The following is a 113038-nucleotide window of genomic DNA, read 5'->3' on the forward strand; positions in this document are numbered from 1 at the left end:
CGAAGGCACGCAGGCGAGCCAGGTCGTTCTGGTCCTGGCTGGCGCTGTCGATCTGCGCTTCACCGCGGATCATGCCGGCGCCGGAGGTGGCGTTGGAGAGGCGGTCGATCACGATCAGGCTGCCGGTGGCGCGGCACTGGCTGTAGGCGTCGAACACTACCGGGGCGGTAAAGGCGATGCGTACCAGGCCGATTTCGTTCAGCTGCAGTTTTTCTGCTTCGAAGGCGTCCAGCGTGTTCACGTCCACGCGGTGCACGATGCGCTCCACGCGGCCGGTAACGGTTTTGCCGGCCAGCTTGAAGCTGTAGTCCTTGCCCACCGACAGCGGCGTTTCGTCCATCCATACCAGGTGGGCTTCCACCGCCTGGCTCACGGTTGGCGCAACTTCGTCTGCGCGCACGATCATGTCGCCGCGCGAGATGTCGATCTCGTCTGCCAGGGTCAGGGTAATGGCTTGGCCGCTGCCTGCTACATCCAGGTTGCCTTCGTACACCACCACGTTTTCTACCGTGCTTTGCTTGCCGGAAGGCAGGGCGACAACGCGGTCGCCGGGGCGGATTTCACCGCTGGCGATGGTGCCGCAGAAGCCGCGGAAATCCAGGTTGGGGCGGTTCACGTACTGCACCGGCAGGCGGAAGGCGCTCTGGGCCACGTCGTGGTCGACTTCCACGCTATCGAGAATGCCCATCAGCGTCTGGCCGTCGTACCACGGCGTACGCTCGCTGGCGCTCACCACGTTATCGCCACGCAGCGCGCTGATCGGCACGAAGCGGATGTCGGCAATGCCCAGGTTGGCCGCAAAAGCCAGGTATTCGTCGCGGATGCGGTTGAACACGGCCTGGTCGAAGTCCAGCAGGTCCATCTTGTTGATGGCCACCACTACGTGCTTGATGCCCAGCAGGCTCACGATGTAGCTGTGGCGGCGGGTCTGGGTTTGCACGCCGTAGCGGGCGTCGATCAGGATCACCGCCAGGTTGCAGGTCGATGCGCCGGTGGCCATATTGCGGGTGTACTGCTCGTGGCCCGGGCAGTCGGCAATGATGAACTTGCGACGGTCGGTGCTGAAGTAGCGGTAGGCTACGTCGATGGTGATGCCTTGCTCGCGCTCGGCTTGCAGGCCGTCTACCAGCAGTGCCAGATCGATGTCTTCGTCGGTAGTGTTGTACTTTTTCGAGTCGCGCTGGATGGCGGCCAGCTGGTCTTCGAAGATCAGCTTGGAGTCATGCAGCAGGCGGCCGATCAGCGTGGACTTGCCGTCGTCTACGTTGCCGCAGGTGATGAAGCGCAGCATGTCCTTGTTTTCGTGCTGCTTCAGGTAGGCCAGGATGTCGCTGGCGATCAGGTCGGATTGGTGTGCCATGAGCGTATGCCTTGCATCTGCAAGGTTGGCCGCGTGCGGCCAACCTTAGAATATTCGGTAGGGGCGAAGCGGGGCTTAGAAGTAGCCTTCCATCTTCTTTTTCTCCATCGAGCCGGCCGAGTCGTGGTCGATCACGCGGCCCTGGCGTTCGGAGGTCTTGGTCAGCAGCATTTCCTGGATCACTTCGGCCAGGCTGGTGGCTTCCGACTCCACCGCGCCGGTCAGCGGGTAACAGCCCAGGGTGCGGAAGCGCACTTTCTTGTGCTGGATGCGCGCTTTTTCCTCTTCGCTCAGGTACTGCAGGATACGCTCGTCGTCGATCATGATCATGGTGCCATCGCGCTCGATCACCGGGCGTTCGGCGGCAAAGTACAGCGGCACGATCTCGATGTTTTCCAGGAAGATGTACTGCCAGATATCCAGCTCGGTCCAGTTGGACAGCGGGAACACACGGATGCTTTCGCCCTTGTTGATCTTGGCGTTGTAGATGTTCCACAGCTCGGGGCGCTGGCTTTTCGGGTCCCATCGGTGGTTCTTGTCGCGGAAGGAGTACACACGCTCCTTGGCGCGCGATTTTTCCTCGTCGCGGCGCGCGCCGCCAAAGGCTGCGTCGAACTTGTACTTGTTCAGTGCCTGTTTCAGGCCTTCCGTCTTCATCACGTCGGTGTGCTTGGCACTGCCGGCGGTAAACGGGTTGATGCCGGCGTCTACACCGTCCTGGTTCACGTGCACGATCAGGTCCCAGCCGTACTCGCGGGCCTGCTTGTCGCGCAGATCGATCATTTCCTTGAACTTCCAGGTGGTGTCCACGTGCATCAGCGGAAAGGGCGGGCGGCCGGGTGCAAAGGCTTTCTGCGCCAAATGCAGCATCACGGCGGAGTCCTTGCCGATGGAGTACAGCATCACCGGGTTATCAAACTCGGCGGCGACTTCACGGATGATGTGGATGGACTCGGCTTCAAGTTGCTTGAGGTGAGTCAGCCTCTCCTGACTGATTTTCATCTTTGCGCTCAATTCTCTGGCTGTTTGCATCGCGGCACCCGGGCAGGCACCGTGCCGGACTTTCCGGCACTGCAAATGTACCGGAGAGCCGCTACCCCCGAAAGAATGAATATATATATCGATATGCTATATATGGGGAGGTTTGGTGCTATTGCGGGAATATAGACGTTCTGTAATTAGATAAATCAATCGAATAATCGGGTTTTCACTCAACGAACTGTGGCTAGAATGAAGAGTACTGGCGCAATAGTGATCCAACATAAAAACCATGGCAGGTGCCCGATGAGCGACAAACCGCTGATTATTGTGATTGACGATGATGTGCTGACCACGGAAATGATCAGTGACGGCCTGGAGGATCAATACCGCATTGTCGGCTTTACCAACCCGCTACAGGCGCTGGCGCAGGTAGCCAGCTTGCAGCCGGCCCTGATCCTGCTGGATATCAATATGCCGCAGATGGATGGCTACGAAGTGTGCCGCCGCCTGAAAGACGATTTTGAAACCAGCGATATCCCGGTGGTGTTCCTGTCCGGGCTGACAGCGCTGGAAGACCGCGTGGCCGCATACGATGCCGGCGGCGAAGACTTTACCTCCAAGCCGCTGAACCTGGCGGTGGTGGCGTCGCGCATTGATGCCATTTTCCGGCGCCGGCGGGAAAAGGCAGCCTTGGCCAACCAGGCCAGCTTTGCGACGGCTACCGCCATGACGGCGATGAGCAATGCGGCGGAGCTGGGCCTGGTGGTGGAGTTTTCGCGCCGTGCCATGGCCTGTGTGGACTTGCCGCAGTTGGGGCGTACCCTGCTGGACACCGTGCAAGGTTTTGGTGTCAGTGGCGCGGTGGCACTGGCCAGTGGTGGTGAGCGGCTGGCCTTGAGCCAGGAGGGCGAAGTCAGCGAGATGGAGCGCGGTGTACTGCAGCTGATCGCCGACTGTGGTCGGGTCGTAGCGATGGGTAAGCGTGTCGCGTTCAACTTTGATGGTGTGACGCTGCTGATTCGCGATTTGCCTGTGGGCGAGGACGACAGGGCCGGGCGGCTGCGCGACCACTTTGCCGTGCTGGCAGAGCTGGTGTCAGAGCGGCTGAAGATTCTGGCGCTGCAGCAGCGGGCAGCCAGGCAGGAAAGCCAGCTGCGCTCGCTGCTGCAAACCATTCGCGACGGCATTCATGGCTTGGATGCGCAGCGCCGCGAAGACCGCATGGCGGCCAGTACCTTTCTGGAAACCTCGCTGGGGCGGGTGGAGCGTGACCTGGTGCACCTGGGGCTGACCGAGTCGCAGGAAGAGCAGCTGGTGTCTACCCTGCGCGAGACCAGCTACAAGGTGCTAGACCTGTACCGCGGCGACCCAAGGGCCGTAGAGGCGTTGAAGCAGGCGCTGGCCGAGCTGCCGGATCTGTAAACCACTCGGGGTTGGCCGCCAGGCCAGCCCCGTTTTCTTTTTGTGCCCACTATGTCCCTACGCCATCGTTTACTGCTGTGGTTTCTGCTGGGTAGCCTGCTGCCTGTCGTTTTTACCGGTGCGGTGGCTTACCAGCAGGCGCGCGAGAGCTTGCTGGCAGGCTTGTTCGACCAGATGCGCGCGCTCACCGACGACCGTGTGCGCGAGTTGCAGCACTGGCGGCTGAGCCAGGCAGACCATGTGCAGGTGCTGGCGGCCAACCCTGCCATCCAGCAGTGCAAAACCCGCCTGGGGGAGGCAATGCGCCAGCATGGGCCGCTATCGGTGGCTTATGGTGTGGCACGTACCACGTGTAGCCAGGCGCTGGCTCTGGGCGGGCTGGAGGGGGTGGACGATATCCTGCTGGCAGATATGGACGGCCGGGTGGTGTATAGCGCCAAGGGGCGGCGCGATTTTGGCGCGGAGCTGTTTCACGGCGAGCTGGGCCGTACCGTGCTGGCTGATAATGTGCGCAAGGCTTTGCGTCAGCCAGGCATGTACTTTGTGCCGTACGAGTTTTACGCCCCTAGCGGTAGAGAAACAGCGTTCTGGCTGGCCAGCATGGTAGAGCAGGGCAAGGTGAGCGGCTTTTTCATCATCAGTATCAGTAATGCGTCGCTCAACCCGATTCTGACCAGTCGCGAAGGCTTGGGGCAAAGCGGGGAGGTGATGCTGGCCAGGCAAGAGCCGGATGGCAAGGCACTGATCATGGGGCCGCTACGCCATCACAAGGATGCGGCTTTCCAGTTGCACCTTACCCGCCGTCCTGCTGAACCGCAGCCTATCTTTGACGCACTGCAAGGGCAGCGAGGCGCAGGTTTACGTCTGGATTATCGCGGCGAGCCGGTGTTGGCCGCATGGGCCCCGGTGCCGGGGCTGGGCTGGGGGGTAGAGGTCAAGATAGACCAACAAGAGGCGCTAGAACCGCTGCGCCAGCTGCAGTGGCAAGTGTTGCAGGTGTTATTGCTGGTGGCGCTGGTGATCAGCGCCCTGGCGTACTGGGCCTCGCAGCGGTTGCTCAAACCCTTGCAGGCGTTGGTGCAGGCCAGTGTGCGCCTGGGTGAGGGCGATATTCATAGCCGTATCCAGAACCCGGGAACAGACGAAATAGGCGTGCTGGGGCATAGCTTCAACAGCATGGCCGAGCAGTTGGCGCAGTCACAAAAGCGGCTATGGAACTATGCCTTTGAGCTGGAAGCCAAGGTGGCCGAGCATACCGCCACCCTGCTGCAGCGCCAGCAGCAGCTGGAGGATGCCGAGCAGATGGCCAGGCTGGGGTATTACATTGTCGACTTGCAGACGGGCGAGGTGTCGTGGTCGCGCCAGCTCAGCAGTTTGCTGGACTACCCCGAACAGTTTGATGCCAGCGAGGTGCTGTTCCTGGCGCGCATTCATCCAGAGGATCAGGCACGCGTGCTGGCGGCCTACCAGCAGGCGCAGACCGGGCAGTACCACCTGAACTACCGGCTACAGCTGGCCGGAGAGCTGAAATACGTACAAGAGCAAGGGCGTTACGACTTTTCCGAGGACGGCGAGCCGCTGCGCCGCATGGCGGTGATACAGGACATCTCGCACTACGTGGCCATTCTGGAAGAGAAAACCGCCACCCTGCAGGCACTGGAGCAGGAGCGCCTGGCGCGGGCGGAGCAGGCGGTAGGGCATGCCGAGGCCAAGGCGCAAGCCATTCTGCACGCGATTGATGACGGCATTATCGGCTTGAGCATGGAGGGCATGGTGGTGTTCAGCAACCCGGCGGCGGCCAGCATGCTGGGGCTGGTGGTGGCCACCCTGACCGGGCGGGCGCTGGACGATGTGCTGCTGCATCACAACCCGGAGGGTGAACCCTTTGGTACCCCCGGCCCCTTGGCACAAGCACTGGCCTTGGGGCAGCCTTGCGCCAGCCAGTGGGAGCTGTTTGGCAGTGCGCAGCGCGAGGCTTTTCCGGTGTCGTACGAGCTGCACTTGCTGCCGGAGGGGCATGGCAACCTGGCGGCGGTATTGTATTTCCGCGATATCAGCGCCCAGCGTGCCAGCGAGGCCAAGCTGGAGCAAATGTCGCGTGCGGTAACGCAAAGCCCAGCCGGGGTGCTGATTACCGATACCCAGGGGGTTATCGAGTATGTCAACCCGCGGCTGATCGCCATGACGGGTTATAGCGAGCAGGAAATCCTTGGCCAGACGCCGCAGTTGTTCAAGTCCGGGCTGACCAGCGAGCAGACCTACCAGGATTTGTGGCATACCCTGCGGCAGGGCAATAGCTGGCACGGCGAAATGCTGAACCGGCGCAAGGATGGCCGCGAGCTATGGTTGATGCAGATGATTTCCCCCTTGCGTGATAGCGCCGGCCGGCTAACGCACTTCATCAGCATCCAGGAGGACATCGGCGATCAGAAGGCGCTGGTACAGCAGATGGAAGCCGCCAGGTTGGCCGCAGAAGCAGCCGCCGCCACCAAAAGTGCGTTTCTGGCCAATATGAGCCATGAAATCCGTACGCCGATGAACGCCATCATCGGCATGGCGGACCTGGCGCTACGCGACACCCTGCCCGAGCGTACACGGCAGTTTCTGCAAAAGCTGCTGGGGTCGGCGCGGGGCCTGCTGGACATCATCAATGACATTTTGGACTTTTCCAAGATCGAGTCCGGCCACTTGCAGGTAGAGCAAGTGCCGTTCGACCTGGAGGACGTGCTGGGCTCGTTGGCGGACATGCTGGCCATGCGGCTGGAAGGCAAGCCGGTCGAGCTGGTGTTCGATATTGCCCCAGGTGTGCCGCCTGTATTGGTGGGGGATTCGCTGCGGCTGGGGCAGGTACTGCTGAACCTGCTGGGCAACGCGGTGAAGTTTACCCGCGAAGGTGAAATCATCCTGCGCATTTACCCGCAGGACGGCGGCTGGCATTTCAGTGTGAGCGACTCCGGTATCGGCATGAGCGATGCCCAGCAGCAAGGGCTGTTCCAGCCATTTAGCCAGGCCGATGTTTCCACGCAGCGACGCTACGGCGGTACCGGCCTGGGCTTGGTGATTTCCAGCCAGCTGGTACGTTTGATGGGCGGCGAGTGCATTGATGTGTTTTCGCAGCCCGGCGTCGGCAGTACGTTCAGCTTTACCCTGCCGCTGGCCGCCGGTGGCGGGCAGAAGCTAGCCGGGCCGCTGGCGGTAAACAGGGTATACCTGTATGGCGTGCGGCCAACCCTGACCGCGGTATTGCAGCAGCAGTTTGCCGCCATGGGCTTGCCGGTACAGCCTTTTACCGGCGTAGGGGCGACAGTCTGTGCCTTGGGCGAGCAGCGGGCGGGTGACGTCTGGCTGGTGGATATCGATCAGCCGGGTTGGTCGCATGTATTTAACGAAGTGCACTGGCAGCCTGGCGTGTGGTGCGTATTGTTGAGTGTGCGCCACCTGGGCATGGCCGAAGTGACGCCTTTTATGCCGGCAACCATGCCAGTGGCTGCCATCTGGGTCAAACCGCTCACGCCGCAGCGCCTGCGCCATGGCCTGAAACAGCTTGGGCGTAAGCCTGCCCAAGTGCTGCCAGCTACGCCGGAAACCCACGAGCAATGTCTGGCCGGGCGGCAGGTGTTGGTGGTGGACGATGTCTTGCTGAATCAGGAAGTGGTGGCGGCCTACCTGATGGATGCCGGTGCCCAGGTGAGCTATGCCGGCAACGGTGAAGAGGCCTTGCACCGCCTGGCCAGCGAGAAGCCCGACGTGATTCTGATGGATTGCCACATGCCGGTGATGGATGGCTTTGCGGCTACAGCACGTATCCGTGCCCACCCGCTATGGCGCAACATTCCGATTGTGGCGCTCACGGCCAATGCCCTGAGTGGCAGCCGCGAAGAAGCCATCGCTGCGGGCATGGACGATTACATCAGCAAACCTATCGACCCGGACAAGCTGTTTGCCGTGCTGGCGCGCCTGGGCATTAGCCAGCCGCCTGCAGCGGGGCAAATAGCGGCACTGCCCCCTGCGGCCATCGTCGCTGGCGAGGCTGCAGCGCAGATGCCGGAGCACGATGCCTGGCAAGCCTTGCAACACGCCGGTGTACAGCTGGAAGAGGGGCTGGCGCGGGCCATGGGCAAACGCAAGGTATACCTGAAATGGTTGCGGCTATTCGCCCAGAGCCAGGAGAGCTTCCCGCAAGATGCCGCCCAGGCACTAGCGCAGCAAGACTGGGTATTGTTGCAGCGTTTGGCGCATACCCTGAAGGGCGCGGCCAGCAATGTGAGTGCAGAAGCGGTGCGTGAGCTGGCCGAGCAGCTGGAGAGCAGTGTGCGGGATCAGCAAGGCGAGGCGGCGCTGGCAGGCCAGCTGGCGGCACTGGTACCGGTATTCGAGGCGTGTCGGCAGGCCATCGTGCACTTGCCGGATAGCGAATAGACGCGGCAAAACAAAAAAGCCACCTTGCGGTGGCTTTTTTGTCGAATCCTGGCGTCCCCACGGGGATTCGAACCCCGGTTACCGCCGTGAAAGGGCGATGTCCTAGGCCTCTAGACGATGGGGACAGATTGTGGCGCACCCGGAGCGATTCGAACGCCCGACCCTTTGGTTCGTAGCCAAATACTCTATCCAACTGAGCTACGGGTGCGCTGGCGTCCCCACGGGGATTCGAACCCCGGTTACCGCCGTGAAAGGGCGATGTCCTAGGCCTCTAGACGATGGGGACAAGTTGTGGCGCACCCGGAGCGATTCGAACGCCCGACCCTTTGGTTCGTAGCCAAATACTCTATCCAACTGAGCTACGGGTGCGCTGTTCTCGTTTGACTGTTGTCTTGCGAGAAGGCGAACTATACGGAAGTGAGATTTGGCTGTCAACACATTTCTGTAAAATAACGTAATCAGTAGCAGGGTGCTGGTTAGTCAGTAGCCGTTATGCGACAACATAAGCAGCAAGGACAGTGAGTAAGGCGAGGATAAATGGCATTTGACGACCGATTTCGTTTGAGTAGCCACGCAGTGATCTGCAATGCGGCAGGCGAGGTATTACTGCTGAAAGCCAGTTACGGCAGCCAGGCCTGGGGCCTGCCCGGTGGCGCGCTGGAGCCGGGTGAAACGATCCACCAGGCACTATTGCGCGAATGCCGGGAGGAATTGGGTATCACGCTAACGATCTGTTATCTGTCCGGGGTGTATTACCACGCGCAGTACGATTCACAGGCGTTTGTGTTTCGTTGCGCGTTGCCAGGCGGCGCCGATATCCGGCTGAGCGAAGAGCACACGGCATGGGCCTGGTTTGCGCCAGCGCAGTTGCCGCCAGTGCAGCGCCGGCGGGTGGAAGAGTGTCTGCGGTTTGATGGCTATGTGCAGAGTGCACGGTTTGACTGATGCGGCCAACCCGTCTTGGCAGGTTGGCCGCACGGGTTTCAGAGTGGCAGGTAGGGGGTAAGCTGGTTGATTTCGTTCAGTGCCTTGCGGAAGCGGGCGTGGGCACGGGATACGGTAGATTGGCTGATATCCAGCTGGCGCGATGCGGCATAGCCGGTCATGCCATCAATTTCGATAAGCCACACGGCTTCGCGGGACTTCTTCTTCAAGCCGATCAGGTTGGCGATATGGTTGAAGTGTTCCAGTCTCATGATGTGTACTCCTGCGGGTGGTTGCGGTGGGCGAACCTGTGTTCAGCATAGAACGATGCAGGAAAAATGCACATATTTTGTTTGCGCGGGGCAGGCAGGAAAAAGCCCCGGGCGCGCCATGGGGTGGCAGCGCTGCGGGGCCGTTGGCCGCAGATTTTAGAAGCGGCGGCCCAGGTGGGCTTTGTGCATGATGGTAGAGGCAATTTCTTCGATGGACTTGTGCGTGGTGCTGATGAACGGCACGGCATGGTGGCGGAACATCGATTCGGCCTCGTTTACCTCGCGGCGGCAGTTGTCCATGCTGGCGTAGCGCGAATCCGGGCGGCGCTCGGAGCGGATGAAGTGCAGGCGGTTCGGGTCGATGGTCAGGCCGAAAATCTTGTTCTTGAACGGCAGCAGGATTTTCGGCAGTGTCGGGCTGCCCAGGTCTTCCGGTGTCAGCGGGTAGTTGGCCGCCTTGATGCCGTACTGCAGCGCCAGATACAGGCAAGTTGGTGTCTTGCCGGAGCGTGATACGCCCACCAGAATCACATCGGCTTCGTCCAGGTCTTTCAGTTTTACGCCGTCGTCGTGGTTCAGCGAGTAGTTCACCGCCTCGATGCGATGGTCGTATTTCTCTTCGTTGGACATGCCATGCGCCTTGCCCACTTCCAGTGTCGCTTTTTCACCCAGCTCTTTTTCCAGCTCGCCGATAAAGGTTTCGAAGAAATCGATCACCAGTGCGCTGGGAATATTCAGTGCGGCACGCACATCTGCCTTGATGATGCTGGTGAACACCAGCGGCTTTTCATGGTCTTCGCGCGCGACTTCGTCAATGCGTTGTGCTAACTCCTGCGCTTTTTCGACGGTATCGATAAAGGGGATGGTCTCGCGTTTGAATTCTTCGGTGTCAAACTGGGTCAGCAGGGTATTACCCAGCGATTCGGCGGTGATACCGGTGCGGTCGGAGACAAAGAAGGCAGAGCGGCGGTGTGGCATGGTGTGTCCTGTGCTTGGGTTGGTACGCTGGCATGAAGTCTGTGCCGTTTTGCCTTTAGCGGCAAGCAGGCAGATCAAGCGGGTGGCAGGATTGCCCGTGCTTTATGTAGTAGCGGCATTACATTTCCCTCTTTTATTCAGGGGGATAAACAGTATTTTTTATCCAGTATGCTGAAAATTCAGGGAAAGCCCTGTGTTGTGCGATGCAAAAGTCGCTACGCAAACCGGGGCTTGTTCGGCTAGAATGCGTGCTTCCCTATCGTCCAATCCAACACAGGAAGTGAAGTGATGGCAGAGAACTACGTCATCTGGTTCGAGAACCTGCGCATGACCGATGTCGAGAAAGTAGGCGGCAAGAATGCCTCGCTCGGCGAAATGATCAGTCAGCTTGCCCATTCCGGGGTGCGCGTTCCGGGAGGCTTTGCTACTACAGCAGACGCCTATCGGGATTTTCTCCAGCACAACGGTCTGGCTGACCGCATCAATACCGCGCTGTCGAAGCTTGATATCGACGACGTAACGGAGCTGGCTCGTGTCGGCAAGGAGATCCGCCAGTGGATCATCGACACACCATTCCCGGCCAAACTTGATGAAGATATCAAGACTGCCTGGGATCAAATGGTCGCCGATGCCGGTGGTGCCGATATTTCCGTAGCAGTACGTTCCTCTGCAACCGCAGAAGATCTCCCCGATGCCTCGTTCGCAGGCCAGCAAGAAACCTTCCTGAATATTCGTGGCCTTGACAACGTCAAAGACGCCATGAAGCACGTATTCGCTTCCCTCTATAACGATCGCGCTATTTCCTACCGCGTACACAAAGGCTTTGCCCACGATGTTGTGGCGCTGTCTGCCGGTGTACAACGTATGGTGCGTTCCGATAGCGGCGCAGCAGGCGTGATGTTCACTATCGATACCGAATCCGGTTTTGAAGACGTGGTATTCATCACTTCTTCCTACGGTTTGGGCGAGACAGTGGTACAAGGCGCGGTGAACCCGGACGAGTTCTATGTTCACAAGCCAACCCTGAAAGCCGGTCGTCCTGCCATCCTGCGCAAGACCATGGGCTCCAAGCTGATCAAGATGGAATTCACCGACGCCTCGCAAGCTGGTCGTTCCGTGAAAACCGTTGATGTGGCCGAAGACCTGCGCAAGCAGTTCTCGATCACCGACGCCGAAGTGGCCGAGCTGGCCCAGTACGCGCTGATCATCGAAAAACACTACGCCCGCCCGATGGATATCGAGTGGGGCCGTGACGGCCTGGATGGCAAGCTGTACATCCTGCAGGCGCGTCCGGAAACGGTGAAATCGCAGGAAGACCGCAAGGACACCCTGCGCCGCTACCGTCTGAAAAACACCTCCACCGTCCTGTGTGAAGGCCGTGCCATTGGCCAGAAGATTGGCCAGGGCACCGTGCGCATGATCAAGGACGCGTCCGAGATGGATCAGGTCAAAGCCGGCGACGTGCTGGTAACCGACATGACCGACCCGGACTGGGAACCGGTGATGAAGCGCGCTGCTGCGATCGTGACCAACCGTGGCGGCCGTACCTGCCACGCGGCCATTATTGCGCGCGAGCTGGGTATCCCGGCTGTAGTCGGCTGCGGCGACGCTACCGATCTGCTGCGTGACGGCATGCAAGTGACCGTATCGTGCGCCGAAGGCGACACCGGCAACATCTATGATGGCCTGCTGGAAGTGGAAATCATCGAGCTTGAGCTCGACAAGATGCCGAAGTCGCCGGTGAAGATCATGATGAACGTGGGCAACCCGGAACTGGCTTTCGACTTCGCGCAGCTGCCGAACGAAGGTGTGGGCCTGGCGCGCATGGAGTTCGTGATCAACCGCCAGATCGGTATCCACCCGAAAGCGCTGCTGGAGTTTGATACCCTGCCGGCCGACCTGAAAGCGACCATTACCGATCGCATCGCAGGTTACGCCAGCCCGGTAGACTTCTACGTCGACAAGATTGCCGAAGGCGTGTCCACGCTGGCAGCGGCCTTCTCGCCGAAAAAGGTCATCGTGCGCATGTCCGACTTCAAGTCGAACGAGTACGCCAACCTGATCGGCGGCCAACTGTACGAGCCGCACGAAGAAAACCCGATGCTGGGTTTCCGTGGTGCAGCCCGCTACGTGGCCGACAGCTTCCGCGACTGTTTCGAGCTGGAATGCCGCGCCATCAAGAAAGTGCGCGACGTGATGGGCCTCACCAACGTGGAAGTGATGATCCCGTTCGTGCGTACCCTGGCCGAAGCCGAAAAAGTGATCGAGATCCTGGCCGCCAACGGCCTGAAGCGCGGCGAAAACGGCCTGCGCCTGATCATGATGTGCGAACTGCCGACCAACGCCATTCTGGCCGAGAAGTTCCTGCAGCACTTTGACGGTTTCTCCATCGGTTCCAACGATATGACCCAGCTCACCCTGGGTGTGGATCGTGACTCCGGTGGCCCGATCGCCTCCACCTTCGACGAGCGTAACGAAGCCGTGAAAGCCATGCTGCACCTGGCGATCCAGGCTTGCCGCAAGCTGGACAAGTACGTGGGTATCTGCGGCCAAGGCCCGTCGGACCACCCTGACTTTGCCAAGTGGCTGGTAGAAGAGGGCATCGAGACCATCTCGCTGAACCCGGATACCGTGGTGGAAACCTGGTTGTACCTGGCCAAGGAACTGAACGCCTAAGCGTTGCGTTTCTGCCCCACGCCCGACTCGCCAAAACGGCTTCCGTTTTGCCCTAGTCGGGCGTTTTTCTTTGCTGATGCATGTAGTGCGCAGGTAACACCCCAGACGCTTGGGGCAGGGTGGTAAACTTGGCCAACCTTTCTGCGACCTACGTGATACGAGGACAATAATGAGCAGCCGTATCTCCCTCTCCCGATTCCTGATTGAAGAACAGCGCCTGCATGGTGCCCTGCCGCCGGATCTGCGCCTGCTGATCGAAACCGTGGCACGTGCCTGCAAAGCCATTGCCCACTCGGTAAACAAAGGTGCGCTGGCTGGTGTGCTGGGCGATGCCGGTACCGGTAATGTGCAAGGCGAAGCCCAGAAAAAGCTGGACGTGATCGCCAACGACATCCTGCTGGAAGCCAACGAATGGGGTGGCAACCTGGGCGCCATGGCGTCCGAAGAAATGGAGCTGCCGCACTCCATTCCCGAGCACATGCCGCGTGGCCGCTACCTGCTGATGTTCGACCCGCTGGACGGCTCGTCCAATATCGACGTGAACATCTCCGTGGGTACCATCTTCTCGGTGCTGGAAGCACCGGAAGGCAATACCCAGCCGACCGAAGCCGACTTCCTGCAAGCCGGTAGCCACCAGGTGGCCGCAGGCTATGCCGTATACGGCCCGCAAAACATGCTGGTGATTACCTTTGGCCATGGTGTGTACGGCTTTACGCTGGACCGCGAGCTGGGCTCCTGGGTACTGACCCACCGCAATATGACCGTGCCGGCCACCACCGGCGAGTTTGCCATCAATATGTCCAACCAGCGCCACTGGGAAGCCCCGGTGCAGCGCTATGTCAGCGAGCTGCTGGCTGGCAAGGAAGGCCCGCTGGGCAAGGACTACAATATGCGCTGGGTGGCCTCCATGGTGGCCGAGGTACACCGCATCATCACCCGTGGCGGTATTTTCATGTACCCGAAAGACGCGCGTGACCCAGCCAAACCGGGCAAGCTGCGCCTGATGTACGAAGGCAACCCGATGGCCTTCATCATCGAGCAGGCAGGTGGTCTGGCTACCGATGGTCACCGCCGCATCATGGACATTGTGCCGCAGGGCCTGCACGAGCGCGTGGCCGTATTCCTGGGCTCCAAGGAAGAAGTGGCCCGTGTGACCGGCTACCACCAGGGCTAATGCCCGCCTGCGGCGAAGGTTGGCCGCAGCGACTGCCCAGCAAAACCGCCGGTAACGTACCGGCGGTTTTGCATTGTTCTGCTTTTATCTTCCTGCGTTGCAGCATTGCGCCTTCCTGCCCGTGGGCGAAACGCCTAAAATAGCGGCACAAACCCAACACAGCCCCTACGCTGGAGAACCCAATAATGACCATCATCCGTCAGGACGACTTCATCCAGAGCATTGCCGATGCCTTCCAGTACATCAGCTGCTACCACCCGAAAGACTATATCGAGGCGTTGTACCAGGCCTATCTGCACGAAGAGAGCCCGGCGGCCAAAGACGCCATGGCGCAGATCCTGATCAACAGCCGCATGTGTGCCGAAGGTCGCCGCCCGATTTGCCAGGATACCGGTATTGCCGTGGTGTTCCTGAAAGTGGGTATGAAAGTGCAGTGGGACAGCACCCTGTCGGTGCAGGAAATGGTGAACGAGGGCGTGCGTCGTGCCTATAACAACCCGGACAACAAGCTGCGCGCCTCCGTGCTGCTGGACCCGGCAGGCAAGCGCCAGAACTCCAAAGACAACACCCCGGCCGTAGTGCACTTCGAAATCGTCGAAGGCGACGGCGTAGAAGTGACCTGTGCGGCCAAGGGCGGCGGCTCCGAGAACAAATCCAAGTTCTACGCGCTGAACCCGTCCGACAGCATCGTTGACTGGGTGGTGAAAACCGTACCGACCATGGGCGCCGGCTGGTGTCCGCCAGGCATCCTGGGTATCGGTATCGGCGGTACCCCGGAAAAAGCCATGCTGCTGGCCAAAGAATCGCTGATGGACCACGTGGACATCCACGAGCTGAAAGCCAAGGCCGCCAGCGGCGCCGAGCTGAGCCGTGTAGAGCAGCTGCGCCTGGAGATCTTCGAAAAAGTGAACGCGCTGGGTATCGGCGCGCAGGGCCTGGGCGGCCTGACCACCGTGCTGGACGTGAAGATTCTGGATTACCCGACCCACGCCGCCAGCCTGCCGGTAGCCATGATCCCGAACTGCGCCGCCACGCGCCATATCCATTTCCACCTGGATGGCAACGGCCCGGCCGTGCTGGAAACGCCGAAGCTGGAAGACTGGCCGGAAATCACCTACGACACCAGCAATGGCAAGCGTGTGAACCTGGACAACATCACGCCGGAAGAAGTGGCCAGCTGGCAGCCGGGCGACGTGCTGCTGCTGAACGGCAAGATCCTCACCGGCCGTGACGCCGCGCACAAGCGCATGGTGGACATGCTAAACAAGGGCGAGCAGCTGCCGGTAGACTTCACCAACCGCTTCATCTACTACGTCGGCCCGGTAGACCCGGTGCGTGACGAAGTGGTTGGCCCGGCCGGCCCGACTACCGCTACCCGCATGGACAAATTCACCCGCCAGATGCTGGAGCAAACCGGCCTGTTGGGCATGATCGGCAAGGCAGAGCGTGGCCCGGCAGCCATCGACGCCATCAAGGACAACAAAGCCGTGTATCTGATGGCGGTGGGCGGCTCGGCCTACCTGGTGTCCAAGGCTATCAAAGCGTCCAAAGTGGTGGGCTTTGCCGACCTGGGCATGGAAGCCATCTACGAGTTCGAAGTACAGGACATGCCGGTAACCGTCGCCGTCGATTCGACTGGCACCTCGGTACACAACACCGGCCCGGCCGAGTGGAGCGTGAAAATCGCCGATATCGCGCGCGCCAAACAGCAAGCCTGATACTGCGGCCAACCCTGGCTAGCCAAAAAGCCTTCCCTTGCCGGGGAAGGCTTTTTTCTTGGCGCGCCGGTGGTGGCAAACGCACCGTTAACCGCACATCAGCGGCGAAACAGCTGGCGCTTGACGCGTTGCCACAGCCACTTGGCGGCGATGCCTGCCAGCATCAGGGCGATACGTTTTTTTACCGACATGGCTAGTCCCCTTTTACGGTGGCGTACACATACTGCCGGCCGCTGCGGGTGAAAGCGACAACCTGGTAGCTGTCACGCCTGCCGGTTTCCATGCCGGGGCTGCCCTGCGGCATGCCGGCCACCGCCAGGCCGCTGATGGCGGGACGCTCGCGCAAGATCTGTTGCACCATGGCGGCTGGTACGTGCCCTTCGATAATGTAGCCACCGATTTGTGCGGTATGGCAGGAGCGCAAGGCGGGCGGCACGCCCAGCCGGTCTTTCAGCTGTGCCATGTCGCTGCGGTCCTGGCTTTGCAGCGCCAGTTGGTTGGCGCGCATATGCGCGGCCCACTTGCCGCAACAGCCGCATGTGGGGTCTTTATACAGTTGGCCGCTGTTTGTCGCCAGCGCAGGCAGGCTGATGGTCAAGGCCAGAAAAAGCAGATGGGCAGTACGCATAAGGGCTTCACCAAAGAGAATGCTGCATGGACGCGTATTACCGTGGCGAGTTCCGGCACCAGCTATGCGATACTCTCGCTCTTGCCGGCCAAGCGGGCGGAGTGATACGGGGTAGGAAGTGCGATTACGGTTTATTTTATGGCTCTGGCTGCTGTGCCTCACACCCGCGTGGGCGGTGCAAACCCAGGTATTGTCCAGCGCCTATCTGGTAGACGAGCAGGGCAAGCTGGATTTGTCCGAGGTACGCCAGCAGCTGTTCACCCCGCTGCCCGGCATCCTCGCGCGGGGTTATACCCCTACGGTGACCTGGCTGCGCATCATCGTGCAAAACGCCGCCCCAGGCGAGCCCTTGGTGCTGCGCATCAGGCCGGGCTATCTGGATGAGGTGCGCCTGTACTGGCAGGACAGCCAGGGGCGCTGGCAGCAGCAAGTCGATGGTGACCGCTACCCTTACCTGGCGCGCAGTTATCCCGGCATTACCCCGTCGTTCCTGGTGCGGCAAGCGCAGCCACAGACGGTGTACTACCTGCGCCTGCACACCAGCAGTACCAGTATGCTCAGCGTACAAGCCCAGCCCCTGCACGAGGCACTGCAGACGGATGTGCAGCAGGCTTCCTGGCAAATCATCTATTACGCCATTCTGCTGTGGCTACTGGTGTGGGCCATTGCCGACTACCGCGAAAGCCGTGACCGTGTGGTCGGGCTGTTCATTCCCTACCAGCTACTGTCGGTACTGCTGAACCTGGCCTTTATGGGTTACTACAGCATGCTGGCACCGGCTAGCTACCCGCAGCTGGCCGATATCGCCACCAGCTGGACCTCAACGCTGTTCTGCCTGGCCAGCTTGCTGTTTCACCGCCACTTGCTGCTGGGCTTTTCACCGCCGCGGCTACTGCAATGGGTGTTGAAACTGTTGCCCAGCTACTACCCGCTTTTATTCCTGATGCTGGCATTCGGCATTATCCAGCCGGTGATGCAGACCAATACCATGGTAGCGCCGGTGCAGGTGCTGCTGATGGCACTTACCGCGTGGCTGGTGCCGCCGCACCCGCTGCGCCGCTTGTTGCGTGTGCTGTATACCCTTTCCATCGGCGTGATTGCCATTACCATGCTGCCCTTGCTGGGTATCGGTAATGTGTTGGAAATGAACCAGTACGGCCAGCTGATGCAGTCGCTGTTGATCAGTGCGCTGGCCTTCGTGCTATTGCAGCGCCGTTCCAGCCAGCTGCGTAGCGAACGCCATGCCTTTGCCGTGGAGCTGGAGCTGGCGCAGCAGCAGATCGTGATCGAGCGCCAGCAAAGTGAAGAACAATCCCGCTTTATGGCCATGCTGACCCACGAGCTCAAAACGCCTATGTCGGTTATCCGTATGGCGCTGGGGAGCTTGCGCATGCAGCTGGGCGAACAGCGCATTCTGGCGCACGCCGAGCGGGCGGTAGACGACATGAATGCCGTGGTAGAGCGCTGCACCCAGGCCGACCGTGTCGAACAGGGGCAGCTGGAAATTCAGCGTGAAACGATTGTGTTGGCCGAGCTGATAAACGATGTGCGTGACAATAGCCGCGAGCCGGAGCGGGTTGTGTTACACCCTGGCACCGTGCCTTTGTTGCAAAGTGACAGCCAGCTACTGCGGACGGTGTTATCAAATCTGATAGATAACGCTTTGAAGTACTCGCCGGCGGCCAGCGTAATTAATGTCAAATGGGGGGCGAAATCCGCTGGATTGTGGCTATCTGTTGACAATGTTGCCTCATCGGCAGGCATGCCGGATGCAAGCAAGGTGTTTACAAAGTATTATCGAAGTCCTGGCGCTCATAGCAAAACCGGTTCTGGCCTCGGGCTGTATCTGGTGCGTGGCCTGTGTACCCAGCTGCAAGGGATGGTTTCTTACCGGCCTGAAGCCAATATCGTGAGATTTGAAGTATGGTTACCCGTATCAACCCGTTAAATGTCGTGGTCGTCGAAGACCACGATGTCCTGCGAGAAGTCACCCTGGACGCGTTGCGCGTGCAGGGTTATCACGTGCAAGGTGTGGATTGTGCCGAGGCACTTGGCGACCTGCCGTTCCAGCCTGACCTGTACATAGTGGATTTGAACCTGCCGGGTGAAGATGGCATCAGCCTGTCGCGGCGCCTGCGTGCCGCCCAGCCCGAGGTAGGCATCATCATGACCACGGCGCGTAACAGCATTGCGGCCAAGGTAGAAGGCTATGCCAGCGGTGCGGATATCTACCTGACCAAACCCTGTTCGCTGGAAGAGCTGCTGGCGGCGGTGCGTTCGCTGGCGCGCAGGCTCACCGGCCAGGGCCCGGAGCATGGCTGGCTACTACAAACCGACAAGCAGCAGCTGTCGGGCCCGGGCGGGCAGGTCGGGCTGACTTCGTCCGAGTTTGCCCTGCTGGCCGGTTTGTCCCGCGCCCCGGGGCGGCAGCTGGAAACGTGGCAGATGATAGAGCTCTTGGGTAAACGGCTAGAGGAGTACAGCAAGGCTAACCTGGAAGTGCAGCTGGTGCGCCTGCGCAAGAAGCTGGTGCAGGCGGGCTGCGACAATAATGCGCTGAAGGCGGTGCGCGGGCAGGGCTACCAGCTGGCGGTAACGCTGGCTATCCAGTAGTACTGGCATTACCAAGGTTGGCCGCAACAAACCCCGCTTGCAAGGCAAGCGGGGTTTGTTTTTTAGCAGCCAGGCTGCCAGGCACGCCGCGGTCGCGGTATCAGGCGGCAGAGCGCATGCTGCTGCCTTCATCCGGTGCGCTAAAGTCGTCGTAGGCGCGCATCATCTCCATCAGCCGCTGGGCAATGCGCCCCTGCATGTCCTGGCTGCCGGACGCGCTGCTGGTGTTGCTGGTGTTGCTCGTGCTGCTGTCGCTGCTGCCGGCTTGCTCTTGCTGGCGCTGGTAGGCCACGCTTTCGCTAAAGCTCACCTTGCCGTCACCGTCGGCGTCTGCCTCGTCAAAGTTGTCTGCCAGCTGGCTGAACAGGCTGGCGGCCTGGGTATTGCCAGACTCTGCGGCGGCCGTGGCCATATCGCCCAGCTGGCTTTGGTCCAGGCCTTGATCCTGGCCCTGGCCACCACGCCCGCCAGGCGGTGGGGGAGGCATGCCGCCGCCGCCCATGCCCTGCATGCCGCCTTGCATGCGCATGGCGTTGAACTGGCTATCGAGCTGTTCCTGCAGCGACTTGATGCCGCTGGTCAGCTCGTCCTGGGTGACTTTGCCGTCGCTATCGCTATCCAGGCTGGAAAACACCTCGTCACTGCTGGCGGTGTTACTGCTTTGGCCGCTACGCGATAGCTGGCTGATGGCGCTGGCAAAATCGTCAGCCTCCAGATAGCTCTGCTTGTCGGTGTCCAGTTTGCTGAAGATCTGCTCGGCGACTTCGCTGGCTTCCGGCCGCTGCCGCATGCCACGCGGCCCACCGCCTGGGCCCTGCATCATATTGGGCATGTAGCTGCTGGTACTGCTTGTTACGCTGCTCATGGTCATTCTCCCTGAAGGGTAGGAAAGCCCGCCCGAGCCGTGCATGGCCAATACCTGTCACGGCCTGTAGCGGGTCATGACACTGTATGGCTGGCTTGTCTGCATGATTTATCCGCTTTGTATCACGATGGATACAAACCACAGTGCTAGCGCGGCAGTACCAGTAGCGCAATCAGGCCGCCATCGCTGGCGTTGCTCAGGTAGAGCTCCCCGCCCATGCGCCGCGCGGCATCGCGGGCGATGGTCAGCCCCAGGCCAGTACCGCCGGTGTGGCGGTTGCGCGAGTCTTCCAGCCTTACAAAGGGCTCGAATACCCGCGCCAGCTGTGCCTCCGGTATGCCGGGGCCGTGGTCGCGAACGCAGATTTCTACCGTGGTATCACTTTGCTGCAGGCTGATATCGGCACTGCCACCGTAGCGCAATGCGTTTTCCAGCAAGTTATCCAGACAGCGGCGCAGGGTGGCGGGCAGGGTGCGCAGCTGGCTGGCTTGGCCGCTAAAGCGCACCGGCTGCCCCAGCTCCTGGGCGTCTTCCGCCATGGCTTGCAGCAGGGCTTCGATATCCAGCTGCTCCCAGCCTTCTTGCTGGCTGTTGTCGCGCAGGTAGGCCAGGGTGGCGTCCAGCATGGCAGCCATCTCGTCTATGTCCTGGTTGAGCCGTTGTTGCAGTGTGTTGTCGTCGATCTGGGTGCCGCGCAGGCGAATGCGCGTCAGCGGTGTACGCAGGTCGTGCGATACGGCGGCCAGAAAGTGGCTGCGCTCCTCCATCTGCCGCCGCAGTTTGGCGCGCATATCGTTGAACAGCTGCGCGGCCTGGCGTGTTTCCAGCGGGCCGGTTTCGTCTATGGGTGGGGCGTCCAGCGTCCGGCCCAGTTCGCGTGCGCCCTGGGTCAGCTGCTCGATAGGGCGTACCAGACGGCGCGCGCCGTACCAGGCCAGTAGCGAAACGGCGGCCAACTGTAGGGCAAAGCCGGCCCAGAATTCCGGTGGCAGGCGGCGTTCACCCCTGTCGTGTGGCGGGCGCTCGCCTGGCGGCGGGCGAGCATGTTCTGCCGAGCGTGGCGGGGGCGGGGCTTCGGGTGGCGGGCCGTCGGGCGCAAATACCACGAACAGGCCGGTCATCACCAGGTGGCTACACAGCAGGGCAGCCAGTACCAGGCCAAACAGGCGGGTAAAAACGGTATCGGGTACAGGCCATTTCATGCGGTGGCTTTCAATTGATCTTGCAGTCCAGCAGGTAGCCTTCGCCGCGTACGGTTTTCAGCAGCTGCGGCTGCTTGGGGTCGTCGCCCAGCTTCTGGCGCAGGCGCGATACCAGCAGGTCGATGCTGCGGTCAAACGCTTCTACCGTGCGGCCTCGTGCAGCATCCATCAGCTGTTCGCGGCTGAGTATGCGCTGCGGGCGTGCCAGAAAGGCGCACAGCAGGCGGTACTCGGCATTGGACAGCGGCACCAGCAGTTGCCCGGGGGTGGTGATCTGGCGTTTCAGGTGGCTAAGCCGCCAGCCGGCAAACTGTACGGTGTCCTGCTCGGCAGCCGAGCCTGGCTTGCCGCGCACCCGGCGTAGCACGGTGTGAATGCGCGCTACCAGCTCGCGCGGGTCGAAGGGCTTCACAACGTAGTCGTCGGCACCCAGCTCCAGCCCCACCACGCGGTCGGCTGATTCGCCACGGGCGGTGAGCATGATGATGGGCGTGTCGCCCACGGCGCGGATATGGCGGCACAGCGATAGCCCGTCTTCGCCCGGCAGCATCAGGTCCAGGATGATCAGGTCGACGCGCTCGTGTTCCAGCTGCTGGCGCAGGCTGGGGCCGTCGCCCACGCACAGGCACTGCATGCCGTAGCCTTGCAGGTACTGCGCCAGCAGGCTGCGGATATCGGGGTCGTCGTCCACGATCAGCAGGCGAATGCCGTGTTCGTTCATGCTGGCTCCTAGGGAAAGTGCCGTGCGCCGCTAGGGTGGCGGCACGGCCGTATGGTTGCGGGTGGCACAGGCCTAGCCGGGGGGCGGCATATCGTGTGGCGGCGGTGGCGACTGTAACACCTGGCGCACGATGCCGGCTTGCTGGCTGCTAAGGCTATCAAAAAATGCCAGCCACGCCGGGGATGGCTGCATGGCCGGTACCGCCAGGCTGGCAGCACGCAGCGCTTGCGACAGGCTCAGGCGGGTATCGGCCAGTTTTTCTTGCAGCCTGAAGCGGGCGTGTTGCAGGCCGCGTTGCTGGCTGGCTTGCTGGTTCAGGTCGTTCTGTTCTGCTTTCAGCCATAAAGACTGCTGGGCGTCGCTCAGCTGCAGTGCGGGCAAAGCGTCCTCCAGCATGATAGCCAATGGGGGCGGTGGCAGGTCGCGTGGCATCTCGTGCCGGGTGCCATGCGGTGGCGGGGGGGCGTCGTCGGCCCGGGCAGGCAGGCTGGTGCCTAGCGCCAGCAGGGCAGTGGCCAGCAGCAGTGTTGTCTTGTACATGATAGGGCTCCTTGATCGGTACGGCACGGGGCGGACGCTGGCAGTATCCGGCCAGGCTGTATCGCCGCCTTGTCCCCTTTGTAACAGCCCTGATACATGGCCGCGCGCCGGGCGGGCAGCATGGCCGTATTTGTCCTGTGCATGGCTTGTCATGGCATGGCGCAGGGCGGAATTGCCCAGCAGAATAGGCTCATCTTCACTGGCATACAGGTAACCCGCCATGTCCGCTTCTGCCCTGATCGTGATTGATGTCCAGCAATCCTTCCTGCACCGCCCGTACTGGGACGAGCGCGAACTGCCGGCCTTCCGCCAGGCAGTACTGGCGCTGATCGCCGGTGCGCGCGCCCGCGGTGTGCCAGTGGTATACGTGCTGCACGAAGACGGCGACGGCCCGTTTGCCGCCGCCAGCGGCCACGTGCAGCCGATGGACTGGCTGCCGCCGGCGCCGGATGCCACCTTTACCAAACACGTACACAACGCCCTTACCGATACCGGCCTGCAGGCGTGGCTGGCGGCGCGCGGCATAAACCGCCTGATCGTCAGCGGCATCCGCACCGAGCAGTGCTGCGAAACCACCACCCGCGTGGGCAGTGACCTGGGCTTTGCCGTGGACTACGTCACCGAAGCCACGCTGACTTTTGCCATGACCCACCCGCACAGCGGCCGCGTATACAGCGCCGACGACATCCGCCAGCGAACCGAGCTGGTGCTGGCCGGCCGTTTTGCCGACATCCATACCGTGGCCAGCGTGCTGGCGCGGCTGGACGCCGATGCGGCCAACCAGGCCACCCTCTGAAAGGACACACACCATGCTGCAACTACGCCCCAGCTGCGAACACTGCAACACGCCACTACCGCCCGACAGCCCAGACGCCCGCATCTGCAGCTACGAGTGCACGTTCTGCGCCCGCTGTGCCGAATCGGTGTTGCACAACGTCTGCCCGAATTGCGGCGGCGGTTTCGCCCCACGCCCCATCCGCCCGGCGCGGCAGTGGGTTGGCCGCACCGGTTTGCCCGTGCATCCGGCCACCCCCACCGTCACCTACCGGCCGGTGGATCTGGCCGCCCATGCCGCGCTGCTGGCGGCGCAGGGCGGGCTGCCGCCCACGCAGCGCTAGCGGCAGCTGTATCCGGTAAATCGGAACGCACTGTTGCTGTCTGGCGCGTGCCGGCTGGCGTAAGCTCGATGTCATCATGCACCGGCCGCGTGCGGCCAACCTTGGGGAGCAAGCCATGAACTGGCAAGACCGGCTGATCGCGCTGGCGATCGTTGCGGTATGGGGTTTCAACTTTGTGGTCATCAAATGGGGCGTGGCCGGCGTGCCACCGTTCCTGCTGGGGGCGCTGCGCTTTAGCGCCGCCGCCGGCCTGGGCCTGCTGTTTGTGCGCCGCCCCGCCATCCCGTGGCGCTGGCTTGCGCTGTACGGCCTCAGTGTGGGGCTGGGGCAGTTTGCCTGCCTGTTTACCGCCATCAAACTGGGCATGCCGGCCGGGCTGGCGTCCATCGTGCTGCAGTCGCAGGCGTTCTTTACCCTGATCATCGGTATGTTATGGCTGGGCGAACGCTTTACGCCGTGGCAGCTGGCCGGCCTGCTGATCGGTAGCGCCGGGCTGTACCTGATCGGCGGCCTGGGTGCGGCCAACCTGCCGCTGGCCGGCTTTGTGCTGACGCTGTGCGGTGCCGCCAGCTGGGCGTTTTCCAACGTGGTGGTGCGCCGCATCGTGGCCGCCGGCTACCGGCCGGACATGCTGGGCCTGGTGGTGTGGAGCAGCCTGGTGCCCATCGTGCCGTTCTTTGCGCTGTCCGGCCTGTTTGAGGCGGACCGTATCGTGTGGGCACAGGTGGCCACGCCGCAAAGCCTGTTTGCCATTGCCTACCTGGCGCTGGTGGCCACGCTGTTCGGCTACGGCCAATGGAGCAAGCTGCTCAGCCGCCATGCGGCCAACGTGGTGGCGCCGTTTTCGCTGCTGGTGCCGTTTTTCGGCGTGCTGTCGGCGGCGCTGGTGCTGGGCGAGCGTCTCAGCTTCTGGCAGCTGGCCGGTGGCGCGCTGCTGCTGGGCGGGCTGGCGGTGAACGTGTTCGGCCCGCGCCTGCTGGCGCTGTGGCGCAAGCCGCAGCCGGCGTAAGGTTGGCCGCATGCACAATACCTTGCAGCTGCGCCCGCCGCAGCCGGCCGATTACGCCGCCTGGCTGCCGCTATGGGACGCCTACAACGCCTTTTATGGCCGCCACGGCGAGCTGGCGCTGCCGGCCGCCATCAGCCAGCTTACCTGGCAACGCTTCCTCGACCCCGCCGAGCCGATGCACGCGCTGCTAGCCTGGCGCGGCAGCCAGCTGCTGGGGCTGGCGCACTATGTGTTTCACCGCAACACGCTGATGGCGCACCACGCCTGCTACCTGCAGGATCTGTTCACCGTGCCGGCCGCGCGCGGGCAGGGCGTAGCGCGGCAGCTGATTGCCGCCGTGCTGGCCGAGGCGCAGGCCGCCGGCAGCCCCAGCGTGTACTGGCACACCCGCCACGACAACGCCGCCGCCCGCCAGCTGTACGACCGCGTGGCGCGGGAGACCGGCTTTGTCGTGTATCGTCACACCTTCTGACCCAGGATCGACCCCATGAAACTGTACCGACTGCTCACCGGCCCCGACGACAGCGCCTTCTGCCACCGCGTGACCGAGGCGCTGAACCGTGGCTGGCAGCTGCACGGCGCGCCCACGCTCACCTTCAACGGCGAACGCGTCATCGCCGGCCAGGCCATCGTCAAGGAGGTGGACGGCGATTACCAGCCGGATATCAAGCTGGGGGAGTTTTAACCGTGTCGGGGCAAGGTGCTCGCCCTCTGTACGTGATTTACAAAATCACTTATCCGAACGGAAAAATTTACGTCGGACAAGACCGCACGGACAGCATTAATTATTTTGGTAGTGCTTCTGACGAGCTCATTGCTAAAGACTTTTCAAGAGATCAAAGGCGTGACTTCACCATACGGAAGGAAATTCTGTGGGAGTCGGCAGACTGCAGCCGTTCGGAGCTAAGTCAGCAAGAGGTCTGCTTTATTCTGGCGTTGGGCGCTAATAACCCAGCGGTTGGTTACAACCAATGGCCGCAGTTCAAGCCAAGGCAGTGACAAGGTTGGCCGCATGAAAGACATCTACTTCCTGCTCACCCCGCGCTACCTGGCGCTGGACTTTGTCGGCCCGGCCGAGGCGTTTCGTATGGCGCAGGACGAGGGCGCGCCGTTTCGGCTGCACATTGCCGGCCCGGCCACGGAGTGCGTCTGCTCGCTGGGGCTGGTGTCGTGCATCGACCCGCTACCCGCAGCGGTGGCGGACGGCAGCCTGGTGATCGTGGTGGGGACGGTAGATGAAGACGCCGATTACGCCACGCCCGAGGCGCAGCAGCTGGTGGCCTGGCTGCGCCAGCACATCCGCCCGCAGGTGGCGTTGGCCACCGTGTGTTCCGGCGCGCTGCTGGCCGGCATGGCCGGGCTGCTGGACGGCCGCGCCTGCACCACGCACCACAGCATTGTGGCCAAGCTGGCCGCCACCGCGCCGCGTGCGCGGGTGCTGGATAACCGCGTATTTGTGGAAGATGGCCACATCGCCACCTCGGCCGGCATTACCACCGGCATGGACCTGGCGCTGGCACTGATCGAGCGCCATGCCGGGCCCGACGTGGCGGCGCGCGTGGCGCGGCGCATGGTGCTGTACAGCCGCCGCGCTGGCGACGACGCCCAGCTATCGCCGTGGCTAGCCTTTCGCAACCACCTGCATCCGGCAGTACACCGCGCACAAGACGCCATCGCGCGCGACCCGGCGCAGCCGTGGCCCTTGGCCGCGCTGGCGGAGCGTGTGCACCTGAGCCCGCGCCACCTGACGCGGCTATTTCGCCAGCAAACCGGCGTCAGCATTGTGGAGTACCAGCAACGCTTGCGCGTGGCGGTGGTGCGCCAGCTATTGCAGCAGGGCATACCGGTAGAGCGCGCGGCCGAGGGCGCCGGTTTTGCCTCGGCACGCGATATGCGCCGGGTGTGGGCCAAGTTCGAGCCGCAGCTGCCGGGGCAGGTGGGCGGGCGTTTGTAAGCTGCCTGTTACCTGCGGCCACAATCTGCCAACCCTTTGCCTGGTTCTGGCTGGCATGCTGGCGTGTTTGGCCAGACGGGAGCAGGGCATGAGTTACAGCGGTATGGCAGTTGGCGGTAGCCAGATGTTGAAAGGCGTGGTCGGCTTGGGTAAAGGTGCCTACCACGTGGGCGAAGCGGTGGTCGATACGGTGACTGCCGATTTCGGCGAGGCGGCGCTTGATCTGGCAGAGGCTGGCATCGAGCTGGCCGGTGGCGCCTTCAACCTGGCTGCGGGGGCGGCGGAAACGGCGGTAGAGGCGGCCGAGGTGGTATACGAAACGGTGTCAACCACCGGCGAGAGCGTGGTCAATGGCCTGAAGGTAGCCGGTAACGTCATCGATATTTTTGCCTGAGCATGAGCAGGGTCAAGCACAAGGCCTGCCGGCAGGCTGGCCTTGTTGCAGGCGAGGCTCAATCGCCAAACAGGCGCAGTTCGCGGGCGCGGTTGATCAGCTGCACTGCGTTGCTGGCGCCCAGCTTGCGTTGCAGGTTTTCACGGTGTTTGTCCACGGTGCGTACCGACAGTGAAAAATGCGCGGCGATGTCGGCGTGCGGCCAACCCTGGCAGATCAGCTGCAGCACCTGGTACTCGCGGGCGGTGAGTGCCACCTGGCTGTCCTGCATCAGCGCGCTGGCCGCCGGGCTGATCACGCGCTGGCCGGCCAGTACCCGTTGCAGAGCGGCCAGCATATCTGCCGCCGAGCCTTCTTTGAGTAGTAGGCCGTCGGCGCCGGCTTGTTGTACCTGGGCTAGCAGCTGCCCGCCGCGTTCTGCTGTCAGCATGACCAGGCGCAGGGCCGGGTAGCGCTGGCGCAGGTGTTGCAGCGTGGCCAGGGCATTGCCGCCGGGCATGTTGTAGTCCATCAGTACCAGCTGCGGTTCATGCTGTTGCACCAAGGGCAGCAGTGCGTCCAGCGTGCCGCACTCGGCCACTACCTGATATTCGGGCTGCATGCCCAGCAATAGCTTGAGGCCATCGCGAAAAATGGCGTGGTCGTCGGCTATGATCACGGCTGAGCGCATTTTTAACAGTTTTCCATGAAATCAATACGCAGCATTGTAGGCAGCCTGGCGTTCCTGTTGCTAGTGCTCCTGTGGAGCCCGCCGCTATGGGCGCAGGCACATTACTGGCAAGACCAGGCCGGCCAGCTCAGTGAGACCCAGGCATGGCAGCAGGCGGCGCGCTGGCCTTTGCAGCTGCGCCAGCCGTGGCGCAGTGCGGCAGCTGACTGGGCATGGCGCCCCGTACTGGCGGCAGAGGCCGGCCCACAGCGGGTGCTGGTACTGGGGGTGCCCGATGTCCGTTTTGTACAGCTGTGGCACCGCCGCGCCGATGGTAGCGTGCGGCAGCTGATACGGCTGGGAGAAGGGGCAGCCTATACGGCACGGCCACTGCCGGCGCGCATGCTGGCGCTGCCGCTACCCGATACGCTGCAGGCGGGCGACAGCCTGCTGCTGCGCTATCGCACCCACGGCAATACCCCGCTGCAGCTGGATATCGCCCCGCGCTGGCAGTGGCAGGCCGGCCTGGCGGACAGCAATATGGCAAACGGCCTGCAGCTGGGGGTGCTGCTGGCCTTGATGGTGTTTGCCCTGCTGCAGTACTTGCTGGCGGGCGAGCGCACCTTGGCACTGTACGCCGCGCTGGCCGCGGCGATGATGGCCATGCTGCTGCAGCTGGAAGGCTATACCTTCGCCTGGCTGTGGCCGCAGGCCGGCAGCTGGAACCAACTGGCACCGCCCTTGCTGATGGGCGTGGTGCTGCTACTGCAGTCGCTGTTTGCCCTTAGCCTGTTTGGCGTGGCACGCAGCCATCACCGTTTGTACCTGGCGTATCTCGCCCAGCTGGGCTCGTTGCCCTTGGCAGGTTTTGCTTACTTTTACGCTGGGTGGCTGTGGCCGTCGCTGTTGTCGGCACTGGCGTATCTGGGCTTGATTCTCTACACGGGTGCTTACTACGGGCGCCGCGGTTCGCCGCTTGCCGTGCCGTTTCTGGCCGGCGCGCTGCTGAATGTGCTGTTGTCCAATGTGCTGTTTGGCTTGGTGCTCAGCGGCCTGGCCCTGCCGGTTTCGCCTTTTGCCTTGCCCAAGCTGGGTTATGCCGCCGAGGCGCTGTGTTTTGCGGTAGCGCTGGCGCGCAAGGTGCAGCTGCTGCAGCGCCGCGTGGCCGATAGCCGCCGCCGCCACGAGCAAGAGGCGCTACAGCTGGCGCAGGCCGAGGCCGCTACCGCTGCCGCCCGCCAGCAGGCACGGGCCAGCCAGCTGCAGTTGGCCGCTACGAGCCACGACCTGTCGCAGCCCTTGGCATCGTTGCGGCTGGCGCTAGGGGCGCTGGCGCCGCTACCACAGGCGGCGCCGGTGCTGGCTCACGTGAACCGCACGCTGGATTACAGCGAAGCCTTGCTTGGTGGGCTGATTGCCGAGGCGCGCGGCCAACTGCAGGCGGTGCCGGCCAGCCTGCCCCTGGGGCCGTTGCTGGCGGATGCCTGCCAGCGCCACGCGCCGGCCGCCGCGCTCAAGGGGCTACGCCTGGTGTGCCACGACACCGCCTGGCATTACCCGGCGGCGCCGCTGCTACTGGGGCGCATTCTGGACAACCTGCTGGTGAACGCTATCCGCTATACGCCGGCAGGCAGTGTGCTGCTGGGTGTGCGTTACCGGCCCGGTGCGCTGGTGATCGAGGTGCGCGATAGCGGCCCTGGTCTGGCTGCCGGCCAGCTGCAGCGCTTGCTGCAGCCGTTCCAGCGCGGTGAAGGGCAGGGCGGCGACGGCCACGGCCTGGGCTTGCACATCACCCGTTCGCTGTGCGAAGCAGCCGGTTATACGCTGGCAGTGCGCTCCACGCCCGGCAAGGGGGCGGTGTTTGCCGTGCAGATGCCGCTGGCAGCCGGCCAGGCCGCCACGGGCTGACCGAAACAGCGCGGCTCGGGCAGGCACAGGCCTATTTCGGCAAAAGCACTGTCTACGCACTGGCGGTTGGCCGCACTCACCTGAAACCAGTCGCGCCCGGCCAGCCAGCTAATGCCCAGGGTGTGGATGCTGTAATGCAGCGCCAGCGCCTCGCCAAAGCAGCCGAATACTACCCCGCGCGACAACATCAGCAAGCGCCAGGACAAGCTGCCCAGAATGTAATGCAGCTGCGCCGAGTAGGCGTTGCCGGCGTCCTGGCGGATAACGCGGGTACGGCAGCGCGCGTATTGCGCCATGTCCAGGTTGGCCGGCTCGGCCACGTCGATGACCGGCAGTTTTTTATCTGGCCGGCACAGCTGTGCTACGTCGTCGGCCTGCAGTCTGGCCGACTGGCTGTGGGTACACGCTACCACCGCGTCTACCTGGCCGATGTCGGCGATGCGGGTGTGCACGGCAATGCCGTGTTCGGCCTGCACCTGGGCCAGCGCGCTGGCGTTGCCGCCGTATCCCACTACCTCGTAGCCGGCGTCGCGTAGCGGCTGCAGGATGGCCGAGCCCAGAATGCCGTAAGGGCCGATCACCAGCACGCGGCCGTGACCGGGGGCGATGGCGTGCGTTTGCAGCGCACGGAACACGTCGGCCAGCAGCATGTTGGCCGTACCGTTATCGCCAATGGTGAACAGCAGGTGCGGAAAGCGCGCCTTCAGTTCGGCACCGTCGCGGCCGAACAGCCGCTTGGTGGACGCCGCCAGCAGGATGACGCGGGCGCCGTTTTGTTCGGCCCACTCGGTGGCAGCGATAAACTGCGCCTTGGCCAGGCGGCGGCCGTCGCGGCTCAGCATCTCTTCGGCGGTAACAAAAATGCCGCGCACACGGCCAGCGACCCCGCGCAGGTAGATGCGCGGGCCGTTGGCGTGGCCCAGGCGCGGCGCACGGCCGCCAAAGAAGCGCTGCCGTTCGGCCTCGTCGCGCAGGTTGGTAATGAACACCACGTCTACCGGCGGGCGGCCGGTCAGCATACGTGCCAGGGCACGCAGATCGCACAGCGCTACCATCAGGCGCCACAGATTGGCCAGCATGGCTTGTCTCCTGTTATTGAAATCAGCCACCATGCTAGGGCGGGCAGCGCCCATACTGAATACGCGGTGTCGCGTATTCTTCGCCCTGACCGTGCAAAGCACGTACAATCCGCCGATTGATTTTGCGGTATCTGCCATGACCATTACCCTTCCTGCCGGCGACGGCAAACCCGGCCTGCACTTTCGCAGCCTGCACCGCGAGCGCTATGATTTTGCCGCGCTGATTGCGGCCAACCCCGAGCTGGCCGAGTTTGTGCGCCATAACGAGCACGGCATCGAAACCGTGGATTTCCACAACCCCGCCGCCGTCAAAGCGCTGAACCGCGCGCTGCTGATGCACCACTACGGCGTGCTGTTCTGGGACATTCCGCCCGGCTACCTGTGCCCGCCGGTACCCGGCCGCGCCGACTACCTGCACCACGCAGCCGACCTGCTGGCCAAGAGCAATAAAGGCACCATTCCCAAGCGCGCCACCGTGCTGGATATCGGTGTGGGCGCCAACTGCATCTACCCTATCGTGGGGCGTCATGTGTATGGCTGGCGCTTTGTGGGCAGCGATATCGACGCCGACGCGCTGCGCATGGCCAGGCTGATCGTGGATGCCAACCCGCAGCTGAAAAGCGGTCTGAAGCTGCGCCAGCAAACCGATGCGGCCAACGTGTTCGACGGCATCATCAAGCGCGAAGACCGCTTCGACCTGACCATCTGCAACCCGCCGTTCCACGGCTCGGCAGCCGAGGCCGACGCCGCTGCGCGCCGCAAGGTAGCCAACCTGACCGGCCAGCGCATGGCCAATGTGGAGCTGAACTTTGGCGGCCGCCACCACGAGCTGTGGTGCGAGGGCGGCGAGGAGTACTTCCTGGCCACCATGGCGCGCCAGAGCGTGCGCTACGGCCATCAGGTAGCGTGGTTCAGCTCGCTGGTATCCAAAGTGGACAATGTGCGCGGCCTGCTGCGCGAGCTGGAAATGTGCAACGCCAAGCGTGTGATTACGCTGGATATGGCGCAGGGCAACAAGATCAGCCGGGTGGTGGCCTGGACCTTCCTGGACAAAGAAGCCATGGCAGAGTGGCGCGACGAGCGCTGGGACGCCTGACACCCGTCTAGCATGCAGCGGCCAGTGGCTGGTACCAGGCGCTGTACTGCTCGCCTGGCCACGGTAAAGCAATACTTGATCTAGTGCAGGGTTGGGTAGAAGCCCGGCTGATAATGTGTATATTCTATAGAATATATTAATTTAAAATGCGTGTTTTTATGCATTTTGCTTGATATGCTGCGCCTTGTGCGTGCCACCAAGCCGTCTGGGAACTTGCTATGAAATATGCCCTGCTTTGTCTGGCCGCGCTGGCCACACTTCCTGCTGCTGCCCACGCCGGCCGTCTGGACGACGTGCTGGCTGCGCGGGAAGTACGCGTGTGCATCTGGCCCGATTATTACGGTATCTCCTACCGTAACCCGAAAACACGCCAGCTCAGCGGTGTCGATATCGATATGGCGCAGGGCCTGGGCCGCGACCTGGGCGTGCCTGTGCGTTTTGTCGATAGCTCGTTTGCCAGCCTGATACCCGATATCGAACAAAACCGCTGCGACATCGCCATGTTTGCCATCGGTATCAACCCGGCGCGTAGCGAAAAGCTGCGTTTTACCCGCCCGCACCTGATCAGCGATATTTACGCCATTACCACCAAGAGCAACCGCCGCATCCAGCGTTGGGAAGACATCGACAAACCCGGCATGGTGGTGGCCGTGGCCAAAGGCACGCTGCACGAGCCGGTGATGCGTGAAAAACTGAAGCAGGCCACGCTGCTGGTGACCGACACGCCGCAAGGGCGCGAGCAGGAGGTGGAGTCTGGCCGCGCCGATGTGTTCATGACCGACTATCCGTTTAGCCGCCGTATGCTGGAAACCACCGACTGGGCACGCCTGGTGGCCCCGCCGGCCACCTATCACCTGACCCATTACGCCTACGCCATGAAAAAGGGCGACGATGCCTGGTACGAGCGGGTGTCGCGCTTTCTGGAGCGGGCACGGCAAGACGGCAGCCTGGCTGCGGCGATCAAGCGCCACAAGCTGGACCCGGTGGCCGAGCGCTAGAGCAGGGCCAGCGTGAGTACGTACAGCAGCTTGCAAGCCCGGCTGGGCCTGAATCAGCGCGCCACCTTTGTCATGGTGGTGGTGCTGGTGCTGCTGTTTACCACCCTGGCTACCGCCTCTGTACAGTGGCGTTTGCGTAGCGAAGCACTGTCGCGGCAGTTTGCGCTGGCCAACCTGACCGTGCGCGCGCTGGAAGACCAGCTCACCCAGAGCCTGAACGTGGTAGAGCGCACCTTGCTGCTGTCCGGCAGCACTCGCCAGCGTAGCGACAAGCTCAAGGCCTTTTTGCAGCAAGCACCCTATATCCGCTCTATTGCGCTGGAAAACAGCCAGGGCGTGGTCGAGGCCAGTACCAATGCGGCCAACCTGGGGCTGAGCCTGCCGCGCCAGCAGTTCATGCCGCAAAGTACCGAGCCACTGGGCGTGCTGCGCACCGGCCCCTTGACTGCCGGGCGCGACTTTGCCGACAGCCCGCTGGCCGGGCAGCCGGCGCAGCGCGGCATCAGCTTTATTCCGGTGGCGCTGGACGTGATGCAGGACGACCAGCGCTGGGTGACGGTACTGGCCGCGCTCAATACCGACTATTTCCTGAATTTCTACGGTAACCACATCAGCCCGCAGCAAGGCCAGGTGGCCCTGCTGCGCTACGATGGCAGCCTGATCGTCAGTACCGACCCGCAGGCGCTGCCCGGCCACCGCGGCCCCAGCCGCTTGCTGGCGGCCAGGCTGGCGCAGACCGATGCCGACAGCTACCGCGAAACCTGGCCGGGTGGCCGGCGCGTGCTGACGGCCTACCGCGCCTCGCGTGCCTACCCCTTTGTGCTGGCGGTACACCTGGACGAAAGCCATGCCCTGGCCGCCTGGCGCCAGGAAGCCTGGCGCACCGCCTGGGTGGTGGCCGGTGTGCTGCTGCTATTGCTGGGGGTGGCGACACTCTACTTTCTGCGCTTCGAGCGCCTGGCGCGGGCGCGGGCGCGTGACGAACAAGACCTGCGTATTGCCGCTGCGGCTTTCGATTCGCAAGAAGGCATTTTTGTGACCGATACGCGCAGCGTGATCCTGCGGGTGAACCGCGCCTTTACCCGCATTACCGGCTACACCCAGGCCGAGGCGGTAGGGCAGACGCCCAGCCTGTTGAGTTCCGGGCGGCACGGGCCGGCGTTTTATGCCCACCTGTGGCACTTGCTGCTCAGCCACGGCAGCTGGAGTGGCGAAATCTGGAACCGCCGCAAAAACGGCGAAATCTATCCGGAGTGGCTCACGGTTACTGCCGTGCAGGACGCCAGCGGGGATGTGACGCACTACGTGGCCATGCTCACCGACATTACCCAGCGCAAGGCGGCCGAGCAGGAAATCCAGCAACTGGCCTACTACGACCCGCTAACCCGCCTGCCAAACCGCCGCCTGCTGCTGGAGCGCCTGGAGCGGGCGCTGGCGCACACCGACAGCGAAGGGGCCTTGCTGTTTCTTGATCTGGACAACTTCAAAACGCTGAACGACACCCTGGGGCACGATCACGGCGATATGCTGTTGCAGCAGGTTGGCCGCAGGCTGCTAGCCGGTGTGGGCGAGAGTGACACGGTCGCGCGGCTGGGCGGGGACGAGTTTGTGGTACTGCTGCCCGCGCTGGGCAGCAATGTGGCCGAGGCGGCGGCGGTGGCGCAGCGCCTGGGTGAAAGCCTGCGCCTGGCGCTGAACGCCATCTACGACCTGAACGGCCACGATTACCAGTGCACGCCCAGTATCGGCATCTCGCTGTTTGCCGACGGCCCGCGCGAGTGCGACGAGCTGATGAAGCGCGCCGACATGGCGCTGTATAGCGCCAAGGCAGCAGGGCGCAATACCGTGCGCTTTTTCGACATGCAGCTACAGCGTAGCGTGGCGGAGCGCGCCCGGCTGGAAAGCGCCCTGCGCCGCGTACTGGCCGAAGAACAGCTGAGCCTGCACTACCAGCCGCAGGTGGATGCCAGCGGCCGGATCTGCGGCGCGGAAGCCCTGCTGCGCTGGCACGATAGCGTGCTGGGCAATTTGCCGCCGCAACGCTTTGTGCCCCTGGCCGAGGATACCGGGCTGATCGTGCCTATCGGGCTATGGGTACTGGAGCAGGCCTGCCGCCAGCTGGCGCGCTGGGCGGCCAGCCCGCATACGGCCGGGCTGAGCCTGTCGGTGAACGTGAGCGTGTGCCAGCTGCGCCAGCCGGACTTTGTGGCCCAGCTGCGCGCCATTCTGGCGCAAACCGGTGCCGCGCCGGCGCGCCTGGTGCTGGAGCTGACCGAAAGCGTGCTGATGGACGACGATGGCAGCGGCAGCAGCAAGATGCGCGCGCTGCGCCGCCTGGGGGTACGCCTGGCGCTGGATGATTTTGGCACCGGCTATTCTTCGCTCAGCTACCTGAAAAAGCTGCCGCTGCACCAGATCAAGCTGGACCAGTCGTTTGTGCAGGGCATGCTCAGTGACGGCCACGACGCCGCCATCGTGCGCGCCGTGCTGGGCCTGGCGCAAAGCCTGCAGCTGGACGTGCTGGCCGAGGGCGTGGAAAGCCAGGCGCAGTTCACCAGCTTGCTGGCTTGCGGCTGCCAGCACTTCCAGGGCTACCTGTTTGGTGCGCCGCAGCCGCTGGCCGCGTTCGAACAGCTGCTGTCTGCGGCGTACAGCAGCGGCGACCGTTAAGGCTTGCCCGCCGCAGCGGCAGCGGCGCGCAGCTTGTCTTTCTTGCTCATGCGTTTGCCCTTGATGCCGCCGTTATCGTCGGCTGCGGCCAACCTGGCCGCCGGGGTGTCGGTGGCCGGATAGGCCGCCAGCTGTTCACGGGCAATCTTCAAACCCAGGCGTTTTTCTATCAGGCGAAAGTGCGCGCGGCTATCGGCATCGATCAGGCTGATGGCCACACCGGCTTGCCCGGCGCGGCCGGTGCGGCCTATGCGGTGGGTGTAGTCCTGCGGCGAGCGCGGCAGCTCGGCGTTGATTACCGCCGGCAACGCCGGAATATCGATACCGCGCGCCGCCAGATCGGTGGCCACCAGCACCTGCAGCGTGCCGTTTTTCAGGTTGTCCAGCACGCGCTCGCGCCGGCCCTGGGCCAGCTCGCCGTGCAGCGCGGCGGCACGGATACCCTCGCGCTGCAGCCATTGCGCCAGCTCGGCGGCGTCGTGCTTGCTGTTGACGAATACCAGTACCTGCGGCCAGGCCGCCTCGCACAGCAGCGCCTGCAGCACGGCGTAGCGGTCTGCCGCATTGATGTCGATGGCACGCTGGCTGATGTCCGGCGCGGCCTCGTCGGCGATGGCCACGCGCTGCGGCTGCTGCAGCAGGCGTGCGGCCAACTGTTGTACGTTGGCCGCAAAAGTGGCCGAGAACATCAGCGTCTGCCGCTGCGGCGGCAGCAGGGCCAGGATGCGGCCCAGCTCGTCGGCAAAACCCAGCGCCAGCAGGCGGTCGGCCTCGTCCAGCACCAGGGTGTCGATGCTGCCCAGCGGCACAGCGTTGTTGGCGATCAGGTCTAGCAGGCGGCCAGGCGTGGCGACGATGAAATCGGCCCCGCCGCGCAGCGCCATCAGCTGCGGGTTGATGGACACACCGCCGTAAGCCACCACGATTTTCGGGCGTGGCAGGTGGGCAGACAGCTGCCACAGGGTGTCCCCCACCTGCTGCGCCAGCTCGCGCGTAGGCAGCAGGATCAGGCTGCAGCCACCGCCTGCAGTCAGCTGCTTTTGCAGCAGCGGCAGGCAGTAGGCCGCCGTTTTGCCCGAGCCGGTACGGGCGGTAGCCAGCACGTCGTGGCCAGCCAGAATAGGCGGAATGGCGGCGTGCTGGATGGCGGTGGCGCGGTCAAAGCCGGCGTCGGCCAGCGCGCGTTGCAGCGCCGCGTCGAGCGCCAGGGTAGAAAAAGGCATGGGCAGGGCCGGGTAAGGTGCAAAGGCGGCAGTCTACGGGGTTTGCGCTGTGGCAACCAGCACAGCAAGCACGGTATGGCCTGGGCATGGCGGTTGACGCGGATAGACAGGATACGCATGATTCAAGCGCTTGTTTTATTATTGCCACCCCACCGCCGAGGCTACATGAAAAACCGCGAAGAAGATTTGTTCGTGCCCGTTACCGCCAGCGATACCCTGTACGTAAAGCGTATCCGCCACCCGCAGCACGACGGCCAGCCGGTACTGATGGTGCACGGCGTGATGGCCAACGGGCGCATTTTTTATTCCGATAGCGGCAAAGGGCTGGCGCACTACCTGGCGCGCCACGGCTACGACGTGTACGTGGCCGACTTGCGCGGGCGCGGGCGCAGCACACCGCGTATCAGCCGCCACGCGCGCCACGGCCAGACCGAAATCATCCGCGAAGACCTGCCCGCGCTGCACGCTGCCGTGTGCCAGCACAGCGGTGGCCAGGCGGTGCACTGGATGGCGCACTCCTGGGGCGGGGTGCATATGAGCAGCGCGCTGTTGTACCAGCCGGCACTGATCCCGCAGGTGGCCAGCCTGGTGTACTTCGGCAGCAAGCGCAGCGTGCACGCGCGCAACCTGAACAAGCTGCTGGAAGTGGACCTGATGTGGAACGGCGTGGCGCGGCTGCTATGCCGCAGTGTGGGGTATTTGCCGGCGCAGCGCATCGGCCTGGGGGCGGACGACGAAACCGACAAAAGCCACTGGCAGAGCAAGCAGTGGGCCAAGGTGCGCCCCTGGGTAGATAGCGACGACGGCTTTGATTACGCCGCCGCCGCACAGCGCCATACCTTGCCGCCAGCGCTGTATTTTGCCGCGCAAAACGACCCGTGCCGCGGCCACCCTGGCGATGTGAAACGCTTTCGTGCCGAAAGCGGCGCCCACACCTCGTGCGTGCATCTGCTGGCACGCCATACCGGCTACCGCCACGATTACAACCATGTCAGCTTGCTGACCCACCCCGATGCGGCCAACGATCACTTCCCGCTGGTACTGGCCTGGCTGGCGGGCAACCATCAGCAGGTAGCAGAAAACTACTAAGGACTGTCAACACTATGGCTTGCTGCGGCAAAGGTGCACCGTGCGCTTGATCTGGCGCATTGGCGGCAGGCGGCGCGCATGGTACAAAGCCCGCCTTGATGTTTTTTGCCGGATGTCACCATGACTGTTTTGCAATTTGATCTGGATGCCGTACTGGACGCCTTGGCCGATAAAGGCTGGGTGGTGATACCGCACGCCTTGCCCGCCAGCCTGGTACAAAACCTGCGCGATACCTGCCTGTCGGTATGGCAGCAGGGCTTGTTTCACGAGGCGGCTACTGGCCGTGCTACCGGCCAGGCGCGCCGCGCAGAGATCCGTAGCGACTCGGTACTATGGCTGGACCAGGTGGCCGCCGAGCCGGCCGTGCAGGCGTATAACGCCGCCATGGACGACATCATGCACGCGGTGAACCGTGGCCTGTATCTGGGCCTGGCCGAGCTGGAATCTCACTTTGCCGTGTACCCGGCCGGTGCCTTTTACAAGAAGCACCTGGACCGGTTCCAGGACGATGACGCGCGCACGCTGACCACGGTGTTTTATCTGAATGAAGGTTGGCCGCAAGGGGCCGGCGGGCAAATTCGCCTGTATCTGGATGACGCTTGCAGCGAGTATCTGGATATCGAGCCGGAGGCCGGCACGCTGGTGTTGTTCCTGTCCGACCGTTTCTGGCACGAAGTGCTGCCGGCGCGGCAGCAGCGCCTGTCGGTAACCGGCTGGTATCGCCGCCGTACCGACCGCGTGCTGTAAGGCGGGCCGCTAGCCGGGTTTTGGCTGCGTGCTAGCCCAAGCTGTACAGCGCGCTGCTCAGCTCGCTATTGATGCCGGCTTCGCCGATGACGCAGTTACGGCCACTGCGCTTGGCGTGGTACAGGCGCTGGTCGGCCAGTTGCAGCAGGCTGGAGGGCGTATCGATACCATTTTGCAGGCTGGCCACGCCGGCGCTGATGGTGACCACCTGGCTGACCAGCGAAGCCGGGTGCGGGATGGCCATGGTTTCTACCGTACGGCGCATGCTTTCCAGTAGCTGCCACGCCCCCTGGCCCTGTGTAGCGGGCAGGATCACGACAAATTCTTCGCCGCCATAGCGGGCGGCCAGGTCGCCGGGGCGACCCAGGTTGGCCGCAATGGTTTGCGCCAGCTGCTGCAGCACGCGGTCGCCCATGGCATGGCCGCAGTGGTCGTTGTACTGCTTGAAGCAGTCTACGTCGATGATGGCTACCGACAGCGGTAGCTGGTTGCGGCGGGCGCGCTCCCATTCACCGTGGTAGACCTGGTCCAGCTGGCGGCGGTTGGGCAGCTCGGTCAGGCCGTCGATATTGGCCAGGCTTTCCAGCATGCGGCGCTGCCGCTCCAGCTTGAGGTGGGTGGCCACGCGCGCCTTGACGATGACCTCGTTCAGCGGCTTGGTGATGTAGTCCACCGCGCCGCGCAGCAGGCCTTGCGCCTCGTCTTCCGGCCTGTCCTGGCCGGTAATGAAAATCACGGGAATATTCTTGGTGCGCGCGTCGTGGCGCAGGGCTTGCAGTACGGCAAAGCCGTCCATTTCCGGCATCACGACATCAAGCAAAACCAGGTCGGGGTGGTGCTCGCGCGCCAGCTGCAGTGCCTGCTGGCCGTTTTTGGCCATCAGGACGGTGTAATCGGTTTTCAGCAGGCCATCCAGCAAGTGCAGATTGATGATGACATCGTCCACGATCAGGATTTTTTGTTGTTGTTTCATGTGGTACTTCCGATGGGCAAGTCCAGTGTCTTGATCAGTGTTTGCAGCTGTCGATAAGCCTGATCATATTCTATCTGATCTAGTAATTTACCGATATTAATCAAATGCTCATGGCAATCTATAGGCATTGCATCAAAAAGTGCGGCTAATGCTTCATCGGCACGGGAGTCGGCGTGCTTGAGTTTATCTTGCAAATGTTGCAAAAGCCGCATTTGTTCCAGAGGCGTCTGCGGCTGCGCGGTACTGCGCGCTGGGGCGCTGCGGCTGTCTTGTAGCTGGCGCAGGGTTTTATCCAGCTCGTCTTGCAGCTCGGGCAGCAGGGCTTCGGCGGCCAGGCGCTGGTGGTCGCGCAGGGCGCTGTCGATATCCGATGCCAGCCGGGCCAGGCGCTGTGCATCCACGTAGGCTGCAGCGGCTTTCAGGCTGTGCGTGTGGTATTCGATGGCGGCCCAGTCCCCGGCTTCGCGTAGTAGCTGCAGCTTGGCAGGCAGCTGGCGGTAGCTGCTGACAAAGTGGTATTGCAGGCGTTGCGCCAGGTTGTGGCTGCCCTGGCGCGGGGTGGGCTGCAGCGCGCGGCGTGGCTGGTGGGCGGGTAGCCAGCGCAGCAGGGTGGCAATCAGGGCATCGGGGACGATGGGTTTGTCCAGATGGTCGTTCATGCCGGCGGCCAGGCTGGCCTGATGGTCGCTGACCATGGCGTGCGCGCTCAGCGCCACGATGGGCAGGCTGGCGTGCGCCGGGTTGGCGCGTATTTGCCGGGTAGCGGCAAAGCCGTCCAGCATGGGCATCTGGATATCCATCAGCACCAGGTCGTAGTGGCCGATATTGACAGCGTCTACCGCATCGACCCCGTTTTCGGCGATATCGATCAGCAGCCCGCTGTCTTCCAGCATGCCCAGCACCACCTCGCGATTGATGGCATTGTCGTCTACCAGCAGAACACGGCAGCCGGCTACGCCGGACAGGCTGGCCAGCTGGATGGCCATGCGCTGTTTCTCATCTGGCGGGGCGGGCAGGGCGTGGCCTGCCAGGCTTTGCAGCAGGGTAAGCACGCTGGCAGGGCGTGGCGGTTTGGCCAGCATGCCTTGCAGGCCCGTGGGCAGCTCGTCTTCGTTGTCGCCGTAGGGCTGGATCAGCATCACCACGGCCGGTTCGCACGCCAGGCGGGCATCGCGCAGGCGCTGCAGGGTGTCGCTACCGCTCCAGCCCGGCATCTGGCTATCCAGCAGCACCAAGTCTATGGGCTGGCCTTGTTCGCTGGCCTGATGGAGCTTGGCCAGTGCAGCCATGCCATCGCCGGCTTCGCTGACCTTCATGCCCAGGTTGAACAGCATATTGCCCAGGGCGCTACGTGCTTGCGGGTGGTCGTCTACCACCAGCACATGGCGGTTGGGCAGCGGAGTGTCGGGGGCGGTATCGGTTTGCCATGGTAGGGTGATGCGCAGGGTAAAGCTGCTGCCGCGGCCAGGCTGGCTGTCTACGGCCAGCTCGCCTTGCATCAGGCTGGCCAGCTGTTTGCAAATGGCCAGCCCCAGGCCGGTGCCGCCGTAGCGCCGCGTTACCGAGCCGTCGGCCTGGGTAAACGAGTGGAACAGCTGGTCGCGCAGCGCCGGCTCTATGCCGATACCGCTGTCTTGCATGGTGAAGCTCAGGGTCACGCTATGGGCGTCTTGCTCGGTAACCGCTACCGACAGGGCGATCTGGCCGCGCTCGGTAAATTTGGCGGCATTGCTGGCCAGGTTGCACAGGATTTGCTCCAGCCGCAGCGGGTCGCCGATCAGCCTGCCGGGCACGTTGGCCGCAATCTGGTAGATGGGTTCGATGGGTTTGCCCTGGATGCGCAGCACCATCACGTCGGCCACGCGTTCCAGAATGTTGTCCAGCGAGAAGGGCACGCTTTCCAGCGTGAGCTTGCCGGCTTCGATCTTGGAGAAGTCCAGAATGTCGTTGAGTATCTGCAGCAGCCCTTCGCCGCTGGCCAGAATCTTGTGCAGATAGTGGCCTACTTGCAGGTCCGGGTCGCGCTGCAGCGCCAGGCGGGCCATGCCCAGAATGGCGTTCATCGGGGTGCGGATCTCGTGGCTCATATTGGCCAGGAACAGCGATTTGGTGCGCGTGGCGTCTTCGGCGCGCTGGCGCGACTCGGCCATGGCCTGTTCTGCCGCTTTGCGCGCGCTGATATCCATGATCACCACCACCATGCCGGCGTCCGGCTCGGCCGGGTTCACCAGCTTGGCGCTGATAGCGCACCACACCGGGCTGCCATCCTGGCGCCGCAGCGCCATGTCGGTTTCCAGATAGCTGCTGCGTGTCAGGTGGCCGGTAAGCTGGTAGTCGCTTTCGCTGAGGTAGGCCAGCTGGGTGGGCTGTTTGTCCAGCGCGCCACGGGGGTAGCCCAGTATCTGCTCGAAGCCCTGGTTGCACTGCTGGAAGACGCGGTCGCGCACAAAGGCAATGCCGACCAGCGCGTTGTCCAGAATGGCTTGCTGCTCCAGCCGTATCTGGTTCAGCCGGGCGGTGCGCTCCTGTACCTGGCGCTCCAGGTTGTCGTACAGCCGCGCATTGTCGATGGACACCAGCGCCTGCAGGGTAAGCATGCGCAGGAAGGTGAGCCGGTCGTGGCTGAACGCGTGCTGAATCAGGCGGTTTTCCAGGTACAGCACGCCGATAACCTGCTGCTTGCGCAGGATGGGCAGGCACAGCACCGAGCCCGGCTGGTGTTGCTCGACGTAGGGGTCGGCATGAAAGCGTTGCGAGGCGGCCAGATTGCCTTCTACCAGCGCTTCGCCTGTGCGGATGACATAGCGCAGCAGCGACAGTGGCAGCAGCGGGTGTTGCCGCGCGTCCAGCAGTACCGGCTCGGGCTTGCCGCGCTGGCCATCGCCACCTTCCAGCAACCAGTGGTTCTGGTAGTGCAGCAGCAGGCGGGCAGTCTGGGCACCGGTGTTTTCCCGCACGATGTCCAGCAGCCGCGCCAGTACCCGCTCCAGGCTGAGCTCGCCAGACAGGGCGCGGGTTGCTTTCAGAATGGACGCCAGGTCCAGCGAGCTGGTGTTGTCGCTGCCGGTATGCGTGCTATGGCTAACCGTTTGGGGCGCGCTGGCTTCGGCTGGTGCGCTGGCCAGTTGCAGGCCTTTGGCCTGATAGCGCTGCTGCAGCTGGCTGGCCTTGCCGCTGGCGCCCCATGCCTGGTAGCCCTGCCAGGCTTGCTGCAAAAACAGCTGGGCAATGGCGGGCTGGCCACAGGCCAGCCAGTAGTCGCCATAGCTTTCGCGGGCGATGGCGGCGATGTGGGCAAAGCCGTGCTGGGCCGCTTGTTCGATGGCTTGCTGGTAGTGCTGCTGTGCCGCGATGTGCTGCCCGTCCAGCCTGGCCTGTTCTGCTTGCAGCAGGCTATGGCGCGCGGCGAAGTTGTCGGCGCACAGGCTGGCCCAGCCGGCGTAGCTGGCCAGGCAGCCGGCCAGGGTGGTTTGCCAGCTGTCCTGCTGCGGGTGGTCTGGCTGTTCGCGCAGGGCGCGGGCAAGGATCAGGCCGCAGTAGAAGGTGGCTTCTGCCACTTTGAACTGGCCGGCAACGTTGGCCGCAATATGGGGCAGCTGCGCAGTCAGCGCGATGGCGTCGGGGCTGCGCAGCAGGTAGCCGGTAAACAGCTTGCTGTGATGGTAGTAAGCCAGGTGTAGCGGGCTGTGCTGGTAGTGCTGCAGGAAGTCGTGCTCGCTGAAGGTTTCGTCGTCGAAGCTGTGTGGCTGGTAGCTCAGCCCCATCAGGCAGCACAGCGGCTGCACGCTGCCGACGCGGGTGCAGTCGTACATGTCTTGCCGGGCATGACTTTGCAGGCGCTGCAGGTCTTGCTCGCCCAGCTCCAGCAGCTCGGGCAGGTACTGGCCCTGCATGATGCGGTCGGTGCCGCGTACCGCCAGGATATAGCCTTCGTTCAGCAGGTCGCCGCTTTCCTGGCTCCAGTGCAGGGCTTCCTGGTAGTAGCCGTTCAGGCTGCGTAGCGGGTGCTGCCAGTGCCCCAGCTTGCTGGCGTACAGAAAGTGGGTATTGCCGCGAATGGCAAGCTGGTGCTGCTTGTTGGACAGGTCCAGGGCGAGCTGCCCCCATTGCTCGGCCGCCGCATATTGCTGGTGCAGCTGGCCCAGGGTAAAGCCGTACAGGGCGTAGGCGTAGGGCGATAGCTCGTCATGGCCGTGTGTGAGCGATAGCCGCGTCATGTGCAGGATGGCGAGGGCGTCCAGGGTCAGCTGGCCAGACAAGTAGGCCGCGTGGCTCACGCCAAACAGCAGGGCCATGGCGGCTTGCGCCGTGTGGTCGCTCATCTGGCCCAGGCGGTGCAGCACGGTACTGTCGGGCAGGCCGTGTGCTGTGCCCAGCTCGCTTTCCAGCGCGTGTAGCTGGGCTTGCTGCTCGGCCAGGGTGGCGGGCAGGCTGATGCCCAGCATGGCCAGACACTGGCGCTGCAGCTGCAGGGCGTCGTCAAAGCGGCCTTGCAGCAGGTACTGGTGTATCTGTACCAGATAGCCTTCGATTTGCGTGGTGACGCAGGGGCTGTGGGCTTGTAGCTGCGGGTAGAGGCTGTCGGCCAGGGCAAACTGGCCGCAGTGGCTGGCAGCGTCGCACAGGCCCAGCAGGATGTGGCGCAGATCGTCGCTGGCGGCGTACTCCGGCAGCAGCTGCTGCGCCAGCTGCATATGGTGCAGGGCGGCGGGGTAGGCGGCAGCACCTTGCGCCAGCTTGCCGGCTTTGTAGTTCAGCACGGCCAGCTGTTCGCGTTCGGCGGGGTCGTGCAGCAAAGCCACGGCCGGGTTCAGCTGTTCCAGAATGGCGTACAGGTCGTCTTGCAGCTGGGTGCTGTGCGCCAGCAGGCTGCGGCCAACCTTGAGGTGTTGCTGGCGTTGGCCGGCTTCGTCGTACAGCGCGTAGGCGGCTTGCTGGATGCGATCGTGCACAAAGCGGTAGTCGTCGTGCTCGACGGTGTTGTCGTGGCCGCCAGGGCGTATCAGCTCGTGTGCCAGCGCCGGTTTCAGCTGCAGGCGTGCGCTGGCCAGCGGCAGTGCCGCAATGCGGGCCAGCTGGCTGAGGGTAAAACGGTTGCCCAGTGTGGCGGCCAGTTGCAGCAGTGCCTGGGTATTGGCCGGCAGGCTGCGCAGCTTGTCTACCATCAGGGCAACGACATTGTCGGTAAAGGCGGTGTTGTCCAGGGCCTGTTGCTGCCAGCACCAGCGCGCTTCTGCCGGGTGGTAGAACAGCAGGCCACGGTCGTACAGGCTGCGCAGGAACTGGCGCAGGAAAAACGGGTTGCCCCGGGTTTTGTGCTGGCATAGCGTGGCCAGCGCGCTGATGCTGTCTAGCGGGCACTGCAGTGTGTCGGCCAGCCACTGGCTGATGTGGGCTTGCCCCAGCGGTTCCACCGTCAGCGTTTGTATGGCAACACCGTGCTGTACCAGCGCCGATTGCAGGTGTATCAACGGGTGGTTGGTGCCGGTTTCGTTATCGCGATAGGCGCCCAGCAACAGGATATGCCGGGCTTGCGGGCTAGCCAGCAGCTGTTCGATCAGGCCCAGGGTGGCCGGGTCGGCCCACTGCAGGTCGTCCAGAAAGATCACCAGCGGGTGGTAAGGGCTGGCAAAAGTGCTGGCGAGGGTGAGCAGTAAGCGGTGTAACCGGTGCTGTGCTTCTTGCGGTGGCAGCGGCGGGCTGACATGCTGGGCTGGCAGCAGCAGGGCCAGCTCCGGCAGCAGGGCGCACAGGATGTCGGCCTGTTCGCCCAGCGCATTGCGTAGCAGCTGCGACCACTGTGCCAGCTGGCTCTGCGGCAGGGTCAGCAGCTGGCGCAACAGGTCTTGGAACGCCTGGATAATGGCCGCGTACGGCGTGTTGCGCTTGTACTGCTCGCATTTGCCCGCCACGAAAAAGCTGCCTTGCTCGTTGGCCGGCTGGCGTAGCGCCTCGGCCAGTGCCGATTTGCCCACGCCGGCGAAGCCACCCAGCAATACCAGCTCGTTATGCGGGCCGCGGCAGCGGGCAAAGGCCTGCACTAGCTGGGCAAGCTGCGGCGCCCTCCCGTAAAGGTTATCCGGCAGCACCAGTTGGACGCGCTGGCTGCCCCAGCTGGCTTGGTCGGCCAGTGGCTGGGTATCGGCCAGCAGCTGGCGGCATAGCTGCAGGTCATTCTTGAGTAGGGCAATCGTCTGGTAGCGGCGGTCCGGGTGTTTTTCCAGTAGCCGCTGCACCACAGCCACCAGCTGCGGCGGCAGGCTGGCAAAGGCGGGCAGCTGGAAGTCCGGCGGGCGTGCCAGGTGGCTATGCACCAACTCCATCGCATCCTGGCTATCGAATGGCAGCTGGCCGCTTAGCAACTGGTACAGGGTGACGCCCAGCGAATAGTAGTCGGCACGGTAGCCCAGCGTATGGCTGGTACGGCCGGTGTGCTCGGGCGAGCTGTACGCCAGCGTGCCTTCGTAGCGCTGTCCGGTAGGCGGCTCGTAGCTGGGGGGCTGGGCCAGGCCGAAGTCGATCAGCTGTAGCTGGTGCGTGTCGGCGTTCCAGACGATATTGGCCGGGTTGATGTCGCGGTGCACCAGCTGCGCCTGATGGACACAGTCCAGGGCATCGCATAGCTGCAGGCCCATTTCCAGTACCAGGCCGGGCGGCAGTGCCTGGCCCGCCTGTTCCAGTAGCTGGCTTAGCGCCACACCTCCGCAATCTTCCAGCACCATCACCCAGTGTTGCTGGTGCTGCAGCAGCGCCAGCGGCTGCACGATGCCGGCGTGGGCAAAACGCTGCAGGCAGGCGTATTCGGCCTGGAAGCGCGCTACGTCAGCGGCTTGCGGCTGCGGGTGGCGCAACACCTTCATGATGACAGGTTGGCCGCTTTGCCGGTGCTGGCTGCGGTAGATCAACGAGGTGCCGCTATCGTGTAGCAGGCTGCCTGGGTGGTAAGCGGGCAGTGTGATCATGGTATGAGCCTGTTCCTGCGCGTGTGCTGTGTGCCGCCTTGGCTGGCGCCCGCGTATCTGGCCTGCGTGGCTGGCTGCCGTGTAACTGGCGGATATTTACTAGCTTTTTATATAGAACATATGCTTGTTCTGTGATTTTGTGTGAATCGACGGCTGACTCGCTACTAAATTGATGCAATTTGTATGGCTTGCCAGCGTGCTGTGGCATTTTATGCAGACAGATCACGCCGTCAGGTGTGGCCGCAAGGCGGCTATACCGGCCGTCATGATGCGCTTGGCAGCGCCTTGGCCAGGCCTATGGCCGGCCTGTCGCCGCGCCGTGCTTTCCCCGCCTTCCCCTATACGGTTAGAATCGGGCTTTGTTTTTCAATCTTTCAGATTCCGCCACATGCTCACTTTCCAGGAAATCATCCTCACCCTGCAGCACTACTGGAACCGTCAGGGCTGCGCTTTGTTGCAGCCGTACGATACCGAAGTGGGCGCAGGCACCTCGCACACCGCCACCTTCCTGCGCGCCCTGGGCCCGGAACCTTGGCACGCTGCCTACGTGCAGCCTAGCCGCCGCCCCAAAGACGGCCGCTACGGCGAAAACCCGAACCGCCTGTTCCAGCATCACCAGTTCCAGGTGGTGCTGAAACCATCCCCGCCGGATATCCAGGACCTGTACCTGGGTTCGCTGCGCGAGCTGGGTATCGACCCGGCCATCCACGATATCCGCTTTGTCGAAGACGACTGGGAAAACCCCACCCTGGGCGCCTGGGGTTTGGGTTGGGAAGTCTGGCTGAACGGCATGGAAGTGACCCAGTTCACCTACTTCCAGCAAGTCGGCGGCCTGGACTGCAAACCGGTACTGGGTGAGATCACCTACGGCCTGGAGCGCCTGGCCATGTACCTGCAAGACATCGAAAACGTGTACGAGCTGGTGTGGACGCGCCTGCCGGACGGCACCGTGGTGACCTACGGCGACGTGTTCTTCCAGAACGAGTTCGAGCAATCGAAATACGCCTTTGAAGAAAGCAATGTCGAGCTGCTGTTCAAACAGTTTGCCGACTACGAAAGCGAAGCCAAGCGCCTGCTGGAAGCCGGCCTGCCGCTGCCGGGTTACGAAACCATCCTGAAAGCCGGCCACACCTTCAACCTGCTGGATGCCCGCGGTGCCATTTCGGTGACCGAACGCGCCGCCTACATCGGTCGCATCCGCAACCTGTCCCGCGGTGTGGCCCAGGCTTATTACGACGCGCGTGAAGCCCTGGGCTTCCCGATGTGCAGAAAAGACTAAGCCATGAAGACAGCGGTAGCCTTTTTCACCCTGATCGCGGTGCTGGCCGGCCTGACCTGGTATTTGGCCAGCCAGCAGGAAGCACCGCAGCAGGAAGGCAATTTCCAGGTGTACCAGAGCGGTGACGCGCTGGAGCTGGCCATCGACCTGGACAGCATTGCCAATGTGAACGAAGGCTTTGTCCGCTTCATCAACCAGGAGCGTTACGCCGAGAAAAAGCAGGAAGACAGCCTGGGTATCAGCTATCAGGTACGCCGCCTGGAAGGCCGTGCCGACTGCCAGAACATGCAGTACGCCTTTGTGAACACCAGTTACTGGACCAAGCGCAACAAGCATGTCTACACCCAGATGTTCCAGCTGCAGCGCTTTAACTGGACCTTCGTGCCGGTGGAGCAGGGCTCTATTGCCGAAACCATGCTGAAGATTGTCTGCCGCCTGGCACCTAACGCCCCCAGCGAAAAGATTGAATGAACATGACCCAACAAGCCACCTTGCTGATCGAGCTGCTCACCGAAGAGCTGCCGCCAAAAGCACTGGAAAAGCTGGCTAACAGCTTTGCCGACACCATTACCGACGAGCTGAAAAAGCTGCAGTTTGCCCCAGCCGACGCTGCGGCCAACGTATACGCCAGCCCGCGCCGCCTGGCCGTGCAGATTCCGGCCGTAGCCGCCATCCAGCCCGACCAGCACATTGTGCGTCGCGGCCCGGCAGTATCCGCCGGCATGAAAGACGGCCAGCCGTCGCCGGCACTGGCCGGCTTCGCCCGCTCCTGCGGCGTAGACGTGGCCGCGCTGACCACCGTGCACGACGGCAAGCAGGACGTGTACGCCTACGAATCCACCAAAGCCGGCGAGGCGCTGTCCGCCGTGCTGTCCGGCATTGTGGCCACCGCGCTGAAAAAGCTGCCGGCACCCAAGCTGATGCGCTGGGCCGACCTGGACCTGCAATTCGTGCGCCCGGTACACGGCCTGATGATGCTGCACGGCGAGCAAGTGATTGCCGGCGAGGTGCTGGGCCTGCAAAGCCGCCAGCTCACCCGTGGCCACCGCTTCCTGTCCGCCGGTGACGTCACCGTGGCCAACGCCGACGCCTACGCCCGCACCCTGGCCGAAGAAGGCAAAGTCATTGCCAGCTTCACCGCCCGCCGCGAGCTGATCCGCCACAAGCTGGCCGAAGCCGCCGCCCGCCTGAACGCCACCATCGCCGCGCCGGATGCACTGTTCGACGAAGTGACCGGCCTGGTGGAATGGCCGGTGGTGCTGGAAGCCGGCTTCGAGGCCGAGTTCCTGAATGTGCCGCAGGAATGCCTGATCCTGACCATGCAGCAGAACCAGAAGTACTTCCCGCTGCTGGACGCGGACGGCAAGCTGATGAACCGCTTCCTGCTGGTGTCCAACCTGCAGACAGAAGACCCGCGTTACATCATCGGCGGTAACGAGCGCGTGCTGCGTGCCCGTCTGTCCGACGCCAAGTTCTTCTACGAGCAAGACCAGAAACAACGCCTGGACAGCCGCCTGCCGCGCCTGGCCAATGTGGTGTACCACAACAAGATCGGTAGCCAGCTGGCGCGCGTCGAGCGCCTGCAGACCATCGCTGCCGCCATCGCCGGCAAGCTGGGTGCCGATAGCGCCCTGGCCGCCCGCGCGGCGTATCTGGCCAAGGCCGACCTGGTGTCCGACATGGTGGGCGAGTTCCCCGAGCTGCAAGGCATCATGGGCCGCTACTACGCGCGCCTGGACGGTGAAGACGCCGCCGTGGCCGACGCCATCGAAGGCCACTACCACCCGCGCTTTGCCGGCGACAGCCTGCCGCAAGGCCCGATCGCCACCGCCGTGGCGCTGGCCGACAAGCTGGAAACCATCGTCGGCATCTGGGGCATCGGCCTGATTCCTACCGGCGACAAAGACCCGTTCGCGCTGCGCCGTGCCGCGCTGGGCGTGCTGCGCATGGTGCTGGAACAGCCGCTGGACCTGAAAGCGCTGATCGCCGACGCTGCCGCCGCCTTCCCGGCCGGCCTGCTGTCTGCCACCGTGGTGGACGAGGTGTACGCCTTTGCGCTGGAACGCCTGAAAAACTACCTGGCCAACGACTACAAGGCCGACGAGATCGACGCCGTACTGGCGCTGGCACCAACCCAGCTGAACGAAGTGGGCGCCGTGCTGGCCGCCGTGGCGCAGTTCAAGGCGCTGCCGGAAGCCGCTACCCTGGCTGCGGCCAACAAGCGCGTGAAAAACATCCTGAAGAAAGCCGAAGGCGACATCGGCATGGTGAACCCGGCGCTATTTGCCGAAGACGCCGAACGTGCGCTGTTTGACGCCATCCAGGCACTGGCTCCGGCGGTGGAGGCGAAGTTTGCCGCCCACGACTTTGCCGGCGCGCTGACCCAGCTGGCCTCGCTGCGGGCACCGGTTGATGCCTTCTTTGATGGCGTGATGGTGATGGCAGACGACCTGGCCGTGCGTGGCAACCGTATTGCGCTGCTGGCCAGCCTGGCCGCGCTGTTCAACCGCGTAGCGGATATCTCGCTGCTGGCTGACTAAAACTGCCTAGCCACGAAAACCACGAAACAACACGAACAAGGCGAACCATGCGCTACTCGGCGCGTGATGTGTCTTTTGTGTTTTTCGTGGTGTTCGTGGCAAAAAATGGCTTAAAAGGACACCATGAAACTCGTCATCCTCGACCGCGACGGCGTGATCAACCAGGATCGCGACGACTTCGTCAAGAACACCATGGAATGGCAGCCGCTACCGCGCAGCCTGGAAGCCATTGCCAACCTGACCCAGGCCGGCTGGCGTGTGGTGGTGGCCACCAACCAGAGCGGCATCGGCCGTGGCCTGTTCGACATGCACGCGCTAAACGCCATGCACGAAAAAATGCACCGTCTGGTGAACCAGGCCGGTGGCCGCATTGACGCGGTGATTTTCTGTCCGCATACGGCAGACGACCAGTGCGATTGCCGCAAGCCCAAGCCTGGCATGGTGCACGAGGTGATGGAGCGCTTCAATGTACGTGGCGACGGCCTGCCGCTGATAGGCGATAGCCTGCGCGACCTGCAAGCCGTGGCCGAGGTGGGCGGCAAGCCTTTGCTGGTGCGTACCGGCAAAGGCCTGCGCACGCTGGAAAAAGGCGGCCTGCCGCAAGGCACGCAGGTATTTGACGACCTGTTCGATGCGGCAGACTACCTGATCAATCTGGACAACTGAGTGCCATGCTGCTGATTCGTAACCTGATTTACTGGCTGTTGGTGGCCATCCTTACCCCGCTGTTCTGCGCTGTACTGTTTCTGTGTGCGCCATTGCCGCGTCGCCGTCGCCACCTGGTGGGCGAGAGCTGGGCTCGGGTGCTGACCTGGCTACTGTGGCATGTGGTCGGCCTGCGCTACCGTGTTATCGGCCAGGAAAACATCATTGATCAGCCGGCCATTATTTGCGCCAAGCACCAGTCGGGCTGGGAAACCCTGTCGCTGCAGGAGATCTTTCCGTCGCAGGTGTTTGTGGCCAAGCGCGAGCTGTTGATGATTCCGTTTTTTGGCTGGGGCCTGGCGTTGACCAACCCCATCACCATCAACCGTGCCGACCGAGCCAACGCCAACCGCCGCCTGCTGGAGCAAGGCCTGAACCGCAAACAGCACGGTTTCTGGATCAGCGTGTTCCCGGAAGGCACGCGTATCCGCCCCGGCCTGGCCGGCAAGTACAAGCTGGGCGCCGCGCGCATGGCGGTGCAGTTCGATATGCCCATGGTGCCGGTAGCGCACAATGCCGGCGAGTTCTGGCCGCGTAACGCCTTTCTCAAGCACCCCGGCGAGATCACCGTGGTGATCGGCCCGGCGCTGTTCCCGGCCGACTACGCCGGCCCCGAAGCCATGATGAAGGCCGCCGAAACCTGGATCGAAGCACGCCAGCGCGAGATCGGCGGCGTCGGCCCCTTTGCCCACCCCGATGAACGCAAAGCCCGCGCCGCTCAGCCTCACCCTGCCTGATGGCCCGGTAGCGGTGCGGCTCACGCGCCGCGCCCGGCAGAGCGTGGGCATACGCATACGCGACGGCGAGGTGGAGCTGATCGCCCCGCCAGCGGTATCGTTGGCCGCATTGCAGGACATTCTGGCCAGTAAGCGCGGCTGGATCATGGCGCATCTGGCGCGCCACCAGGCCGAAGCAAACCGGCGCGAAGCCAGTCGCGGTACGGTAATGCTGGCCGGCCATACGCTGCAGCTGGTGGTGGAAGAGGCTAGCCGCCACCGCGCCCGTATCGATGGCGAGGCGCTGCATATCGCCGGCCCCGGCTTGCAGCAGCCGGCCAGGTTGGCCGCAGCGGTGGTGGCCTGGCTGCAAAAACAGGCCCGCGAGAGATTTTGCAGCCGCTTGGCCGCGTGGGAAGCGCACGCGGCACGGCCACTGTCCGGCTGGGCGCTGTCGTCGGCGCGCACGCGCTGGGGCAGCTGTACCAGCCAGGGCATTATCCGCCTGAACTGGCGGCTGGTGCAGGCGCCACCGGCGGTGCTGGATTACGTCATTGCCCACGAGCTGGCGCATTTGCGCCACATGAACCATTCCCCCGCGTTCTGGGCCGAAGTGGAACGCCTGTACCCGGGCTGGCAGCCGGCGCGGCAATGGCTGAAAACCCACGGTGACAGCCTGTTCCGCTACGGTTGAACAGCCTGTTCTTGCTACCTGTCTTTAACTTTGCCTGCCTGTCCCCATCTGCCTGCTCTTGCCGCCATGCGGCCAACCTTATTGCCGGAGAACACCATGCGCCTGCTGCATACCATGATCCGTGTCGGCCAGCTCGACCGTTCCATCGCCTTTTACACCGAAGTGCTGGGCATGACCCTGCTGCGCCGTCACGACTACCCGGAAGGCCGCTTCACGCTGGCCTTTGTCGGTTACGGCGACGAAGACAGCAATAGCGTGATCGAGCTGACCCATAACTGGGACACCGACAGCTACGAGCAGGGCAACGCTTTTGGCCACCTGGCGGTGGAAGTAGCCGACGCCTACGCCGCCTGTGACGCCGTGCGCGCCAAGGGCGGCAAGGTGGTACGCGAAGCCGGCCCGATGAAGCACGGCACCACCGTGATCGCCTTCGTGGAAGACCCGGACGGCTACAAGATCGAATTCATCCAGAAAGGGACGCGCTAAGCGCTACCCGCCCGTGGCGTGATGGCCGCGGTCATCGCCAGCCCTTCTGCTATGCTGAAGGGCTTTTTTGCGTCTGCGGCCTGCTGCCGGGATAACGATTTTTGCTTTTGTGGCAAACCGATTCCGGAATTTATCGTTTAAACTGCGGTCACAAAACATTCTGTTACAAAAAAGAGCGGTTGTGACGCCGCCAGCACAAGGAGCCCTGATGACCCGTTTTACCTCTGCATTGCTGCTGGGCCTGCTACCCGGCCTGGCCCAGGCCGCCAGCCTCGATGGCGCCACGCTATCGCTGGCCTGGGGCCTGCCGTTTGCCGGCATCCTGCTGTCGATTGCCTTGTTTCCCATTTTTGCCCCCGGTTTCTGGCACCATCATTTCGGCAAGATTACTGCAGCCTGGACGCTGCTGTTCCTGCTGCCCTTTACGGCGACCTTCGGGCTTGGCACCAGTGCCGGGCTGGTGGTGCATGCGCTGATGGCCGAGTTCATTCCTTTCGTGGTGTTGCTGTTTGCGCTGTATACGGTGTCCGGCGGCATTCTGGTGTGGGGCAATCTGCACGGCTCGCCGGCGCTGAATACCGGCCTGTTGGCGCTGGGCACGGTGCTGGCATCGCTGATGGGCACTACCGGTGCCGCCATGCTGCTGATCCGCCCGCTGATCAAGGCCAACGATAACCGCCAGCACAATGTGCACGTGGTGGTGTTCTTCATCTTCCTGGTGGCCAACATCGGCGGGGGGCTGACGCCGCTGGGTGACCCGCCGCTGTTCCTGGGCTTCCTGAAGGGCGTGGACTTCTTCTGGACCGTGTCGGCCATGGCGCTGCCAGTGCTGCTGTCGGTACTGGTGCTGCTGGCGGTGTTTTACGCGGTAGATAGTTACTACTTCCGCAAAGAAGGCGTGCTGCCGCGCGACAAGACGCCGGACGCGCCGATCAAGCTGTACGGCCTGCGCAATATCCCGCTGCTGCTGGCGATTATTGCTGCGGTATTGTTGTCGGGCTTCTGGAAGCCGGGCATCAGCTTTGACGTGCTGGGTACCCCGGTAGCGCTGCAGAACCTGGTGCGCGACGGCCTGCTGCTGCTGATAGCCGCCATCTCGCTGAAGATCACCCCGCATCAGGTACGTGCCGGTAACGAGTTCAACTGGGACCCGATCCTGGAAGTGGCCAAGCTGTTTGCCGGCATCTTCATCACCATCGGCCCGGTGATCGCCGTGCTGCAGGCAGGCCAGGCCGGCGCGCTGGCGCCGCTGGTGGGCGTGGTGTCCGGCCCGGATGGGGCGCCGCTGAACGCGATGTACTTCTGGATGACCGGTATCCTGTCCAGCTTCCTGGATAACGCGCCAACCTATCTGGTGTTCTTCAACCTGGCCTCCGGCGATGCCGCCACGCTGATGGGCCCGCTGTCGCAGACCCTGCTGGCTATTTCGATGGGTGCCGTGTTCATGGGTGCCAATACCTATATCGGTAACGCGCCCAACTTCATGGTGAAGGCCATCGCCGAGCAGCGCGGCATCAAGATGCCGAGCTTCTTTGGCTACATGCTGTGGTCCATCGTATTCCTGCTGCCGCTATTCGTGCTGCAAACCTGGCTGTTCTTCTGATTCAGCGCGTAAATGCCGCCGTGGCCACCAAGCCACGGCGGCTTTGCGGTATGCTTCTGCCTTTCCCGATTTCTGTCTGCAGCACATCATGCATATCCACATTCTCGGTATTTGCGGCACCTTCATGGGTGGTATTGCCGCCATCGCCAAAGCCGCCGGCCACAAGGTGACCGGCTGCGACGCCAACGTCTACCCGCCGATGAGCACCCAGCTGGAGGCCATGGGCATCGAGTTGCTGCAGGGCTTTGGCGCCGAGCAGGCCGATATCGGTGCCGACGTGTTTGTGGTGGGCAATGTGGTGACGCGCGGCAAGCCGCTGATGGAAGCCATCCTCAACCGCGGCCTGCCGTATATCTCCGGCCCGCAGTGGCTGGCCGAGAACGTGCTGCACGATAAATGGGTGCTGGCGGTCGCCGGTACCCACGGCAAGACCACTACTAGCTCGATGCTGGCGTGGATCCTGCAGGATGCTGGCCTGGCGCCTGGCTTTTTGATTGGCGGCATTCCGCAAAACTTCGGCATTTCTGCCCGCCTGCCGGGTACCCCGGCGCAAGATGCGGCCAGCCAGAGCCCGTTCTTCGTGATCGAGGCTGACGAGTACGACACCGCCTTCTTCGATAAGCGCAGCAAGTTTGTACACTACCGCCCGCGCACCGCCGTGCTGAATAACCTGGAATACGACCACGCCGACATCTTTGCCGACCTGGCCGCTATTGAAACCCAGTTTCACCACCTGGTGCGTACCGTACCGGGTGAAGGCCTGGTAGTGGCCAATGGCCGTGAAGCCAGCCTGCAGCGCGTGCTTGAGCGTGGTTGCTGGACGCCGGTGGAAACCTTTGGCACCGACAACGGCTGGCAAGCCGGTGTGGCCGACGCCGACGGCAGCTTTGATGTGCTGCTGGATGGCCAGCTGCAAGGCCGCGTGGTGTGGGATGTTCCGGGCGAGCACAACCGCCTTAACGCGGTAGCCGCTATTGCCGCCGCGCGCCATGTGGGCGTGACGCCGGCCGTGGCCATCGACGCCCTGTCGCGCTTTCAGAGTGTGAAGCGCCGCATGGAAGTAAAAGGCACCGTGCGTGGCATTACCGTATACGACGACTTTGCCCATCACCCCACCGCCATTACCACCACGGTAGCCGGCCTGCGCCACAAGGTTGGCCGCAGCACGCGCATTCTGGCGGTACTGGAGCCGCGCTCCAATACCATGAAGCTGGGCACCATGAAGGCGGCGCTGCCCGGTTCGCTGCAAGACGCCGACGTGGTGTTCTGCTACGGTGCGGCCAACCTGGGCTGGCGCGTGGACGAGGCGCTGGCACCGCTGGGTGACAAGGCGCATTGCTTTGACGATATTGATGCGCTGGTGGCGGCCATCGTGGCCGAAGCCCGCACCGGCGACCAGGTACTGGTAATGAGCAACGGCGGCTTTGGCGGCATTCATGCCAAGCTGTTGGCCGCACTGGCCTAGCGCAGGTGCAGCACCAAAGCAAAAAGCCACCGCAAGGTGGCTTTTTTCATGCGGTAGTCAGTGCGGGCTATCCAGCGTAGGGAAGGCGCTTTCCACGCGGTTGCGGCCGTTGTGCTTGGCCTGGTACATGGCGTGGTCGGCTATTTTCAGCAGCTCCGACAGCTGGTTGCTATGGCGCTTGCGCTCGGCCACACCGGCGGAAAAGGTGATGTGCAGCTGGTGGCTGTCGATGCCAAGGGCTTGTGCGGCCAAGCCCTGGCGGATGTTGTCTATCAGGGCGTGGGCTTCGTTCAGGCCGTAGCCTGGCAGGGTAATGGCAAACTCTTCGCCCCCCATACGGCCAAACAGTGCCTCTGCAGGCAGTGCGGCGGTGATGAATTGCGTCATGCGCTGCAAGGCCACATCGCCGCTGGCATGGCCGTAGTTATCGTTGATGGATTTGAAATGGTCGATATCCAGTACCGCTACGCTATAGGGCTGGTTGTCCAGCCGTGCCAGATCCAGTGCCTTGCCGGCACCGGACAGAAAGTGCCGGCGGTTGGCAATGCCGGTCAGGTCATCACAGGTGGCGCGCTGGTACAGCTCGTGCTGGGTGGATTGCAGCTGCGACAGTGCCCGTTCGGTTGCCTGTTTTTCTTCTTCCAGCCGCTGGGCGTGCAGCAGGCGGTCGGTAATGTCGACAAAACTGAGCACATAGGCGCTGCGCTCGCGGAACAGCAGGGCGCGCATGGACAGTACGCTCCACAGCCGTTCGCCATGCCGCGTATTGAGCTCTACCTCGCGCTCGCTCAGCTGCTGCTGTTCTTGCAGCAGGGCCAGCAGCTGGCGGTATTGATCCGGCGAGGTAAACAGGCTCTCCAGCGTGCGGCGGTACAGCGCCTGGCGGGTGTAGCCCAGCAAGCGGCTGGCGGCTTCGTTGGCCGTAATCACGATCTTGTGTTCGGCATCGATCAGCAGCACGCCTACCTGTACGGTGTCGATCAGGGTCTGCTGGTCGCGCTGTTCTTCGATGAGCTTGCGCAAGCGGTCGCGCAGGCTGTTATTGGTGAGTGTCAGCAGGTGGGTGGCCTGGTTGACCTCTTCGCTGCGCTGCAGGATGAACCCCAGCCTGCGGCCAACCCTGAGCAGAATGATCACCAGGGTACCGCTCATCAGCGTGGCGGCCCCGGTCAGGTACAGGGCAAACAGCACAAAGGGTTCGGCGTAGCGCTGCGGCGGCAGGTGTACGCTCAGGCGCAAAGGCACGCTGGCCAGCTCGGCCTGGGCCTGGCTGGTATGCAATAGTTTGCTGTCCAGATAGCTTTCCAGTTTTTGCGGGCCGTTGCCGTGGGTTAGCAGGGCATTATTGCTGCTATCGGTCAGCAGGATATGGGGGTCATCGGCCAGCAGGTCGCTATCGAGTAGCTCGCTAAAGCGCACGTAGCCGGTCAGTGCCGCCTGGCAGCCGCCCTGGTCGCACTGCGGTACCACAATCTGCAGGCGCTCTGGCTCGCGCGGGGTGCTGGCATCCAGCAGCAACAGTTTGCCGTCTACCGGGTGTTGCTCCAGCAGCTGGCGCACGCTGTCCTGTGCCGCAGTGTCGAGTGTGAGGAGCTCGCCGTGTAGCTGTTGCTGCTCCTGATTGTCTACCAGCCACAGGCGGCCGCTCTCCAGCGGGTACAGGCCGCTGGTCTGGCGGGCCAGCCCGTCGCCAGGCTGGCGATAGAGCAGCATGTCTTCACGCAAGGCTTGCAGGCGGGTGTCGATACCGCGTACTGCCTGGTTCAGCCAGCTGTGCTGTTCGGTATGGATGCGCTGGCTGGCAAAGCTAGCCCGTTCGCTGAGGGTTTCTACCACCACCGACCACAGCAGCAGCAAAAACAGCGCCGATAGCACGGGCAGCAGCCGGCTCATGCGCAGGGCGCTTTGTTCTGCCTGTTGCAGGGTGGGTGGCGTCATGCCTTGCGTCCTATGGCCTGACGGTGGCGGCGGAATACCCAGCGCTCCCAGTCGGCCTGGGTCTCTGCCAGCTGCGTACCCCAGCTGGCGTGAACGGCGTACCCCTGGCCTGCTGGCTGGCATTGCAAGACCGTAATCGGCAGCTGCAAGGTGAGCGCGGAAGGCATACGCGGCTGCAGCGAGATGATGCCGCTACTGCCTATGTCTAGCGGGGCCGGGTGCAGCCAGCACAGGCTTTCCAGCCCGATGCGACAAGGTGTGGGGGCGCCAGCCTGCGGGTAGCGTTGCTGTAGTGCCAGCTCCAGCGCCAGATCCAGCTTGGCTTCCAGGCGCTGCAAGGTGCCAGCCTGTTCGCTGCTGTCTGCCGGGCTGGCCAGGATGGACAGGGCCAGCCGTGTGCCAAGCAGTGCCTGCGCCATGGCTTGCGCATCGGCCTGGGGCTGGTAGGCCAACGGCAGCTCGGCATCAAAGCTGACAGTGTCCAGCGGTAGCAGCAGGGGCATGGACATGGTTTACAGGAACAGTTTGCGGATGCCGTCCAGCCCGCTGACATTCAGGCTGTATTGCGCCTGGGCTTTCACTACCGGCTTGGCGTGGGTGGCCACGCCTACGCCGGCTTCGGCCAGCATCAACAGGTCGTTGGCACCGTCGCCCATGGCGATGACTTGTTCCGGCGCCAGACCCAGCTCGCTGCGTTTTTCGATCAGCAGGCGGCGCTTGGCTTCAGCGTCCACAATATCGCCCACCACACGGCCGGTAAGTTTGCCGTCCACTATCTCCAGCTGGTTGGCGTAGGTGTAATCCAGCCCCAGCTCGGCTTTCAGGCGCTCGGTAAAGTAGGTAAAGCCACCGGATACCAGCATGAATTTCACGCCGTGCTCGCGGCAGGCGGCCAGCAGCTCGCGGGCGCCGGCCATCAGCTGCAGGCGCTCTTCGTATACGCGGGCCAGCGCGGCCTCAGGCAGCCCGGCCAGCAGCGCCACGCGTTCGCGCAGCGATTGCGAGAAGTCCAGCTCGCCGCGCATGGAGCGGGCGGTGATGGCGGCGACTTGTGGCTTCAGGCCCTGCATGTCGGCGATCTCGTCGATGCACTCGATGGTGATCAGCGTGGAATCCATATCGGACACAATCAGCCCGAAGTCGGCAAAGCGGCGGCTGCTGTCTACGTAGTTGGCGTCCACGCCCAGGCGGCTGGCGCGTTCCAGCACCAGCTCGCGGCGCGCTGGGTTGGCCGCAGCCAGACGGGCGATGCCATCGACAGGTGTCACCGGCTCGCTACCGGCCAGAATGGCCAGCTCGGTGACGCGGGCAGAATCGAGATGCGGGGCTTGCAGAACCAGGGTAGGGCTGACGCTCATGATATCGGTGGCAGGGTGATGGATGACTGCCCGCGATTATGCCACGCCATCAGGCAAACCGGCGTTTGATCAGCCCGTCCAGTGCCAGCTTGCCGGGGCCGCTAGCCAGCAATAGCAGCAACATCAGCCCCCACTGCAGGTGAAACTCCAGCGCGCTGCCTTCCAGCGCGTGCCAGTAGCTGACCACGGCCATGATATTGAGCACAAACAGCCCCAGCGCCGCAAAACGCCCGGCCAGGCCCAGCAGTAGCAGGAGCGGCAGCAGCAACTCGCCAGCCGTGCCCAGCGCCGCCGCCACCGCTGGCGACAGTAGCGGCACGCGGTATTCCTCGGTAAACAAAAAGACCGTGGTGTCCCAATCCTGGATTTTGGTAAGCCCGGACAGGAAAAACACCCGTGCCAGATACAAACGCATGGCCAGCAGGGCGACGGGTTGCAGCCAGCCATCCAGCGCGGCGGTGACGGGCTGGCTGCGGCGCAGCAGGGTGGTGATGGCGTTCATGATGGCTCCTTGATGGTGGACAGTACGCCGTGCTGCAGTACCAGCAGCAGCGCGGCTTGCAGGTCGAAGTCTGGCGCGGCGGCCAACCCTGCCGCACTGGCATCGTCCAGCGTGGCACCGCGCAGCAGCGCCTGGCAGAAGGCCGCCTGGCCGGGTGCCAGCGTGTGCAGCTGCATCAGGCCATCGCCATTGCGCCACAGCAGCAGCGGCTGCGCGGTGGCCATGTCCACCGCACAGCCGGCGGTGGCCGGCTGGTGGTGGGCGTGGATGTCGGCCAGCGGCCACGGGCTGTCCAGTACGGCGCAGGCCGGGTGGCAGGCAAAGCTCAGACTGCCCCATTGCGGCTGCGGGATGGCGGCCAGCGTGGCGATGGCCAGCGGCGTGGCGTCCGGTGCGTAGTAGCCGCGGTGCAGTGCCCACTCCAGCCGTGCCACGTCCGGCAAGTAGCCGATGGACGCCGTATGTTCGAAGGTGGCGACAAAGCCGGCAAAGCTGCCGCCGTAGCGGTGCAGGTTGCCGCTATCCGACGGTGTGGCTTTCACGTATGCGCGGCTTAGTGCCTCGAAAAACTCCTCACCCAATAGCTGGCGGCAGATCGGGTACACCAGCGCCAGCATCTCCATCAGGCCGACGCGGTAGTTATTGCGGTACACCGCCAGCGCGGCGGCGGGAAAGCGCGGGTCGGGCTGCCACTGCGGCGTGGTGATGGCGTCCAGCAGCGCGTGTTGCCAGGCGGTTTCGTTCATGCGGCGGCCTCCGTGTGCTGGTCGAGTATGGCCTGTGCGGTAGCGGCTTCGGCCAGCAGCGTGTCCAGCGGCGGGATGTCGATGTCCCATTCGATCAGGGTTGGCCGCGCGCCGAAGCGGGCGATTACCTGCCGGTACAGCTGCCACACCGCCGGGTATACCGGGCGGCTGTGGGTATCCACCAGTAGCGTGCTGCCGTCGTCAAATGTGCGCTCGGTGTAGCCGGCCAGGTGGATTTCGCCAATCGCGTGCGGCGGCAGTGCAGCCAGGAAGGCGTCTACATCGGTGCCCAGGTTTTGCTGGTTCACGTACAGATTGTTCACGTCCAGCAGCAGGCCGCAGCCGGTGCGCGCCACCAGCTCGGCCAGAAACTCGCCCTCGTGCATGTCGTTGCCGGGGTAGGCCAGGTAGCTGGACAGGTTTTCTATCAGCAGCGGCCGGCGCAGCGCGTCCTGCGCCTCGGCCACGTTGGCCGCCACCAGGTCCAGCATGGCGCGGGTGTAGGGAATGGGCAGCAGGTCGTTGGCAAAGCGTTGGCTGGCGTCGTGGTTGAACGACAGGTGCTCGGATACTGCGGCGGCGGGTACCGCGTCCAGCAAGCGCCGTAGCGCAGCCAGGTGGGTGGCGTCGGGGCGGGCTGCTGCGCCCAGGCCCAGGCCGACGCCGTGCAGCGATAACGGGTAGCGTGCGGCCAACTGTTGCAGCATGGCCAGCGGCTGGCCGCCGTCAAAGAAGTTTTCGCTGTGCAGCTCTATCCAGCCCAGTGCCGGCTGCTGGGCCAGTACCTGGCTGTAGTGGGGGTGACGCAGGCCGATGCCGGCGCAAACGGGAAGGGGGGCAGTCATGGCAGGGTACCCGGTAAGAAACGGAAACGGGGCCGCAGCCCCGTCTGGTTCCAGCGCCTGCCGGCACGGTGCGACTCGTGTGCCTGCAGGCTTGGCGGCTGGGCTGGCTTACTTCTTCATCGGTTCCAGCGTGCCGTTCATCTTGGTGCAGCTGCCTTTGGCCACGAATTTCCATTCGGCACCGTCTTTGTCCATCTTGGCCTGGCCAGCACAGCTGTGGCCGTTGGCGGCGCAGTCGTTTTTGCCGGCCATGGCGATGCCGTAGCATTTTTCCTTGTCGGCAGCAGCGGCCGGGGCGCTCACGGCAGCCATGGCGATAGCAGCGGACAGAGCAGAAACCAGCAGGGTTTTGGACGTAGCGGACATGGTGATTCTCCTGTGTTGAAAGTGGGTTTGGAACGCGTGTTGTATCGCGTTACCAGCTTTAGTCGGCCCACATTGCTATTCATTACACACTGCGGTAAAAAAAATTTCGAGTGTCTTTTTGTGTGGCGTGTGTGACGGCGGGCAGCAAAACAAAACCCCGTTTGTATGGCAAACGGGGTTGAGCATTAGCGGATGTTGACGACCTTGTGCGTCTGCACCGATAGCCGCCAGGCCGGGTGAGCCATGCACCAGGCGATGGCTTCACGGGTGTTCTGGCGTTGCAGCGGGCTGTCCATTGGCTGCAGGTACAGGTGGTCGAACTGCAGGTCGGCCGGTAGCTCGCCGGGCAGCAGCGTGGGCTGCGGGTAAACCAGCTTCAGCTCGTGGCCGCTGCGCTGTACCCAGTCGGCGCCAGCCTTGGGGCTGACGCAGATCCAGTCGATGCCGCGTGGCGCGGGCAGGCTGCCGTTGGTTTCTACCGCTACCTCGAAACCCAGCGCGTGCAAGGCGTCGATCAGCGGCTCGTCCAGCTGCAGCAGCGGTTCGCCCCCGGTAAACACCACATAAGGTTGGCCGCCGGTGGCGCCCGTGGGCCAGGTGGCGGCAATGCGTGCTGCCAGCTCGGCAGCGGTGGCAAACTTGCCGCCGTCGGGGCCGGTGCCGACAAAGTCGGTATCGCAAAACTGGCAGATGGCTTTGCTGCGGTCTTCTTCGCGCCCGCTCCACAGGTTACAGCCGCTAAAGCGGCAGAATACCGCCGCACGGCCGGCCTGGCGGCCTTCGCCCTGCAGCGTGTAGAAGATCTCTTTTACGGTGTAGTTCGCCATAGTTACCCCCTTACAGCAACGGCCACTGCATGTCGCCACGGAAGGTCAGCGACACGCCTTGTTCCGGGGTTTCCATCAGGTCGATGCGCGACAGCTCCGGTACCAGCGGTTTGAGTTCGCCGTGTACCCACTCGGCCACGCTGCCGGCGTCGGCTGCGCGGATGCCGCTGAGCTTGTCCAGCGGGTTGTGGTCCAGCTGGCGGTAGATGGGCTTGAAGCGGTCTTTTACGTCGCCAAAGTCCAGCACCCAGCCCATCACCCGGTCCACGCTGCCTTGCAACATCAGGCGGATCAGGTAACTGTGGCCGGTGTAGTTGCCGGCGGCGTCGAACGGCACCGCGCTTTCAAAGTGCTGCTCTTTCCAGATACGGTAGGTGTGGCCGTCGAACTGGCTGCCGGCGGTGTGCGTCTCGCGCACTTCCACCCAGGCCAGGCCGGCCAGGCGCGGCTGCAGCTGCTGGTACAGCCAGGCTGCCATTACCTCGCTGGTGGGGTTTTCCAGGCCGGGGATGTCGTTCAGGTAGCGGTGGTTCAGCTGCGCAAACAGCGGCGGCCAGGCTTGTAGCAAGATGTCGTTCAGCGAGGCATGGCGCGCGTCGGCCACAATGCGCACGCCAAAGCCGTGGCCGTGCAGGCGGCCGCACTTGTGGCCGGGCGGTACGTGTGGCAGCTGGTGCGCGGCTTCGAAACGGGTATCGAAGTACACGTACTCGCGGCCGTCTTCGCCCAGCAGCACGCCACGGTCCGGCGCGCTGGCCAGGTGCAGGCTGCCAGGTTGGCCGCAGGCGGCCAGCAGGTGGCGGGCCAGCGACAGGTCGCTGGCGTCGGCCAGGTGCTGGCTGATATTGCCGTAGTGGAACGGCGCTACCGCTTGTTGCAGCGTGCTTTGCAAGGCGGGCAGGGTGTCCGGCAGCGCGGCGGTGCGCAGCTGCACGCGGAAGCTGTGGCCGTGCTCGCCCACGCCCGGCAGGGTGCGCGCGGCTTCAAAACCGGCGCCTAGCAGATGATGGCGGGCGTTCATGCGGCACCTCCGGTACGTACGACCAGCGGGTCGGCCACGCCGGCTTCGGCAAAGCCCTTGGCGCGCAGCTCGCACGACGCGCAGCGGCCGCAGGGTGGTACTTCGCCGTTGTAGCAGGTGTGGCTCCAGGCCATGGCATCCATGGCGCCCACGTCCTGCGCCAGGCGCACGGTGTCGGCCTTGCTCATGAACATCAGCGGCGCGTGCAGGGTAACGCGGCTGTCCATGCCCAGGCGCAGTGCCAGCTCCAGCGCTTTCAGGGTGTTTTCGCGGCAGTCCGGGTAGCCGGAATAATCGGTTTGCGCTACGCCGGTCACCACGTGCTCGATGCCACGGGTGTAGGCCAGTGCCGCAGCAAAGCTGAGGAACACCAGGTTGCGGCCGGGCACGAAGGTATTGGGTAGTGCGGTGTCGGCGTCGTCGCGGGCGCCTTCTTCCGGTGCGATGCTGTCGTCGGTCAGCGCGTTGCCGCCGATGGCGGCGAAGGTGTCGATCGGTAGTACGGTCTGGCGCACGCCGGCCAGCTGGGCGATCTTGCGCGCGCAGTCCAGCTCCACGCGGTGGCGCTGGCCGTAATCAAAGGTCACGGCTTCTACGTTGGCCGCGCCGAATTCGCGCAGCGCCCAGTACAGGCAGGTAGTGGAGTCCTGGCCGCCGGACAGGACGACGAGCGCTTTGGGTGTCTTGGTCATGGTTCCGTCGAAAAACAGTCGAGGTTATTCAGCATAGACGCACACGGGATCGGTCTCACCCGGCGCGAAAAACCTGCCATTATACCCTAGGCGGTGTCTGGCGTGGTGCTGTCAGGCGGGTAAGCGCCGCAGGCAGCGCAGCGCGGCTGGTACCAGCTCGAAGCGCACCGGGGCGTGGCCGGCCAGCTCGCCATCCAGCTCCAGCGGGCAACGCGCCGCGTCGCCCTCTACTTGCAGTACGCGGCCGCGCAGGTAGCGTACGCGCGGGTCAGCCAGCGGGCGCGCCTGGCGCAGCTGCGGTAGCAGGCGGATGAAGTCCAGGCTGCCGGCGTTATCGATCAGCACCACTTCCATCATGCCGTCGTCCAGCAGCGCCTCGGGGGCAATGCCCAGCCCGCTGCCGAAAAAGCGCCCGTTGGCCGCCGACACACAGGTAAAACGCCCATCGATCAGCAGCCCGTCCAGCGTCAGCCGCATGGCTTGCGGCTGCCAGCGCAACAGCGCGCTGCAAACGGCGCTATAAAACGCCAGGCTGGCCGGCAGCCGCGCCGGCATGGCTTTGACGCGGCGCACGATATCGCTGGTGATGCCGATGCTGCCGATATTGTTGCACCAGCGTACGCTGCCGTCGGCCAGCGTGACGCGGATCAGGTCCAGCGCGTGTACCTGGCCGGCCGCCATCAGCGCCAGCAAATCCGGCACGCTATTGCCGCTGCCCAGGCTGCGGGCGAAGTCGTTGCCGGTGCCGGTGGGCAATACCGCCAGCGCCACTTGCTGGCGGGCGGCTTCCGCTACGCTCATCAGGCCGTTGACCACCTCGTGCACGGTGCCGTCGCCGCCGACGGCTACCACCCAGCGTGCGCCGGACAGCGCGGCTTCGCGCGCGTAGCGGGTGGCGCTGTCGGCACTACTGGTCAGCAGCACGTCCACGTCGAAATCGGCACGCAGCGGTGCCAGCAGGTGTTCCGGCAGACCCTGCGGGCAGTGGCGGCCGTGCAGGATGAAAACGATGCGGGACGGGTGGGCCATGGCAATGTTCAGGGCAAAAGGGGATCACCCATTATGCGCAAAAGCAGGCCAGGTGCCCACGGTGCGATCGGGCAGGGTTGGCCGCGTGGGGGCGGGTGCCACGGTAGTGCCCGTGCTCGGTTACAATGAAGCCCTCCCGTCACCCTGAACGCCGGTATGCTGATCCTCAATCAACGCCAGAAAGACCTGCTTGCCTGGGTAAACCGCGAAGGCTACGTTGCGGTGGAAAAGATGGCCGCCCACTTCCAGGTTACCCATCAGACCATACGCCGCGACATCACGCTGCTGGCCGATAACCAGCTGCTGCAGCGCTACCACGGTGGCGCCAGCGTGTTGTCCAGCGTGGAAAACGTGGCCTACGACGCCCGCCAGGTGCTGATGGCCGAAGAAAAGCGCCGCATCGCCCGCGCCGTGGCGGCCGAGATCCCCGACAACGCCTCGCTGTTTATCAACCTGGGTACCACCACCGAAGAGGTGGCCCGCGCGCTGTCGCAGCACCGCGGCCTGCGCGTGATCACCAACAACTTCCACATCGCCAACCTGATGTGCGACTACCCCGACTGCGAGGTGCTGGTGGCCGGCGGCGCGCTGCGCAAGCGCGACCGCGGCCTGACCGGCGAAGCCACCGTGCAGTTCATCCGCCAGTTCAAGGTGGACTACGGCATCATCGGCATTTCCTGTATCGAGGCCGACGGCGTGCTGCGCGATTACGACTACCGCGAAGTGCTGACCAGCCAGGCCATCATGCAGCAGTCACGCCAGGTGTGGCTGGTGGCCGACCATTCCAAATTCGAGCGCCCGGCGCTGGTGGAGCTGGGTCACGTGTCGCAGCTGGACGCGCTGTTTACCGACCAGCCGGTCAGCGCCGAGCTGCAGGCGGTGCTGGACAAGGGCCAGACGCGGCTGGTGGTGGCAGGTTGATCTGATCACCGGCATGACGAAGCCAGGCCCGGAATGCGTGAGCAAACCGGGCCTGGCTGTTTGACGGTATTGGCGCCGATCTAGCCTGCGGCGGGCTGTAGTGCCTCTGCTTTTGTTGACGCCTTGCGATAGCGCGCCAGCCAGCCTTCCACCGCCGCGTCGGCACCAGCCGGCAGGTGCAGGCGCAGCTTGCTGCGCCGCCACAGAATGTCGTCGGCGCAGGTGGCCCATTCCTCTTCTACCAGGTAACGCAGCTCCGCTTCGTACAGGCCGGGCTGGATGGCTTCACCCAGGTCCGCCAGCGACACGGCCTTACCCAGCAGGGTATGCACGCGGCTGCCGTAGGCGCGGGCCAGGCGCTGCGCCAGCGCGGCCGGCAGCCACGGCTTGTCGGCTTGCAGGCGCGCCACGAAGGCGTCGAAATCGCCACCGGGCAGGTCGCCGCCCGGCAGTGCCTGGCCGGCGGTCCACGTTGGCCGCGTATTGCCCAGCAGCGGCGCCAGCTGGTCCACCACCTGCTCGGCCAGTTTGCGGTAGGTGGTGATCTTGCCGCCGAACACCGACAGCAGCGGCGCGCCGTCGGTATCCAGCTCCAGCGCGTAGTCGCGCGTTACGCCGCTGGCGTTGGCCGCGTCGTCGTCCAGCAGCGGGCGCACGCCGGAGTAGGTGGCTACCACGTCGGCCGGGGTGATCTGCTGTGTGAAATAGCGGTTGCTCATGCGGCACAGGTAGGCCACTTCGTCGCCGTCGATGGCTACTTGCGCGGCGTCGCCGTGGTATTCCACGTCGGTGGTACCGATCAGGGTGAAGTCCTGCTCGTACGGAATGGCAAAAATGATGCGCTTGTCCGGGTTCTGGAAGATGTAGGCGTACGGGTGCTCGAACAGGCGCTTGACGATGATGTGGCTGCCTTTTACCAAGCGGATGGCTTTGCTGGCTGGCGCCTGGATGACGCCGCCCAGCAGCTGCTGCACCCAGGGGCCGGCGGCGTTCACCACGGCACGGGCGTGCACGGTGGCTTGCTTGCCGTCGGCGCCTTGCAGCGTGGCTTGCCAACCGTCGCCGTGGCGGCTGGCGGCCACACAAGCGGTGCGGGTGAGGATGGTGGCGCCGCGCTCGGCGGCGTCGATGGCGTTCAGCACCACCAGCCGCGCGTCGTTGACCCAGCCGTCGGAATACACAAAACCCTGGCGGTAGCTGGCTTGCAGCGGCTTGCCGGCCACGTGGCTGCCTAGCTGGATGCGCTCGCTACCCGGCAGCCGGCGGCGGCGCGCCAGGTGGTCGTACAGGAACAGGCCGCAGCGGATCAGCCACGCCGGGCGCTGGGCGGCATCGTGCGGCATCACGAAGCGCAGCGGCCACATGATGTGCGGCGCGGCGTCCAGCAGCACTTCGCGCTCTTGCAGCGCCTTGCGCACCAGGCCGAACTCGTAATACTCCAGATAGCGCAGGCCGCCGTGGATCAGCTTGGTGCTGGCCGACGAGGTGTGCGCCGCCAGGTCGTCCTTCTCGCACAGCAGCACGCGCAGCCCGCGCCCTGCCGCATCGCGGGCAATGCCCGCGCCGTTGATGCCGCCACCGATCACCAGCAAGTCGTACTGTTCCACCGTTCTATCCTTTGCGTCACGTTGGCCGCATGCGGCCGCCTGATTGATTCCAGTGTAGAAGATAGTGAAATCACGATCACAAAGCAACACAAAACGAACATTAAATGTTTGAAAAATGTTTGATGTGTGATTTGAACGAACATCCCATCTGGCAAGGCATGCAAGCGGCTGTGTTGCTCCTCACTAAGGAACCCGGCCTGCACCCCGTGTCGCGCTGCACGCTGGTGTGGCGGGGGCGTGGCCAGTCGCGGGCGTTAAAAAGCCGCTCCCCGTTGCGGGCGAGCGGCTTGCAGGCGGTGCCTGGGTAGGCGATCAGGCGATGCCGTGTGCCACAGCGGCCAGCGTGGCGCCCAGCAGCGAACCCACTACCGGTACCCAGCTGTACGACCAGTCGCTGTCGCGTTTGCCCTTGATCGGCAGCAGCGCGTGCATGATGCGCGGCGCCAGGTCGCGGGCCGGGCTCATGGCGTAGCCGGTGGTGCCGCCCAGCGACACGCCGATGCCCAGTACCAGCAGCGCTACCGGCAGCGCGTCCATGGCGCCCAGCGAAATCTTGGGCGACACCATGCTGAGGATGGCAAACACCAGTACGAAGGTGGCAAGCACTTCCGACAGCAGGTTGCCAGTGGTGCTGCGGATGGCCGGGCCGGTGCAGAACACCGCCAGCTTGGTATCGGCGCAGTCGGTGTGGTCGAAGTGGTCGCGGTACACCAGCCACATCAGCAGCGCGCCGGCCATGCCGCCCAGCATCTGCGCCAGGATGTAGCCCGGGGCGTCGGCCCAGGCAAACTTGCCGGCGACCGCCAGCGCCACGGTTACCGCAGGGTTCAGGTGCGCGCCGCTGATGGCAGCCACGCTGAACACGCCGACAAACACCGCCATCGCCCAGCCGAAGGCGATGACGATCAGGCCGCTGTTGTGGCCTTTGGTGTTTTTGAGGATGACGTTGGCGACCACGCCGTTGCCCAGCAGCACCAGCAGGGCAGTACCGATGAATTCACCGAATAAGGGGTTCATGATGTGTTCCTTGCAAAAAGGGGGACCACCCGTGCCACCTCGTGGGCTGGCACCGGGCAGGTCGGTATTAAGGGGGCGTGCGGCCAAGCTCAGGTTGGCCGCAAACAGGCTGGCGGGCGCTTACTGTTGGTCGCCAGCCCAGGCAATGGCGGCGCGGGTGGCGCGGTGCCAGCCGGCCACGTAGCGGGCCACGGCGTCGGGGCTTTGCTGCGGGGCAAAGCGCGTATCCAGCTGCCATTGGCCCTGGATGTCGTCGGTGCTCTGCCAGTAGCCGACGGCCAGGCCGGCCAGGTAGGCGGCGCCCAGGGCGGTGGTTTCGGTGATTTTAGGGCGTGCCACGGCGGTGCCCAGAATGTCGCTCTGGAACTGCATCAGCACGTTGTTGACGCTGGCGCCGCCGTCCACGCGCAGCTCGGCGATGGTGATGCCGGAGTCGGCCTGCATGGCGCCCAGCACGTCCATGGTCTGGAACGCGATGCTGTCCAGCGCGGCGCGGGCAATGTGCGCGGCGTGGGTGCCTTGCGTCATGCCCACCAGGGTGCCGCGGGCTTCGGCGTTCCAGTGCGGTGCGCCCAGGCCGGCAAAGGCCGGTACCAGGTACACGCCGTCGCTGTCGGCCACTTGCGCCGCCAGCGGGCCCACGTCGCTGGACTGCTTGATGATGCCCAGGCCGTCACGCAGCCATTTCACCACCGAGCCGCCGATGAAGATGCTGCCTTCCAGCGCGTACTGCACCTTGTCGCCCACTTGCCAGGCGATGGTGGTCAGCAGCTTGTTGTGCGATGGCACCGGTTTGTCGCCGGTGTTCATCATCATGAAGCAGCCGGTGCCGTAGGTATTTTTCACCATGCCAGGCGTGGTGCACTGCTGGCCGAACAGCGCGGCCTGCTGGTCGCCGGCCACACCGGCGATGGGGATGGTCACGCCCAGATGCGCGGCGTGGGTATGGCCGTATACCTCGCTGGAGCTTTTCACCTGCGGCAGCATGCTGGCCGGGATGCCCAGGATATCCAGCAGCTCGTCGTCCCACTGCAGGGTGTGGATGTTGTACAGCATGGTGCGCGAGGCGTTGGACACGTCGGTGACGTGCACCTCGCCGTGGGTCAGTTGCCAGATCAGCCAGCTATCGATGGTGCCGAAAGCCAGCTTGCCGGCCTGCGCGCGTTCGCGGGCGCCGGGCACGTTATCCAGAATCCAGCGCACCTTGGTGCCGGAGAAGTAGGCGTCTACCAGCAGGCCGGTCTTGTTGCGGATGGTGTCGGCCAGGCCGCGGGCGCGGATGTCGTCGCAGAAGCCCGCAGTGCGGCGGTCTTGCCATACGATGGCGTTGTACACCGGCTGGCCGGTTTCGCGATCCCACACCACGGTGGTTTCACGCTGGTTGGTAATGCCGATAGCGGCAATGCGGCTGCCCGGCACGCCGGCGCGGGCCAGTGCCTCGGCCGCCACGCCCACCTGGCCGGCCCAGATTTCCATCGGGTCGTGCTCCACCCAGCCGGCTTGCGGGTAGATCTGGCGGAATTCCTTCTGCGCGCTGGCCACCATGTCACCGCTACGGTTGAACAGGATGGCACGCGAGCTGGTTGTCCCCTGGTCGAGGGCGAGAATGAAAGTGTCTTGCATAAAGCTCTCCTTGGGCGCGGGCGCCTTTGTTGTCTTGTGTTTTTTGTTTGATTTATGTTTGTAAAATGTTGTTTTTGTTTTCGGGTGATTCTAGGCCGCTGGCATCGGCTGTCAATATCCCCCGCGCAAAATTTGTCTGCGCCCGGTTTATCGGGGTGTGTGCTGTGGTGTAGTCGGTTGGCTACAAGTTGTTGCATGGCAAGGTAAAAAGCGGCTGCCCAAGCGTAGTTCGCTTGCCATTGCCGCCCGTGGCCGGGCTTGTAACAGATTGTGCATTGCAAACGCTTGGTGGCTAGTACCAATGCAAACAGGGTTGGCCGCGGCCAACCCTGTTGTTGTGTATTACCTGGCTTGCTTTAGTGGCTTAGGCGCGCCAGCAGTGCGTGTGCCACGGCTTCGGACGAGGCCGGGTTCTGGCCGGTGATCAGCAGGCCGTCTTCCACCACGAACGGTGCCCAGTCGGCGCCCTTGCGGTACAGGCCGCCTTTGGCCTGCAGCGCGTCTTCCACCAGCAGCGGCACGATGGCGGTGAGCTGCACTGCGTCTTCTTCGCTATTGCTGAAACCGGTGACCTGTTTGCCGGCCACCAGCGGTGTGCCGTCGGCCGCTTGCGCGTTTACCAGCGCGGCGCTGGCGTGGCACACGGCGGCCAGCGGTTTGCCCGCGGCCACGGTGTCGGCGATCAGGCGCAGCGAATCGGCGTTGTCCACCAGGTCCCACAGCGGGCCGTGGCCGCCAGGGTAGAACACCGCGTCGTAGTCGGCGGCGTTGACGCTGGCCAGCGGCAGGGTGTCGGCCAGGCGGGCTTGCAGCGCGCTGTCAGCGTCAAAGCGCTGGGTAGCCGGGGTGGCAAACGCCGGGTCGGCGCTTTTCGGGTCGATCGGCGGCTGGCCGCCTTGCGGCGAAGCCAGGGTGATGGCGACGCCGGCGTCGGCCAGTGCGTAGTAGGGGGCTGCAAACTCTTCTACCCAGAAGCCGGTTTTATGGCCGGTATCGCCCAGCTGGTCGTGGCTGGTCAGTACAAACAGAACGTGTTTCATGGTGTGTGTCTCGTAATGACCTGCGGCCAAGGTTGGCCGCAGGCAATGTCATCGCGGTGTACCCGCTGCTGGCAAGCCAGCGACGGGCAGGGGGCTTACTGGCCCAGGGCCGGGTAGTCGGTGTAGCCCTCGGCGCCACCGCCGTAGAAGGTTTCCGGGCGCGGCGGGTTCAGCGGCGCGCCGGCGGCCAGGCGTGCCGGCAGGTCGGGGTTGGCGATGAAGCTGCGGCCAAAGGCCACGGCGTCGATCAGGCCGGCGCCGATCAGCTTCTCGGCTTTTTCCAGCGTGTAGCCACCGGCTGCCACGATGGTGCCGGGGTAGACGGCACGCACGCGCTGGCGGAAGTCGTCGCTCCAGGCCGGGCCACCGGCCCAGTCCGGCTCCGACAGGTGCAGGAAGGCGATGTTGCGCTTGGCGATTTCGCCGATCAGGTACAGCGCCATCTCTTGCTGGTCGGTTTCCGACAGGCCGTTGAATACGCCCAGCGGCGACAGGCGGATGCCCACATGGTCGGCATCCCATTCGGCGATCACCGCGTCCAGCACTTCCAGCACAATGCGGGCGCGGTTTTCCACGCTGCCACCGTACTGGTCGGTACGCTGGTTGGCCGCCGGCGACAGGAACTGGTCCAGCAGGTAGCCGTGGGCGCCGTGGATTTCCACCAGGTCGAAGCCGGCGCGGCGCGCGTTGTCAGTGGCGCGGCGGTAGTCTTCGATCAGGTCGGCGATTTCGGCGGTTTCCAGCGCACGCGGGGTGGATACCGGGGCGCGCACCAGCTGGCCGTTTTCGTCACGGATATTGGTGTTGCTGTTGGCCGCAATGGCGGACGGCGCCACCGGGGCTTCGCCGCCCGGCTGCAGGCTGTTATGCGAGATGCGGCCGGTGTGCCACAGCTGGATGGCGATCTTGCCGCCTTCAGCGTGCACGGCGTCGTTCACGCGCTGCCACATCTGGATCTGGTCTTCGCTGTAGATGCCCGGCGCGCCGGCGTAGCCCTTGGCGGTGGGGGAGATGTGGGTGCCTTCGTTAATGATCAGGCCGGCACCGGTGCGCTGGCGGTAGTACGCGATGGCCAGCTCGGTGGGCACGTCGCCCGGCTCGGTGTTGCGCAGGCGGGTCAGCGGTGCCATCAGCACACGGTTGTTCAGGGTAACGGCGCCCAGGCGCACGGGGGTCAGCAGTTTATCGGCTTGCATGAGGTGTCCTTTGCTTGCGGTTTAGCGGTCGAATCCAAAGCCCTGGGCGCGTGCTACCGGGGCTACTTGCGGGAAATACACTTGCTGGTAATAGCGGGCAATGCTCTGGCTCCACGGCTCGCCGTCGGCGCGGCCCAGGTTTTGCCAGTGCTGCTGCAGGGTCTGGTCGTAGGCGGCGATGTGGCCGGGCAGGGCGGCGGCGTCGTAGCGCTCGCTGTGGGCAAACGTGGCCAGCGGCAGGCGCGGCTTCACGGCGCTGTCGTCGGCGCTGTAACCCAGCACCACGCCTGCCAGCGGAAAGGTGAGCTCGGGCAGGCCCAGCAGCTCGATCATGGCGGCCGGGTCGCGGCGGATACCGCCAATCGGCACCACGCCCAGGCCGGCGGCGCGGGCGGCGGTCATCAGGTTGCCCATGGTGATGCCGGCGTCCACAGCGGCCACGGCAAAGCCTTCCACGCTGTCGTGAATCACCTGTTCGCTACCGGCGGCAGCCACGCCCAGGCGGGTCTTGTAGAAGTCGGCCACTACGGCAACGAATACCGGTGCCTGCGCAATCCACGGCTGGCCGCCGGCGATCTCGGCAATGCGCGCGCGGCGGGCGGCGTCCTGTACCACCACCAGCGATACCTGCTGGCCGTTGATGGAGGTAGGGCCGTGCCAGGCGGCACGCAGTACCGCGTCCAGCACCTCGGCCGGTACGGGTTTGTCCTGGTAGCTGCGGATACTGCGGTGTTGCTGCATCTGTTCAATCGCGTTGTTCATCACAAGCTCCGAAGAATAAGTTATTAGACCAGTCGTCTAGATTGTGCTTCAAAAAAACCGCCTGCGCGTGGGCAAACGGTGTGTGTCTATCAGGCTGCCGGGCGGCAGGGCGCCAGCTGGCCTTCGGTATGGATCATCGCGGCCTGCAGCGGCAGCAGGCTATGCTGCGTTTTCTGCATCAGCGCGGCGCCCAGCCACAGGCTGTACAGCGCGTAGGCGGTTTCATCCGGCGGCAGCTGCGGCTTGATGCTGCCGTCGGCCTGGCCAGCGCGAATGCACGCGGCCAACCTGTGCACGATGGCGTCCATGCCTTCGTGCAGTGCCAGCCGCATCGGCTCGGACAGGTCGGACACCTCGGCCGCCAGCTTCACCGCCAGGCAGCTGTGCGCCTCGCAGCGGGCGTGGTGGTCCAGCCATTGCCGGAAGTAGGCCAGCAGCCGGGCCCGGCCATCGCCGATGCTGTCATCGGCCAGCAGCAGGCCGACACGCTCGCGGTACACCGCAAAATAGCGGGTCAGCATGGCCACGCCGAAGTCTTCTTTCGACTTGAAGTAATGATAAAACGACCCCTTGGGTACCCCGGCTTCGTTCAAGAGCTCGGTCAGGCCCATCGCGGTAAAGCTGCGGCCATGGATCAGCGCCTCGCCAGTAGCCAGGATGTGTTCGCGGGTGTCGGTGTGCAGTCGTTCTCGTGCCATGGGGTGCATGATAGTGCAAATAGACTGGTCAGTCTAGTGGTGTTCGGGTGGGGGCGCGGGCTGATCTTGTCACTGGCGTGGCAACTGAATCGCGCCTACCTATCCCGGATAGTTGGTGAACCTAAGGCTAGGCGGTACAAGGAGGCGCCGCTAGCAAGCCGAAAAGTGCAGGGTTGACGCCGTAAAGTTATGGCCGCACGCGGGAATACACACGGGTATGCCTGAGCTCGCCCTGCACGTTCAGGCGGTCGTTACGCAAGGTTCCCTCCAGCTGAAACCCCGCCCGCTCGGCCAGGCGCCAACTGGCCATGTTCAGTTCGTCGGTCGTCAGGAAAACGCGGTTTGCCCCCAGTTGCTGCAGCGCGTATTCCGTTAGTGCGGCCACCCCTTCAGTAATGAATCCCTTGCCGAGAAATCGGCTGTGCCCCCAGTAGCCCACCTCAAACTGGCGCAGTTGCCAGTCGGCATGATGCAAGCCGCTACCGCCCACAAGCGCGCCTGATGCCTTATCAATGAAGAAAGCCATCAGGTCCTCGTTGAGCAAAAAGCGCGCATAAGCGCGACGGCAGGAAGCCTCTGATTCAGCCAACGATGGCGGGGGGTAAACCCAGCCAAGCCAGGGTTTGAGCTGCTCGCAGGATTCCACTATTGCAGCATTGAACATGGCGCCATCACCTGGGCGTGCCACGCGCACCAGTAGCCTGTCGGTTTCAAGTGACTCGGGGAGTTGATCTAGGGGGACGGGTTGCATATGGGGCCTAAAGTAGCAGTGAGAGACATCCGGAGCGCAAAGCGCGGAGGAAACCTGCAAGCGCAGCTTACAGGCCGCCCCTCTAGACCGCCTGGTTAGAGAGATTTCAATCGCCCCCGCATACCGCATCGGTAGCCATTTGGATAGGTCACCACCTTATGGATGGCTCCCAAGCTGGCTAGTTGGAAGTGGGAGAGTCGCTGCTGCAGCCCCGACTGCAGGCATGTTAGCACATGGGCATTGTCGTCTGTTTTGTCCCTGACGTTACCGCATACGAGGCTGGTCATCCGCACCGTTTTGCCGACGCTGGTTTTGGCATGGCGGCGCGGGTGGCAGCACGATTTGAACAAGTCAGAACCGTTATCTGCTGGCTACGCCAGACAATGCCGCAGTATTGCTAGCAAGTTGCCCTATACTGGCAATAAATCATACTTAATGCTTGCTGATACCGTACCGACATGACTCTTATCCCTATCCATGCTGACAGCGAGCCTGCTGTGCCACCCTGCGGTGATTGCCGCAACGGGGAGGCGCTGGATTTCGCTTTCAGCTATGCATTCCAGCCCATTATCGACCTGCGTGCGGGCAGCATTTTTGCGCATGAGGCGCTGGTGCGTGGCCCGGCGGGCGAGGGGGCGCTGAGTGTGCTGGCCCAGGTAAACGATGAAAACCGCTACCGTTTCGACCAGGCTTGCCGTGTGAAAGCCATCGAGGTGGCGGCGCGGCTGGGCATGCGCAGCAAGCTTTCCATCAACTTTTTGCCCAATGCCATTTACCGCCCCGAGGTGTGCATCCGCACCACGCTGCAGGCGGCGCGCCAGTTTGGCTTTCCTGTAGAGCAGATCATTTTCGAGACGGTAGAGAGCGAGCGTATCGACGACGGCAGCTGGCTGGCCACGGTGTTTAGCGCCTATCAGCGTATCGGTTTCATGACGGCGATTGACGATTTTGGCGCCGGTTACGCCGGGCTTAACCTGCTGGCGGCGTTTCAGCCCGACATCGTCAAGCTGGATATGGCGCTGGTGCGGGGTATCGAGCAGAAAAAGGCGGCCCGCGTCATAGTGGCCAGCGTGGCGCGCATGTGCGACCAGCTGGGTATCCGCGTGATTGCCGAAGGGGTGGAAACACGCGAAGAGCTAACCTGCCTGCAAGACATCGGTGTGCATCTGGTGCAGGGCTATTTGTTTGGCAAGCCGCAGTTCGAGCAGTGCGTGGCGGATATTAGCCAGATCTGGCCGCCGGCCTAGTACTAGTTGGCCGCATTTTGGCGTATTGCGCCCATCGCTATATACGTGCTTATATAGCGCCTCGATTTCCCGACGCGGAGCAAGGCAAGATGACGCGCATTCATACCCTGGTAGCCAGCATGGGCCTGAGCCTGGCCTGCAGCATGGCGCTGGCCGGCGAGATAACCGTATCGGCAGCCTCCAGCCTGACTAATGCTTTCAAAGACGTGGCGCAGAGTTTCGAGGCGCAGTACCCCGGTAGCAAGGTACAGCTGAATTTTGCCGCCTCTGGCGCGCTGCTGCAGCAGCTGGCCAAAGGCGCGCCGGTGGATGTGCTGGCCTCGGCCGACCAGGAAACCCTGGACCAGGCCGCCAAACAGGGGCTGATCCAGCCAGCCAGCCGCCGCGACTTTGTGCGCAATACCCTGGTGCTGGTGGTACCGGCGGGCAGCAAGCTGGCTCCCAAAAGCCTGGCCGAGCTGGCCCAGCCGGCTTACGGCAAGGTGGCGATAGGCAACCCGGCCAGCGTGCCGGTAGGGCGCTATACGCAGGACGCGCTGGAGGCGGCCAGGCTGTGGCCGGCGGTGAGTGCCAAGGCGGTGAACACCCTGAATGTGCGCCAGTCGCTGGACTACGTGGCGCGTGGCGAGGTGGACGCCGGTTTTGTGTACGCCACCGATGCCCGGCAGATGGCCGACAAGGTAAAAGTAGCGTTTACCGTGCCGCTGGATAGCGCTATCCGCTACCCCATTGCGGCTACCACCGCTGCGGCCAACCCGCGCGAGGCCAAAAGCTTTATCGATTACGTGTTATCCCCCGCGGGGCAGGCCATTCTGGCGCGCTACGGCTTTCAGAAGCCCTGAGTGATGGCAGGCATGGATGCGGTCTGGGTGGCGCTGGCGCTATCGCTGAAGGTAGCGGGCCTGGCCACCGTGCTGGCGGCGCTCGCGGGCGTGGCTACCGGTTTTGTGCTGGCGCGCGGGCGTTTTCCTGGGCGCGATGTGCTGGACACGCTGCTGACCCTGCCCATGGTGCTGCCGCCTACCGTGCTGGGCTATTACCTGCTGGTGTTGCTGGGCAGGCAAGGCGCGTTGGGTGGCTGGCTGCAGGCGCAGTGGGGCATTAACCTGATTTTCAGCTGGCAGGGCGCGGTTATCGCGGCCGCGGTGGTGGCGTTTCCGCTGGTATTCAAGCCAGCGCGGGCTGCCTTCGAGGCGGTAGACGGCCAGCTGGAGCAGGCGGCGCAGGTGCTGGGTATCAGCCGCCTGGCGGTGTTTTTCCGCATTACCCTGCCGCTGGCCTGGCGCGGCATTCTGGCCGGTGTCCTGCTGGCCTTTGCCCGTGCGCTGGGCGAGTTTGGCGCCACGCTGATGGTGGCAGGCAGCATTCCTGGCAAAACCCAGACGCTGTCGATTGCCGTATACGAAGCCGTGCAGGCCGGGCAGGACGATGTGGCCAACCTGCTGGTCGGCGTGATCTCCGCTGTGTGCATCAGCGTACTGTTGGCCGCAGGCTACCTGGCTCCCGGCCGGGTAGCGCAGCGCTAGGGGGCCGCATGCTTGATATTGCCATCCAGAAAACCCTGCATACCGGCAAACGCCGCTTTGAGCTGAACGTACAGCTGCAGTCCGCCAGCCAGCACACCGTGCTGTTTGGCCAGTCCGGTGCGGGCAAAAGCCTCACCCTTAAAGCGATTGCCGGCCTGATGACGCCAGACAGCGGCCATATCCGCCTGGGCGGGCGGCTGCTGTTTTCGCAGCCCGGCGGGGTTAACCTGACGCCGCAGGCGCGGCAGCTGGGCTATCTGTTTCAGGACTACGCGCTGTTTCCCCACCTGACCGTGCGGCAAAACGTGGCCTTTGGCCTGGTGCGCGGCTGGCTGAACCCGAGTACCACTGCGCAGCACGACGAAGTCGAGCACTGGCTGCACACCTTTGGCCTGGCGGCCATGGCGCAGCAGCTGCCGGGCGAGCTGTCCGGCGGCCAGCGCCAGCGTGTGGCGCTGGCGCGGGCGCTGGTGGCCAAGCCGGGCGCCTTGTTGCTGGACGAGCCCTTTGCCGCGCTGGACCCGGCGCTGCGCCACGATATGCGCCAGACCTTGTTGGCCCTGCTGGCGCAGGTGCAGATCCCGCTGGTATTGATTACCCACGACGAACAAGACGTGGCCCTGTTTGGCCAGCAGGTATTCGAGCTGCGCGACGGCCAGGCCCATGCGGCCAACCTGGCCACCTTTCCCGAGGCACCGCTCCGCCATGACTGATAAAACCATCCAGCTACAAGGTAGCCTGTGGATGACCATAGACGGCCAGCCGCTGGGCGGCGCCGACCGCATGGCCCTGCTGGCGCAGATTGCCGCCTGCGGCTCCATCACCCGTGCTGCCAAGGCGGCGGGTATGAGCTACAAGGCGGCGTGGGATGCTATCGACACCATGAACAACCTGGCGGGCGAGCCGCTGGTGGCGCGCCTGGCCGGCGGCAAGGGCGGCGGCGGCACGCAGCTTACGGCGCGTGGCGAGCAGCTATTGCACAACTTTCATACCCTGCAGGCCGAGCACCAGCGCTTTGTCCACAGCCTGGCCACCCAGGCGCCCGCGCTGGCCGACGACTACGTACTGATAAGGAAGATGGCCATGAGAACCAGCGCACGCAACCAGTTTGCCGGTACCGTCGAGGCGGTAAAACACGGCGCAGTGAACGACGAAGTGACGCTGCTGACCCCGGCCGGCCAGCGCATTGTGGCCATTGTTACCCACGACAGCGTGCTGGGCCTGGGCTTGCAGCCGGGGGCGCAGGCGCTGGCGCTGGTGAAAGCATCGTCCATCATGCTGGTGAGCGACGCCGGTAGCGCGCGCTTTTCGGCGCGCAACCAGCTGCACGGCGAGATCGCGCGTATCCAGCCCGGCGCAGTCAATACCGAGGTGGTGATCGCCCTGCCAGGTGGCAGCAGCGTCGCCGCGGTGGTCACCCACGACAGCTGCGACACCCTGGCGCTGGCGGTGGGGCAGCCGGCCAGTGCGCTGTTCAAGGCGTCCAGCGTGATTCTGGCGGTACCGGCCTGAAGGGCGCGCTGCGCTCACGGCCGCCATGACCCTGGGCGCAGGCTGCGGCATACTGGCTAACCCCGCCTTCCAAGGACCCCCCATGTTGCTACAAGACGAACTCGCCCTGGTTGCCCGCCAGGAAGCCATGCTGGTATTGCCGCATTTTGATGAAAACGACGCCTGGCAGCTGGGGGTGGCGCTGCGCACGCAGGCGCTGGCACAGCAGGCGCCGGTGGCCATTGCCATTACGGTGAACCAGCAGCGCCTGTTTTTCAGCATGCTGCCAGGTGCCACGCCTGCCAACGACGACTGGCTGCGGCGCAAACACAATGTGGTGCAGCACTTTCAGCAAAGCTCCTACGCCGTGGGGCTGGCCTGCCAGCTCAAAGGCAAGACCCTGGCCGAGCGCAGCGCGCTACCAGAGCGCGATTACGCCAGCCACGGCGGCAGCTTTCCGCTGCGCGTGGCCGGGGTGGGTTGCATCGGTTCGGTAGGGGTGTCTGGCCTGGCGCAGCGCGCCGACCACGAGCTGGTGGTAGCCGTGCTGGCGCGCCAGTACGGGCTGAGCGATGTACCGCGTCTGCCCCTATAGCGCGTAGCGCGCAAACAGCGCGGCAATATCCACCCGCGCCTGTAGCCGTGCGGCCAGCAGGTACAGCCCGGCCACCTTGCGGTGCAGAAACAGCGCGTCCACCGGCGGCGTGTGCCAGGCGTCGCGCTCGTGGCGCATGGCCCAGCCAGCGTCGCGCATGCGGGCGGCCAGCGTACTGTTGCCAAAATCGTAAGCACCGGCGTGGCGCAGCGGCTCGCAGGCTAGCAGGAAGATGGCCATTACCTCGTCGTAATGCCGCGCCGACACCTGCTGCGGAAAGTAACCCAGCGCGGTGGCGGCTTCGCCCAGCGCCTGCCGGTCTTGCGCCTGTGCGGCCAATAGCAGGCGGCGGTAGTGCTGCACGGTGTCGGCAGCCAGCCGACGCGTGGCACCGAAATCCAGCAGTACCAGTTGGCCGCTAACCGGCTGGTAGCGGTAGTTGGCAAAGTTCGGGTCGCTTTGCAGGCAGGCAAAGTCGAAAATTTCCCGTAGTAATAAATCGAACAGCAGGGTGGCAATGCGGTCGCGCTCTGCTTGCGGCGCCTGTTGCAGCGTGGTGATGGGCACGCTGTCGATAAAATCCATCGCCAGGATGCGCGGCGTGCATAGCTCGGGTACGGTTTGCGGCAGTAGCAGGTCTGCGTGGCCGGCCAGCAGCTGGCGGTAGTGCTGCAGGTTGGCCGCTTCCTGCTGGTAGTCGGCTTCCTGGTGCAGCTGGCGCTTGGCTTCGGTCAGCAGGGTATCCAGGTCGAAACCCGGTGGCAGCAGGCCGCTTAGCCGCAGCAGGCTAGCCACATTGTCTACATCGCTATCAATGCTGCGCGCCACGCCGGGGTATTGCACCTTGATGGCCAGTGTTTCGCCGCTGGCCAGCTCGGCGCGGTGCACCTGGCCGATGGAGGCGGCGGCCACCGGCTGGAAGGAAAAGCGCTTGAAGCGTGTTTGCCAGTCCTCGCCCCATTCCTGTTCCAGTACGTCTGCCAGCTGGCTTAGCGGCATGGTGTGCGCGTCTTCGCGCAGCGTGGCCAGAATGTCGCGCAGCGCGGGCGGCACCAGGTCGCCGGCGTCCATAGACAGCAGCTGGCCCATCTTCATGGCCGCGCCGCGCATCTGCGATAGCTGGTGGGCAAAGCGTGCCGCATTGGCCGGCGTCAGCAGCAGGTCTTGCCACTGCGGGCGCTGGCCGCTGGCTAGCCGGCGCGCGCCTTCTGCCACCATGCCGCCTGCTATGCCGCCTGCCAGGCTGCCAAGGCGCGCCAGCCGCGACAGGCGGCCAACGGGTACCGCGCGGGATTTTGCCGGGTCAGTCATGCTGTGGCCGTGATGTCTGGCTGCCGGGGCGTGGGTGGTCGGCCAGCGGGTAGGCATCCGCCACGTAGGCCGGGCCTTTCATGATGCGCACGATCCACGCGCCCAGCGCCACGGTAAACACCACCGTCCACAGCAGAATCAGCCAGCTGATGGCCAGGATATCCACCATGCCCGCCTGTTGTGCGCTAAGGCTGCCGGGCCACAGCCACAGTTGCAGCCGCCACAGGCAGATGGGGCTACCCAGCAGCAGCGTGCCGTACACCAGGCAGCGTGGCGCCAGCGCCAGCAGCCGGCTTTCCAGCCCGGCAGGGCTGCGCTGGAAACCCGCCAGTTTGTTGAAGTAGCGGCTCATGATTTAAGCCTGTATGGCCAGCACGCCGGCCAGCAGGCTGATGCCGGCGGCCAGGCTGAGGTGAAGTCGTAGCGGCAGGTACCAGCTGGGCAGGTCTACATCGCGGCACAGGCGCTGGTCTTGCAGGTAATGCAGCAGATAGCCCAGCAGCAGCGTGGCCACACCGGGGGCCGCAGGTAGCAGCACAGCGGGCCAGGCCAGCAGCGCCGGTACCACACTCCACGCCATCATGCGGCTGCGGCGGGCGGCATCCAGCTGGGGCAGCGTCATGGCAAAGCCCCAGTGCAGCGCGCCGACAAACGACAGGATCACCGCGCCGTACACCAGCAGCAGGCCGAACCAGAAGCCGGCATGGGCTGGTAGCAGCCAGCACAGCGCGGCCAGGCTAACAAAGGGCAGGGCACCGCCATACCCCAGCCAAGCGGCGGGGGCAGGCAAGCTAGCGGGGGCAGTATCGGAAGTCATGATGGCAGACCGGGGCAAGGACAAAGATTGTCCCTGATCTTAGAAATAGGTGCCTATTTTGTCCAGTACAAAGCGTGTACAAAATGGCGGTGTTGCGGCCAACCCTGCCGCGTGTGCCTGGCTTATTGCGGCAGGAAACGGATGCCGGTGCGGCGCACCAGCTCGTCGTAGGCCAGCATTTGCGGCTTGGCTACGTCGGCGTTGGCCGCCCAGTACACCCACGACTTGCCTGCTGTCGGGTCATACACCAGTTTGTATAGCGCATCCGGCACCCGCACTTTGCCGGCGTAGCGCGGCGCTTGCTGCGGGTCGAAGTAGGGGCCGGTAAACACATACACCTCGCCACGGGCGCGCTGTACGTATTTGCGGGTGGCGGCCTCTACCGCGCGTGCCCACACGCCACGGTTATTTTCTGGCACCTGCGGCACCATATTGGCCAGGCTGAAACTTTGTGCCATCGCCTCGGGCGTGGTGCGCTGCGCCGCCGCCGCCATGTGGCCGCGGTCGTAGCCGCTGCCGCGGTAGTCGGCCAGCGTGGCGCGCTCGTTGCTGCGCAAGCGCGCCTCTTCGTAAAAGCGGTCTGTGCGTTTTTCGTCGGCGTCGGCCAGGCTGCGCGCCGACAGCTTTTCGGCGGCAAACAGTGGCGTGCGGTTATTGCCGTCGTGCAGCACGGCAAAATCGTCAAAGCACAGCTCGCGCACGCGCGCGTGCTGCAAACTGGCGGCGATGGCCGGGGGCGTATTGCGGTAGAACAGCTGCGGGCAGTCGGCAAACTGGGTGGCTACTTGCGGGCCGCTGGGCTCGGGGTTGGCCGCGGTGGGGGCGGCAGGGGTCTGGAAGTGATCGGCGGCGGCGTAAACCAGGGCAACAAGCAGGGGCAACAGGGCAAGCGGCTTTTTCATGCAAGCAACAACGGCGGGAAAAGGCCGGCAATTCTATAGCAAGTTTTATCGCAAAGTTGTCTTGTTGCCCGTTTAATGCTGCGCTATGGGTGGCTGGCTTACACCAGCCCGCCCAAACCGGCCGCCGCACCGGCGGCCAGCAGCCACAGCGGGTTCAGCCGCGTGCGCCAGCTCAGCAATGCGCACACTGCCAGCAGCGCGCCACCGGTGAGGGAGGGCGGATGGCTGGCCGCCATCATCGCCACGCCTGCACCGATCAGCCCCACCGTCAGCGGTGCCAGCCCGCTATTGATGGCTGTGGTCAGCCGGCTGCCGCGTGCTTGCTGCCACCAGCGCGCCACCCAGAAGCTCAGTAGCGACGACGGCAGGCAAATGCCGACCAGGCTGACGATGGCGCCGGGCACGCCGGCTACCTTCCAGCCCACCAGGCTTACCACCAGCACGTTTGGCCCCGGTGCCGCCTGCGCCAGCGCAAACAGCGCGGCAAACTCCTGGCCGCTCATCCAGCGCAATTCGGATACCACCACGCGGTGTAGCTCCGGCACGATGGCGTTGGCACCGCCTACCGCCAGCAGCGAAAACTGCATAAACATCAGAAACAGAAAGATCAACATATCAGGCTCCCGGTTGCGGCCAACGCCAGGCCAGGACCACCGCCAGCGGTGCCAGCACCAGCAGCACCAGCCACAGCGGCAGCTGCAGTGCGGCCACCGCCGCGAAGGTGAGCAGCGCCAGCGCCCACGGCAAGCCGCGCCGAGGCAGGCGAGCGGCCAGCTTCAGCACCATGCCCAGCAGCAAGCCGATACCAGCCGGCGCCAGCCCGGCCAGCAGTTGCTGTAGCCAGGCAGCTTGCTGGTAGTGCTGATACAGCGTGGCCAGCAGCAGGATCAGCACCAGCGGCGCCAGCAGCAGGCCGGCCACCGCCAGCAGCGCGCCGCGCGCACCGTGAAAGCGGCTGCCGATGGCCACCGCCATATTGACGATATTGGGCCCGGGCAGGATCTGGCCTAGCGCCAGCAGCTCGGCAAACTCGGCATCGTTCAGCCAGCGGCGGCGCTGTACCAGCTGGTGCTGCGCCTGCGGCAGCACGCCGCCAAAGCCGCTGAGGCCAATGAGGAAAAAGCCGCCAAACAGCGCTTTTTTGTCGGGAATGATCAGGGTATCCATACCCTGTAGCGTAGGGCCGGCGTGCGGCAGGCACAAACGGCTTTTTCTGGCTTGGCTTGTGCGTTATTCTCACAAGCATGAACCGCAAGCTCCCGCCGCTCAACGCGCTGCGCGCCTTTGAAATGGCCGCCCGCTACCAAAGCCTGACCGCTGCTGCCGAGCAGCTGCACGTCACCCACAGTGCCGTCAGTAGGCAGGTAGCGCTGCTGGAAGACTGGCTGGGCGTAGCACTGTTCGAACGGCTGGGCCGCCGCCTGCGGCTGACCGACGCCGGCCGCCACTATCTGCCGGTGGTGCAAGCCGCGTTCGACAGCATTGTCAATGCCACCGAAAAACTCACAAGCCAGAAGCCACGGCTATTACGCATCAACGCCGCCCCCACCTTGGCCATGCACTGGCTGCTGCCCCGGCTGACGCAGTTCCAGCGCCGCCACCCCGAGGTAGAGCTGCGGCTGGCCACGTCCGACGCCATCATCAACAACCAGAACGCCGATTTCGACATTGCCATCCGCCGTGGCAACGACCACTGGCATGGCTTTGTGTCCAGCATCTTTCTGGAAGAACACGAGCTGCCGGTAGCCAGCCCGGCCTTGCTGGCACGCCAGCCGCTGCCGGATGCTGCCGCGCTGGCGCAGCATACCTTGCTGCACTCCGAGACCCGCCCGGTAGCGTGGGAGCGCTGGCTGGCCGCGGCTGGCGTGCCCGGCCTGCAGCCTGCGGCTAACCAGCATTTCGATCACTACTACCTGGCGCTGCAGGCGGCGGTGGACGGCATGGGCATCACGCTGGGGCCCAGGCCGGTGATAGACGAACTGTTAGCCAGCGGCAAGCTGCAGATCGCGCTGCCTGCCCCGGCAGTACGGGTACGCGGCTATTCGTGGGTGGTGCCCCTGGCGCTGGCAGAAGACCCGCTGTGCGCCGAGTTCTGCACCTGGCTGGAAGACGAAGGCGGGGTGTAGCGGCCAGCTTGGCCGCGAGGGCAAAACGCACAAGGCCGCAGCGTATGCTGCGGCCTTGTTGCTTGCCGGGGCGGGGTGCTTACAGGCGGAAGCGCGATACCATGCCGTGCAGGTGGCTGGACAGCTGGTGCAGGTCGTTCACGGTGCGGGTGGCGTTTTGCACCGCCTGGTCGGTTTCAATCGCCATGTGGTTGGCCACCTCGGCGGCGCGCGCCATTTCGGTGGTGGCGATAGACTGCTCGCGGGTAGCGTCGGCAATGTCGCGGATGGTTTGCACCACGCGGCCAACCTCCTGCTCGATGCCGGCAATCTCGGTAGCGACCTGGCGCGACGCGCCCACGCCGGACTGTACCGATTGCTGCGTGCTGTTCATATTGGCCAGCGCCGAACTCACGTCTTCGTGCGTGGCGTGGATCAGCTGGCCGATCTCTACCGTGGCTTTGGACGTGCGTTCGGCCAGCTTGCGTACTTCGTCGGCCACCACGGCAAAGCCGCGGCCCATTTCGCCGGCGCGGGCCGCTTCAATGGCGGCGTTCAGCGCCAGCAGGTTGGTCTGGTCGGCAATGTCCTTGATCACGTTGATGATCTGGTCCATTTCGGCAGAGCGTTGGCCCAGGCCGCCCAGCGTGGTAGCCAGCTCGCCCACGGCACAGGCAATGCCTTCGATGCCATCGGCCAGCTCGCCTACCGATTGCGCCGACTGGCGCGAAGTATGGCCGGTTTGTACTACCGATTCCTCGGCGCTGCCGGCATTGCTGGCAATGTGGTTGATGCTGACGGTGATCTGCTCGATGGTGGCGGCGGTGGCGCTGGACGCGTCGGCCTGCTGCTGCGAGTCGCTGGCCAGCTGGCGGGTGATGCCGTTCAGGTCGTCGATGCCACCGTTCAGCGACACGGTGTGCTCGCGCACCTCCAGGAACATCTGGCGCAGGCTGCCGATGAAGCGGTTGAACGCCTGGGCGGTCTGGCCGATTTCATCGCGGCTGTCGATCTGCAGCTGGTGGGTGAGGTCGCCCTGGCCGCTGGCCACGTCCAGCAGCGCGTCACGCAGGCGTACCAGGTTGGCCAGCAGGCGGTTCAGCGCTACGTTGGCCAGCAGGCTGGCGGCCACGGCCACGGCCAGGCCGGCCAGCACCAGCGTGATCAGCATCTGGTTCAGCGGTGCCAGCAGAATGTCTTTTTCGGCCACGGTACCTAGTACCCAGTCGGTCCCCTCTACCACGGCGAGCTCGGCGTAGAAGGTTTTACCGTCGATCTCGACCTCGTGCAGTTGGGGCGTGCTGTTGGCCGCAGCCAGCAGGCCGGTGTCAAAGCCGGTCATCACTTCGCTTACCGGTTTCAGCGTACTGCCCTCGGCCGGGTGCACCACGATATTGCCTTCACGGGTAGCCAGGAAGGCGTAGCCGTCGCCGCGCAGCTTGATGCCTTTCACCACGGCGATCAGGCCTTCCAGCACGATATCGCCGCCGGCCACGCCCACCAGCTGGCCATCACGCAGGATGGGGCTGGCCAGGGTCACGCCCAGCTTGGCCGGGCTGGCAAACATATACGGTTGGGTCAGTACCACGCTGCGCTTTTCGCTGGCCAGCTTGTACCACGGGCGGGCGGTGGGGTCGTAGCCGGGCTTGGGCGGGCGGTTCGGGTCGTCGTAATGCATGGCTTTGTCTTCGTAGCCGGCAAAAATCTGGTCGAAACCGCCGGCGGCCTTGCCTTGCTCCAGGCTGGCGTAAGGCGCGCTGGCATCTTCTTTGCCCAGCCGGCCGGCGGTGGCGCGGATGGCGTCGCCACGCTGGCCTACCCAGCGGCCTAGTGCCTGGCTATTACCGGCAATGGCTGCGTTCAGTTCCTGCTCTACGCCGCGCACGATTTCCACGCGCATGCGCTGGTAGGCCAGTGCCGACAGCACGGCAATGGCGATGGCCAGCAGAATGGCCACAAAAAGCATGAGTCGCTGTTTAAGGGACATGGGTGCCTCGTTGAATGACAAAGGGCGGCCGGTGCCTTGTACTGGCAGCGTGTCGCCCTGGGTGTGTGGGAAAAACCGCGTTGTTTGTATTGTTATGTATCAAATATAGCGGTGTAATCTTAACAAATTGTGAAGAATATTACAGCTAGATTTTGCGTTGGCCGCATAAAACACTACGCCCCGCGCTGGGGTAGCAGGCGGGGCGTAGTGTTTTATGCTGGCATGTTTTACAGCCGTAGCTGTCGGCTGCTGGCTTTGCCGGCCAGCGCGTGGTCGTGGGTGACCAGCAGCAGCGCGCAGCCGATGCGCGCCAGCTCGTCCAGCAGGCAGTGCACGGTGTCCTGCTGGGTGAGCGGGTCCAGCCGCGAGGTAGGCTCGTCGGCAAACAGCAACGCCGGCTGCAGCAGCAGGGTGCGGATCAGCGCCAGCCGTTGCAGCTCGCCGCCTGACACCTGCGATGGCTTGCGCGCCAGCAGGCCGGGCGACAAGCGCAGCCGGTGCAGCAGCGTTTCCAGGCTGGCCAAAGGTTGGCCGCAGTGCTTCAGCACGTCGTGCAGCGCGGTGTGCAGCGTTACGTGCGGCGCAAACGCCTGCACCGGGTCCTGGTACAGCTTTTGCCACGCGGTGCGCGGCAAGCCGTCGCGGTAGCGCACGCTGCCGTGGTCGGCACGGGTCAGCCCCAGCAGGATGTTGCCCAGCGTGCTTTTGCCGGCACCGCTGTCGGCCAGCAGGGCCACGCGCTCGCCGGCGGCAATATCGATGTCCACGTTGCGGAACAGCGGCAGGCTGCCGTAGGCCTTGGCCAAGCTGCGCCCCTGCAGCAGCCAGTCGCCCGGCACCGGGTGGGCGATGGCAGGCCACGCTTGCGGCTCGGCGGCCAACAGCTGCTGTGTGTACGGGTGCTGCGGCTGCTGCAGTACCTGGCTGGCCGGGCCGTGCTCCACCACCTCGCCGCCACGCATTACCAGCACCTGGCCGCCCAGCGTGCGCGCCAGCGCGATGTCGTGGGTGATGGTAAGCAGGCAGCGGCCGTCGGCCAGATGCTGTTGCAGTAGCTGCGCCAGCGTGGCGCAGGCGCGGCTGTCCAGCCCTTTGCTGGGTTCGTCGGCCAGCAGCAAGCCGGCGCCGCCCAGCGTGGCGGCGGCAAACGCCACCCGCTGCGCCATGCCACCCGACAGCTGGTGGGGGTAATGGCGCTGCGCTGCCTGCAGCCCCAGCCGTGCTAGTTGGCCGCGCGCTTCGGCGTGGGCACCGCCTGCCGCGCCGCGCCAGCCTTCCGCCACCTGCGGCAGCACCCGCATGGTGGGGTCCAGTGCGGTGGCGGGCTCTTGCGGCAGGATGGCCAGCTGTTCGCCCCATAGCGCGCAGCGGTTGGCCGCGTCGGCCAGCGGCCACGTCTGGCTAGCCTGCCGCAGCTGGCCACTGGCGCGCAGGCCGGCGGGCAGGGTACCCATGATGGCGTGCGCCAGCAGCGACTTGCCGGAGCCGCTTTCGCCCAGCACGGTCAGCGCCTCGCCCGGGGTCAGGGTGAGGTCCAGCGCCTGCAGCAGGCAGTGTTGTTGCTGGTAGACGGCCACGCCGTCCAGATGCAGGCTGTTCATCGTGTTATCTCCAGCGGGCGTAGCAGCACCAGTGCGGCCAGGGTCAGCGCCAGCACGGCTACTGGTGCCAATACCAGGCGGGGCGCTTCGCTGTAATGCGGTAGCGCTTCGGTCATCATCAGGCCCAGCTCGGCCGCCGGCGGCTGCAGGCCGACGCCGACGTAGCCCAGTGTGGACAGCGCCAGGATGGCGGTGGCCATGCCGAAGCTGGCCATGGTCAGCAGCATGGGCGCCAGCTCCGGCCACAGGTGGCGGCGCACGATGTACAGCGGGCCAAAGCCCAGCAGGCGCGAGGCTTCCACGTGCGGGCTGGCCAGTACCAGCCGGCTGCGCGCCCGTGTCATGCGGAAGTACTCCACCCATTGCGCCAGCGCCAGCCCCAGATACAGGGTGACAAAGCCGCCCTTGGCCATGGCGGAAAAAATCAGCACGATCAGCAGCCCCGGCAGCGCCAGCACGCCATCGGCCACGCCGCGCAGCACGGTATCGGTGATGCCGCCGCGCCAGGCGGACAGCACGCCCAGCAGGCAGCCCAGCAGTGCGGCGCTCAGCACGCACAGCGCGGCCAACCCTAGCGACAGCCGGGTGGCGCTGGCCACGCGCGCCATCACGCTGCGGCCCAGCTGGTCGCGGCCCAGTGGCTCGGCCAGGCTGGGGCTGGCCAGAAACTGCATCAGGTCCTGGCGTGCCGGGTCCGGCCACAGCCAGGGGCCGGCCACCGCCAGCAGCACGATCAGCCCCAGCAGTAGCCAGGCCAGGCGGCGGTGCCAGGGTAATAAAGCAAGGTAAGTCATTTACGGCTCCGCCGGGCCACGCGGGTCGATGGCCAGGCATAACAGGTCGGTAAGGGTATTGAGCAGCACGAACAGCCAGGCCAGCAGCAGGGTGCAGCCCTGGATCATCGGCACATCGCGCCAGAACACGGCGTGCACCAGCGCGTGGCCGATGCCGGGCCAGGCAAACAGGCTTTCCACCACCACCACGCCTTCTATCAGCAGCACCAGCTGCACGCCGGCGTAAGCCACCACGGTGACGCCGATATTGCGCAGGCCGTGGCGCCAGAACGCCCGCCACGGCGACAGGCCTTTGGTGAGCGCAAAGCGGTAGTAGTCGGACTGCACCACTGCCAGCACGCTGTCGCGCACGATGCGCGCGGTGAGGCCGCACAGGCCCAGGCCCAGCGTCAGCGCCGGTAGCAGCAGATTGCCGCTGTCGCCGTGGCCGGCGGCCGGCACCCAGCCCAGCTGTACCGACAGGCCCAGCATCAACAGCAAGCCCAGCACAAATGGTGGTAGCGCCCGCAGTGCCACGCTCGCCAGCAGGGTCAGGCGGTCGGCCCAGCCGCCGGGTGCCAGGCCGCTGGCCAGCCCTAGCGGCAGGCCCAGCCCCAGTGCCAGCGCCACGCTGGCGGCGGCCAGCTGCAGCGTGGCGCCCAGGTGATGGCCGATTTCCTCCAGCACCGCGCCGCCGGTCACCAGCGATTGCCCCAGCTGGCCGTGCGCCAGCTGTTGCAGCCAGTGGGCAAACTGCTGCCACGCCGGTTGCGCCAGCCCCAGCTCTTGCCGCACGGCGTCGGCGGCGGCGGCGTCCACGTAGTCGTAGCCGTAGCGGCCGGCAGCAATGCGGAACGCCATGTCACCCGGCAGATGCTGTACCAGCACAAAGCACAGCGTGGCCACCAGCAGCGACACCACCAGCGCCTGTACCAGCCGCTGGCCCAGCACGCGGGCCAGGCTGTGTTGCGTGATGGCGGCCATTTAGCGGCCCCAGCTCATGTCGCTCAGGCGGTAGCTGCGTTCTTGCGGGTCTAGGCTGACGCCGCGCAGCGCCTTGCTCACCGCCGCGCTCTGGCGGTACCAGGCTACCGGCAGCACCGGCAGCTCCTGTTGCAGGATGGTGGCCACTTTCAGCCGTGCAGCGGCGGCCTGTGCCGGCTTCAGCCCGCCCTGGCCCAGTGCGGCCAACTGTTGCGACAGCACGGCGTGCTGCCACTTCATCACGCCCCAGTCGGCGCCGTCGTCGGTGAAGTCACCCAGCAGCGTGACCAGCGGGTCCGGCACTAGCGCGTAGTTGCGCGCGTACAGCGCCAGCTCCAGTGTGCCGTCCTTGTGGCCGGCCGGAATCTCGCTGGAGTTGCCCACCTTCACCTGCACGGCGATGCCGGCCTGGCGCAGCTGTTCCTGCAGCGCGGTGGCAATCAGCGGCAGCTCGGGGCGGTCTGGGTAGGTGCGCAGTGTTAGCGCCAGCTTCTCGCCATTGCGTACCAGCTGGCCGTCGGCGTCCGGCTTCCAGCCCTGCGCGGCAAAGCTGCGGCGGGCTTGCTCTGGCTGGTAGGCCAGCGCCGGCAGCCCAGGCTGGTGCCAGGCTTTCATGCTGGGCGGGAACAGCTGCGTGGCCGCCATCTGCGGGTCGCGCAGCAGCGCGGTGGCAATGGCCTGGCGGTTCAGGCTCTGGCTGATGGCCAGGCGCATGGCCGGGGTGTTCAGCCATTTGTGGCCGGCGTTGAACTTGATCTGGATGGCGCGTGGCAAGGTGGCGGACACGATGCTGACGCGCGGGCTGGCTTGCAGCCGCGTAATGCTGACCGGGTCCAGGCCGAAGGCGATGTCGGCCTGGCCGCTTTCTGCCATCAGGGTGCGGCTTTCGGCGCGGCCGATGGCCTGGTAGCCCACCTCGGTAATCGCCGGCTTCTTGCCCTGCCAGCCGGCAAAGGCCTGCACATTCACACGTTGCGGCTGCTGCAGCTGGCTGATGCGGTAGGGGCCGCTGCCGATGATGCTTTTTACGCTACCGTCGGCGGCGTACGACGCCGGGGCCAGCACCTGGGTATGGGTGTGGGCAAACACCGCCGGCAGCGGGGCGAACGGTTTGCTCAGCACCACCACCACGTCCTTGCCGTCGGCACGGATGGCGCTGATGGGGGCGTTTTCCAGCATGCCGGGCTTTTTGCGTGCTTTTTCCAGCGCCGCCACCACGTTGGCCGCGCTTACCGCGCTGCCGTCGTGAAAGCGCGCGCCGTCGCGCAGTGTGAAGCGCCAGCTTAGCTGGTCGCTGCTGGCTTGCCAGCGGCTGGCCAGGCCGGGCTTGAGCGTGCCGGCGTTATCGGCATCGACCAGGGTTTCGGCTACCTGCAAGCGGGTAAACAGAATGCCGCTACTGGACGACGGGTCCAGGCTGTGGATTTCCCACGGGCCGATCAGGTTCAGCGCTTTGGCCTGGGCGCACAGGCCGGCGGCCAGCAGCAGGCTGCCGGCTAGCAGAGAGGATCGCAGAGGGTGCATGGTTATTCCAATCTTATCGAGAATTATTATCGACCGGAATGCTATACAGTAACATTTTATTTGGCAAGTGCGGTTTCCCGCATCGCAGCAAATGGCAGCGGCTGCCAACAGCAGCAACCCGGCGTGCAAGCGGCAGGCCGGGCTGGGGGGTGGGGCAGGTAGTGCGGGGCTAGCCGCTGTGCGGGCACAGCACGCTGTGGCCGCTGGTGGTATGCGCCTGGTGGATGGCCACGCCGAATAAGGGCGCCAGCACGGCGGGGGTAAGGATGTCGCGGGCAGGGCCGGCGGCCAGTAGCCGGCCGTGCTGCAGCAACAGCACGCGGTCGGCGTAGGCCAGCGCGGCGTTCAGGTCGTGCAGCACCACCACAGTGGTGAGCTGGCGCGCCTGCGTTTGCTCGCGCACGCTGCGCATCACCTGCACCTGGTGTTGCAGGTCCAGCGCGCTGATCGGCTCGTCCAGTAGCAACAGGCCGGGCTGGCGCAGTAGCACCTGCGCCAGAAACACCATCTGGCGCTGGCCGCCGCTGAGCTCGCACAGCCGGCGTTCGGCCAGTGCGCCCAGCCCCAGTGCGGCCAACTGTTGTTGCACCGCCGTGCGCTGTTCGGCGCTGACGCGCCAGCCCAATGCGCCGAGCTGCCCCAGCAACACTGCCTCGGTCACGCTGAGGCGGCTGCGCGTGCTGCAGTCCTGCGGCAGGTAGCCGCACGCTGCGTGCAACTGGCCGCCGCGCTGCAACGGTAGCGCCTGGCCCTGCCATTGCAGTTGGCCGCGTGCCGGCAGCAGGCCGGCCAGCGTTTTCAGCAGCGTGGTTTTGCCGCTGCCGTTGGGGCCCAGCAGGGCGGTGACTTCGCCCGGCCGTGCCTCGAACGACACATCGTGCAGGATGGCCTGGCGCCCCAGGCTGACGTTCAGTTGTTGTGCCTGCAGCATTACCACGCCCCCGGTTTGCTGCGCATCACCAGCAGCAGGAAAAACGGCACGCCGACGGCGGCGGTAACGATGCCGATCGGAATCAATGCCCCCGGCGACAGCCATTTGCCCAGCAGCGACGACAGCGACAGCAGCAGCGCGCCGCACAGCGCGGCGCCGGGCAGCAGCAGGCGCTGGTCTTCGCCCAGCAAAAAGCGCGCGATGTGCGGCGCGATCAGCCCGACAAAGCCGATGGTGCCGACAAAGGCCACCGCCGCGCCGGTGAGCAGCGACACGATGGTCAGCGCGCGCCAACGCAGTGCTGCCACGTTCACACCCAGGCTTTGCGCCCGCTCGTCCGACAGCCCCAGCGCGGTAAAGCGCCAAGCGTCGCGCAGCAGCAGCGGCAGGCACAGCGCCAGCACGGCGGCCACCAGCCCCAGCTTGGGCCAGCTGGCTTTGTACAAGCTGCCGAACAGCCAGAATACGATGGCCTGCAGCGCCTCGGGTGAGGCCAGGTATTGCAGCAGCGACAGCAGCGCCTGGAACAAAAACAGCAGCGCAATGCCGCCCAGCACGTAGCTGTCGGCCTGGCCGCCTTTGGCGCGGCCTATGCCCAGCACCGCGCTGCAGGCTATGCCGGCAAACAGGAAGGCCGCCAGCGGTACGGCGACGGTTTCCGGCAGCGGCAGCGCGCTGCCCAGCACGATCACCAGCGCCGCGCCAAAGCCGGCGCCGGCCGACACGCCCAGCGTGTAGCTGCTGGCCAGCGGGTTGTGCAGCACGGTCTGCATCACCAGGCCGGATAGGCCCAGCGCGGCGCCCACCAGCAGCGCCATCAGCGCCACCGGCAGGCGGATCTGCCACACGATCACGTCGCTGCCGCGCTCGGCGCCGCTACCGCTCAGCGCGGCAACCACTTCGCGCAGCGGCAGCATCGACGGGCCGCTGGCCACGTCCAGCAGCAGCGACAACAGCAACATGCCGGCCATCAGCAACAGCATGGCCAGCGCGGGCGCCAGCCGGCGAGCGGCGGGTTGCGCCAGGCTCAGTGTGCTCACGGTTTCAGTGTCACCATCCAGCTACCGCTGTACTTCACCGGCAGGTAGCGTTCGTGGAACTGGCGCAGCTCGGCCACCGGGTTCACGTCGGCAAACTGCGCCGGGTACAGCTGCTTGGCAATGAATTGCATGGCGGTGTAGTCCACCAGCGTGCGCGCCAGGCCGTGGTCCAGCGTGTACACGTGCTGTTGCTGCACGGCTTTCAGCGTGTCCCAGCCAGCGCGCTTGGTGTAGGGCTGCAGCGTGGCGCGGGCGGTGGCGTCGTCCGAGGCGTAGCCCAGCTTTACCGCCTTGGGGCGGTTCTGCCACGACGAGCCTGCGATGATGACGTGATCAGGGTTGGCCGCCAGCACCGCTTCCGGGTTCAGCGGGCCCCAGTTGGCGGTAATGCGGCCGTTGGCGATATTGTCGGCGCCCAGGTTGTCCAGCATCTGGCCCCACATGGTGTCGCGGTAGGTATTGCCGATGCTATCGGCACCGTCGCGGCCCAGCTCTACGTACACTTTGGGCTTGGCGGTGGCCTTGGCGCGGGTGACGCGGGCCATCACGTCCTGGTATTTCTTCTGGTACAGGCTGGCCAGTTCTTCGGCGCGCTTGTCGGCGCCCATTACCTTGCCCAGTACGCGGGTGCTGGCCAGGTGGCGTTCCAGCGTTTGCGCGTTGTAGTCCACCACCACGATGGGGATGCCGGCCGCGCTTAGCTGCGCCACCGCCGGGCCCAGCGCCTTGTAGCCCCACTCCGGCAGGATCAGCACGTCGGGTTTCAGCGCGATGACTTTTTCGGCGCTGAAGCTGTTGTCGTCGGTAAAGCCCACGTCCGGCATGTCTTTCAGCTGCGGAATCACTTCTACATAGCGTGCCCAGTTGCCGGCGCGCCAGCCGGCCCAGCCGGTTTTGCTGATGCCCACCACGTTCTGCCACGCCTTGGCGCCGGCAATGGCGGTGAATTCTTCAAAGTGGAAGCCCAGTACCACGCGCTTGGCCGGCGCATCCACGGTGACTTCGCGGCCGCTGACGTCGGTGAACTTCACCGGTTTGGCCAGCAAGGAGGTGGCGGGCAGCAGGCACAGGGTGGCCAGCAACAGGGGGCGGCTAAAGGCAGACATGCGGGGCTCCGGCAACGGAAGGAAAGGCCGGATTATCGATAAACGTTGGCCGCAGGGGCTGCGACATAGTGTCGCAGGGGGCTGTCAGGCGCGTTTGCATTTTTATACCGCGTTTACACCATGCTGCCACCATTTAGCACGATCTTTCGATGGCGCGCCCTACAGTAGCAGTGTTGCTCCCCTTATCGAGGTAATCATGCAAGATCTGATCTGGCTGGGCGCTCTGGTGCTGCTGTGTGGCAGCACTGTCGGCCTGCTGCGCGTTTATCACACTTTATCCGGCAGGAGGGCGTCATGACCCTGCTTACCCTGACTGCGGCCACCCTGGCCGTGCTGCTGGCCGGCTGGCTGGTGCATGCCCTGTTGCACGCGGAGGACCTGCCATGATGCTGCAATTCTACAGCCTGCTGGTTGTGTTCATGCTGCTGCTGACGCTGTCGGCCCGCCTGATGGGCGCCTGGCTGGCACCGTTGGCCGCAGGGCAAGTGAGCCCGCGCTGGCAAGCGCTGGACGCCGCACTGCTGCGGCTGGCCGGTATCCGCGATAGCGGCATGGGCTGGCGCCAGTACGCGCTGGCGGTGCTGGTGTTCAACCTGCTGGGCGCGCTGCTGCTGTACGCGCTGCAACGACTGCAAGGCGTGCTGCCGTTCAACCCGCAAGGCATGGGCGCGGTGGAGGCTGGCTCGGCGTTCAATACCGCCATCAGCTTTGTCACCAACACCAACTGGCAGGGCTACGCCGGTGAAAGCACCATGAGCTATTTCACCCAGATGGCCGGCCTGGCGGTGCAGAACTTTTTGTCCGCCGCCAGCGGCATTGCGGTGGCGTTTGCGCTGATGCGCGGCTTTACCCGCCGCGAAAGCACCGACCTGGGCAACTTCTGGGCCGACGTGCTGCGCGTGTCGGTCTACCTGCTGTTGCCGCTGTCGCTGCTGCTGGCGCTGGTGTTCGTGCAGCAGGGCGTGCCGCAAACCTTGGCCGCGTATAGCGACTACACCGCGCTGGCTGGCCACGCGCAGACGCTGGCGCTGGGCCCGGTGGCGTCGCAGGAAGCCATCAAGCTGCTGGGCACCAACGGCGGTGGCTTCTTCAACGCCAACTCGGCGCACCCGTTCGAAAACCCCACCGAGCTCGTCAACCTGCTGCAGATGCTGGCTATCTTCCTGATTCCGGCCGGGCTTACCCACGCTTTTGGCCGCCTGGCGGGTGACCGTCGCCAGGGCTGGGCGCTGTACGCGGCGATGAGCGTGATCTTCATCGCCTGCGCCAGCGGCGTGATGGCCGCCGAAAGCCAGGGCAACCCGCTGTTGGCCGCGCTGGGCGTGGACGGCAGCAGCGGCAACTGGGAAGGCAAGGAAGTGCGCTTCGGCATGGCCGCCAGCAGCCTGTTCATTACCGTTACCACGGCAGCCAGCTGCGGCGCGGTGAACGCCATGCACGATTCGCTCACCGCGCTGGGCGGCATGCTGCCGATGTGGCTGATGCAGCTGGGCGAGGTGGTGTTTGGCGGAGTGGGTTCCGGCCTGTACGGCATGCTGGTGTTTGCCGTGCTGGCGGTGTTCGTGGCCGGGCTGATGGTGGGTCGCACGCCGGAATACCTGGGCAAGAAGATCGAGGCGTTCGACATGAAGATGGTGGCGCTGGTGATCCTCACCACCCCGGCGCTGGTGCTGGCCGGCACCGCCGCCAGCGTGCTGCTGGCCCCCGGCCTTGCCGGCCTGGCCAACCCTGGCGCGCACGGCTTCAGCGAGGTGCTGTACGCGTTCAGCTCGGCGGCCAACAACAACGGCAGCGCCTTTGCCGGCCTGTCGGCCAACACCCCGTACTACAACGCGCTGCTGGGCATTGCCATGTGGCTGGGCCGCTTTGCCGTCATCGTGCCGGTACTGGCACTGGCCGGCAGCCTGGCGGCCAAAAAGACGCTGGCCACCACCAGCGGCAGCATGCCCACCCACGGCGGCCTGTTCATCGGCCTGCTGGTCGGCAGCGTGCTGCTGGTGGGCGCATTGACCTATCTGCCGGCACTGGCGCTGGGCCCGGTGGCCGAGCACCTGATGATCTGGGCGCGTTAAGCAGGAGAGCAAAATGAGCGATAACAAAACCAGCCTGCCGCTGTTCGACCCGGCACTGCTGAAGCCGGCGCTGCGCGACAGCGTGCGCAAGCTGGCGCTGCGCGAGCAGCTGAAAAACCCGGTGATGTTCGTGGTGTACCTGGGCAGCGTGCTGTGCAGCGTACTGTGGGTGATGGCACTGCAGGGCAAGGGCGACGCGCCGGCCTGGCTCACCGGCAGCATTGCCGTGTGGCTGTGGTTTACCGTGCTGTTTGCCAACTTTGCCGAGGCATTGGCCGAGGGCCGCAGCCGCGCCCAGGCCGCCAGCCTCAAAAGCCTGAAAAAAGCCACCATCGCCAAGAAGTTGGCCGCACCGCAGCGCTACGGTGCCGCCTTTACCGTGGTGGACGCCAGCGACCTGCGCAAGGGTGACGTGGTGCTGGTGCAGCACACCGACCTCATCCCCTGCGACGGCGAGATCATCGAGGGCATAGCCAGCGTGGACGAGTCGGCCATTACCGGCGAGTCGGCGCCGGTGATCCGCGAATCGGGCGGCGACTTCAGCTCGGTGACCGGCGGTACCCGCGTGCTGTCGGACTGGATCGTGGTGCGCGTCAGCGTGAACCCCGGTGAAACCTTCATCGACCGCATGATCGCGATGGTGGAAGGCGCCAAGCGCCGCAAGACGCCCAACGAGATTGCGCTCACCATCCTGCTGCTGGCGCTGACGCTGGTGTTCCTGATGGTGACGGTGACGCTGTTGCCGTTCTCGGTGTACAGCGTGGGCGCCGCCGGCAGCGGCGAGGTGATCTCGCTGCCGGTGCTGCTGGCGCTGCTGGTGTGCCTGATCCCCACCACCATCGGCGGCCTGCTGTCGGCCATCGGTGTGGCCGGCATGAGCCGGCTGATGGCGGCCAACGTCATCGCCACCAGCGGCCGCGCGGTGGAAGCCGCCGGCGACGTGGACGTGCTGCTGCTGGACAAGACCGGCACCATCACCTTCGGCAACCGCCAGGCCGCCGCCTTCATCGCCGCCGCCGGCAGCACCCAGACTGCGCTGGCCGAAGCCGCCTGGCTGGCCTCGCTGGCCGACGATACGCCGGAAGGCAAGAGCATCGTGGTGCTGGCGCAGCAGCAAACCCGCGCTGTGGCGCCGCACCACGACGGCGTGCTGAGCGAAAGCCAGCTGGGGCAGGGCACCTTGCAGGCGCTGCACCAGGGCCTGGTACCGCCCGGCGCCAGCTTTGTGCCGTTTACCGCGCAGTCGCGCATGTCCGGCATCAACCTGGGCGAGCGCCAGATCCGCAAGGGCGCCGCCGACGCCATCCGCCGCCACGTGCTGCAGCTGGGCGGCAGCTTCAGCCCGGCCCTGCAACAGCAGGTGGACGGCATCGCCAGCCGTGGCAGTACGCCGCTGGTGGTGGCCGAAGGCGCCCGCGTACTGGGTGTGGTGGAGCTGAAAGACGTGGTGAAGCCCGGCATCAAGCAGCGCTTTGCCCAGCTGCGGCAGATGGGCATCAAGACGGTGATGGTGACCGGTGATAACCGCCTGACCGCCGCCGCCATCGCCGCCGAAGCGGGTGTGGACGACTTCCTGGCCGAGGCCACGCCGGAAAACAAGCTGGCGCTGATCCGCGATTACCAGCAGCGCGGCCAACTGGTGGCCATGACCGGCGACGGCACCAACGACGCCCCGGCGCTGGCGCAGGCCGACGTGGCGGTGGCGATGAACAGCGGCACCCAGGCCGCGCGCGAGGCCGCCAATATGGTGGACCTCGACTCCAGCCCCACCAAGCTGATCCAGGTGGTGGAAATCGGCAAGCAGATGCTGATGACGCGCGGCGCGCTGACCACCTTCAGCCTGGCCAACGACGTGGCCAAGTACTTCGCCATCATCCCGGCGGCCTTTGCCGGCACCTACCCGCAGCTGGGCTTGCTGAACGTGATGCAGCTGGCCAGCCCGGCCTCGGCGCTGCTGTCGGCGGTGATCTTCAACGCGCTGATCATCGTGGTGCTGATTCCGCTGGCACTGAAAGGCGTGCGCTACCGTGCGCTGGGCGCCGAAGCGCTGCTGCGCCGCAACCTGCTGGTGTACGGCCTGGGCGGCCTGCTGCTGCCCTTTGCCGGCATCAAGCTGATCGACATGCTGCTGGCCCTGCTGGGGCTGGTGTAAGCCATTTTTTAGAAAGGTAACCGTATGCAAGACGTACTGTCCGGCAGCGACACCCACGCTGCCAAACCCGCCGCCAGCGCCCTGTGGTGGCCCGCCGCCCGCCTGCTGCTGGGCCTCACCCTGCTGCTGGGCCTGGTGTACCCGCTGGCCGTCACCGGCCTGGCGCAGTGGCTGTTTCCGGCGCAGGCGCAGGGCTCGCTGCTGCAACAGCAAGGCCGCACCGTGGGCTCGGCGCTGATCGGCCAGGCCTTCAGCAAACCGGGCGAGTTCTGGGGCCGCCCGTCCGCCACCGCCAGCACGCCGTACAATGGCGCCGGTTCCGGCGGCAGCAACCTGGGCCCGGCCAACCCGGCGCTGGCCAAGGCGGTAGCCGAGCGCATCGCCGCGCTGAAAGCCGCCGGCCCGCTGCCGGTGGGGCCGGTACCGGCCGACCTGGTCACCGCGTCCGCCAGCGGGCTGGACCCGCACATCAGCCTGGCTGCCGCGCTGTACCAGGTGCCCCGTGTAGCCGCCGCCCGCCAGCTGGACGCCGGCAAGCTGGAACAGCTGGTACGCCAGCAGGCGCAGCAGGCCTGGTTCGGCAGCGACGCCACCGCGCGGGTGAACGTGCTGCAGCTGAACTTGGCGCTGGCCGGCAGCTGATACCATCGGCAAGCGTCATGTGAAGCACAAGGTTGGCCGCATGCGGCCAACCTTGTGGCTGTTTCCCGTAACTGATCAACACACACACCAACCATGACCGACCCCGACCGCCGCCCCGACCCCGACGCCCTGCTGGCCAGCCTGCCGCGCCCGCGTGGCCGGCTAAAGCTGTTTTTCGGCGCCGCCCCCGGCGTGGGCAAAACTTACGCCATGCTGGCCGAGGCGCAGGAAAAACGCGCCCAGGGCCTGGACGTGCTGGTGGGCTGGGTGGATACCCACGGCCGCGCCGACACCGAAGCCATGCAGCACGGCCTGGCCGTGCTGCCGCGCCGCCAGCTGGACCACCGCAGCAAGGCGGTGGCGGCGCTGGATATCGACGCCATCCTGGCGCGCCGCCCGGCGCTGGTGGTGGTGGACGAGCTGCCGCACAGCAACGCCGCCGGCAGCCGCCACCCCAAACGCTGGCAGGACGTGGAAGAGCTGCTGGCCAGCGGCATCGACGTGTACAGCGCGATGAACGTGCAGCATCTGTACAGCCTGCGCGACATCGTCAGCCGCGTGACCGGCGTGGAGGTGGCCGAAACCGTGCCCGACCACGTGTTCGACCAGGCCGACGAAGTGCGGCTGGTGGATTTGCCGCCGGACGACCTGCTGCAAAGGTTGGCCGCAGGCAAGGTCTATCTGCCCGAGGTGGCCGAGCGCGCGGCGGCCAACTTCTTCCGCAAAGGCAACCTGATCGCGCTGCGCGAACTGGCGCTGCGGCGCATGGCCGACCGTGTCGATGGCCAGGTCAAGGCGCAGCGCGCCACGCAGCAGGCGGCGCCGGTGTGGGCCACCCGCCACGGCTTGCTGCTGCTGGTGGGTGGCCGCTTTGGCGCCGACAGCGTACGCCAGAGCCAACGCCTGGCGCGGCAGCTGGATGCCGCCTGGCACGCGGTGTGGGTGGACGACGGCCGCAGCAGCGCGGCATCCCGCGCCGCCGCCCTGGCCGCCTTGCAACAGGCGGCCGAGCAGGGCGCCACCACGCTGGTGTTAAGTGGCAGCTCGCCAGCGCGCCTGCTGGCCGACTACGCCCGCCGCCATAATCTGTCCTTGCTGGCCATGCCGGCGCCGCTGGCGCGGCCACGCTTGCAGCGCGCCCTGCAGCAGCACGCGGCCGACCTCGACCTGCTATTGCTGTCCTGCCCCGCACCGGCTACCGGCGCGCGACCCTGGCTACGTTGGCCGCAGTGGCAGCTAAGCCGCCGCGGCTGGCTGGCGGCCAGCCTGCTGTGCGTGGCCATCACCGTGCTGGCCAGCCCGCTGCACGGCGTGCTGGAGCCCACCAACCTGGTGATGTTCTACCTGTTGGGCGTGCTGTGGGTGGCAGTGCGCTACGGGCGCGGCCCGGCGGCGCTGAGCGCCGTGCTGTCGGTGGCGCTGTTCGACTTTTTCTTCGTGCAGCCGCATTTCTCGTTTGCGGTGTCCGACGTGCAGTACCTGATTACCTTCGCGGTGATGCTGATCGTTGGCTTGGTGGCCGGCCAGCTGGTGGCCAGCCAGCGCCACAGCGCCGCGCAGGCGCGCCAGCGCGAGGCGCACACCCGCACGCTGTACGAGATGGCGCGCGAGCTGGGCGTGGCGCTGATGCCGGAGCAGGTGGGCGAAATCAGCCAGCGCTTTTTGCACGCCAGCCTCGGTGCCGGCGTGCGGCTGTGGCTGCCGCCGGACGACGAAGACGGCGCGCTGCAGCCGCAAGCCGGTGACGCGCTGGACGAAGACGCCGCCATCGTGCGCTGGTGCTACGACCACGCCGCGCCGGCCGGCATTGCCACCCACACCTTGCCGCAGGCGCCGTGCCTGTACCTGCCGCTAAAAGCGCCGATGCGTACCCGTGGCGTGCTGGTACTGCGGGTGGCCGACCCCGCCACGCTGGCCGAACCCGACAACCGCCGCCTGGCCGAGGCGGTAGCGGCGCTGGCGGCGCAAACGCTGGAACGGCTGCATTACATCGCCGTGGCGCAACAAACGCTGGTGGCGATGGAATCGGAACGGCTGCGCCACTCGCTGCTGGCCGCGCTATCGCACGACCTGCGCACGCCGCTCACCGCACTCACCGGCCAGGCCGAAACCCTGCAGCGCCAGCTTGCCCGAGAGGCGTCGCCGCACGCGGCGCAGGCCGCCACGTTGCAGACGCAAAGCCAGCGCATCTCGCGGCTGGTGACCAACCTGCTGGAAATGGCCCGCCTGCAGGCCGGCGGCGTGACGCTGCGCCGCGACTGGCTGCCGCCGCAAGAGCTGTTCGGCAGCGCCATCGCCGCGCTGGGCGGCGCCACCGCCAGCCACCGCCTGCAGGTGGACGCCCCGCTGAGCTGCCCGATGCTGTACGCCGACCCCATTTTGCTGGAGCGGCTGCTGGTCAACCTGCTGGAAAATGCGCTCAAATACAGCCCCGCCGGCAGCACCATCACGCTCGCGGCCAGCGCCACGGCGCAGCACATCCTGCTGAGCGTGGCCGACCAGGGCCGTGGCCTGCCGCCAGGCGACCCCGACACGCTGTTTACCGCCTTTACCCGTGGCGAGCGCGAGTCGGCCATCAGCGGTGTGGGCCTGGGCTTGGCCATTTGCCGCACCATTGCCGACGTGCACGGCGGGCGCATTACTGCGGCCAACCTGTCGGCCGGCGGTGCCTGCTTTACCCTCAGCCTGCCGCTGGCGCCGCAGCCGGCGCTGGATTTCGACCCGGAGAACCTGCAGTGAACAACGTTGCCAGCATTCTGGTTATCGAAGACGAGGCGGTGATCCGCCGCTTTGTCAAAGCCGCGCTGGAAGAAGACGGCCATCGCGTGTACGAGGCCGACAGCGTGGCGCGCGGCCTGATCGAGGCCGGCACCCGCAAACCCGACCTGGTGGTACTGGACCTGGGTCTGCCCGACGGCGACGGCGTGGCGCTGCTGCTGGATCTGCGCAGCTGGAGCAGCGTGCCGGTGATCGTGCTGTCGGCCCGCGTGGACGAAGGCGACAAGATCGCCGCGCTGGACGCCGGCGCCGATGATTACCTCACCAAACCGTTCGGCACCGGCGAGCTGCAGGCCCGCGTGCGCGCCCAGCTGCGCCGCCGTGGCAGCAGCGCCGCCAGCGAAAGCGACAAAGTCACGCTGGGCGACGTGGTGGTGGACCTGGGCCTGCGCAGCGTTAGCCGTGGCGGCGAGCCGCTGCACCTGACGCAGCTGGAATACCGGCTGCTGGTGGCGCTGATCGCCCAGCGCGGCAAGGTGTTGACCCACCGCCAGCTGCTGAAAGAGGTGTGGGGCCCGGCGCATATCGAGCACAATCACTACCTGCGCATCTACATGGCCCACCTGCGCCAGAAACTGGAACAAGACCCCGCCCAACCGCGTTTTCTGCTCACCGAAACCGGCGTTGGCTACCGGCTGGCCAATGTCTAGCGGCTACACGAACAGCGCCGCCGTTACCGCGCCAAAAGCCAGCAGGATGGCCAGCATGTAAGCGCGGAAGGTGGTGTGGTAGTAGTGGCCGGCCTGTTGTAGCGGGTAGCGGTTGTTCAGCAGGCGGAACAGCACCCACAGCATCAGGGCGATGGCGACGATCAGGCCGATGGCGACCACCATGTCGGCCTTGGTGGTCACCGCGATTTCGCCGTCGTCCTGTATCGCCCACTGGCCCAGGAAGTTCAGCATGAAGCCCAGGATGATGCCCAGCGAGGTCACCATGGGCTGGCGGAAGTCACGCATGTCGTGATTCATGTCTTGTTCTGGCTGGCCCATCGTGTGCTCCGCAAAAGCCCGGCTGGCCGGGAAGGGGAAGGTTGGCCGCAGGCGTTCAGGCGGGCTGTTGTTGCGTTGTGCAGTGGATGCCGCCCCCACCGCCGGCGATGGCATCAATATCCAGCATGATGATGTCGCGGCCGGGGAACTGCTCGCGCAGTACGGCCTGGCAGTTGCGGTCGGCACGGGTATCGCCGAACTGTGGCGCGATGACGGCACCGTTGCACACGTAAAAGTTGATATAGCCGGCGGCAAACTCGTCGTTACGGTAGCGCGGGCGGATATCGGCGGGGGCGTTCAGTACTACCACCTTCAGTTTGCGCCCGCGGGCATCGGTGGCGTTTTTCAGTATGTCCAGGTGGCGGCGTGTCACGGCGTGGTCGTAGGAATCCGGGTCGGTATCCAGACCCGCTACCACCACGCCCGGCTGGGTGAAACGGGCGTAGAAGTCGGTGTGGCCGTCGGTAATGTCGCGCCCGGCAATGCCCGGTAGCCAGATGATTTTCTGTAGGCCCAGCAGGCGTTTGAGCTCGGCCTCGCAGGCCGCTTTGCTGACGCCGGGGTTGCGGTTGGGGTTCAGTACGCAGCTTTCGGTGATGATGGCGGTGCCCTGGCCGTCTACCTCGATACCGCCGCCTTCCAGCACCAGCTTGGTCTGTAGGCGGGCCACGCCGCTGTGTGCGCAGACAAACGGCCCCACCTCGGCGTCTGCCTCGTGTTCTTGCTTGTTACCCCAGCCATTGAAGTTGAAGTCCACCCCGGCAAGCTGGCCGCTGGCGTTCTTCACGAACACCGGGCCGGTGTCGCGCATCCACAGGTCGTCGATGTCCTGCACGATCAGCTGCACCTTGTTGCCGCACAGGCGGCTGGCGGTGTCGTAGTCGGCCTCACGCACCAGCATGTTGACCGGCTCGTGTGCCACGATGGCGCGGGCAATGCGGCCCAGTGCTTCTTGTGCGCCACGCTGCAGGGTGCTGCCCCAGACTTCTTCGCCGGGGCCAAAAGCCATCCAGGTGGCGCTGTGGCGTTCGCCTTCGTCCGGCATATGCCAGCTGCTGGCTGCGGCACGGCTAGGCAGCGCCAGGCTGCTGCCCAGCAAGGCCAGGCCGGAGGAGGCGAGAAAGTGTCTGCGTGTAAACATAGGGTGCCTTTCTGGTTAGGGCTTAGGTTGGCCGCAAGCTTGTTACTACCATAGCTGGCGGTGCTGCTTTCACCAACACCGCCAGCGAGGTCAGGCCGGCTGTTGTTGGGTAAGGCAGTGAATGCCGCCGCCGCCGGCGGCGATGGCGTCTATATCCAGCTGTACCACGTCGCGGTCGGGGAAGGCGTCACGTAGCGCGTCGCGGCAGTAGCGGTCGGCGCGGGTATCGCCAAATTGCGGGGCGATCACGGCGTGGTTGCACACGTAGAAATTGACGTAACCGGCGGCAAAATCGGCGTTGCGGTAGCGCGGCCGCGTGCTGCGTGCACCGGGGATAACGATCAGCTGCAGCTTGCGGCCACGGGCGTCGGTAGCCGTTTTCAGGATAGCCAGGTGGCGGCGGGTGACGGCGTAGTCGTAGGAGGCCGGGTCGGTATCGCTGTGCACTACCACTACGCCGGGGCCGGCAAAGCGGGCGTAAAAGTCGGTATGGCCGTCGGTAATGTCACGGCCGGCAATGCCCGGCAGCCAGATGATCTTTTGCAGGCCCAGCAGGCGCTTGAGCTCGGCCTCGCCGGCCGCTTTGCTCACGCCGGGGTTGCGGTTGGGGTTCAGCACACAGCTTTCGGTGATGATGGCGCTGCCTTCGCCGTCTACTTCGATACCGCCGCCTTCCAGTACCAGCCGTGTGTTCAGCAGCGGGGTGCGGGTGTGCGCGGCAACGCGGGCGGCAAGCTCGGCATCATGGCTGTGCGCCTGCTTGTTGCCCCAGCCGTTGAAGTTGAAGTCGATGGCGGCGCGCTGGCCCTGGGCGTCTTCCACAAACACCGGGCCGCTATCGCGCAGCCACAGGTCGTCCAGCGGCGCCACCACCAGGTTGGCCGCAGCACCGCACAGGCGGTAGGCCAGGTCGTAGTCCTGCTCGCGTACCAGCAGGTTCACCGTTTCGTAGCCGGCAATGGCCTCGGCAATGCGTGCCTGGCTGTCGCGGGCGCCGGCCAGCAGCTTGCGGCCCCAGATCGCCTCGCTGGCGCCAAAGGCCAGCCAGGTGGCGGCGTGCGGCTCGCCTTCGTCCGGCATGCGCCAGCTGCTGGTGGCCGCGTGTGCTGCGGGTGCGGCCAGCAAGGCGCTGCCGCCCAGGGTGCCGGCCAGCAGGCTGGCGGTGCTATAGCCCAGAAAGTGTCGTCGGTTCATGGTGTTTCCTTAGCGGAGCTGGCTACAGGTCTGGCGGCCTAGTAGCGGGGTTCTTGCTGGGTGGTGCAGTGGATGCCGCCGCCGCCGGCGGCGATGGCGTCGATATCCAGCTGGACAACGCTGCGACCCGGGTAAAGCTCTTGCAGCTTGCTGCGGGCGGCGGCATCGGCGGTGGTGTCGCCAAACTGCGGCATGATCACGGCACCGTTGCAGACGTAAAAATTGAGGTAACCGGCAGCAAAGTCCTTGTTAGCCGGCCGGCGGTGCGTGGCGGGTGCGTTCAGCACGTGCACGGTCAGCGCTTTGCCGCTGGCGTCGGTGGCGGCGCGCAGGATGGCCAGGTGTTGTTGCGTCACGGTGTGGTCGTAGGAGGCCGGGTCGCCGTCGTAGCCGGCTACCACTACGCCGGGGCTGGTGAAGCGGGCGTAAAAGTCGGTATGGCCGTCGGTAATGTCGCGGCCGGCTATGCCGGGCAGCCAGATGACCTTGCTGATGCCCAGCAGGCGTTTGAGCTCGGCTTCGCAGGCGGCTTTGCTCACGCCAGGGTTGCGGTTGGGGTTGAGTACGCAGCTTTCGGTGATGATGGCGGTGCCTTTGCCGTCTACCTCGATGCCGCCGCCTTCCAGTACCAGGCTGCTGCTCAGCCGCGTGGCACCACTCTGGCCGGTCATGAAACTGGCTACTTTCTTGTCGTTGGCGTGGGCCTGCTTGTTGCCCCAGCCATTGAAGTTGAAGTCCACTGCGCTTTTTTCACCATTGTTGCCAATGACAAAAACGCAGCCGGTATCGCGCACCCACAGGTCGTCGAATTCGGCTTCGAGCAAGGTGACGCGGGCATCGCACAGCTGCGCGGCGCGGGCCTTGTCGGCGGGGCGTACCAGCATTTTTACCGGCTCGTAGGGCACGATGGCATTGGCAATGCGGGCCAGTGCCTGCTGTACATCGGGCAGGTCGGCTCCCCATATTGCGCTGCTGCCGGTAAAGGCCATCCAGGTGGCGGCGTGCGGGTCGGCTTCGTCGCGCATGACCCGTGTGATGCTGCTGTTGCCGTTACCGGCCGTGCTGCCTGTGGCGGCCGGTGCGGTGCTACCGCCACCTCCGCCACCACAGCCGGCCAGCAAGCTGCTGCCCAATGTTGCCAGGGCGATGCTGCCCATCTGTATGAACTGTCTTCTGTTATGCATGGTATGTCTCGTGGGGAAAACCCCCCGGTTTTTGGCCGGGAGGGGGATGGATCAGCCTTTTTTGAAGCTCATCCAGGTGCGGCCTTCCAGCCGCGTGGTGTCGCTGCTTTGCACTTTTTGCAGGAACAGCGTTTTCTTGCGTTCGTCGTTCAGGTAAATGGCGGGGTTGCCTACCAGCGTGCGGTCCATCAGCTTGAGCGCGCCCAGGTTGGCGTTGGCGTAGCGCGTGGCGTTGCTGATCTTGGCGATCACGTCCGGGCGCAGGATGTAGTTGATGAAGGCGTGCGCGTTGTCGGGGTGGCGGGCGGTTTTGGGGATCAGCATGCCGTCGAACCACATCAGGCTGCCCATGCTGGGGATGTCGTACACAATGCTGCGCTTGCTGCCTTGTTCGCGTACTTTTTCGGCGGCCAGGTTGATGGCGCCGGAGTAGCCGGTAAATACGCATAGCTCGCCGCTGATCAGCTCGCTGGCGTTGGGCGAGCCGACAAACAGGCTGATGTTTTTGCGTACTTTTTTCAGCATGGCCAGTGCGGCGTCAAAGTCGGCTTTGGCCGGGTTTACCGGGTCGCGGCCGATGTAGCGCAGCGCCAGCGGCAGCATGGCGCTGGCCGAGTCTTGCAGGCCGATGCGGCAGCCGCCTGCGGCCAACTTGCCGCTGATGGCGGGGTCGAACAGCAGGTCCATGCTGTTGGCCGGTGCCTTGCCCAGCAGTTTTTCCACTTTGGCCTTGTCGTAGCCCACGCCGATGGTGCCCCACATATACGGCACACCGAAGCGGTGGCCGGGGTCGGACTGGGCGATGACATTCATCAGCCGCGGGTCCAGGTGCTTCAGGTTGGGCAGCTTGTTTTTGTCCAGCGGGCGGTACACGCCGGCCTGGATCTGCTTGGCCATGAAGTCGTTGCTGGGCCATACCACGTCGTAGCCGCTATCGCCGGTGAGCAGCTTGGCTTGCAGGGTTTCGTCGCTGTCGTATACGTCCAGCCGCACCTTGATGCCGGTTTCTTTTTCAAACTGGCTGAGGGTGTCGGGCGCGAAGTAGTCGGCCCAGTTGAACAGGTACAGGATTTTCTCTTCGGCGGCGTGGCTGCTGGCGCAGGCCAGCGCCAGTGCGGCAGTCAGCAGGCTGCGGCGCGGGCTCATGCGCGGGCTCCCTGGTAGCAGGACGTCACGCCGTCGCTGGTGAGCAGCGTGCGGTACATCTCGGGGCGGCGGTCGCGGAAGAAGCCCCAGCTCTGGCGCTCGGCGCGGATGGCGTCCAGGTCGAAGCTGTGCAGCAGGATAGCTTCTTCGCTGCGGCCGGCTTCCTGCACCTTTTGGCCGGTGTGGTCGGCGATAAAGCTGCTGCCGTAGAAGGTGGCGGTCAGCCCCTGCTGGCGCGGGTTGCCATTGCCGATGCCGGTTTCGCTGCCGATACGGTTGGCTGCCACTACCGGCACCATATTGGCCGCGGCGTGGCCCTGCATGGTGCGCTGCCAGTGGCCGGACGAGTCGTAGTCGGCGCTGAACGGCTCGCTGCCGATAATGGTGGGGAAGCACAGCACTTCGGCGCCCATCAGCGCCAGGCTGCGCGCGGTTTCCGGGTACCACTGGTCCCAGCAGATGCCGATGCCGATCTTGCCCACGCGGGTGTCCCACACCTTGAAGCCGGTGTCACCGGGGGTGAAGTAGAACTTTTCGGTGTAGCCCGGCCCGTCCGGAATGTGCGTCTTGCGGTACACGCCCAGCACGCGGCCGTCGCTGTCGGCCACGGCAATGCTGTTGTAGGCGGCGTTGCCGGCGCGCTCGAAAAAGCCGATGGGGATGACCACGCCCAGCTCGCCGGCCAGGCGGGCAAAGCGGGCGATGCCGGGGTGGCCTTCGAACGGCTGCGCCAGCTGCAGGTGGTCCACGTGCTGGTCGATGCAGAAGTAGGGCTGCATGAACAGCTCGGGGCACAGCACCAGCTGCGCGCCGGCGGCGGCGGCCTGGCGGATCAGCCGTTCGGCGCGGTCCATATTGTCTTCGGCTTGCCAGCTGCCGGAGGCCATCTGGACGGCGGCTACAGTCAGGTTTCGGCTCATGGTGTTCTCCTTGGTGTGTTGTGTATTGCCAGGCTCAGACGGCCGGCTGTTGCTGGGTGGAGCAGTGCAGGCTGCCGCCGCCGATGGAAATGGCGGTCACCGGTAGCAGCACGACTTCGCGGCCCGGAAAGGCCTGGGCAAACACGGCGCGGGCGGCGTCGTCTTCAGCCACGCCGAAAGCGGTGCTGATCACCGCGCCGTTGACCAGGATGTAGTTGGCGTAGCAGTCGCAGTAGCGTTCGCTGTCGTAACGCTGGGTGACCTGCGGCGACGGCAGTTCCAGAAAGCTGAACGCGCGGCCGCGGGCGTCGGTGGCCAGCTCCAGCGCGCGGCGGTTTTCGCGCAGGATGTAGTAGTAGTCGCCCTGGTCCGGCGTGGCGCCCTGGCACAGCACGCGGCCCGGTGCCACGAAGGAGGCGATGCCGTCCACATGGCCGTTGGTTTCCACCTCCATCGGGTTGCCCGGCAGCCAGATCACCTTGCGGATGCCCAGCATGCGGCCCAGCTCTTCTTCGATGTCTGCGCGGCTCAGGCCCGGGTTGCGGTTGGGGTGCAGCAGGCAGCTTTCGGTGGTCAGCAGCGTGCCTTCACCGTCCACGTAGAACGAGCCGCCTTCCAGAATCATGTCGCTGTTGAACAGCGTGGCACCGGCGTGGCGGGCGATGTCCTGCGCCAGCTGCTGGCAGCCGTCGTAGGGCTGGTACTTGTTGCCCCAGGCGTTAAAGCGGAACGCCGCTGCGGCCAACTCCCCGCCCTTGCCTTGCAGGAAAATGGGGCCGCAGTCACGTACCCAGTTGTCTTCGGCCGCTACCGGCAGCACGGTGACAGTGGGGCCGCACAGTTCGCGTGCCTGCGCCGCCAGGCTGTGGTGCGCGGTGACCACGCAGCGCTGGTAGTGGGCAATGGTACGGGCGGTGAGCGCAAACTCGGCTACCACCTGGGCGTAGTGCTCGCCCCATAGTTCTTCGCGGTCGGCCAGCATCGGCCAGCCCAGCCAGGTGGTGTGCTGGGTTTCCCATTCGGCGGGCATGCGATAGCCCTGTACGCGTGCATCAAAACGTCCCATCTGCTTTGCCTCCTGTTGTGATGGGCGTATTGTGGCGCTAGCATGACTTTAGAAAAATTGATGTTTATTGTAGGTATTGAACAGGTTTTCTCATATGAACAAGCCGCGTATCCCGTCTTTGCGCCTGCTTGGTGGCTTCGAGGCCGCTGCCAGGCTGGGCAGCTTTTCCCGTGCTGCCGAGGAGCTTTATCTGTCGCAGTCCGCCATCAGTCACCAGATCCAGCAGCTGGAAGAGCAGCTGGGCCAGCCACTGTTCAGCCGGGTAGGGCGCGGGGTGGAGCTGACGGTGGCGGGCGAGGTGCTGCTGCGCAGCGTGCAGCTGTCGCTGGACGCGCTGCGTAGCGGGCTGGCGCGCATCGGCACCTACCTCGACCCCGGCCTGGTGGTGCTGGTGTGCCCGGCGCCGCTGCAGCAGGGCTGGCTATTGCCCAGGTTGGCCGCATTGCAGCAGGCGCTGCCGGGCGTGTGCCCGCTGCTGTCTACCGATGAGACGGCGCGTTATGTGGACGAGCTGGACGTGGATATCAATATCGTGGCGCGGCCGCTGCAGCAGCCCGGCCTGCTGGAGCAGCCGTGGTTGCAGGACGAGCAGCTGCTGGTGGCCAGCCCGGCGCTGGCACAGCGGCTGGCAGGGCTGCCGGTGGCCGAGCACGCCGCCCACGTCAGCCTGCTGTGTCTGGAGCGTACGCTGACGGCCGGCAGCGGTCACGAGGCGCTACCGCCGCTGCTGGCAGGTTTTCGCCGCAGCCTGATTCTGGACGATGCGCGCTTGCTGCAAGACGCCGCCGAGCGCGGCCTGGGCGTGGCGTGGCTATCACGCTGGCAGGTGGCGGATGCGCTTGCCACCGGCCGTTTGCAGGCGGTGGCCGGCTACCCGGCGCAGGCCGGCCAGCAGTGGTGGATTGCCCGCGCCGCCGGCGACACGCGCGCCGTGGTAGTCAAGCAGCTTTATCAGTGGCTGCTGGACGAAGCGGCCACCACGGGCTGAGCAGCGGCCTGGCCGGCTTGCAGTACGCTGCGCGCCACGCCCAGCTGCCAGTCGAAGTAGGGGTTGAAGGTGAGGCGGGCGTGCACCTTGCCGGGCTCGCGGTAGCCCCAGTCGCTGTACCACACGGTGGCGCCGCGCTGGCAGGCGGCCACCTCGGCATCCTCCTGGCCGTTACGGCACATACGCAGGCTGCCCTCCTGCCCGTACAGCGGGTTGGCCGGCGCAAACAGCACGCTCATGTGCGAAAACTGGCTGATGCGCTGCTGCGGCAGGTAGTCGCTTTGCCATAGCTGGCGCGCGTCCTGTGCGCTGCCTGCTTGCCGGCCGTACCATACCAGGCGGCTGGCCGGGTGGGTAAAACGCTGCTGGAACAGGCGGCGCGCCGCGCCTACATCCACTACCGAGTCGTGCTCGGCCAGCACCATGAACGCCGGTTTGTCGTAGGGTTTGGCCGCCAGCGCCGACAACACGGCGCTGCTGCTGCGGTAAAACAGGCCAAAGCCGTTGGTTGGCACGTTCAGGTAGCGCACCGCCGTTTGCTGTACGCCCTCGTCCGGCTGCCGCAGCCACGGCTTGATGGGGGCAACCCACGGTGCCAGCCAGTCTATGCTGCTATCCGATTTGAACGCCGGCGAAAACAGCAGCACGCCGGCCACGCGCGCATCGGCCATGGCTTGCAGCATTACCAGGTTGGCGCCGGTGGAAAAGCCACCCACGTACACGGGCAGGCCCTCGCGCTGCAGCAGCGCGGTCTGTTGCGCTACCAGCGTTTGCCAGTCCTGGTATTGCGCTGCAATCAGGTCGGCCGGCTTGCTGCCGTGGCCGGGCAACAGCACGCTGCGCACCAGGTAGCCGGCTGCGGCCAACCCTGGCCCCAGGTCGCTAAACGAATACGGCGAATCGCCCAGCCCGTGTACCAGCAGAATGGCGCCACGCGGCGCGCCGTTAGGCTGCCATTGCTGCGGGCTGTTATAGGCCAGCTCGTCCTGCGGCGTGGCGGTAACAAACTGGCGGCGCTGCTGCAGCCATTGCCGGGTTTGGGCTTGGTAGCTGGCAAAGTCGGCCTGGCCCAGTGGTGGCAAGGCATCGGGCGCGCGGGTCTGGCTGCAGCCGGTAGCGAGCAGGGCGAGCAGCAGAAGGGGTATCCGTTTCATCGCGTGGTGTAGGTGGTGGCTGGGCAAAAGAGCATGGAGTATGCACGGCCAGCCTAAGTTTCGCAGTGGCGCTTGACGTGCAATTTGAATATTGCAATGCAGCAAGCCAGCGTCTAGGCTGAAAGCGAGGATCCTCCTCGTGTTGTCTCCATCACTCGGCCGTCTTGCGCCACACCCGCTACCCCATGGCGGGTTTTCTTTTGGCTGTATCATGCGGCATGCGCTTGAAGCGCAAAGCCGTTCGTCATTATCATCTGCCGCGTTTACTCTTTGCCCGCACTGTTTGGTACCAAGTGGCGTTTGCTCAAGCTGCTTGCGCTGACAGGCCAGGTTGGCCGCACGGCAAGCCCCCTCAATCCAACGGACTCATCATGCGTTTTTTCTTTGATTCTCGATTGGCCGCTATCAGTCTGATGGCTGCCTTCTTACTGCCCGTACCGGTGCTAGCTGGCAGCCAGCTATTGAAAGAAGTCCCCGCCACCACCTTCAACCCGCGTAGCGAGCCGGCAGATGTGGCCCTGCTGGCCGGTGCCGCGCAGGTAGCCAGCCAGCAGCAAGGGTGGGTGTGGGACGGGAATAGTGGCAAGCAGATGTACAACATCAGCAAACGAGAAGGCAGCCGCATATTGCAACTGACGCTACAGGTCGATGCCAGTGGCTACCGACTGAGGCATCTGCAGTCGCAGGGCTTTGACCTGAAGCAGGCAGACGCTGAGCGCAAGACCGCCAAGGAGCTGGAGGATGCGTGCCGATTCAATCTGCTATGTCTGGCCGGGGTGCCGGCTAAGTTAAAGCAGGCCGAGGGGGGCAAAGTGGATGTGATCGACGAGGCCTACTACGGCTGGGTCACGCCTTTGGCGCGACAGCTGCAGCTGGCCGGCAA

101 protein-coding genes, 4 tRNA genes and 1 pseudogene (2 of these 106 running past the window's edge) are annotated in these 113038 nt (G+C 64.6%); 46 read left to right on the plus strand and 60 right to left on the minus strand.

All coding sequences use genetic code 11. The features are described from left to right. Together cysN and cysD are read right to left on the minus strand one after the other, a co-directional pair. Positions 1–1360 carry the 5' portion of a sulfate adenylyltransferase subunit CysN gene (gene cysN / locus LCH97_RS17240; RefSeq protein WP_227302715.1) on the minus strand. Its footprint begins 74 nt before the window's first position, so only the first 1360 of its 1434 coding nucleotides appear in the window; the start codon lies at positions 1358–1360; its stop codon lies beyond the left edge, outside the window. Positions 1361–1435: 75 nt separating this feature from the next. Further along, complete coding sequence (cysD, locus tag LCH97_RS17245) at positions 1436–2362, minus strand: sulfate adenylyltransferase subunit CysD (RefSeq protein WP_017507156.1); 927 nt, start codon at positions 2360–2362, stop codon at positions 1436–1438. A 282-nt stretch (positions 2363–2644) separates the two neighbouring features. Here cysD and LCH97_RS17250 point away from each other — a divergent pair, with 282 nt between their 5' ends. Both LCH97_RS17250 and LCH97_RS17255 read left to right on the plus strand, forming a co-directional pair. Beyond that, the gene (locus tag LCH97_RS17250) at positions 2645–3763 is read left to right on the plus strand and encodes a PleD family two-component system response regulator (protein WP_227302716.1); all 1119 of its coding nucleotides are present in this window, start codon (positions 2645–2647) and stop codon (positions 3761–3763) included. 51 nt (positions 3764–3814) lie between these two features. Continuing rightward, positions 3815–8182 carry a PAS domain-containing protein gene (locus LCH97_RS17255; RefSeq protein ID WP_227302717.1) on the plus strand — a complete coding sequence of 1456 codons (4368 nt, stop codon included), beginning with the start codon at positions 3815–3817 and terminating at the stop codon, positions 8180–8182. A 49-nt stretch (positions 8183–8231) separates the two neighbouring features. Here LCH97_RS17255 and LCH97_RS17260 read toward each other — a convergent pair. The 4 genes from LCH97_RS17260 to LCH97_RS17275 form a co-directional block, all read right to left on the minus strand. Then, a tRNA-Glu gene (locus tag LCH97_RS17260) sits at positions 8232–8307 on the minus strand. 6 nt (positions 8308–8313) lie between these two features. Further along, positions 8314–8390, minus strand: a tRNA-Arg gene (locus tag LCH97_RS17265). Positions 8391–8392: 2 nt separating this feature from the next. Then, a tRNA-Glu gene (locus LCH97_RS17270) sits at positions 8393–8468 on the minus strand. Positions 8469–8474: 6 nt separating this feature from the next. After that, positions 8475–8551: transfer RNA gene (locus LCH97_RS17275), tRNA-Arg, on the minus strand. A 168-nt stretch (positions 8552–8719) separates the two neighbouring features. Between LCH97_RS17275 and LCH97_RS17280 the strand changes: the two genes are divergently transcribed. Next, positions 8720–9127, plus strand: coding sequence for an NUDIX hydrolase (locus LCH97_RS17280; protein WP_227302718.1), 408 nt, complete (start codon positions 8720–8722; stop codon positions 9125–9127). A gap of 38 nt (positions 9128–9165) precedes the next feature. Here the strand turns inward: LCH97_RS17280 and LCH97_RS17285 are convergent, their stop codons facing one another. Then, positions 9166–9378 carry a sigma factor-like helix-turn-helix DNA-binding protein gene (locus tag LCH97_RS17285; RefSeq protein ID WP_017507160.1) on the minus strand — a complete coding sequence of 71 codons (213 nt, stop codon included), beginning with the start codon at positions 9376–9378 and terminating at the stop codon, positions 9166–9168. Positions 9379–9534: 156 nt separating this feature from the next. Further along, on the minus strand, positions 9535–10356 hold the full coding sequence (locus LCH97_RS17290) for a pyruvate, water dikinase regulatory protein (protein ID WP_017507161.1): 822 nt from the start codon (positions 10354–10356) through the stop codon (positions 9535–9537). A gap of 288 nt (positions 10357–10644) precedes the next feature. On the opposite strand from LCH97_RS17290, the gene ppsA reads away from it, so the two are divergent. The 3 genes from ppsA (at position 10645) to LCH97_RS17305 (ending at position 15924) form a co-directional block, all read left to right on the plus strand. After that, the gene (ppsA, locus tag LCH97_RS17295; RefSeq protein ID WP_227302719.1) at positions 10645–13032 is read left to right on the plus strand and encodes a phosphoenolpyruvate synthase; all 2388 of its coding nucleotides are present in this window, start codon (positions 10645–10647) and stop codon (positions 13030–13032) included. Positions 13033–13201: 169 nt separating this feature from the next. Further along, on the plus strand, positions 13202–14206 hold the full coding sequence (locus LCH97_RS17300) for a class 1 fructose-bisphosphatase (RefSeq protein WP_017507163.1): 1005 nt from the start codon (positions 13202–13204) through the stop codon (positions 14204–14206). Positions 14207–14391: 185 nt separating this feature from the next. Then, a complete protein-coding gene (locus tag LCH97_RS17305) occupies positions 14392–15924 on the plus strand; it encodes a fumarate hydratase (protein ID WP_227302720.1) in 1533 nt (510 codons plus the stop codon). Between the two features lie 193 nt (positions 15925–16117). Here LCH97_RS17305 and LCH97_RS17310 read toward each other — a convergent pair whose 3' ends face one another. After that, positions 16118–16552 carry a DUF411 domain-containing protein gene (locus tag LCH97_RS17310; RefSeq protein WP_227302721.1) on the minus strand — a complete coding sequence of 145 codons (435 nt, stop codon included), beginning with the start codon at positions 16550–16552 and terminating at the stop codon, positions 16118–16120. Positions 16553–16727: 175 nt separating this feature from the next. Here LCH97_RS17310 and LCH97_RS17315 point away from each other — a divergent pair, with 175 nt between their 5' ends. After that, the gene (locus tag LCH97_RS17315) at positions 16728–18500 is read left to right on the plus strand and encodes a 7TM-DISM domain-containing protein (RefSeq protein ID WP_227302722.1); all 1773 of its coding nucleotides are present in this window, start codon (positions 16728–16730) and stop codon (positions 18498–18500) included. Continuing rightward, entirely contained in the window at positions 18476–19165 is a 690-nt protein-coding gene (locus LCH97_RS17320; RefSeq protein ID WP_227302723.1) for a response regulator transcription factor, read from the plus strand. Before LCH97_RS17315 ends, LCH97_RS17320 begins: the two co-directional genes overlap by 25 nt. 100 nt (positions 19166–19265) lie before the next feature. On the opposite strand, the gene LCH97_RS17325 is transcribed toward LCH97_RS17320, so the two are convergent. The 4 genes from LCH97_RS17325 to LCH97_RS17340 form a co-directional block, all read right to left on the minus strand. Continuing rightward, the gene (locus LCH97_RS17325) at positions 19266–20030 is read right to left on the minus strand and encodes an EF-hand domain-containing protein (protein WP_227302724.1); all 765 of its coding nucleotides are present in this window, start codon (positions 20028–20030) and stop codon (positions 19266–19268) included. A 146-nt stretch (positions 20031–20176) separates the two neighbouring features. Continuing rightward, a complete protein-coding gene (locus LCH97_RS17330) occupies positions 20177–21232 on the minus strand; it encodes an ATP-binding protein (RefSeq protein ID WP_227302725.1) in 1056 nt (351 codons plus the stop codon). A 10-nt stretch (positions 21233–21242) separates the two neighbouring features. Then, positions 21243–21953 carry a response regulator gene (locus tag LCH97_RS17335; RefSeq protein WP_227302726.1) on the minus strand — a complete coding sequence of 237 codons (711 nt, stop codon included), beginning with the start codon at positions 21951–21953 and terminating at the stop codon, positions 21243–21245. Between the two features lie 72 nt (positions 21954–22025). Then, positions 22026–22493, minus strand: coding sequence for a hypothetical protein (locus LCH97_RS17340; protein ID WP_227302727.1), 468 nt, complete (start codon positions 22491–22493; stop codon positions 22026–22028). Positions 22494–22713: 220 nt separating this feature from the next. Here LCH97_RS17340 and LCH97_RS17345 point away from each other — a divergent pair, with 220 nt between their 5' ends. From LCH97_RS17345 to LCH97_RS17380, 8 genes are all read left to right on the plus strand, one after another. Then, positions 22714–23289 carry an isochorismatase family protein gene (locus tag LCH97_RS17345; RefSeq protein ID WP_227302728.1) on the plus strand — a complete coding sequence of 192 codons (576 nt, stop codon included), beginning with the start codon at positions 22714–22716 and terminating at the stop codon, positions 23287–23289. Between the two features lie 13 nt (positions 23290–23302). Further along, positions 23303–23611: a DUF1272 domain-containing protein gene (locus LCH97_RS17350; protein ID WP_227302729.1), complete on the plus strand. Its 309-nt coding sequence runs from the start codon at positions 23303–23305 to the stop codon at positions 23609–23611. Positions 23612–23687: 76 nt separating this feature from the next. After that, positions 23688–24620, plus strand: a complete 933-nt coding sequence (locus tag LCH97_RS17355; RefSeq protein WP_227302730.1) for an EamA family transporter — start codon at positions 23688–23690, stop codon at positions 24618–24620. A gap of 10 nt (positions 24621–24630) precedes the next feature. Continuing rightward, positions 24631–25092: a GNAT family N-acetyltransferase gene (locus LCH97_RS17360; RefSeq protein ID WP_227302731.1), complete on the plus strand. Its 462-nt coding sequence runs from the start codon at positions 24631–24633 to the stop codon at positions 25090–25092. A gap of 15 nt (positions 25093–25107) precedes the next feature. Beyond that, positions 25108–25305 carry a DUF1737 domain-containing protein gene (locus LCH97_RS17365; protein WP_227302732.1) on the plus strand — a complete coding sequence of 66 codons (198 nt, stop codon included), beginning with the start codon at positions 25108–25110 and terminating at the stop codon, positions 25303–25305. Between the two features lie 2 nt (positions 25306–25307). Next, positions 25308–25619: a GIY-YIG nuclease family protein gene (locus LCH97_RS17370; protein ID WP_227302733.1), complete on the plus strand. Its 312-nt coding sequence runs from the start codon at positions 25308–25310 to the stop codon at positions 25617–25619. A gap of 13 nt (positions 25620–25632) precedes the next feature. Next, positions 25633–26574 carry a GlxA family transcriptional regulator gene (locus tag LCH97_RS17375; protein ID WP_227302734.1) on the plus strand — a complete coding sequence of 314 codons (942 nt, stop codon included), beginning with the start codon at positions 25633–25635 and terminating at the stop codon, positions 26572–26574. Between the two features lie 88 nt (positions 26575–26662). Continuing rightward, on the plus strand, positions 26663–26968 hold the full coding sequence (locus tag LCH97_RS17380) for a hypothetical protein (RefSeq protein WP_227302735.1): 306 nt from the start codon (positions 26663–26665) through the stop codon (positions 26966–26968). A 58-nt stretch (positions 26969–27026) separates the two neighbouring features. Here LCH97_RS17380 and LCH97_RS17385 read toward each other — a convergent pair whose 3' ends face one another. Then, positions 27027–27626 carry a response regulator transcription factor gene (locus LCH97_RS17385; RefSeq protein ID WP_227302736.1) on the minus strand — a complete coding sequence of 200 codons (600 nt, stop codon included), beginning with the start codon at positions 27624–27626 and terminating at the stop codon, positions 27027–27029. A 27-nt stretch (positions 27627–27653) separates the two neighbouring features. On the opposite strand from LCH97_RS17385, the gene LCH97_RS17390 reads away from it, so the two are divergent. Continuing rightward, on the plus strand, positions 27654–29525 hold the full coding sequence (locus tag LCH97_RS17390) for an ATP-binding protein (protein ID WP_227302737.1): 1872 nt from the start codon (positions 27654–27656) through the stop codon (positions 29523–29525). On the opposite strand, the gene LCH97_RS17395 is transcribed toward LCH97_RS17390, so the two are convergent. Next, on the minus strand, positions 29435–30604 hold the full coding sequence (locus tag LCH97_RS17395; RefSeq protein WP_227302738.1) for a hypothetical protein: 1170 nt from the start codon (positions 30602–30604) through the stop codon (positions 29435–29437). The genes LCH97_RS17390 and LCH97_RS17395 overlap by 91 nt on opposite strands. A 136-nt stretch (positions 30605–30740) precedes the next feature. Here LCH97_RS17395 and rlmF point away from each other — a divergent pair, with 136 nt between their 5' ends. The 3 genes from rlmF to LCH97_RS17410 all read left to right on the plus strand — a co-directional run bounded on the left by rlmF (position 30741) and on the right by LCH97_RS17410 (position 35368). Beyond that, positions 30741–31700: a 23S rRNA (adenine(1618)-N(6))-methyltransferase RlmF gene (rlmF, locus tag LCH97_RS17400; RefSeq protein ID WP_227302739.1), complete on the plus strand. Its 960-nt coding sequence runs from the start codon at positions 30741–30743 to the stop codon at positions 31698–31700. Between the two features lie 218 nt (positions 31701–31918). Beyond that, positions 31919–32698 (plus strand): ABC transporter substrate-binding protein, encoded by a 780-nt coding sequence (locus LCH97_RS17405; protein ID WP_227302740.1) that lies wholly within the window; start codon positions 31919–31921, stop codon positions 32696–32698. Between the two features lie 12 nt (positions 32699–32710). Further along, entirely contained in the window at positions 32711–35368 is a 2658-nt protein-coding gene (locus LCH97_RS17410) for an EAL domain-containing protein (RefSeq protein ID WP_227302741.1), read from the plus strand. Here LCH97_RS17410 and LCH97_RS17415 read toward each other — a convergent pair. Continuing rightward, on the minus strand, positions 35365–36591 hold the full coding sequence (locus LCH97_RS17415) for a DEAD/DEAH box helicase (RefSeq protein ID WP_227302742.1): 1227 nt from the start codon (positions 36589–36591) through the stop codon (positions 35365–35367). The genes LCH97_RS17410 and LCH97_RS17415 overlap by 4 nt on opposite strands. A 165-nt stretch (positions 36592–36756) precedes the next feature. Here LCH97_RS17415 and LCH97_RS17420 point away from each other — a divergent pair, with 165 nt between their 5' ends. After that, on the plus strand, positions 36757–37680 hold the full coding sequence (locus LCH97_RS17420; RefSeq protein WP_227302743.1) for an alpha/beta fold hydrolase: 924 nt from the start codon (positions 36757–36759) through the stop codon (positions 37678–37680). 120 nt (positions 37681–37800) lie between these two features. Beyond that, complete coding sequence (locus LCH97_RS17425; protein ID WP_227302744.1) at positions 37801–38427, plus strand: 2OG-Fe(II) oxygenase; 627 nt, start codon at positions 37801–37803, stop codon at positions 38425–38427. Positions 38428–38458: 31 nt separating this feature from the next. Here LCH97_RS17425 and LCH97_RS17430 read toward each other — a convergent pair whose 3' ends face one another. Both LCH97_RS17430 and LCH97_RS17435 read right to left on the minus strand, forming a co-directional pair. Next, positions 38459–39400: a diguanylate cyclase gene (locus LCH97_RS17430; RefSeq protein WP_227302745.1), complete on the minus strand. Its 942-nt coding sequence runs from the start codon at positions 39398–39400 to the stop codon at positions 38459–38461. Beyond that, positions 39397–46362, minus strand: a complete 6966-nt coding sequence (locus LCH97_RS17435; protein WP_227302746.1) for a response regulator — start codon at positions 46360–46362, stop codon at positions 39397–39399. The genes LCH97_RS17430 and LCH97_RS17435 overlap by 4 nt, the downstream gene beginning before the upstream one ends. 388 nt (positions 46363–46750) lie before the next feature. On the opposite strand from LCH97_RS17435, the gene glyQ reads away from it, so the two are divergent. From glyQ to mpl, 9 genes are all read left to right on the plus strand, one after another. Further along, the gene (gene glyQ, locus LCH97_RS17440) at positions 46751–47641 is read left to right on the plus strand and encodes a glycine--tRNA ligase subunit alpha (RefSeq protein WP_147689114.1); all 891 of its coding nucleotides are present in this window, start codon (positions 46751–46753) and stop codon (positions 47639–47641) included. Between the two features lie 3 nt (positions 47642–47644). After that, positions 47645–48112 carry a surface-adhesin E family protein gene (locus LCH97_RS17445; protein ID WP_227302747.1) on the plus strand — a complete coding sequence of 156 codons (468 nt, stop codon included), beginning with the start codon at positions 47645–47647 and terminating at the stop codon, positions 48110–48112. Positions 48113–48114: 2 nt separating this feature from the next. Beyond that, on the plus strand, positions 48115–50181 hold the full coding sequence (gene glyS / locus LCH97_RS17450) for a glycine--tRNA ligase subunit beta (protein ID WP_227305418.1): 2067 nt from the start codon (positions 48115–48117) through the stop codon (positions 50179–50181). A 123-nt stretch (positions 50182–50304) separates the two neighbouring features. Beyond that, positions 50305–50847 carry a D-glycero-beta-D-manno-heptose 1,7-bisphosphate 7-phosphatase gene (gene gmhB, locus LCH97_RS17455; protein WP_227302748.1) on the plus strand — a complete coding sequence of 181 codons (543 nt, stop codon included), beginning with the start codon at positions 50305–50307 and terminating at the stop codon, positions 50845–50847. A 5-nt stretch (positions 50848–50852) separates the two neighbouring features. After that, the gene (locus LCH97_RS17460) at positions 50853–51623 is read left to right on the plus strand and encodes a 1-acyl-sn-glycerol-3-phosphate acyltransferase (RefSeq protein WP_227302749.1); all 771 of its coding nucleotides are present in this window, start codon (positions 50853–50855) and stop codon (positions 51621–51623) included. Next, positions 51583–52296: a M48 family metallopeptidase gene (locus LCH97_RS17465; RefSeq protein WP_227302750.1), complete on the plus strand. Its 714-nt coding sequence runs from the start codon at positions 51583–51585 to the stop codon at positions 52294–52296. The genes LCH97_RS17460 and LCH97_RS17465 overlap by 41 nt, the downstream gene beginning before the upstream one ends. A gap of 96 nt (positions 52297–52392) precedes the next feature. Continuing rightward, on the plus strand, positions 52393–52782 hold the full coding sequence (gene gloA, locus LCH97_RS17470; protein WP_017507195.1) for a lactoylglutathione lyase: 390 nt from the start codon (positions 52393–52395) through the stop codon (positions 52780–52782). A 208-nt stretch (positions 52783–52990) separates the two neighbouring features. Beyond that, complete coding sequence (locus LCH97_RS17475; protein ID WP_227302751.1) at positions 52991–54385, plus strand: sodium:proton antiporter; 1395 nt, start codon at positions 52991–52993, stop codon at positions 54383–54385. An 85-nt stretch (positions 54386–54470) separates the two neighbouring features. After that, positions 54471–55850, plus strand: a complete 1380-nt coding sequence (gene mpl, locus LCH97_RS17480; protein WP_227305421.1) for a UDP-N-acetylmuramate:L-alanyl-gamma-D-glutamyl-meso-diaminopimelate ligase — start codon at positions 54471–54473, stop codon at positions 55848–55850. Between the two features lie 57 nt (positions 55851–55907). On the opposite strand, the gene LCH97_RS17485 is transcribed toward mpl, so the two are convergent. The 12 genes and pseudogenes from LCH97_RS17485 to LCH97_RS17540 form a co-directional block, all read right to left on the minus strand. Further along, positions 55908–57788 carry a sensor domain-containing diguanylate cyclase gene (locus LCH97_RS17485; RefSeq protein ID WP_227302752.1) on the minus strand — a complete coding sequence of 627 codons (1881 nt, stop codon included), beginning with the start codon at positions 57786–57788 and terminating at the stop codon, positions 55908–55910. Beyond that, complete coding sequence (locus tag LCH97_RS17490; RefSeq protein ID WP_227302753.1) at positions 57785–58297, minus strand: hypothetical protein; 513 nt, start codon at positions 58295–58297, stop codon at positions 57785–57787. Before LCH97_RS17490 ends, LCH97_RS17485 begins: the two co-directional genes overlap by 4 nt. A gap of 3 nt (positions 58298–58300) precedes the next feature. Then, positions 58301–59146: a phosphoserine phosphatase SerB gene (gene serB, locus LCH97_RS17495; protein ID WP_227302754.1), complete on the minus strand. Its 846-nt coding sequence runs from the start codon at positions 59144–59146 to the stop codon at positions 58301–58303. 49 nt (positions 59147–59195) lie between these two features. Next, a complete protein-coding gene (locus LCH97_RS17500) occupies positions 59196–59648 on the minus strand; it encodes a DoxX family protein (RefSeq protein WP_227302755.1) in 453 nt (150 codons plus the stop codon). Then, a complete protein-coding gene (locus LCH97_RS17505; protein WP_227302756.1) occupies positions 59645–60394 on the minus strand; it encodes a DUF2063 domain-containing protein in 750 nt (249 codons plus the stop codon). Before LCH97_RS17505 ends, LCH97_RS17500 begins: the two co-directional genes overlap by 4 nt. After that, positions 60391–61239: a DUF692 domain-containing protein gene (locus LCH97_RS17510; protein ID WP_227302757.1), complete on the minus strand. Its 849-nt coding sequence runs from the start codon at positions 61237–61239 to the stop codon at positions 60391–60393. Before LCH97_RS17510 ends, LCH97_RS17505 begins: the two co-directional genes overlap by 4 nt. 108 nt (positions 61240–61347) lie before the next feature. Beyond that, complete coding sequence (locus tag LCH97_RS17515) at positions 61348–61605, minus strand: DUF2282 domain-containing protein (protein WP_370630710.1); 258 nt, start codon at positions 61603–61605, stop codon at positions 61348–61350. 185 nt (positions 61606–61790) lie between these two features. Then, positions 61791–62432 (minus strand): 7-carboxy-7-deazaguanine synthase, encoded by a 642-nt coding sequence (queE, locus tag LCH97_RS17520; protein ID WP_227302758.1) that lies wholly within the window; start codon positions 62430–62432, stop codon positions 61791–61793. Between the two features lie 10 nt (positions 62433–62442). Then, positions 62443–62715, minus strand: a complete 273-nt coding sequence (locus LCH97_RS18810) for a 6-carboxytetrahydropterin synthase (protein WP_304956733.1) — start codon at positions 62713–62715, stop codon at positions 62443–62445. A 96-nt stretch (positions 62716–62811) separates the two neighbouring features. Then, positions 62812–63138, minus strand: a pseudogene (locus LCH97_RS18815) (6-pyruvoyl tetrahydropterin synthase family protein); the annotation flags it as partial. 311 nt (positions 63139–63449) lie between these two features. Next, the gene (queC, locus tag LCH97_RS17535; RefSeq protein WP_227302759.1) at positions 63450–64145 is read right to left on the minus strand and encodes a 7-cyano-7-deazaguanine synthase QueC; all 696 of its coding nucleotides are present in this window, start codon (positions 64143–64145) and stop codon (positions 63450–63452) included. 111 nt (positions 64146–64256) lie between these two features. Next, positions 64257–65174 (minus strand): diacylglycerol kinase family protein, encoded by a 918-nt coding sequence (locus LCH97_RS17540; protein ID WP_227302760.1) that lies wholly within the window; start codon positions 65172–65174, stop codon positions 64257–64259. A 159-nt stretch (positions 65175–65333) separates the two neighbouring features. On the opposite strand from LCH97_RS17540, the gene LCH97_RS17545 reads away from it, so the two are divergent. After that, positions 65334–66095 carry a DeoR/GlpR family DNA-binding transcription regulator gene (locus tag LCH97_RS17545; protein ID WP_206210935.1) on the plus strand — a complete coding sequence of 254 codons (762 nt, stop codon included), beginning with the start codon at positions 65334–65336 and terminating at the stop codon, positions 66093–66095. Positions 66096–66175: 80 nt separating this feature from the next. Here LCH97_RS17545 and glpD read toward each other — a convergent pair whose 3' ends face one another. The 8 genes from glpD to LCH97_RS17585 form a co-directional block, all read right to left on the minus strand. After that, positions 66176–67702 carry a glycerol-3-phosphate dehydrogenase gene (gene glpD / locus LCH97_RS17550; RefSeq protein WP_227302761.1) on the minus strand — a complete coding sequence of 509 codons (1527 nt, stop codon included), beginning with the start codon at positions 67700–67702 and terminating at the stop codon, positions 66176–66178. 312 nt (positions 67703–68014) lie between these two features. Then, a complete protein-coding gene (locus LCH97_RS17555) occupies positions 68015–68719 on the minus strand; it encodes an MIP/aquaporin family protein (protein WP_017507211.1) in 705 nt (234 codons plus the stop codon). Positions 68720–68839: 120 nt separating this feature from the next. After that, the gene (gene glpK, locus LCH97_RS17560; RefSeq protein ID WP_227302762.1) at positions 68840–70342 is read right to left on the minus strand and encodes a glycerol kinase GlpK; all 1503 of its coding nucleotides are present in this window, start codon (positions 70340–70342) and stop codon (positions 68840–68842) included. 356 nt (positions 70343–70698) lie between these two features. Next, complete coding sequence (locus tag LCH97_RS17565) at positions 70699–71382, minus strand: type 1 glutamine amidotransferase domain-containing protein (protein WP_227302763.1); 684 nt, start codon at positions 71380–71382, stop codon at positions 70699–70701. A 95-nt stretch (positions 71383–71477) separates the two neighbouring features. Beyond that, the gene (locus LCH97_RS17570; protein WP_227302764.1) at positions 71478–72578 is read right to left on the minus strand and encodes an alkene reductase; all 1101 of its coding nucleotides are present in this window, start codon (positions 72576–72578) and stop codon (positions 71478–71480) included. A gap of 21 nt (positions 72579–72599) precedes the next feature. Continuing rightward, on the minus strand, positions 72600–73340 hold the full coding sequence (locus LCH97_RS17575) for an NADPH-dependent oxidoreductase (protein ID WP_227302765.1): 741 nt from the start codon (positions 73338–73340) through the stop codon (positions 72600–72602). 89 nt (positions 73341–73429) lie between these two features. Beyond that, positions 73430–74038, minus strand: a complete 609-nt coding sequence (locus LCH97_RS17580; protein ID WP_227302766.1) for a TetR/AcrR family transcriptional regulator — start codon at positions 74036–74038, stop codon at positions 73430–73432. Positions 74039–74225: 187 nt separating this feature from the next. Further along, the gene (locus tag LCH97_RS17585) at positions 74226–74702 is read right to left on the minus strand and encodes a GNAT family N-acetyltransferase (RefSeq protein ID WP_255619248.1); all 477 of its coding nucleotides are present in this window, start codon (positions 74700–74702) and stop codon (positions 74226–74228) included. Positions 74703–75247: 545 nt separating this feature from the next. Here LCH97_RS17585 and LCH97_RS17590 point away from each other — a divergent pair. The 6 genes from LCH97_RS17590 (at position 75248) to LCH97_RS17615 (ending at position 79648) form a co-directional block, all read left to right on the plus strand. Beyond that, positions 75248–76036, plus strand: coding sequence for an EAL domain-containing protein (locus LCH97_RS17590; RefSeq protein WP_227302768.1), 789 nt, complete (start codon positions 75248–75250; stop codon positions 76034–76036). Between the two features lie 89 nt (positions 76037–76125). Then, on the plus strand, positions 76126–76878 hold the full coding sequence (gene modA / locus LCH97_RS17595; RefSeq protein ID WP_227302769.1) for a molybdate ABC transporter substrate-binding protein: 753 nt from the start codon (positions 76126–76128) through the stop codon (positions 76876–76878). Positions 76879–76890: 12 nt separating this feature from the next. Next, positions 76891–77562 carry a molybdate ABC transporter permease subunit gene (modB, locus tag LCH97_RS17600; RefSeq protein WP_227305429.1) on the plus strand — a complete coding sequence of 224 codons (672 nt, stop codon included), beginning with the start codon at positions 76891–76893 and terminating at the stop codon, positions 77560–77562. Positions 77563–77570: 8 nt separating this feature from the next. After that, positions 77571–78275 (plus strand): sulfate/molybdate ABC transporter ATP-binding protein, encoded by a 705-nt coding sequence (locus tag LCH97_RS17605; RefSeq protein WP_227302770.1) that lies wholly within the window; start codon positions 77571–77573, stop codon positions 78273–78275. Further along, entirely contained in the window at positions 78268–79074 is an 807-nt protein-coding gene (locus tag LCH97_RS17610; protein WP_227302771.1) for a TOBE domain-containing protein, read from the plus strand. Before LCH97_RS17605 ends, LCH97_RS17610 begins: the two co-directional genes overlap by 8 nt. 82 nt (positions 79075–79156) lie before the next feature. Beyond that, positions 79157–79648, plus strand: a complete 492-nt coding sequence (locus tag LCH97_RS17615) for a heme-degrading domain-containing protein (protein ID WP_227302772.1) — start codon at positions 79157–79159, stop codon at positions 79646–79648. Here LCH97_RS17615 and LCH97_RS17620 read toward each other — a convergent pair. The 6 genes from LCH97_RS17620 to LCH97_RS17645 all read right to left on the minus strand — a co-directional run bounded on the left by LCH97_RS17620 (position 79643) and on the right by LCH97_RS17645 (position 83845). After that, on the minus strand, positions 79643–80959 hold the full coding sequence (locus tag LCH97_RS17620; protein WP_227302773.1) for an AarF/ABC1/UbiB kinase family protein: 1317 nt from the start codon (positions 80957–80959) through the stop codon (positions 79643–79645). The genes LCH97_RS17615 and LCH97_RS17620 overlap by 6 nt on opposite strands. Then, positions 80952–81311, minus strand: coding sequence for a hypothetical protein (locus tag LCH97_RS17625; RefSeq protein ID WP_227302774.1), 360 nt, complete (start codon positions 81309–81311; stop codon positions 80952–80954). Before LCH97_RS17625 ends, LCH97_RS17620 begins: the two co-directional genes overlap by 8 nt. A gap of 3 nt (positions 81312–81314) precedes the next feature. Next, positions 81315–81776: a DUF3429 domain-containing protein gene (locus LCH97_RS17630; RefSeq protein ID WP_227302775.1), complete on the minus strand. Its 462-nt coding sequence runs from the start codon at positions 81774–81776 to the stop codon at positions 81315–81317. Positions 81777–81898: 122 nt separating this feature from the next. Next, positions 81899–82678, minus strand: coding sequence for a DNA/RNA non-specific endonuclease (locus LCH97_RS17635; RefSeq protein WP_227302776.1), 780 nt, complete (start codon positions 82676–82678; stop codon positions 81899–81901). A gap of 98 nt (positions 82679–82776) precedes the next feature. Further along, positions 82777–83292 carry a chromate transporter gene (locus LCH97_RS17640; RefSeq protein ID WP_227302777.1) on the minus strand — a complete coding sequence of 172 codons (516 nt, stop codon included), beginning with the start codon at positions 83290–83292 and terminating at the stop codon, positions 82777–82779. 1 nt (position 83293) lies between these two features. Further along, positions 83294–83845 (minus strand): chromate transporter, encoded by a 552-nt coding sequence (locus LCH97_RS17645; RefSeq protein ID WP_227302778.1) that lies wholly within the window; start codon positions 83843–83845, stop codon positions 83294–83296. Between the two features lie 77 nt (positions 83846–83922). Here LCH97_RS17645 and gcvA point away from each other — a divergent pair, with 77 nt between their 5' ends. Next, positions 83923–84804: a transcriptional regulator GcvA gene (gene gcvA / locus LCH97_RS17650; RefSeq protein WP_227302779.1), complete on the plus strand. Its 882-nt coding sequence runs from the start codon at positions 83923–83925 to the stop codon at positions 84802–84804. A gap of 79 nt (positions 84805–84883) precedes the next feature. Here the strand turns inward: gcvA and LCH97_RS17655 are convergent, their stop codons facing one another. The 8 genes from LCH97_RS17655 to LCH97_RS17690 form a co-directional block, all read right to left on the minus strand. Then, on the minus strand, positions 84884–86770 hold the full coding sequence (locus LCH97_RS17655) for a methyl-accepting chemotaxis protein (RefSeq protein WP_227302780.1): 1887 nt from the start codon (positions 86768–86770) through the stop codon (positions 84884–84886). A 227-nt stretch (positions 86771–86997) separates the two neighbouring features. Beyond that, a complete protein-coding gene (locus LCH97_RS17660) occupies positions 86998–88371 on the minus strand; it encodes an ABC transporter ATP-binding protein (protein WP_227302781.1) in 1374 nt (457 codons plus the stop codon). Next, positions 88368–89165, minus strand: a complete 798-nt coding sequence (locus tag LCH97_RS17665; RefSeq protein WP_227302782.1) for an ABC transporter permease — start codon at positions 89163–89165, stop codon at positions 88368–88370. The genes LCH97_RS17660 and LCH97_RS17665 overlap by 4 nt, the downstream gene beginning before the upstream one ends. Continuing rightward, positions 89166–90128: an ABC transporter permease gene (locus tag LCH97_RS17670; protein ID WP_227302783.1), complete on the minus strand. Its 963-nt coding sequence runs from the start codon at positions 90126–90128 to the stop codon at positions 89166–89168. It abuts the gene before it with no gap. Continuing rightward, entirely contained in the window at positions 90129–91652 is a 1524-nt protein-coding gene (locus LCH97_RS17675; RefSeq protein WP_227302784.1) for an ABC transporter substrate-binding protein, read from the minus strand. 169 nt (positions 91653–91821) lie between these two features. Further along, positions 91822–92583: an ABC transporter ATP-binding protein gene (locus tag LCH97_RS17680; protein ID WP_227302785.1), complete on the minus strand. Its 762-nt coding sequence runs from the start codon at positions 92581–92583 to the stop codon at positions 91822–91824. Next, positions 92583–93623 carry an iron ABC transporter permease gene (locus LCH97_RS17685; protein WP_227302786.1) on the minus strand — a complete coding sequence of 347 codons (1041 nt, stop codon included), beginning with the start codon at positions 93621–93623 and terminating at the stop codon, positions 92583–92585. The genes LCH97_RS17680 and LCH97_RS17685 overlap by 1 nt, the downstream gene beginning before the upstream one ends. Further along, positions 93620–94729: an ABC transporter substrate-binding protein gene (locus LCH97_RS17690; RefSeq protein ID WP_227302787.1), complete on the minus strand. Its 1110-nt coding sequence runs from the start codon at positions 94727–94729 to the stop codon at positions 93620–93622. Before LCH97_RS17690 ends, LCH97_RS17685 begins: the two co-directional genes overlap by 4 nt. A 383-nt stretch (positions 94730–95112) precedes the next feature. Between LCH97_RS17690 and kdpA the strand changes: the two genes are divergently transcribed. The 5 genes from kdpA (at position 95113) to kdpE (ending at position 103023) form a co-directional block, all read left to right on the plus strand. Further along, positions 95113–96801: a potassium-transporting ATPase subunit KdpA gene (kdpA, locus tag LCH97_RS17695; protein ID WP_227302788.1), complete on the plus strand. Its 1689-nt coding sequence runs from the start codon at positions 95113–95115 to the stop codon at positions 96799–96801. Positions 96802–96814: 13 nt separating this feature from the next. Further along, a complete protein-coding gene (gene kdpB / locus LCH97_RS17700) occupies positions 96815–98953 on the plus strand; it encodes a potassium-transporting ATPase subunit KdpB (protein WP_227302789.1) in 2139 nt (712 codons plus the stop codon). Between the two features lie 24 nt (positions 98954–98977). After that, positions 98978–99595, plus strand: coding sequence for a potassium-transporting ATPase subunit KdpC (gene kdpC / locus LCH97_RS17705; protein ID WP_227302790.1), 618 nt, complete (start codon positions 98978–98980; stop codon positions 99593–99595). A gap of 93 nt (positions 99596–99688) precedes the next feature. Further along, on the plus strand, positions 99689–102334 hold the full coding sequence (locus LCH97_RS17710; RefSeq protein WP_227302791.1) for a DUF4118 domain-containing protein: 2646 nt from the start codon (positions 99689–99691) through the stop codon (positions 102332–102334). Next, the gene (gene kdpE / locus LCH97_RS17715) at positions 102331–103023 is read left to right on the plus strand and encodes a two-component system response regulator KdpE (RefSeq protein WP_227302792.1); all 693 of its coding nucleotides are present in this window, start codon (positions 102331–102333) and stop codon (positions 103021–103023) included. Before LCH97_RS17710 ends, kdpE begins: the two co-directional genes overlap by 4 nt. A 3-nt stretch (positions 103024–103026) precedes the next feature. On the opposite strand, the gene LCH97_RS17720 is transcribed toward kdpE, so the two are convergent. From LCH97_RS17720 to LCH97_RS17750, 7 genes are all read right to left on the minus strand, one after another. Further along, positions 103027–103362, minus strand: coding sequence for a hypothetical protein (locus LCH97_RS17720; protein ID WP_227302793.1), 336 nt, complete (start codon positions 103360–103362; stop codon positions 103027–103029). Positions 103363–103417: 55 nt separating this feature from the next. Beyond that, the gene (locus tag LCH97_RS17725) at positions 103418–104503 is read right to left on the minus strand and encodes an agmatine/peptidylarginine deiminase (protein WP_227302794.1); all 1086 of its coding nucleotides are present in this window, start codon (positions 104501–104503) and stop codon (positions 103418–103420) included. Between the two features lie 90 nt (positions 104504–104593). Further along, complete coding sequence (locus LCH97_RS17730; protein ID WP_227302795.1) at positions 104594–105697, minus strand: agmatine/peptidylarginine deiminase; 1104 nt, start codon at positions 105695–105697, stop codon at positions 104594–104596. A gap of 38 nt (positions 105698–105735) precedes the next feature. Then, the gene (locus LCH97_RS17735) at positions 105736–106881 is read right to left on the minus strand and encodes an agmatine/peptidylarginine deiminase (protein ID WP_227302796.1); all 1146 of its coding nucleotides are present in this window, start codon (positions 106879–106881) and stop codon (positions 105736–105738) included. Between the two features lie 51 nt (positions 106882–106932). Then, a complete protein-coding gene (locus LCH97_RS17740; protein WP_227302797.1) occupies positions 106933–108027 on the minus strand; it encodes an extracellular solute-binding protein in 1095 nt (364 codons plus the stop codon). Continuing rightward, on the minus strand, positions 108024–108947 hold the full coding sequence (gene aguB, locus LCH97_RS17745) for an N-carbamoylputrescine amidase (RefSeq protein WP_227302798.1): 924 nt from the start codon (positions 108945–108947) through the stop codon (positions 108024–108026). Before aguB ends, LCH97_RS17740 begins: the two co-directional genes overlap by 4 nt. Positions 108948–108981: 34 nt before the next feature. Further along, entirely contained in the window at positions 108982–110013 is a 1032-nt protein-coding gene (locus LCH97_RS17750; protein ID WP_227302799.1) for an agmatine/peptidylarginine deiminase, read from the minus strand. Positions 110014–110107: 94 nt separating this feature from the next. On the opposite strand from LCH97_RS17750, the gene LCH97_RS17755 reads away from it, so the two are divergent. After that, complete coding sequence (locus tag LCH97_RS17755; protein WP_227302800.1) at positions 110108–111001, plus strand: LysR family transcriptional regulator; 894 nt, start codon at positions 110108–110110, stop codon at positions 110999–111001. Here the strand turns inward: LCH97_RS17755 and LCH97_RS17760 are convergent. Next, a complete protein-coding gene (locus LCH97_RS17760) occupies positions 110965–112155 on the minus strand; it encodes a carboxylesterase (RefSeq protein WP_227302801.1) in 1191 nt (396 codons plus the stop codon). The two genes, LCH97_RS17755 and LCH97_RS17760, sit on opposite strands and share 37 nt — an antisense overlap. 413 nt (positions 112156–112568) lie before the next feature. Here LCH97_RS17760 and LCH97_RS17765 point away from each other — a divergent pair, with 413 nt between their 5' ends. Continuing rightward, positions 112569–113038, plus strand: the 5' portion of a protein-coding gene (locus tag LCH97_RS17765; RefSeq protein ID WP_227302802.1) for a hypothetical protein. It continues 460 nt past the right edge of the window; 470 of the gene's 930 nt are visible here — the first part of the coding sequence; the start codon lies at positions 112569–112571; its stop codon lies off the right edge, out of view.

The organism is Vogesella sp. XCS3 (assembly GCF_020616155.1).
Classification (GTDB): Bacteria; Pseudomonadota; Gammaproteobacteria; order Burkholderiales; family Chromobacteriaceae; genus Vogesella.

Bases quoted from the DNA above. Each gene is read 5' to 3' on its own strand.
- queC (WP_227302759.1), bottom strand. From the start codon at position 64,145: ATGACCAAGACACCCAAAGCGCTCGTCGTCCTGTCCGGCGGCCAGGAC.
- LCH97_RS17610 (WP_227302771.1), top strand. From the start codon at position 78,268: ATGACTGATAAAACCATCCAGCTACAAGGTAGCCTGTGGATGACCATA.
- LCH97_RS17350 (WP_227302729.1), top strand. From the start codon at position 23,303: ATGCTGCAACTACGCCCCAGCTGCGAACACTGCAACACGCCACTACCG.
- serB (WP_227302754.1), bottom strand. From the start codon at position 59,146: ATGAGCGTCAGCCCTACCCTGGTTCTGCAAGCCCCGCATCTCGATTCT.
- LCH97_RS17340 (WP_227302727.1), bottom strand. From the start codon at position 22,493: ATGTACAAGACAACACTGCTGCTGGCCACTGCCCTGCTGGCGCTAGGC.
- LCH97_RS17605 (WP_227302770.1), top strand. From the start codon at position 77,571: ATGCTTGATATTGCCATCCAGAAAACCCTGCATACCGGCAAACGCCGC.
- LCH97_RS17710 (WP_227302791.1), top strand. From the start codon at position 99,689: ATGACCGACCCCGACCGCCGCCCCGACCCCGACGCCCTGCTGGCCAGC.
- LCH97_RS17555 (WP_017507211.1), bottom strand. From the start codon at position 68,719: ATGAACCCCTTATTCGGTGAATTCATCGGTACTGCCCTGCTGGTGCTG.
- LCH97_RS17635 (WP_227302776.1), bottom strand. From the start codon at position 82,678: ATGAAAAAGCCGCTTGCCCTGTTGCCCCTGCTTGTTGCCCTGGTTTAC.
- LCH97_RS17465 (WP_227302750.1), top strand. From the start codon at position 51,583: ATGAACGCAAAGCCCGCGCCGCTCAGCCTCACCCTGCCTGATGGCCCG.
- LCH97_RS17375 (WP_227302734.1), top strand. From the start codon at position 25,633: ATGAAAGACATCTACTTCCTGCTCACCCCGCGCTACCTGGCGCTGGAC.
- kdpA (WP_227302788.1), top strand. From the start codon at position 95,113: ATGATGCTGCAATTCTACAGCCTGCTGGTTGTGTTCATGCTGCTGCTG.
- glyQ (WP_147689114.1), top strand. From the start codon at position 46,751: ATGCTCACTTTCCAGGAAATCATCCTCACCCTGCAGCACTACTGGAAC.
- LCH97_RS17515 (WP_370630710.1), bottom strand. From the start codon at position 61,605: ATGTCCGCTACGTCCAAAACCCTGCTGGTTTCTGCTCTGTCCGCTGCT.
- LCH97_RS17615 (WP_227302772.1), top strand. From the start codon at position 79,157: ATGTTGCTACAAGACGAACTCGCCCTGGTTGCCCGCCAGGAAGCCATG.
- LCH97_RS17320 (WP_227302723.1), top strand. From the start codon at position 18,476: ATGGTTACCCGTATCAACCCGTTAAATGTCGTGGTCGTCGAAGACCAC.
- LCH97_RS17435 (WP_227302746.1), bottom strand. From the start codon at position 46,362: ATGATCACACTGCCCGCTTACCACCCAGGCAGCCTGCTACACGATAGC.
- LCH97_RS17755 (WP_227302800.1), top strand. From the start codon at position 110,108: ATGAACAAGCCGCGTATCCCGTCTTTGCGCCTGCTTGGTGGCTTCGAG.
- LCH97_RS17485 (WP_227302752.1), bottom strand. From the start codon at position 57,788: ATGACGCCACCCACCCTGCAACAGGCAGAACAAAGCGCCCTGCGCATG.
- rlmF (WP_227302739.1), top strand. From the start codon at position 30,741: ATGACCATTACCCTTCCTGCCGGCGACGGCAAACCCGGCCTGCACTTT.
- LCH97_RS17325 (WP_227302724.1), bottom strand. From the start codon at position 20,030: ATGAGCAGCGTAACAAGCAGTACCAGCAGCTACATGCCCAATATGATG.
- kdpC (WP_227302790.1), top strand. From the start codon at position 98,978: ATGCAAGACGTACTGTCCGGCAGCGACACCCACGCTGCCAAACCCGCC.
- LCH97_RS17505 (WP_227302756.1), bottom strand. From the start codon at position 60,394: ATGAACGAAACCGCCTGGCAACACGCGCTGCTGGACGCCATCACCACG.
- modB (WP_227305429.1), top strand. From the start codon at position 76,891: ATGGATGCGGTCTGGGTGGCGCTGGCGCTATCGCTGAAGGTAGCGGGC.
- LCH97_RS17690 (WP_227302787.1), bottom strand. From the start codon at position 94,729: ATGTCTGCCTTTAGCCGCCCCCTGTTGCTGGCCACCCTGTGCCTGCTG.
- LCH97_RS18810 (WP_304956733.1), bottom strand. From the start codon at position 62,715: ATGTTGCAAGGCAGCGTGGACCGGGTGATGGGCTGGGTGCTGGACTTT.
- gloA (WP_017507195.1), top strand. From the start codon at position 52,393: ATGCGCCTGCTGCATACCATGATCCGTGTCGGCCAGCTCGACCGTTCC.
- LCH97_RS17590 (WP_227302768.1), top strand. From the start codon at position 75,248: ATGACTCTTATCCCTATCCATGCTGACAGCGAGCCTGCTGTGCCACCC.
- LCH97_RS17430 (WP_227302745.1), bottom strand. From the start codon at position 39,400: ATGAAACAACAACAAAAAATCCTGATCGTGGACGATGTCATCATCAAT.
- LCH97_RS17460 (WP_227302749.1), top strand. From the start codon at position 50,853: ATGCTGCTGATTCGTAACCTGATTTACTGGCTGTTGGTGGCCATCCTT.
- LCH97_RS17290 (WP_017507161.1), bottom strand. From the start codon at position 10,356: ATGCCACACCGCCGCTCTGCCTTCTTTGTCTCCGACCGCACCGGTATC.
- LCH97_RS17625 (WP_227302774.1), bottom strand. From the start codon at position 81,311: ATGAGCCGCTACTTCAACAAACTGGCGGGTTTCCAGCGCAGCCCTGCC.
- LCH97_RS17300 (WP_017507163.1), top strand. From the start codon at position 13,202: ATGAGCAGCCGTATCTCCCTCTCCCGATTCCTGATTGAAGAACAGCGC.
- LCH97_RS17365 (WP_227302732.1), top strand. From the start codon at position 25,108: ATGAAACTGTACCGACTGCTCACCGGCCCCGACGACAGCGCCTTCTGC.
- LCH97_RS17510 (WP_227302757.1), bottom strand. From the start codon at position 61,239: ATGACTGCCCCCCTTCCCGTTTGCGCCGGCATCGGCCTGCGTCACCCC.
- LCH97_RS17565 (WP_227302763.1), bottom strand. From the start codon at position 71,382: ATGAAACACGTTCTGTTTGTACTGACCAGCCACGACCAGCTGGGCGAT.
- LCH97_RS17500 (WP_227302755.1), bottom strand. From the start codon at position 59,648: ATGAACGCCATCACCACCCTGCTGCGCCGCAGCCAGCCCGTCACCGCC.
- LCH97_RS17660 (WP_227302781.1), bottom strand. From the start codon at position 88,371: ATGAACAGCCTGCATCTGGACGGCGTGGCCGTCTACCAGCAACAACAC.
- LCH97_RS17255 (WP_227302717.1), top strand. From the start codon at position 3,815: ATGTCCCTACGCCATCGTTTACTGCTGTGGTTTCTGCTGGGTAGCCTG.
- gcvA (WP_227302779.1), top strand. From the start codon at position 83,923: ATGAACCGCAAGCTCCCGCCGCTCAACGCGCTGCGCGCCTTTGAAATG.
- glyS (WP_227305418.1), top strand. From the start codon at position 48,115: ATGACCCAACAAGCCACCTTGCTGATCGAGCTGCTCACCGAAGAGCTG.
- LCH97_RS17420 (WP_227302743.1), top strand. From the start codon at position 36,757: ATGAAAAACCGCGAAGAAGATTTGTTCGTGCCCGTTACCGCCAGCGAT.
- cysD (WP_017507156.1), bottom strand. From the start codon at position 2,362: ATGAAAATCAGTCAGGAGAGGCTGACTCACCTCAAGCAACTTGAAGCC.
- LCH97_RS17645 (WP_227302778.1), bottom strand. From the start codon at position 83,845: ATGGATACCCTGATCATTCCCGACAAAAAAGCGCTGTTTGGCGGCTTT.
- LCH97_RS17395 (WP_227302738.1), bottom strand. From the start codon at position 30,604: ATGCTGGCCAATCTGTGGCGCCTGATGGTAGCGCTGTGCGATCTGCGT.
- gmhB (WP_227302748.1), top strand. From the start codon at position 50,305: ATGAAACTCGTCATCCTCGACCGCGACGGCGTGATCAACCAGGATCGC.
- LCH97_RS17415 (WP_227302742.1), bottom strand. From the start codon at position 36,591: ATGCCTTTTTCTACCCTGGCGCTCGACGCGGCGCTGCAACGCGCGCTG.
- glpK (WP_227302762.1), bottom strand. From the start codon at position 70,342: ATGCAAGACACTTTCATTCTCGCCCTCGACCAGGGGACAACCAGCTCG.
- LCH97_RS17655 (WP_227302780.1), bottom strand. From the start codon at position 86,770: ATGTCCCTTAAACAGCGACTCATGCTTTTTGTGGCCATTCTGCTGGCC.
- LCH97_RS17425 (WP_227302744.1), top strand. From the start codon at position 37,801: ATGACTGTTTTGCAATTTGATCTGGATGCCGTACTGGACGCCTTGGCC.
- LCH97_RS17680 (WP_227302785.1), bottom strand. From the start codon at position 92,583: ATGCTGCAGGCACAACAACTGAACGTCAGCCTGGGGCGCCAGGCCATC.
- LCH97_RS17345 (WP_227302728.1), top strand. From the start codon at position 22,714: ATGTCCGCTTCTGCCCTGATCGTGATTGATGTCCAGCAATCCTTCCTG.
- LCH97_RS17640 (WP_227302777.1), bottom strand. From the start codon at position 83,292: ATGTTGATCTTTCTGTTTCTGATGTTTATGCAGTTTTCGCTGCTGGCG.
- LCH97_RS17670 (WP_227302783.1), bottom strand. From the start codon at position 90,128: ATGGCCGCCATCACGCAACACAGCCTGGCCCGCGTGCTGGGCCAGCGG.
- LCH97_RS17740 (WP_227302797.1), bottom strand. From the start codon at position 108,027: ATGAGCCCGCGCCGCAGCCTGCTGACTGCCGCACTGGCGCTGGCCTGC.
- LCH97_RS17305 (WP_227302720.1), top strand. From the start codon at position 14,392: ATGACCATCATCCGTCAGGACGACTTCATCCAGAGCATTGCCGATGCC.
- LCH97_RS17475 (WP_227302751.1), top strand. From the start codon at position 52,991: ATGACCCGTTTTACCTCTGCATTGCTGCTGGGCCTGCTACCCGGCCTG.
- LCH97_RS17330 (WP_227302725.1), bottom strand. From the start codon at position 21,232: ATGAAATGGCCTGTACCCGATACCGTTTTTACCCGCCTGTTTGGCCTG.
- LCH97_RS17390 (WP_227302737.1), top strand. From the start codon at position 27,654: ATGAAATCAATACGCAGCATTGTAGGCAGCCTGGCGTTCCTGTTGCTA.
- LCH97_RS17750 (WP_227302799.1), bottom strand. From the start codon at position 110,013: ATGGGACGTTTTGATGCACGCGTACAGGGCTATCGCATGCCCGCCGAA.
- LCH97_RS17665 (WP_227302782.1), bottom strand. From the start codon at position 89,165: ATGACTTACCTTGCTTTATTACCCTGGCACCGCCGCCTGGCCTGGCTA.
- LCH97_RS17730 (WP_227302795.1), bottom strand. From the start codon at position 105,697: ATGAACCGACGACACTTTCTGGGCTATAGCACCGCCAGCCTGCTGGCC.
- LCH97_RS17280 (WP_227302718.1), top strand. From the start codon at position 8,720: ATGGCATTTGACGACCGATTTCGTTTGAGTAGCCACGCAGTGATCTGC.
- ppsA (WP_227302719.1), top strand. From the start codon at position 10,645: ATGGCAGAGAACTACGTCATCTGGTTCGAGAACCTGCGCATGACCGAT.
- LCH97_RS17335 (WP_227302726.1), bottom strand. From the start codon at position 21,953: ATGAACGAACACGGCATTCGCCTGCTGATCGTGGACGACGACCCCGAT.
- LCH97_RS17760 (WP_227302801.1), bottom strand. From the start codon at position 112,155: ATGAAACGGATACCCCTTCTGCTGCTCGCCCTGCTCGCTACCGGCTGC.
- aguB (WP_227302798.1), bottom strand. From the start codon at position 108,947: ATGAGCCGAAACCTGACTGTAGCCGCCGTCCAGATGGCCTCCGGCAGC.
- LCH97_RS17575 (WP_227302765.1), bottom strand. From the start codon at position 73,340: ATGAACAACGCGATTGAACAGATGCAGCAACACCGCAGTATCCGCAGC.
- kdpB (WP_227302789.1), top strand. From the start codon at position 96,815: ATGAGCGATAACAAAACCAGCCTGCCGCTGTTCGACCCGGCACTGCTG.
- LCH97_RS17580 (WP_227302766.1), bottom strand. From the start codon at position 74,038: ATGGCACGAGAACGACTGCACACCGACACCCGCGAACACATCCTGGCT.
- LCH97_RS17725 (WP_227302794.1), bottom strand. From the start codon at position 104,503: ATGTTTACACGCAGACACTTTCTCGCCTCCTCCGGCCTGGCCTTGCTG.
- LCH97_RS17675 (WP_227302784.1), bottom strand. From the start codon at position 91,652: ATGCACCCTCTGCGATCCTCTCTGCTAGCCGGCAGCCTGCTGCTGGCC.
- LCH97_RS17310 (WP_227302721.1), bottom strand. From the start codon at position 16,552: ATGCGTACTGCCCATCTGCTTTTTCTGGCCTTGACCATCAGCCTGCCT.
- LCH97_RS17630 (WP_227302775.1), bottom strand. From the start codon at position 81,776: ATGACTTCCGATACTGCCCCCGCTAGCTTGCCTGCCCCCGCCGCTTGG.
- LCH97_RS17380 (WP_227302735.1), top strand. From the start codon at position 26,663: ATGAGTTACAGCGGTATGGCAGTTGGCGGTAGCCAGATGTTGAAAGGC.
- LCH97_RS17720 (WP_227302793.1), bottom strand. From the start codon at position 103,362: ATGGGCCAGCCAGAACAAGACATGAATCACGACATGCGTGACTTCCGC.
- LCH97_RS17250 (WP_227302716.1), top strand. From the start codon at position 2,645: ATGAGCGACAAACCGCTGATTATTGTGATTGACGATGATGTGCTGACC.
- LCH97_RS17405 (WP_227302740.1), top strand. From the start codon at position 31,919: ATGAAATATGCCCTGCTTTGTCTGGCCGCGCTGGCCACACTTCCTGCT.
- LCH97_RS17285 (WP_017507160.1), bottom strand. From the start codon at position 9,378: ATGAGACTGGAACACTTCAACCATATCGCCAACCTGATCGGCTTGAAG.
- LCH97_RS17585 (WP_255619248.1), bottom strand. From the start codon at position 74,702: ATGTTCAATGCTGCAATAGTGGAATCCTGCGAGCAGCTCAAACCCTGG.
- LCH97_RS17570 (WP_227302764.1), bottom strand. From the start codon at position 72,578: ATGCAAGCCGATAAACTGCTGACCCCCGTGCGCCTGGGCGCCGTTACC.
- queE (WP_227302758.1), bottom strand. From the start codon at position 62,432: ATGGCGAACTACACCGTAAAAGAGATCTTCTACACGCTGCAGGGCGAA.
- LCH97_RS17445 (WP_227302747.1), top strand. From the start codon at position 47,645: ATGAAGACAGCGGTAGCCTTTTTCACCCTGATCGCGGTGCTGGCCGGC.
- LCH97_RS17735 (WP_227302796.1), bottom strand. From the start codon at position 106,881: ATGCATAACAGAAGACAGTTCATACAGATGGGCAGCATCGCCCTGGCA.
- LCH97_RS17620 (WP_227302773.1), bottom strand. From the start codon at position 80,959: ATGACTGACCCGGCAAAATCCCGCGCGGTACCCGTTGGCCGCCTGTCG.
- modA (WP_227302769.1), top strand. From the start codon at position 76,126: ATGACGCGCATTCATACCCTGGTAGCCAGCATGGGCCTGAGCCTGGCC.
- LCH97_RS17540 (WP_227302760.1), bottom strand. From the start codon at position 65,174: ATGGCCCACCCGTCCCGCATCGTTTTCATCCTGCACGGCCGCCACTGC.
- LCH97_RS17355 (WP_227302730.1), top strand. From the start codon at position 23,688: ATGCACCGGCCGCGTGCGGCCAACCTTGGGGAGCAAGCCATGAACTGG.
- LCH97_RS17360 (WP_227302731.1), top strand. From the start codon at position 24,631: ATGCACAATACCTTGCAGCTGCGCCCGCCGCAGCCGGCCGATTACGCC.
- LCH97_RS17490 (WP_227302753.1), bottom strand. From the start codon at position 58,297: ATGTCCATGCCCCTGCTGCTACCGCTGGACACTGTCAGCTTTGATGCC.